At 64.2% G+C, this 90,886-nt stretch carries 90 protein-coding genes and 1 pseudogene (2 of these 91 cut by a window edge); 19 read left to right on the top strand and 72 right to left on the bottom strand.

The features are described from left to right. From trbF to H2052_RS04620, 27 genes are all read right to left on the bottom strand, one after another. Positions 1 to 271: the 5' end (the start) of a conjugal transfer protein TrbF gene (gene trbF / locus H2052_RS04490; protein ID WP_006963476.1), read on the bottom strand. It extends 413 nt beyond the left edge of the window; the window shows 271 of its 684 coding nt (coding positions 1–271); it begins with the start codon at positions 269 to 271; its stop codon lies off the left edge, out of view. A 6-nt stretch (positions 272 to 277) separates the two neighbouring features. Then, a complete protein-coding gene (trbL, locus tag H2052_RS04495) occupies positions 278 to 1,594 on the bottom strand; it encodes a P-type conjugative transfer protein TrbL (RefSeq protein ID WP_087574331.1) in 1,317 nt (438 codons plus the stop codon). Next, entirely contained in the window at positions 1,591 to 1,899 is a 309-nt protein-coding gene (gene trbK-alt / locus H2052_RS04500) for a putative entry exclusion protein TrbK-alt (protein WP_165418767.1), read from the bottom strand. The genes trbL and trbK-alt overlap by 4 nt, the downstream gene beginning before the upstream one ends. Further along, positions 1,868 to 2,584, bottom strand: a complete 717-nt coding sequence (gene trbJ / locus H2052_RS04505; protein WP_087574333.1) for a P-type conjugative transfer protein TrbJ — start codon at positions 2,582 to 2,584, stop codon at positions 1,868 to 1,870. The genes trbK-alt and trbJ overlap by 32 nt, the downstream gene beginning before the upstream one ends. Further along, positions 2,581 to 5,061, bottom strand: coding sequence for a conjugal transfer protein TrbE (gene trbE, locus H2052_RS04510; protein ID WP_087574334.1), 2,481 nt, complete (start codon positions 5,059 to 5,061; stop codon positions 2,581 to 2,583). Before trbE ends, trbJ begins: the two co-directional genes overlap by 4 nt. After that, positions 5,058 to 5,330 carry a VirB3 family type IV secretion system protein gene (locus H2052_RS04515; protein ID WP_087574335.1) on the bottom strand — a complete coding sequence of 91 codons (273 nt, stop codon included), beginning with the start codon at positions 5,328 to 5,330 and terminating at the stop codon, positions 5,058 to 5,060. Before H2052_RS04515 ends, trbE begins: the two co-directional genes overlap by 4 nt. Next, positions 5,330 to 5,665 carry a TrbC/VirB2 family protein gene (locus tag H2052_RS04520; RefSeq protein WP_087574336.1) on the bottom strand — a complete coding sequence of 112 codons (336 nt, stop codon included), beginning with the start codon at positions 5,663 to 5,665 and terminating at the stop codon, positions 5,330 to 5,332. The genes H2052_RS04515 and H2052_RS04520 overlap by 1 nt, the downstream gene beginning before the upstream one ends. Next, the gene (gene trbB / locus H2052_RS04525; protein WP_174827299.1) at positions 5,662 to 6,597 is read right to left on the bottom strand and encodes a P-type conjugative transfer ATPase TrbB; all 936 of its coding nucleotides are present in this window, start codon (positions 6,595 to 6,597) and stop codon (positions 5,662 to 5,664) included. Before trbB ends, H2052_RS04520 begins: the two co-directional genes overlap by 4 nt. Before the next feature lie 192 nt (positions 6,598 to 6,789). After that, on the bottom strand, positions 6,790 to 7,812 hold the full coding sequence (locus H2052_RS04530) for a hypothetical protein (RefSeq protein WP_130753346.1): 1,023 nt from the start codon (positions 7,810 to 7,812) through the stop codon (positions 6,790 to 6,792). Continuing rightward, positions 7,809 to 8,822, bottom strand: coding sequence for a LysR family transcriptional regulator (locus H2052_RS04535; protein ID WP_087574339.1), 1,014 nt, complete (start codon positions 8,820 to 8,822; stop codon positions 7,809 to 7,811). Before H2052_RS04535 ends, H2052_RS04530 begins: the two co-directional genes overlap by 4 nt. 82 nt (positions 8,823 to 8,904) lie before the next feature. After that, a complete protein-coding gene (locus tag H2052_RS04540) occupies positions 8,905 to 9,426 on the bottom strand; it encodes a hypothetical protein (protein WP_087574340.1) in 522 nt (173 codons plus the stop codon). 34 nt (positions 9,427 to 9,460) lie between these two features. Next, a complete protein-coding gene (locus H2052_RS04545; protein WP_087574341.1) occupies positions 9,461 to 10,021 on the bottom strand; it encodes a hypothetical protein in 561 nt (186 codons plus the stop codon). Then, positions 10,009 to 10,857, bottom strand: coding sequence for a tetratricopeptide repeat protein (locus H2052_RS04550; protein WP_087574342.1), 849 nt, complete (start codon positions 10,855 to 10,857; stop codon positions 10,009 to 10,011). The genes H2052_RS04545 and H2052_RS04550 overlap by 13 nt, the downstream gene beginning before the upstream one ends. Continuing rightward, positions 10,857 to 11,516, bottom strand: a complete 660-nt coding sequence (locus H2052_RS04555; RefSeq protein WP_130753340.1) for an OmpW family outer membrane protein — start codon at positions 11,514 to 11,516, stop codon at positions 10,857 to 10,859. The genes H2052_RS04550 and H2052_RS04555 overlap by 1 nt, the downstream gene beginning before the upstream one ends. Positions 11,517 to 11,529: 13 nt before the next feature. After that, positions 11,530 to 12,075 (bottom strand): OmpA family protein, encoded by a 546-nt coding sequence (locus tag H2052_RS04560; RefSeq protein WP_165418764.1) that lies wholly within the window; start codon positions 12,073 to 12,075, stop codon positions 11,530 to 11,532. Between the two features lie 29 nt (positions 12,076 to 12,104). Further along, entirely contained in the window at positions 12,105 to 13,421 is a 1,317-nt protein-coding gene (tolB, locus tag H2052_RS04565; RefSeq protein ID WP_087574345.1) for a Tol-Pal system beta propeller repeat protein TolB, read from the bottom strand. Beyond that, positions 13,418 to 14,362: a cell envelope integrity protein TolA gene (locus H2052_RS04570; RefSeq protein ID WP_087574346.1), complete on the bottom strand. Its 945-nt coding sequence runs from the start codon at positions 14,360 to 14,362 to the stop codon at positions 13,418 to 13,420. Before H2052_RS04570 ends, tolB begins: the two co-directional genes overlap by 4 nt. Continuing rightward, the gene (locus tag H2052_RS04575; RefSeq protein ID WP_087574347.1) at positions 14,359 to 14,820 is read right to left on the bottom strand and encodes a biopolymer transporter ExbD; all 462 of its coding nucleotides are present in this window, start codon (positions 14,818 to 14,820) and stop codon (positions 14,359 to 14,361) included. Before H2052_RS04575 ends, H2052_RS04570 begins: the two co-directional genes overlap by 4 nt. Positions 14,821 to 14,860: 40 nt before the next feature. After that, entirely contained in the window at positions 14,861 to 18,979 is a 4,119-nt protein-coding gene (locus H2052_RS04580; RefSeq protein WP_293778614.1) for an S-layer family protein, read from the bottom strand. A 172-nt stretch (positions 18,980 to 19,151) separates the two neighbouring features. Further along, positions 19,152 to 23,066, bottom strand: a complete 3,915-nt coding sequence (locus H2052_RS04585) for an S-layer family protein (RefSeq protein WP_293778617.1) — start codon at positions 23,064 to 23,066, stop codon at positions 19,152 to 19,154. A 76-nt stretch (positions 23,067 to 23,142) separates the two neighbouring features. Continuing rightward, a complete protein-coding gene (locus H2052_RS04590; protein ID WP_293778620.1) occupies positions 23,143 to 23,832 on the bottom strand; it encodes a MotA/TolQ/ExbB proton channel family protein in 690 nt (229 codons plus the stop codon). A gap of 30 nt (positions 23,833 to 23,862) precedes the next feature. Continuing rightward, the gene (locus H2052_RS04595; RefSeq protein WP_087574351.1) at positions 23,863 to 24,471 is read right to left on the bottom strand and encodes a peptidoglycan-binding domain-containing protein; all 609 of its coding nucleotides are present in this window, start codon (positions 24,469 to 24,471) and stop codon (positions 23,863 to 23,865) included. Positions 24,472 to 24,679: 208 nt separating this feature from the next. Then, the gene (locus H2052_RS04600; RefSeq protein WP_293778624.1) at positions 24,680 to 28,834 is read right to left on the bottom strand and encodes an S-layer family protein; all 4,155 of its coding nucleotides are present in this window, start codon (positions 28,832 to 28,834) and stop codon (positions 24,680 to 24,682) included. 78 nt (positions 28,835 to 28,912) lie between these two features. After that, the gene (locus H2052_RS04605) at positions 28,913 to 30,304 is read right to left on the bottom strand and encodes a CsgG/HfaB family protein (protein ID WP_293778626.1); all 1,392 of its coding nucleotides are present in this window, start codon (positions 30,302 to 30,304) and stop codon (positions 28,913 to 28,915) included. A 9-nt stretch (positions 30,305 to 30,313) separates the two neighbouring features. Next, positions 30,314 to 30,844 carry a hypothetical protein gene (locus tag H2052_RS04610; protein ID WP_087576149.1) on the bottom strand — a complete coding sequence of 177 codons (531 nt, stop codon included), beginning with the start codon at positions 30,842 to 30,844 and terminating at the stop codon, positions 30,314 to 30,316. Between the two features lie 641 nt (positions 30,845 to 31,485). Then, the gene (locus tag H2052_RS04615) at positions 31,486 to 31,671 is read right to left on the bottom strand and encodes a hypothetical protein (RefSeq protein ID WP_006951914.1); all 186 of its coding nucleotides are present in this window, start codon (positions 31,669 to 31,671) and stop codon (positions 31,486 to 31,488) included. Continuing rightward, complete coding sequence (locus tag H2052_RS04620) at positions 31,661 to 33,031, bottom strand: EAL domain-containing protein (protein ID WP_087576150.1); 1,371 nt, start codon at positions 33,029 to 33,031, stop codon at positions 31,661 to 31,663. Before H2052_RS04620 ends, H2052_RS04615 begins: the two co-directional genes overlap by 11 nt. A 129-nt stretch (positions 33,032 to 33,160) precedes the next feature. Here H2052_RS04620 and H2052_RS04625 point away from each other — a divergent pair, with 129 nt between their 5' ends. After that, positions 33,161 to 34,120: a site-specific integrase gene (locus H2052_RS04625; RefSeq protein ID WP_293778638.1), complete on the top strand. Its 960-nt coding sequence runs from the start codon at positions 33,161 to 33,163 to the stop codon at positions 34,118 to 34,120. A gap of 181 nt (positions 34,121 to 34,301) precedes the next feature. Here H2052_RS04625 and H2052_RS04630 read toward each other — a convergent pair whose 3' ends face one another. From H2052_RS04630 to H2052_RS04670, 9 genes and pseudogenes are all read right to left on the bottom strand, one after another. Beyond that, a complete protein-coding gene (locus H2052_RS04630; protein WP_087576313.1) occupies positions 34,302 to 34,733 on the bottom strand; it encodes a ribbon-helix-helix protein, CopG family in 432 nt (143 codons plus the stop codon). After that, on the bottom strand, positions 34,730 to 36,790 hold the full coding sequence (locus H2052_RS04635; protein WP_130754836.1) for a conjugal transfer protein TraG: 2,061 nt from the start codon (positions 36,788 to 36,790) through the stop codon (positions 34,730 to 34,732). Before H2052_RS04635 ends, H2052_RS04630 begins: the two co-directional genes overlap by 4 nt. 222 nt (positions 36,791 to 37,012) lie before the next feature. Next, positions 37,013 to 37,801, bottom strand: coding sequence for a TonB family protein (locus tag H2052_RS04640; RefSeq protein ID WP_087576087.1), 789 nt, complete (start codon positions 37,799 to 37,801; stop codon positions 37,013 to 37,015). Next, positions 37,788 to 38,987 (bottom strand): PepSY-associated TM helix domain-containing protein, encoded by a 1,200-nt coding sequence (locus H2052_RS04645; RefSeq protein ID WP_087576086.1) that lies wholly within the window; start codon positions 38,985 to 38,987, stop codon positions 37,788 to 37,790. The genes H2052_RS04640 and H2052_RS04645 overlap by 14 nt, the downstream gene beginning before the upstream one ends. Positions 38,988 to 38,996: 9 nt before the next feature. Further along, on the bottom strand, positions 38,997 to 41,345 hold the full coding sequence (locus tag H2052_RS04650; RefSeq protein WP_176392499.1) for a TonB-dependent receptor: 2,349 nt from the start codon (positions 41,343 to 41,345) through the stop codon (positions 38,997 to 38,999). Positions 41,346 to 41,561: 216 nt separating this feature from the next. After that, complete coding sequence (locus tag H2052_RS04655; protein ID WP_087576084.1) at positions 41,562 to 42,614, bottom strand: FecR domain-containing protein; 1,053 nt, start codon at positions 42,612 to 42,614, stop codon at positions 41,562 to 41,564. A 54-nt stretch (positions 42,615 to 42,668) separates the two neighbouring features. Continuing rightward, positions 42,669 to 43,202 carry a sigma-70 family RNA polymerase sigma factor gene (locus H2052_RS04660; RefSeq protein WP_176392498.1) on the bottom strand — a complete coding sequence of 178 codons (534 nt, stop codon included), beginning with the start codon at positions 43,200 to 43,202 and terminating at the stop codon, positions 42,669 to 42,671. A gap of 96 nt (positions 43,203 to 43,298) precedes the next feature. Beyond that, positions 43,299 to 43,517, bottom strand: a pseudogene (locus tag H2052_RS04665) (type IV secretory system conjugative DNA transfer family protein); the annotation flags it as partial. Between the two features lie 35 nt (positions 43,518 to 43,552). Beyond that, complete coding sequence (locus H2052_RS04670; RefSeq protein WP_293778655.1) at positions 43,553 to 44,395, bottom strand: DUF3800 domain-containing protein; 843 nt, start codon at positions 44,393 to 44,395, stop codon at positions 43,553 to 43,555. 279 nt (positions 44,396 to 44,674) lie between these two features. On the opposite strand from H2052_RS04670, the gene H2052_RS04675 reads away from it, so the two are divergent. Both H2052_RS04675 and H2052_RS04680 read left to right on the top strand, forming a co-directional pair. Then, a complete protein-coding gene (locus tag H2052_RS04675) occupies positions 44,675 to 44,980 on the top strand; it encodes a DUF1778 domain-containing protein (protein ID WP_087573813.1) in 306 nt (101 codons plus the stop codon). A 20-nt stretch (positions 44,981 to 45,000) separates the two neighbouring features. Next, positions 45,001 to 45,516 carry a GNAT family N-acetyltransferase gene (locus H2052_RS04680; RefSeq protein WP_087573812.1) on the top strand — a complete coding sequence of 172 codons (516 nt, stop codon included), beginning with the start codon at positions 45,001 to 45,003 and terminating at the stop codon, positions 45,514 to 45,516. Between the two features lie 7 nt (positions 45,517 to 45,523). Here H2052_RS04680 and H2052_RS04685 read toward each other — a convergent pair whose 3' ends face one another. From H2052_RS04685 to H2052_RS04730, 11 genes are all read right to left on the bottom strand, one after another. Further along, positions 45,524 to 47,269 carry a VirD2 family relaxase/mobilization nuclease gene (locus H2052_RS04685; protein ID WP_087573817.1) on the bottom strand — a complete coding sequence of 582 codons (1,746 nt, stop codon included), beginning with the start codon at positions 47,267 to 47,269 and terminating at the stop codon, positions 45,524 to 45,526. Positions 47,270 to 47,513: 244 nt separating this feature from the next. After that, complete coding sequence (locus H2052_RS04690) at positions 47,514 to 48,323, bottom strand: lytic transglycosylase domain-containing protein (protein ID WP_087573811.1); 810 nt, start codon at positions 48,321 to 48,323, stop codon at positions 47,514 to 47,516. Positions 48,324 to 48,327: 4 nt separating this feature from the next. After that, the gene (locus H2052_RS04695) at positions 48,328 to 48,672 is read right to left on the bottom strand and encodes a DUF736 domain-containing protein (protein WP_087573810.1); all 345 of its coding nucleotides are present in this window, start codon (positions 48,670 to 48,672) and stop codon (positions 48,328 to 48,330) included. Continuing rightward, positions 48,659 to 49,204 (bottom strand): S26 family signal peptidase, encoded by a 546-nt coding sequence (locus H2052_RS04700; RefSeq protein ID WP_254911427.1) that lies wholly within the window; start codon positions 49,202 to 49,204, stop codon positions 48,659 to 48,661. Before H2052_RS04700 ends, H2052_RS04695 begins: the two co-directional genes overlap by 14 nt. A gap of 53 nt (positions 49,205 to 49,257) precedes the next feature. Next, positions 49,258 to 49,776, bottom strand: a complete 519-nt coding sequence (locus H2052_RS04705; RefSeq protein ID WP_087573808.1) for a DUF2840 domain-containing protein — start codon at positions 49,774 to 49,776, stop codon at positions 49,258 to 49,260. Continuing rightward, a complete protein-coding gene (locus H2052_RS04710; protein WP_087573807.1) occupies positions 49,773 to 50,546 on the bottom strand; it encodes a site-specific DNA-methyltransferase in 774 nt (257 codons plus the stop codon). Before H2052_RS04710 ends, H2052_RS04705 begins: the two co-directional genes overlap by 4 nt. 324 nt (positions 50,547 to 50,870) lie before the next feature. Beyond that, positions 50,871 to 51,755 carry a replication initiator protein A gene (locus tag H2052_RS04715; RefSeq protein ID WP_087573806.1) on the bottom strand — a complete coding sequence of 295 codons (885 nt, stop codon included), beginning with the start codon at positions 51,753 to 51,755 and terminating at the stop codon, positions 50,871 to 50,873. Positions 51,756 to 51,761: 6 nt separating this feature from the next. Further along, the gene (locus tag H2052_RS04720) at positions 51,762 to 52,061 is read right to left on the bottom strand and encodes a helix-turn-helix domain-containing protein (RefSeq protein ID WP_087573805.1); all 300 of its coding nucleotides are present in this window, start codon (positions 52,059 to 52,061) and stop codon (positions 51,762 to 51,764) included. Positions 52,062 to 52,175: 114 nt separating this feature from the next. Beyond that, positions 52,176 to 52,832, bottom strand: a complete 657-nt coding sequence (locus H2052_RS04725; protein ID WP_366484253.1) for a DUF2285 domain-containing protein — start codon at positions 52,830 to 52,832, stop codon at positions 52,176 to 52,178. Continuing rightward, positions 52,729 to 52,950, bottom strand: a complete 222-nt coding sequence (locus H2052_RS17840; protein WP_366484225.1) for a DUF6499 domain-containing protein — start codon at positions 52,948 to 52,950, stop codon at positions 52,729 to 52,731. Before H2052_RS17840 ends, H2052_RS04725 begins: the two co-directional genes overlap by 104 nt. Before the next feature lie 99 nt (positions 52,951 to 53,049). Beyond that, entirely contained in the window at positions 53,050 to 53,340 is a 291-nt protein-coding gene (locus H2052_RS04730; RefSeq protein ID WP_087573803.1) for a DUF2285 domain-containing protein, read from the bottom strand. A 474-nt stretch (positions 53,341 to 53,814) separates the two neighbouring features. Between H2052_RS04730 and H2052_RS04735 the strand changes: the two genes are divergently transcribed. Beyond that, a complete protein-coding gene (locus H2052_RS04735; protein WP_254911426.1) occupies positions 53,815 to 54,237 on the top strand; it encodes a helix-turn-helix transcriptional regulator in 423 nt (140 codons plus the stop codon). Positions 54,238 to 54,385: 148 nt separating this feature from the next. Here H2052_RS04735 and H2052_RS04740 read toward each other — a convergent pair whose 3' ends face one another. From H2052_RS04740 to H2052_RS04750, 3 genes are all read right to left on the bottom strand, one after another. Continuing rightward, complete coding sequence (locus H2052_RS04740) at positions 54,386 to 54,703, bottom strand: DUF736 domain-containing protein (RefSeq protein ID WP_087573801.1); 318 nt, start codon at positions 54,701 to 54,703, stop codon at positions 54,386 to 54,388. 484 nt (positions 54,704 to 55,187) lie between these two features. Beyond that, positions 55,188 to 55,640: a hypothetical protein gene (locus H2052_RS04745; RefSeq protein WP_087573800.1), complete on the bottom strand. Its 453-nt coding sequence runs from the start codon at positions 55,638 to 55,640 to the stop codon at positions 55,188 to 55,190. Between the two features lie 148 nt (positions 55,641 to 55,788). After that, positions 55,789 to 55,950: a hypothetical protein gene (locus tag H2052_RS04750; RefSeq protein ID WP_176392285.1), complete on the bottom strand. Its 162-nt coding sequence runs from the start codon at positions 55,948 to 55,950 to the stop codon at positions 55,789 to 55,791. A 330-nt stretch (positions 55,951 to 56,280) separates the two neighbouring features. On the opposite strand from H2052_RS04750, the gene H2052_RS04755 reads away from it, so the two are divergent. After that, the gene (locus H2052_RS04755; protein ID WP_293778678.1) at positions 56,281 to 57,174 is read left to right on the top strand and encodes a Shedu immune nuclease family protein; all 894 of its coding nucleotides are present in this window, start codon (positions 56,281 to 56,283) and stop codon (positions 57,172 to 57,174) included. Between the two features lie 88 nt (positions 57,175 to 57,262). Here H2052_RS04755 and H2052_RS04760 read toward each other — a convergent pair whose 3' ends face one another. The 7 genes from H2052_RS04760 to H2052_RS04790 all read right to left on the bottom strand — a co-directional run bounded on the left by H2052_RS04760 (position 57,263) and on the right by H2052_RS04790 (position 65,897). After that, a complete protein-coding gene (locus H2052_RS04760) occupies positions 57,263 to 57,586 on the bottom strand; it encodes a DUF736 family protein (RefSeq protein ID WP_087573798.1) in 324 nt (107 codons plus the stop codon). Between the two features lie 449 nt (positions 57,587 to 58,035). Next, on the bottom strand, positions 58,036 to 58,638 hold the full coding sequence (locus H2052_RS04765) for a DNA-3-methyladenine glycosylase I (protein WP_087573797.1): 603 nt from the start codon (positions 58,636 to 58,638) through the stop codon (positions 58,036 to 58,038). Continuing rightward, positions 58,635 to 58,820 (bottom strand): hypothetical protein, encoded by a 186-nt coding sequence (locus tag H2052_RS04770; protein WP_140404525.1) that lies wholly within the window; start codon positions 58,818 to 58,820, stop codon positions 58,635 to 58,637. Before H2052_RS04770 ends, H2052_RS04765 begins: the two co-directional genes overlap by 4 nt. Positions 58,821 to 58,928: 108 nt before the next feature. Next, the gene (locus tag H2052_RS04775; RefSeq protein WP_087573795.1) at positions 58,929 to 59,855 is read right to left on the bottom strand and encodes a DUF2493 domain-containing protein; all 927 of its coding nucleotides are present in this window, start codon (positions 59,853 to 59,855) and stop codon (positions 58,929 to 58,931) included. Positions 59,856 to 60,167: 312 nt separating this feature from the next. Further along, positions 60,168 to 61,232, bottom strand: a complete 1,065-nt coding sequence (locus tag H2052_RS04780; RefSeq protein WP_176392283.1) for a toprim domain-containing protein — start codon at positions 61,230 to 61,232, stop codon at positions 60,168 to 60,170. A gap of 8 nt (positions 61,233 to 61,240) precedes the next feature. Continuing rightward, positions 61,241 to 65,605, bottom strand: a complete 4,365-nt coding sequence (locus tag H2052_RS04785; RefSeq protein ID WP_087573794.1) for a strawberry notch-like NTP hydrolase domain-containing protein — start codon at positions 65,603 to 65,605, stop codon at positions 61,241 to 61,243. A 97-nt stretch (positions 65,606 to 65,702) separates the two neighbouring features. Next, positions 65,703 to 65,897 carry a hypothetical protein gene (locus H2052_RS04790; RefSeq protein ID WP_087573793.1) on the bottom strand — a complete coding sequence of 65 codons (195 nt, stop codon included), beginning with the start codon at positions 65,895 to 65,897 and terminating at the stop codon, positions 65,703 to 65,705. Between the two features lie 369 nt (positions 65,898 to 66,266). Between H2052_RS04790 and H2052_RS04795 the strand changes: the two genes are divergently transcribed. The 7 genes from H2052_RS04795 to H2052_RS17845 all read left to right on the top strand — a co-directional run bounded on the left by H2052_RS04795 (position 66,267) and on the right by H2052_RS17845 (position 73,007). After that, positions 66,267 to 66,965 (top strand): energy transducer TonB, encoded by a 699-nt coding sequence (locus H2052_RS04795; RefSeq protein ID WP_293778688.1) that lies wholly within the window; start codon positions 66,267 to 66,269, stop codon positions 66,963 to 66,965. After that, the gene (locus tag H2052_RS04800) at positions 66,962 to 67,474 is read left to right on the top strand and encodes a sigma-70 family RNA polymerase sigma factor (protein ID WP_087573791.1); all 513 of its coding nucleotides are present in this window, start codon (positions 66,962 to 66,964) and stop codon (positions 67,472 to 67,474) included. Before H2052_RS04795 ends, H2052_RS04800 begins: the two co-directional genes overlap by 4 nt. After that, complete coding sequence (locus H2052_RS04805; protein WP_176392280.1) at positions 67,471 to 68,406, top strand: FecR domain-containing protein; 936 nt, start codon at positions 67,471 to 67,473, stop codon at positions 68,404 to 68,406. The genes H2052_RS04800 and H2052_RS04805 overlap by 4 nt, the downstream gene beginning before the upstream one ends. 98 nt (positions 68,407 to 68,504) lie before the next feature. Continuing rightward, positions 68,505 to 70,997: a TonB-dependent siderophore receptor gene (locus tag H2052_RS04810; protein WP_293778692.1), complete on the top strand. Its 2,493-nt coding sequence runs from the start codon at positions 68,505 to 68,507 to the stop codon at positions 70,995 to 70,997. After that, the gene (locus H2052_RS04815) at positions 70,985 to 71,272 is read left to right on the top strand and encodes a hypothetical protein (RefSeq protein ID WP_176392279.1); all 288 of its coding nucleotides are present in this window, start codon (positions 70,985 to 70,987) and stop codon (positions 71,270 to 71,272) included. The genes H2052_RS04810 and H2052_RS04815 overlap by 13 nt, the downstream gene beginning before the upstream one ends. Next, positions 71,269 to 72,738, top strand: a complete 1,470-nt coding sequence (locus tag H2052_RS04820; RefSeq protein ID WP_176392278.1) for a PepSY-associated TM helix domain-containing protein — start codon at positions 71,269 to 71,271, stop codon at positions 72,736 to 72,738. The genes H2052_RS04815 and H2052_RS04820 overlap by 4 nt, the downstream gene beginning before the upstream one ends. 8 nt (positions 72,739 to 72,746) lie before the next feature. Then, positions 72,747 to 73,007, top strand: coding sequence for a DUF3325 family protein (locus tag H2052_RS17845; protein ID WP_366484234.1), 261 nt, complete (start codon positions 72,747 to 72,749; stop codon positions 73,005 to 73,007). Positions 73,008 to 73,126: 119 nt separating this feature from the next. Here H2052_RS17845 and H2052_RS04825 read toward each other — a convergent pair whose 3' ends face one another. The 10 genes from H2052_RS04825 to H2052_RS04870 all read right to left on the bottom strand — a co-directional run bounded on the left by H2052_RS04825 (position 73,127) and on the right by H2052_RS04870 (position 79,625). After that, on the bottom strand, positions 73,127 to 73,930 hold the full coding sequence (locus H2052_RS04825) for a hypothetical protein (protein WP_087573786.1): 804 nt from the start codon (positions 73,928 to 73,930) through the stop codon (positions 73,127 to 73,129). Further along, positions 73,927 to 74,217 carry a hypothetical protein gene (locus tag H2052_RS04830; RefSeq protein WP_087573785.1) on the bottom strand — a complete coding sequence of 97 codons (291 nt, stop codon included), beginning with the start codon at positions 74,215 to 74,217 and terminating at the stop codon, positions 73,927 to 73,929. The genes H2052_RS04825 and H2052_RS04830 overlap by 4 nt, the downstream gene beginning before the upstream one ends. Continuing rightward, on the bottom strand, positions 74,214 to 74,687 hold the full coding sequence (locus H2052_RS04835) for a hypothetical protein (RefSeq protein WP_087573784.1): 474 nt from the start codon (positions 74,685 to 74,687) through the stop codon (positions 74,214 to 74,216). The genes H2052_RS04830 and H2052_RS04835 overlap by 4 nt, the downstream gene beginning before the upstream one ends. A 75-nt stretch (positions 74,688 to 74,762) precedes the next feature. Next, positions 74,763 to 75,509, bottom strand: coding sequence for a hypothetical protein (locus tag H2052_RS04840; RefSeq protein WP_087573783.1), 747 nt, complete (start codon positions 75,507 to 75,509; stop codon positions 74,763 to 74,765). A 77-nt stretch (positions 75,510 to 75,586) separates the two neighbouring features. Then, the gene (locus H2052_RS04845; RefSeq protein WP_087573782.1) at positions 75,587 to 75,856 is read right to left on the bottom strand and encodes a hypothetical protein; all 270 of its coding nucleotides are present in this window, start codon (positions 75,854 to 75,856) and stop codon (positions 75,587 to 75,589) included. Further along, positions 75,853 to 76,266, bottom strand: coding sequence for a hypothetical protein (locus tag H2052_RS04850; RefSeq protein WP_087573781.1), 414 nt, complete (start codon positions 76,264 to 76,266; stop codon positions 75,853 to 75,855). The genes H2052_RS04845 and H2052_RS04850 overlap by 4 nt, the downstream gene beginning before the upstream one ends. A 10-nt stretch (positions 76,267 to 76,276) precedes the next feature. Beyond that, on the bottom strand, positions 76,277 to 76,744 hold the full coding sequence (locus tag H2052_RS04855) for a DUF6878 family protein (protein WP_087573780.1): 468 nt from the start codon (positions 76,742 to 76,744) through the stop codon (positions 76,277 to 76,279). An 84-nt stretch (positions 76,745 to 76,828) separates the two neighbouring features. Beyond that, complete coding sequence (locus H2052_RS04860) at positions 76,829 to 77,023, bottom strand: hypothetical protein (protein ID WP_087573779.1); 195 nt, start codon at positions 77,021 to 77,023, stop codon at positions 76,829 to 76,831. Between the two features lie 65 nt (positions 77,024 to 77,088). Next, positions 77,089 to 79,272 (bottom strand): ParB/RepB/Spo0J family partition protein, encoded by a 2,184-nt coding sequence (locus tag H2052_RS04865; RefSeq protein ID WP_087573778.1) that lies wholly within the window; start codon positions 79,270 to 79,272, stop codon positions 77,089 to 77,091. 137 nt (positions 79,273 to 79,409) lie between these two features. Then, positions 79,410 to 79,625: a hypothetical protein gene (locus H2052_RS04870; RefSeq protein WP_087573777.1), complete on the bottom strand. Its 216-nt coding sequence runs from the start codon at positions 79,623 to 79,625 to the stop codon at positions 79,410 to 79,412. A gap of 201 nt (positions 79,626 to 79,826) precedes the next feature. Here H2052_RS04870 and H2052_RS04875 point away from each other — a divergent pair, with 201 nt between their 5' ends. Both H2052_RS04875 and H2052_RS04880 read left to right on the top strand, forming a co-directional pair. Further along, positions 79,827 to 80,324 carry an N-acetyltransferase gene (locus H2052_RS04875; RefSeq protein WP_087573775.1) on the top strand — a complete coding sequence of 166 codons (498 nt, stop codon included), beginning with the start codon at positions 79,827 to 79,829 and terminating at the stop codon, positions 80,322 to 80,324. Beyond that, entirely contained in the window at positions 80,302 to 80,619 is a 318-nt protein-coding gene (locus H2052_RS04880) for a DUF6771 family protein (protein ID WP_254911425.1), read from the top strand. Before H2052_RS04875 ends, H2052_RS04880 begins: the two co-directional genes overlap by 23 nt. Here H2052_RS04880 and H2052_RS04885 read toward each other — a convergent pair. Genes H2052_RS04885 through H2052_RS04905 form a run of 5 tightly spaced genes read right to left on the bottom strand, consistent with a single transcriptional unit; the run spans position 80,603 to position 83,862 of the window. Beyond that, complete coding sequence (locus tag H2052_RS04885) at positions 80,603 to 80,812, bottom strand: hypothetical protein (protein WP_087573774.1); 210 nt, start codon at positions 80,810 to 80,812, stop codon at positions 80,603 to 80,605. The two genes, H2052_RS04880 and H2052_RS04885, sit on opposite strands and share 17 nt — an antisense overlap. A 56-nt stretch (positions 80,813 to 80,868) precedes the next feature. Then, the gene (locus H2052_RS04890) at positions 80,869 to 81,252 is read right to left on the bottom strand and encodes a hypothetical protein (protein WP_087573773.1); all 384 of its coding nucleotides are present in this window, start codon (positions 81,250 to 81,252) and stop codon (positions 80,869 to 80,871) included. Further along, the gene (locus H2052_RS04895) at positions 81,249 to 82,481 is read right to left on the bottom strand and encodes a hypothetical protein (RefSeq protein WP_087573772.1); all 1,233 of its coding nucleotides are present in this window, start codon (positions 82,479 to 82,481) and stop codon (positions 81,249 to 81,251) included. The genes H2052_RS04890 and H2052_RS04895 overlap by 4 nt, the downstream gene beginning before the upstream one ends. Then, a complete protein-coding gene (locus tag H2052_RS04900) occupies positions 82,481 to 82,882 on the bottom strand; it encodes a DUF2958 domain-containing protein (RefSeq protein WP_087573771.1) in 402 nt (133 codons plus the stop codon). The genes H2052_RS04895 and H2052_RS04900 overlap by 1 nt, the downstream gene beginning before the upstream one ends. Next, complete coding sequence (locus H2052_RS04905) at positions 82,879 to 83,862, bottom strand: zincin-like metallopeptidase domain-containing protein (RefSeq protein ID WP_293778710.1); 984 nt, start codon at positions 83,860 to 83,862, stop codon at positions 82,879 to 82,881. Before H2052_RS04905 ends, H2052_RS04900 begins: the two co-directional genes overlap by 4 nt. Before the next feature lie 230 nt (positions 83,863 to 84,092). Between H2052_RS04905 and H2052_RS04910 the strand changes: the two genes are divergently transcribed. The 5 genes in view from H2052_RS04910 to H2052_RS04930 are tightly spaced (at most 18 nt apart) and all read left to right on the top strand, a layout consistent with a single transcriptional unit that may run on beyond the window. Then, on the top strand, positions 84,093 to 84,770 hold the full coding sequence (locus tag H2052_RS04910; RefSeq protein WP_006954983.1) for a hypothetical protein: 678 nt from the start codon (positions 84,093 to 84,095) through the stop codon (positions 84,768 to 84,770). Further along, the gene (locus H2052_RS04915) at positions 84,763 to 85,635 is read left to right on the top strand and encodes a nucleotidyl transferase AbiEii/AbiGii toxin family protein (RefSeq protein WP_006954982.1); all 873 of its coding nucleotides are present in this window, start codon (positions 84,763 to 84,765) and stop codon (positions 85,633 to 85,635) included. The genes H2052_RS04910 and H2052_RS04915 overlap by 8 nt, the downstream gene beginning before the upstream one ends. After that, the gene (locus H2052_RS04920; protein ID WP_006954980.1) at positions 85,628 to 86,581 is read left to right on the top strand and encodes a hypothetical protein; all 954 of its coding nucleotides are present in this window, start codon (positions 85,628 to 85,630) and stop codon (positions 86,579 to 86,581) included. Before H2052_RS04915 ends, H2052_RS04920 begins: the two co-directional genes overlap by 8 nt. Next, positions 86,581 to 90,222, top strand: a complete 3,642-nt coding sequence (locus H2052_RS04925; protein ID WP_006954977.1) for a DEAD/DEAH box helicase — start codon at positions 86,581 to 86,583, stop codon at positions 90,220 to 90,222. Before H2052_RS04920 ends, H2052_RS04925 begins: the two co-directional genes overlap by 1 nt. 18 nt (positions 90,223 to 90,240) lie before the next feature. Then, positions 90,241 to 90,886, top strand: partial view of a TIGR02391 family protein gene (locus H2052_RS04930; protein WP_087575911.1) — the 5' portion only. It continues 152 nt past the right edge of the window; the window shows 646 of its 798 coding nt (coding positions 1–646); its start codon is at positions 90,241 to 90,243; its stop codon lies off the right edge, out of view.

Genomic DNA, 90,886 nt, shown 5'->3' on the forward strand with positions numbered 1-90,886 from the left:
GATAGTCCGCCGTGGCGGGCGCGACCTCGCGCGCCTCGCCGAGCTTGTCGACCTCGACCACCCAGGGAATGATCGTGCCGCGCGCCGATTGCCAGACGAGGCCGCCGGCCAGACCGCCGGAGAGCGCCAGGCAGCCAAAGAAGGCGAGCCGCCAGTTCTTCGCCTGGACGCGCGCGGAGCCGATGCGGTCGTCCCAGACCTGCGCCGCGCGCTGATAGGGGGTGACGGGGTCGGGCGATTGCCCGTAACGGATCGATGGTCGCTTGAACATTGCGTGTCAGTCCTTCTGCGAGAGGTCGGGACCGGCGCCGCCGCCATGGCTGTCGCCGCCCTTCAGGGTATGAGCGGCCATGGTGGCGCCCTGGGTGATCGCCTGCCGGCGCTTCATCGCCGCAGCCCAGGCGGGCGGCGCGGCCGCGGCGGATCCGGTGCCGGATGCGGCGGCGGAAGCCTGCGCCCCCGCACCGGCGGCGGCGCCTGAAGCTGCGCTTCGGCCATCGGCATAGCTTTGCTTGAGGCTTTGCGCGGCGCGGCGCAGCGGCGAGACCACCGCGCCGCCGCTACTCTTGCCGACATTGGCGAGGCCTGCGCCGACCGCCGCCGCGCCCGATCGTCCGGCCGCGCCAGCGCTATAGGCACCCGAAGCAGCGCCAGCCGTGCGGGCCATGCCTGTGGCGGCGCTGCCTGCCATGCCCATCGCGGCGCCACCGGCGAGGCGGGCTCCCGCCACACCGCCGCCCAATGTCGCGCCTGCAGCCAATGCCGTTCCGGCCGCGGCGCCAGCGCCCAACTGAGGGCCACCGGTGACGATGCCATTGGCAATGCCGGGGCCGAAGATGCCCAGACCAAGCAGCGTCAGCGCGGCGAGCGCGATCGCCATCACCTGTTCGACGGTGGGATCGGCGCCGACGCCTGCGGAGGTAAACTGGCTGAACAGGGTGGTGCCGATGCCGGTGATAACGGCCAGGACGAGGAGCTTGATGCCCGACGAGATGATATGGCCGAGCACCTTCTCGGCCATGAAGGCGGTGCGCCCGAAAAAGGCGAAGGGGAGCAGGACGAAGCCGGCGAGCGTCACCAGCTTGAACTCGATGATGGTGATGAAGACCTGGATGGCGAGGACGAAGAAGGCCAGCACCACGATCAGCCAGGCAATGAGCAGCACGAGGATCTGCACGAAATTGGTGAAAAGGCCGACCGGTCCCAGAAGATCGGCGGTAGCGTCGAGCAGCGGCTTGGCGGCGGTGAGGCCGGTCGCGGCGACGGTGCCGGGCTTCATGAAGTCGGAGAGCGCCATGCCGCCGCCCGAGGCCTTGAGCCCCAACCCGGCGAAGCTCTGGAACAGGATGTTGGCGAGGTTCGAGAAATTGCCGATGATGTAAGCGAAGACGCCGATGTAGAGCGTCTTCCTGACCAGACGCTGGAGAACGTCCTCGTCCTGGCCCCAGGCCCAGAACAGGGCGGCAATCGTCACGTCGATGACGATGAGGGTCGAGGAGAGAAAGCCGACCTCGCCACCGAGCAGGCCGAAGCCACTGTCGATATAGCTGGTAAAGACCGACAGGAAGCTGTCGATCACGCCGGTATCGTTCATTGGGGCTTATCCTCTCCAAAGAAATGGCGCCGCCGCGCTTCCCAGGCTGCCTCACAGCCGCTGTCGGGCATGGTGAGGGTGCGGCAGCGGGCGAGAGTGCGGGTGGCGGGACCGGGCGCAGCGCCAGCGGCCGCGCCAACCGCTGCGTTCCCCGCCAGCGCCCCGTTTCCCGGCCCACCGCTTTCCGGCCGCACCATCGCGATGCCGACCGTCACGGCCAGCATCAGGCCGATCATCGCCACGCCAAGCGCGATCCGGCCCGGCCGCCGCATCTCAATTGCCCCGGAAGCGGCGGAAGCGCTCACGGCCTTCCGCTTCGGTGGCGGCATCACGCGCGGCTTGCAGCGTCTGGGCCCGACCCTGCGCGGCGATCGCAGCCGTCAGGTCGGCGAGCTGCTGCGACTGGAGCGCGAGCAGCTGATTGCCGGCCTGGGAGGCCTGCAGCGCCCCGCTCGCCGACTGGCTCGCGCCGACCAATGTGTCGATGCTCGCTTTGGCCCCATCGATATTACCGACGACACCGGCCTGGACCTGGAGCGCGTCCTGAAACGCGCCGACGCTGTCCTTCCAGCGCTCCTCGGCATTGGCGACCATCTGCGCCTGCGAGCCGGTGAGGTTGGCGCCGTTGTAGCGCTGGGTGAAGGCGCTCTGGATGTCCTGGACATTATAGGCGATGCGTTGGGCCTGCCCGAGAAGCTGGCGCGTCTGCTGCACCTGTTGCTGCAGGGTCGAGAGCGTCGAGACCGGCAGGCTGGTGAGGTTCTTCGCCTCGTTGATGAGGCTGGTCGCCTGGTTCTCGATCTGGCGGATCTGGTTGTTGATCTGCTCGAGCGAACGGGCGGCGGTCAGCACATTCTGCGCATAATTGCTGGGGTCATAGACGATCCCCCCGAACTGCGCCTGCGCCGGCGTGGTGAGCACAGGCCCGGCCAGCGCGGTCAGGCTGACGATGCCGGCCAGCAGGGCCCGGCGAAACGACGGCGTCTTCATGGATTGAACTCCTCGGGATCGAGCGGCAGGAAGGGATCGTCCGGGTCGGACGGTGATGCGGGTTCGGGCAGAAGGCCGGCGGCCCAGTCGAGACCGCGATGCTTGAGCCAGCCGGCAGCGAAGCCGGCACGGCCATGGGCAGCGACCAGTTCGCCGATCACGCGCTGATCGGTTTTCGAAGAGGCCGCCGCAAAGGCGAGCGCCACTTCGCCCAGCCCCAGTTCGAACAGCCGGTTGCCGCGCCGCGACTGGCAATAATAGTCGCGTTTGGGAGTCGCCCGGCTCAATATCTCGATCTGCCGGGCATTGAGCCCGAAGCGCTCATAGACCTGGCGGATCTGCGGTTCGGCCGCACGCTCATTGGGCAGGAAGATGCGGGTCGGGCAGCTTTCGATGATGGCGGGCGCAATGCTCGACGTCTCGATGTCGGCGAGGCTTTGCGTGGCGAAGATGACGCTGGCGTTCTTCTTGCGCAGGGTCTTGAGCCATTCACGCAGCTGCGCGGCGAAAGCCGGGCTATCGAGCACCAGCCAGCCCTCGTCGATGATGATGAGCGTGGGGCGCCCGTCGAGCCGGCCTTCGATGCGATGGAAGAGATAGGCGAGGACCGCGGCGGCCGAGGCCGCGCCGATCAGCCCCTCGGTCTCAAAGGCCTGGACACAGGCCTCGCCCAGCTGCTCGGTCTCGGCGTCGAGCAGCCGTCCCCAGGGACCGCCGACGCAATAGGGCGCCAGCGCCTGTTTGAGCTCCTGGGCTTGCAGCAGCACCGCAAGCCCAGTGAGCGTGCGTTCTCCAACGGGGGCGGACGCCAGCGACGTCAGAGCGGTCCAGAGATGCTCCTTGGCGGCGGGGTCGATCGAAACGCCTTCACCGGCCAGGATCGCGGCCAGCCATTCGGCGGCCCAGGCGCGTTCGCCCGGCTCGTCGATCCGGGCCAGTGGTTGCAGCGCGACGCCGTCGCCGATATCACCTTCATGCAGCGCGCCGCCGAGATCCTGCCAGTCCCCGCCCATGCCGATCGCGGCGGCGCGGATCGAGCCACCGAAGTCGAAGGCGAAGATCTGGGCTTGGGGGTAGCGGCGGAACTGCATCGCCATGAGCGCCAGCAGCACCGACTTGCCCGCACCGGTCGGGCCGACGATCAGCGTATGGCCGACATCGCCGACATGGAGGGAAAAGCGGAACGGGGTCGAGCCTTCGGTCTTGCCATAGAGCAAGGGGGGAGCGCCGAAATGCTCATCCCGTTCCGGCCCCGCCCAGACCGCGGACAGCGGGATCATATGGGCGAGATTGAGGGTGGAGATCGGCGGTTGCCGGACATTGGCGTAAACATGACCGGGCAGTGATCCGAGCCATGCCTCGATGCCGTTCATGCCCTCGATCGTGCAGGTGAAGTCGCGGCCCTGGATGACCTTCTCGACCAGCCGCAGCTTTTCCGAAGCGAGGGCTGGATCGCGATCCCAGACGGTGACGGTCGCGGTGACATAGGCGATGCCGGCCGCGTCCGCGCCCAGTTCCTGCAACGCCAGGTCGGCATCGGCCGCCTTGTTCGACGCATCGGAATCCATGAGGACCGACTGTTCGTTGGTCATCACCTCCTTGAGGATCGCGGCGAGCGACTTGCGCTTGGCGAACCATTGCCGCCGGATTTTGGTCAGCAGTTTGGTGGCATCGGTCTTGTCGAGCATGATCGCGCGGGTCGACCAGCGATAGGCAAAGGCCTGCCGGTTGAGTTCATCGAGCAGGCCGGGAAAGGTCGCGGTCGGAAAGCCGGTGATAGTGAGCGTGCGCAGATGATACTCGCCCAGCATGGGTTCGAGCCCGCCGGTCAGACCCTCGTCGGTGAGCAGCGCATCGAGATAGGCGGGCGTCTCCGGCACGCGCACGCGCTGGCGCTTGGTCGATACCGTGCTGTGCAGATAGGTGAGCGTGGTGCCGTCATCGAGCCAGGCAACCTCGGGCATGAAGCCCTCGACCAGATGCAGGACGCGATCGGTGCGGTCGATGAAGCTTTTGAGAAGTTCATGCGGATCGACGCCGGAACCCGACTTGCCCTCATAGAGCCAACTCTCCGCGCGCGCGCCATCCTCGGCGGGCGGCATCCACAGAAGCGTCAGATGGTAGAAGCTCTCGTAATGGGAGCCTTCCTCACAGAACTGTTCGTAGCGTTCCTGATCGACCAAGGCGGAGACCGGATCGGGAAAGGCGCTGTCGGGATAGTCCTGGGCGGGCACGCGGCTCGCCTCGACGAACACCGCCCAGCCCGAACCGAGGCGGCGCAGCGCATTGTTGAGGCGCCCGGTCACCGCGACCAGTTCGGCTGGTGTCGCGCTGTCGAGATCGGGTCCGCGGAAACGAAGGCTGCGCTGGAACGATCCGTCCTTGTTGAGCACCACGCCCTTTGCCACCAGCGCGGCCCAGGGCAGGAAATCGACAAGGCAGGCGGCCTTGGCGCGATATTCGGAAAGGTTGATCATGGCCGCATCCAGACGGGATATTTGAGGTGACGGCGGGCGACATCGACGAACTGGGGATCGCGCCGCGCGGCCCAGACGGCGAGCGCATGACCGATGGCCCAGAGCGCGAGGCCCGCGAGCCAGAGCCGCAGGCCGAGGCCCAGCGCGCCGGCGAGCGTGCCGTTGACGATGGCCAGGCTGCGCGGGGCGCCGCCCAGCAAGATGGGTTCGGACAATGCCCGATGGACCGGCGCCAGGAACCCCGGCACCTCTTCTTGCCCAGCCTCCATCATACCAGCGCTCCGCCGCCGAAGGAGAAGAAGGAGAGGAAGAAGCTCGACGCCGCAAAGGCGATCGACAGGCCGAAGACGATCTGGATCAGCCGCCGGAACCCGCCCGAGGTATCGCCGAAGGCGAGCCCCAGGCCGGTCGCGATGATGATGATCACCGCGACGATCTTGGCGACCGGGCCTTCGATCGATTCGAGGATCGACTGGAGCGGCGCTTCCCATGGCATGGACGAGCCCGAGGCATAAGCGGGACTCGCGAGCGCAATGAGGCCCATGCAAAGGGCGAGAGGTGCAGCGCCAAGCCGATGGGCGGGACGGCGGGACAGATCGATCATGGTTTTTCTCCGATGTCGGGGGTTGCGGGCGTGAGGCGGTAGTCGCCGAGGGCAGGATCGAGGCCTTCGACGCGCATGAGCTGGGCGAGGCGCCGCCCGGTGCCGTGCCGGACCAGCACGGCGACGAGATCGATGGTCTCGGCGAGCAGCGCCTTGGGCACGGTCACCACGGCTTCCTGGATGAGTTGCTCCATGCGACGCAGCGCACCCACGGCCGTGTTGGCGTGGATCGTGCCGACCCCGCCGGGATGACCGGTGCCCCAGGCCTTCAAAAGGTCGAGCGCTTCGCTTCCTCGCACCTCACCAATCGGGATGCGGTCGGGTCGCAGGCGCAGCGAGGAGCGCACGAGGTCGGAGAGCGACGCGACGCCATCCTTGGTGCGCATCGCGACGAGATTGGGCGCGGCGCATTGCAGTTCGCGCGTGTCCTCGATCAGCACCACACGATCGGAAGTCTTCGCGACTTCCGCCAAAAGCGCGTTGGTGAGCGTGGTCTTTCCGGTGCCGGTGCCACCCGCAACGAGGATGTTGAGCCGGTTGGCGACGCCAGCGCGCAGCACCTCGGCCTCGGCACGAGACATGATGCCCGCCGCGACATAATCGTCGAGCGTGAAGACCGCGACGGCGGGCTTGCGGATCGCAAAGGCCGGTGCGGTCACGACCGGCGGCAGCAGGCCTTCGAAGCGCTCGCCGCTTTCCGGCAGTTCGGCGGAGACGCGTGGCGATCGGACGTGAACCTCAGCCCCGACATGATGGGCGACGAGGCGGATGATGCGCTCGCCGTCGGCAGGCGACAGGCGCTCCCCGCTATCGCTGATCCCTTCGCCGAGCCGGTCGATCCAGAGGCGGCCATCGGGATTGAGCATGACTTCGATGACGGTAGGATCGGCGAGCCATGCCGCGATCGACGTGCCCATGGCGGTGCGCAGCATCCGCGCGCCGCGTGCATGGACTTCCGATCTCTGGCTGGCTGCGCCCATGACATATCCCCGTTCGAGCGCGCTGGCGATGATCCGCCCGGCGCGATGGGGATGAGTAAGAGACGCAGAAAGCTGCGCGGTTCAACAGCGCGTTGATCGCAGCGAAAGCCAGCGCAAAAAGACAGGCAGTGGCGTACAGGCCGGTCAGGACTTCCCTTGTCCGGCCGCCCCGCAAGGCACCAGCCAGCGCGGTCTGATTCGCGACAATTCGGAATAGAGCGCGTTGATCAGCAGCGGGTCAGATCCGACTGGCGAATAGAGACCAACGATACGCGGCTGCTTGTAGAGATCGTTCGTTCCCTGACCGGTTGCATAGAGCGTGGCGCGCATATTGCCGATGGCAAGGATCGCATTCTCGATCGTGGTCTGGTCGAGTTTGCTCGGCAACGGCAAGGCAGTCGCAATGCTCTTACCGCTGACGCCGAGCGACTGGACCGTGAGCGTCCCGGTGACCCGTTTCGCTTCAGCCTCTGCCCCGATCGCGGACAGCCCCGCCAATGTGAGGCCACCCTGCAGGGACAGGATGTCAGCGGAGAGACGCAGGCCTATCCCGACATAGACCGGCACTGTTACCTGTTGATAATGACCTTCCGCGAATTTCTCGGCTTCCGCCTCCAGGAAACGGGAGCGTGCGAGAGCAACCTCCGCAGGAGCCACAGACTGTAGGGCCGCCTGCATGCCGGTACTGTTGGAGATGACAGCATCATAACCGATGATCTTGCCGCCCATCGGCAAGGGATCGCTGAGCGCAACCGGAACGCTCTGAGTCTGGCCTGGCACCGTCACACGTTTGCGGATGTAGAATATTTCGGGAACCGCATCGGCCTGAATATAGTCAAGCACGGCCTTATACTGGCCGCCCTTACTGGTGAGCGTCGCTGGACCGAACGTCAGGCTCCCCTTCGTCTGGTCGAATGTCGCGACCGCAAACCGGATCGTCTGGTCTGGCAGTCTGCTGAGAACATCGGCGTTGGCCGTCACATTGCCTCCGCCAGATGTCTCCGTGCAGCTGTCCGCACCGCTGGCCTGATCGACCGGCAAGGGATCAAGCGGAACATAGCCATAAGCCGAAGCCTTCTCGCCCGGTGTTTCGATCCGGCCAATGGAAGCACAGCCTGTCAATGTCGACAGCAAAGGCATGACCAATAGAATCGCGGTCCTTTTCATGATTTTCCTCCCGGATATGTAATGGACGACTCGATCTTCATCGCTCCAGCATATTGTCGATGCAGACGAGCGAGCAGGCGTTTCAGCGCCGGATTGGGGTTATCATCCAACCAGCAGGCAAAGCTGGTCACATATTCGGGTCCGATCGCGCCCGTCAGTTCATGAAAGACGGTGCCCGCATACTGATCGCCGAGCATGGAATCGAGGCAAAGGCAGATACCGCGTCCTGCACCGACCATGTTAATGACGCCCCGCGTGCTGATGTCATGGATGACGATGGGCGGTGAGACCTGGAGCGGTGCGAAGCGATCCTCCAGCAGTTCGCGGATCGCATCGCTGGGATCATAGCCCGACACGAGAAACGTCTCGCCGATGAGATCCGGCCATTGCAGCAAGGGACGCGATGCAAGCGGGTGCTTGACCGGCAGGCACAGAATAATCCGTTCCGTCCAAAGCGGGGCGCTCAGTCCCTGAAAATTGGCGGGATTTCCGCGAACGATGGCCAGATCGATCCGCCCGCTCGCCAATGTCTCGAACAACCGATCGTGCGACAGTTCGACGGGGAGATGCTGAATATCCGGATAGGCCGGATCGGCGGCAAATAACAATCGATGCAAATCCCCGTTCGCGACGGAGCCATGATAGCCGATGGCGATCTGGCCAGCCTTGCCATCTGCGATGCGTCGCACCGCTCCCACGAGTTGATGGAAGTCCTGGAGAATCTCTGCGGTATGCCGAAGGAATACGCGGCCAGCGGGCGTAGGCACCAGCCGACGCCTTTGCCGTTCGAACACTGGGCATCCCAGTTGGAATTCGAGATCCCGCACGCGCTTGTTGACGGTCTTGGGCAGCATATTGAGCGCGCGGGCTGCTTTTCCGAACGACCCATGCAACTCGACGGCCAGTGCCGTTTCGATCTGTGCTCGCTCGACGCCTGTCCGGACCGAGACCGGATCAATCAGGGCCGGAGGTTTGCCATCGGCCTCGATTTCCTGGATGATCCGAAGCATAGGCGCTATGCTGTTCCAGTCCGACAGGACAGGCAGAAGCCGGCACTATGGCCCGCTGCTCTGACTGCCCGAAAAACCTCGCTCATGGCCTCGTCACCAGTTCCATGATTTTGGGGATGGCGTGGGCGCGCAGCCGGTAGCTGCGTGTCCCGGTCTCGATGAGGTCGGCCGGAAGCCCATGATCCTCCAGCCCGTTGCGCAGATGGCAGACATAGACCTTGATGACATTGGGGGATTTCGACGCAACGCCCGCCGACGAAGCGAGAACCTTCTGATCCACGAACACGTCGGGTTCCTCGATCATTCGCAGCAGGATGGCGGCACCCGGCCGTCCGGCGCGATGGATGCGGTGATGAATGCGCGTCTTGACCAGATCGCGCCAGCATTCCGAGAATTTCCGGTCGGGATGCGTGAGTTGCTCTTCGAAGGCGGTCGCGATGTTCCGGATATTGGCCAGGACATCCTCTGAAGGCTGCACCTCCAGAGGACGCTTTCTTCTCTGACGCGCCGCAGTTTTTTCCTGTTCTATCCGATCAGCCAAAAGGGTTTGCGCCAAGGTCAGAGCATCGGCCGCCACGCGCACGAGTTGCTTGATCTGGTGCAATTCCTGAGATTCGGTTGGTCCTCTGTCAGCCACCCTATGTTCCCGCCCCATCCAGATAGGCGGCCGCTTCCCTGCCCGCTGCGAGGCTGGCCGCCTTTGATGGAGCGAAGGCGCCATTCAACGCCAACGCAGCGATGATGCCGACAACGCCGAGAAGCTGGAGCAAGAGGAGCGCGATGATGACCCGGCTTCTCCCCGAACGCTCTTCTTTCGCGCGCCGCTTGGACACCTCGAGTTCGATGCTAAGCCGCAGGAGAAGACTTTGAGCATCGTCGAGACGACGACCATAGCGTTGATCGAGGCCAGCGACATAACCGTCGACCAGCGTGCATATATCGCGTGAAACGGCGAGCCGGGTCTCTCGCGCATCATCGATCAGGATATCCGCGATCAATTGCTCCGTGCGGTCGGTCGAGACGCCAGCGGCGGCCAGTAGCTGCCCCAACCCGACATAGGGGTTCGCCCCTGTCTCGGCGCGGCCCTGCGTGATCTTGCCTTCCGCTATCGGATCAAGGCATCCCTGCATAAAGGCGGCTTGATCACCGCCGCCCGTCGCGGTCGCGCGATCGAACGGGTCCGAACTCAGCCGGGACATTTCAGCGCCAGCCGGCGATCAAGCAATTGGGAGCGTTGTTCCAGCGTGAGCGCTGCACCATGGGTCGTCTCGATCTCGGCATAGACGTCGCAGGCCTGCGCGCTATTGGCTGGCCCCATGTCGGTCAGGGCTTGTCCGAGCGCAAACAGGTCGTCGATGATGAACGGCGCATTGGGAGCTTTCTCGTAGAGTTCGAGAAAGAGTTGGGCCGCCTGCGCGTGCTTGCCCTGTCCCTGAAAAGCCCGGGCAAGCTGAAAGCGTGCCTCGCTGGCGCGGGGGTCGGAAGGCCAGGCCGCGACGAAACTATCGAAAGCAAGCTCGGCCCTCGGCCAGTCCTGCCGCTCGGCATAGAGCATCGCCTGTTCAAAGCGGTCGTCAGCGCTGAGCGGCTGCGCGGCGGGTGCGACCGGCTGCGGAATAGATGCCGGCGGCGGCGCAGGTGCGGCCGCCTGGCGTTCCACCGCATCGAGCCTTGCCTCGGTATCGCCTTTTATGGTCTGCACCTGGGCCATGCCGATGACGAGCGCGCGGTGATCCTGTTCCTGCGCGGAAATGAGTCCGGAGAGGGCCCGCTCCAGAGCAGCGAGCCTGCGATCGAGCTGCATCAGGGCGTCGATCGATACAGGCTGGTCTGATGCAGCGCTCGCGGCTCCCCTGGCTGATCCTCCTGTTTCGAGTAGCCCCACCTTCTGTTCGACCTGCCGCAGGCGCTGCTCGATAGCGCCCAGGCTTTGCGCATGCGCCACGCCCGCAAACGACAGCGGCGCGAGCACCGCCGCCGCCCATTGAAGCGCAAGGCGTTTGCTCGGGAGCCAAGGCGAAAGCTGGTAGCGCATCAGAAGCGGAATCCCACGCCTGCGCCCATGATGATCGAGCGCATCCTGTGCGAAACGGTCTGGCTGGTCCCGCCCTGGTCGAGCGTGAGCTTCGAATTGGCGCCGAGATATTTGGCGTCGATGTTGATGTAGATTTGCTCGTTGATCGCGATATCGGCGCCGACCTGTGCGACCGGTGCGAGGCCGCCCTTGATATCCGCCGAATAGGAAATCGCCGGTGTCACCACGCGATTGGTGAGGACTTCTCCCGCCTTTTCGCTGTAGAAATTGGCATAGGACAGACCCACGCCCACATAAGGCCGCAGCAGCTTCGAAGCCGGCATCAGATGATATTGCAGCATGGCCGTCGGGGTGATCAGACCGGCAGAAACGAGCGTCCTGCCGTTGCTGTCCTTTATGTCATAGGGCGCGCCACCAAGGGTCAGCTCAGTCGCGAGGTGATCAGTCATGAAGAAGGTGAGGCTCGCTTCACCACCCGGCGCCGCCTTTGCCTTTGCGGAGACCGGCGTGCCGCCCACATCGACCGTGACGACACTGCTGCCCGTGCGCAGGACATAACCGCCCCGGATCTTGATCAGCACGTCGCCGGGCTCAGCCCATGCGGGTGTCGCTAAAGCCATAGCGGCCAAGGCCGTCAGTACGAAAGTAACAGGACGCATCTTCAATTTCCCCTCATGGTCTGGACAGGCCGCCGGGAAGACCGAGAAGGACGGTCTCGCCACGGCGGTTCTGGCTCTGGCTTGCCTCGCCGCTGCCGGTCGCGATCGGATGCTCCCTGCCGAAGGAGGTCACGAAAAGCCTTTGGGGTGCGACGCCCCGCGCGGTGAGGTAGAATTTCATGGTGGCCGCGCGCTTTTCGCCGAGTGCGAACTGCTGCTCGCGCGGCGCCAGTTCATCGGCATGCCCCTGGAGCGAAGCCCGCACCTCCGGGTGGGCGCGCAACCACTCCGCCTGCCGGTCGAGAATTGCGCGGGCGATCGGGGTCAGCTCGGCGCTGCCTCGCGCGAACAGGATGCGGATCGTGCCCGCATAGCGTTCGAAATCCTCTATTGTCGCGGGCGTCTCGACGTCCCGTATCTCCTGGGCAGGGAGGTTGTTCTCGCGCGTGGCGAGCGGCTCAGGCGGCGGTCCCTGAAGTTCGAACAACGGCGGCGGCAGTAATGGCTGCGTCGGCCGCTGACAGGCGGCGAGCGCGCCACACAGCGCGAGGCAGGCCAAGCCGTGAGCCGCGGGTATCCACCGAACCCTCATGGCCGCTGCCCCGACCAGGCCGGCTCCGAGGCCGCTGCGCCGGTTGCAACCGGCTGCTGTACTTTTCCGGTCAGATCGGTCAGCCAGATCGTCGGCAGCATGGCGCCAGCGGCGGTGCGCTGGAACATGATGGCACGCCCGCTCATGCTCCAGCTCGGGTCTTCGTCGCGGCTGCCCGATGTGAGTATCCGCTCTTTGGATCCATCGGGTTTCATGATCCCGATGCGGAGCGCTCCACCGTCGATCTGCGTAAAGGCGATGAGGTCGCCGCGCGGGCTCCAGACCGGCGAGGCATGTCCGCCTGCGCCAAAGCTGATGCGACGCTGATCGCTTCCGTCCTGCGCCATGACATAGAGCTGAGATTCGCCAGATCGGTTCGACTCGAAGACGATCCCACGCCCGTCCGGTGCAAAGCAGGGACTGGTATCGGTGCCTGCGCCACTGGTGAGCTGGCGCATGTTGCCACTGGCCAGGTCGACGGCATAGATATCGGCCTCACCGTCATGGGCGAGGGAGAAGACGATGGTTGCACCGTCCGGTGAGAAACGGGGAGCTGACGGGACGCCAGCAGGGACCTTGAGCGCGGCCGTGGAGCCACTGTCCAGATCGGCGACGACGAGCCTCGGTGCAGCGACGTCGACATAGGACAGGAAAACGATGCGGCGACTGCCTGGCCCAAAGCGGGGCGTCGCGACCAGTTCCTTGCCTTGGGTCAATTCCGTCGCGTTCGCGCCGTCATAGTCCATCGACACCAATCGGGTGCGCTGGCCCGGGATCGCTCCGTCCTGTGTAGAGACCAGCAGCCTTGTGTCAAAATGCCCCGGATCGCCGGTGGTAAATGCAAAGACCATGTCGGCGCATTTATGGGCGGCGCGCCGCCATTGCGCGGTCGCCACGATGATGCGCTGCGAGGCTTCGACATGGGCACCGAAAACATCGTAGAGCGCGCAGTCATAGGCCAGCTGATTGTTCCCGGCAGGGCGCGCGCGTCCAAGAACCAGCGCCTGTGCGCCTGCGCGTGCGAAGGGGGCAAAAGCAACGTCGTCCGCGATCGAATAGTGTCCATCGACAGGCACAAGCCGATAGAGGCCGGTCGACACCAGATCGGCCCGCACGATTTTCGCCAGGGCCGCGCCCGCATCCTCGCCGCCAGCAACGTCGGGAATGCTGCCGCTCAGAATATCGGGTACGGCAATCAGCAAGGGGGACGCCACGCCTTGCGTGATATCGACATGGAGCGGCCCTTCGGCCCGGAGCGGAGATGCCAGAGCGATGAGCGGGACGAGAGCCGCAGGAAGGAACGACCGTCTCATGATATGTCTCTCGGATCGAAATTTAGCTCGACGTCAGCCCAGGCGTCATAAAGTTCAGGCGGGAGCTTTAGGGGAGCGCAACGCAGGATGGCGCGCCGGACGCTCCCGGCAAGCGCATTGGCATATGCGCCATTGGCTGCGGTCTGACCGCCGATGCGGGATAGCGCCGGCGTGCCAAGCACGCCCCCATCCCGGCCAAGCCTGATCCGCATGACTATGGTGACGTGACCGCTATTGTCCTCCGCCTGCGGCGGGTTCCAGCAAGGGGTGATCTGCGAGCGGATCATGTCGGCGAGGTTGGTGCGCTGCCGGATCGAAAGGCCCGCCACGCCCTTGGGCACGGCCTGCCCGATCGCGGAGCCAATCGCTGCGGAATTGAGACGCGGCCGCGGCGCCGGCGCGGCGGGCTGCCCGAGCGAGCGGGCCAGCGCGGCCGCATCAAGACGACGCGGCGGCGATGGTGCTGGTGTTGTTGCTGTAACAGGCGCTGCGGCGGATGGTGAAGAGACGGGGGAAGCAATATGCGTGGGCGCCGGCGCCGGGGGTACGGGTGGCGCCGGCGCCGCCGGCTGCGGTCTGGCGACCGGGCCGGGTCCAAGCGCGGGCATCGGTGGCGCGCTTGTTGGCGAGGGAGGCGAAACGGCTTGCGCCGTCACGGGCTGCGGTGCCGGCGATGGCGCGGGTGCAGCCGGAAAGGAAGATGTTTCAACGGCAGAGGCGTCGACGGGTTCGACCTCAGCGCGGGCGGCTTGTTCGACATGCTGCTGCTTTGCAAGCACGGGATCAGGCAGCGGCATGGCGTGGTCGAGATCGACAATTTCGATCGCCATGCCGGCGGGCGGCGGCACGAGATCGCGCGCGCGAAAGGTCACCAGCGACAGCAAGGCCAGCAGTCCGAGATGCAGGACGAACGAGACAAGGGAAGGCAGACGCGCATTCACGGCGCTTCCTTCTGGTCGCTGGGCAGGCGCGAGTCCGAAAGGAAGGCGACCTTCGGGAAGCCTGCGGCGCCAACCTCGGCGACGATCTGCATGACCGTTCCATAGGCAAGGGTGCGATCGGCGCGAACGAAGACCCTCAGGCTGGCGGGATCGCCGGAAGCCTGCGCCAGTTGGCGCAAGGTGTCGCCGAACGCCTCACGGGCAACCACGGCATCTCCGATGAAAATGTCGCCGGTCGCATCGATCGTGATCATCAGCGGCTTGCTGTCGGAGGCGAGTTCGCGGGTTCGCGCTTCGGGTAGATCGACCTTCACGCCAGTCGCGACGAGCGGCGCGGTGATCATGAAGATCACCAGAAGTACGAGCATCACGTCCACCAGCGGAGTTATGTTGATCTCGCTCAGCAGCGGCCCATGGGGCGGACGGCCCCGGGCTATCGGGCCTGACGCGAGGGTCATATGAAACGGTCCTGTACAGGAGGAAGTGGACGCATGGTCATCAATGCACTACCGCGACATTTATTGTGTTGGCGCTGAGGCTGAGCGAACTGGTTGCGCTGTTGCCATAGGCAGCCGACGCTAGGGCATTGCCATTGATCGACAAGCTGGCATTGGTCACGCCGCCAGTGTTGTTAGCGCCGGTCGCCACCGCATTGATCGCGAGCGCCCCAGTGGTGACGCCGGTGCTGGCATTGATCGCTCCGGTATTGCTCTGGTTGCCGGCAATGGCAGAGGTGGTTGGGACCGCGCCGGTCGCCGGGCTGTTCAGAGCCGTCAGGGTCAGCGAGTTGGTCGCGGCGTTGCCATAGGCCACCGAGACCGCGCTGTTGCCATTCAGCGTCACCGCCGAATTGGTGACCGAAGGCGCCGTTCCGAGGGTGTTGAACGCGGCTCCGTAAGTGACGTTCGCCGCCGCCGCGATGGCGCCGGTGCTGGTCTGCTCGTTCATCACGGCAAAGCTTGCCGAGACGGTGTCCGCACGGGACGATTGCAGCGTTGCGGAGCCGCCAGAACTCGTGTTGGCGAAGCTGGTCGCCGAGGCCGAGAGCGCGTTGGTGGCGTTGTTGCCGCCGGCGCGCGCCGTGGTGCTGTTGCTGTTGAGCGCCACCGAGCTGCTGTCCAGCGGGCTCGGATCGACGGCCGGCGAAGTGGCGTTATATCCTGCGAGAGCGACATCCGCCGTGGTCGTGGCATTCGCCGTGACCACGGCGGCGCTGGACTGCTGGTTGAGAACACCGGCCGAAGCGTTGTCCGAATTGGCCGACAGGGTCAGCGAATTCGTCACGCGGTTAGCAAGCGCGGTCGCAGATGTGGCATTGCCACTGAGATCGACCGTGCTCTGGTTAATACCATCGGTTGCGAATGGCGAACCTCGGTCGTTGTTGCCGATGGTGGTCGTCTCCGTGGCAGTGGTCGGCTTGTCGGCCACGGACTGGACATTATTCACGACATAATCGGCACCTGCGACAAAGTCTCCAACGGTCGAACCAGCCAACGATGCGTTAGCGCCACCCGAGGTCGTCGAGGTCAGACTTGTGTCGGCAGCGATCGTCATGCTGTTGATTGCGGTGTTGACCATCGAAGACGCGCTGTTGGTGTTATTGTCCAGCGCCAGTGTCGACGTGCTGCTCGCCGCCGGCGCGGCCACAGCCATCGTCGAAGTCGCCGAGAAAGCGTATGTTCCCGCAGCGTTCTGATTCGACAGAAGCGCACCATTGGTGGAGACGCTACCGCCGCTCAGCACCACGCTGTTGGTTGCCGTATTACCGTTGGTCGTTGCCGACTGCGCGTTGTCCGAAACGGACAGCGCACTGGCGGTCACGTCGCTGGCGGTCGGCCCCACCGGAGCACCAACACCGAGGGTTGCGATATTGAACGTCCCTGCCACGGTCGTCGTTTCACCGCCGTCCACCACCTGGATGCTGGCAAGGGCATGGTCTGCCTGTGCAGTGGCAGTGCTCGGGTTCGCGGTTGCACCACTGGTGGTGTCCGAAGCCAGAAGCGTGCCGCTGCCGGCTACGGCGACATTGTTGGTCGCGGCGTTACCGGTGGTCACGCCGGAGAGGACGTTGCCATTCACCAGAACGCTGCTGCTGGCGATATCCCGACCAATGGTGACATTGGCGCCACTAAAATTGGAGATGGTCGCTGTGAGCGTACCCGAATTGGTCTGGTTATTGGCCAGAGCCGAGGTGGCCGCGACGTTAGTGGCATCGAGCGTTACGCTGTTGGTGCCGGCATTGCCGGAAACGCTCGTGCTTTGAGCGTTGTCTGACACCGACACCTTGCTGGCGCTGACATCGCTAAGGGTCGTGCCGGAGACACCCGTCGCAGACACAGCGAACAGCGCGCCGACTGTGCTGGTAAGCGCTCCCGTGTTGGTCTGTGTGCTGGAAACAGCCATGTCCGCCATCGCGCTTCCTGCGCCTGTGGCCGAAGCAGCCACCAGACCTCCGCTTTTACCTGCGGTCAGATTGGTCGCACTTGCGGCCAAGACATTCTTAGCGCCGTTTCCGCGGGCCAATCCGGCGGTGCTGTTGCCATCGACGGTCACGATGCTGCCGGTGATATCGTTACCGACCGTGACAATCGCGCCACCTGTCGCGAGCTTTCCCGCAGAGCCTCCACTCGTGTAGGAAGCCAGGAACGAAGTAGTTCCGGCGCTTTGTCCAGTAGCGACAAGGTAGATGGTACCGGTCAAAGCGTCGCGGCTGAAAGTAAAGCCCGCGCCATATTGAGCGTTGAGGAAATTCACCTCAGACTGGGTATAGCCATCATCCACTGTCTGGCCGGAAAAAGTGCCTGACGTGGTGGTTCCGGTGAATGGGAAGACGTATGTTCTCGGCGCCGTTGCGGCTGTCCCCGCCTTACCGATCAACGCCGTGGCAGTGCCGTTCATCGTCTGATCGCTGGCAATGGCGGCAGTGGTCGCGAGGTTGGTGCCCGACAGCGTAATTGCATTGCCAGTGCCGAGCGTTTCATTGCCCGCCGCATTGGCTGCGAGGCTGTTGCCGTTCGAAGCGATGCTAGAGCTGATCAGGCTGCCGCTGATCGCGGTGCTGACATCGGTGCTCCTCGTCTGGCTGGAGAAGCTGTTGGTCAAGCCTGCCTGCACGCTGGTGCCAGACGCGACCGATTGTGCATTTGCCACGGCAAAGGCCGAGTTAGCGGTCGACACTTCGTCGCCAGCAACGCTTGCCGAGGGGACTTCGGTCCCCAGCGTGTTGATAGTGGTGGCCGATGCGGTGATGGCGTTGCCACCCCGGTTGGCCGCCGCATCGGCAAGCACGCTGTTGTTCGAGGCGGTGATCGCCGAGCTGCCGGTCACATCGCCGGTGATCGCGTTCGACACGATCGGGCCGTCCGAGCCTGCGCCGCCGACCTGCGCCACGATCGTCTGCATACCGGTGGCGACGGTCACATCCTGCTGCGAGGCGATCGCGGCAACCGTGCCAGAGGACGGCGTCGCCAGGCTGCCCGTCGCAATGCTGTTGGCGTCGATCGTGGTGGCGTTCGAAACCTCGTTGCCCCGCGCCAGCGCCTTGGCCGAGTTGCTGTCATTGGCCAGCGTCGAGCCGGTCACATTGCCGGTGACCGAAGCGAGATAGCCTGCGGTGCCTGCTGCATCATCGACCGAAGCGGTAACGGTCTTGGCGCCGGCGGTTGTCACCGCCAGTTCCTGCCTCGAGGCGATGGCATAGCCGGCAACGGCGGAAGTGTTGGGCACTTCCGGATCCGGACCGGCAGCTGCCACATAGGTCTGCCCCGCTTTGGCCTGACCATCAGACTGACCTGCGAGGGTAACATCATTGCCAGAGATCGCCTGGCTGTTGGAGCCGGAGTTGGCGACCGCAGTGGCAGCCTGGCTGTTGTTCGACAAAGCGACCGTGCTGCCGGTGAGCGCCGTGGTGGACGGCCCCGAACCGGTCGAGAACTTGTCAAGCGAGGACACCGAGGCGGTCAGCGAACCGTCGAGGCTCGACTGGGCCACGCCGATGGCGGACGAACCACTCGTGCTGTTGACGCTGGTGTCGAGCGCGGTCACGCCCGAGTTCAGCACACCGGTAGCGCTCTGGCTGTTGCCGGCGATCTTGGCAGTGCTGCCCGACATGCCGTGATCGATGGTGATGCCCATGTCGGTGCCATCGGTCACCGTCGCGGCCGTGCTGGCGTTCTGCTGTGTCAGGGCGATGCCGATGTCGGTCGTGCCGTCGACCTTGGCGCCGGTCGTTGCACCAGCTGATGAGGCCGTTTGGGTGGCATAGCCCGAGCCGGTGACGTTGTTGAGGTCACCATTGACTGTCAGGGTGGCGGTGTTGGCATAGCCGGTCGCCGTCGAGGCATTGCCGGTCGTCGCCGACGAGCCCACCGTCACCGTGCTGTTGGTCAGCGCGTAGGCAGTCGCGTCGTTGTTGTTGACGGTGGCGTTGACCGACCCTTCGGTATTGCCGTTCAACGCCAGCCCTGCAGTCGGCGTGGAATAGTCGTTGAACTCCTGCTGGACGCTCACCGAATTGGTCGAGGAAGTCGTTTCCGACGGTCCTGCGGCCAGCGCCTGTGTTGCGCCCAACGTGGCGAGCAGCGCCGTACTTGCGCCGGTCATCAATACCGAGCGCATTCTCCTGGAACGTGTGGACATGGCAATTCTCGATTAAAAAATGAAGGCGCCAGCGTTTCTGAATCGCGGAGCATGTGCTGGAAAAGGGCCGGGGAAATCCCCGCGCCGGATCGGGCGCGGGGTTCCCGCAAGAAGTCCGGCGCGCGCCCGAAGACACGCGCCGGACTTCCTTTTACGGACGCGCCACTGTGACGTTCACGTTGGTCCCACTGATAGTGAGCGTGTTGGTCGCGCTGTTGCCATAGGCCGCCGATGCCAGGCTGTTGCCGTTGATCGACAGGCTGGCATTGGTCACGCCGCCGGTGTTGCCGGCACCGGTCGCCACCGCATTGATCGCGAGAGCGCCGGTCGTGATACCGGTGGTCGCATTGATCGCGCCGGTGTTGCTCTGGTTGCTGGCGATCGCCGTCGTGGTCGGCACTGCGCCCGTAGCCGGGCTGTTGAGCGCCATCAGGGTCAGCGAGTTGGTCGCGGCGTTGCCATAGGCCACCGAGACCGCGCTGTTGCCGTTAACAGTCACCGCCGAATTGGTGACCGAAGCCGCCGTTCCGAGGTTGTTGAACGAGGCTCCATAAGTGACGTTCGCCGCCGCCGTGATGGCGCCGGCATTGCTCTGCTCGTTCATCACGGCGAAGCTCGCCGAGACATTATCATCCCGCGTTGCGGTCAGCGAAGCGGAGCCACCAGCACTCGTATTGGCGAAGCTGGTCGCCGATGCCGAGAGCGCGTTGGTGGCGTTGTTGCCGCCGGCGCGCGCCGAGGTGCTGTTGCTGTTGAGCGCCACCGAGCTGCTGTCCAGCGGGCTCGGATCCGTTCCGGTGGCCGCATCATAGCCAGCCAGAACGACATCCGCCTTGGTCGTGGCATTCGCCGTGACCGCACCGCCGCTGCTCTGCAGGTTCATGACGCCCGCTGACGCCGTGTCGGAATTGCCCGACAGGGTCAGCGAATTCGTCGCCCGGTTGGCAAGGGCCGTCGCAGAGGTGGCGTTACCGCTGAGATCGACCGTGCTCTGGTTGATGCCGTTGGTTGCGAACTGGGGTTGTGCCGTCGCGCCGCCGTCATTGTTCCAGATATTGGTAGTCGCCGTCGCGGTGACCGGGTTGGTGGTCACCAACTGCGAGTTGCCGACGACATAGTCAGCAGCTGCACTGTAGGTGGTGATGGTCCCCCCGAGCGAGGCGTTGGCACCGCCAGCCGTTGTCGAGGACAGGCTGGTATCGGCCGCAACAATCATGCTGTTGGTCGCCGCGTTGACCGTCGTCGACGCCGTATTGCTGTTGTTGTCCAGCGCCAGCGTCGATGTGCTGTTTCCGGCAGGCGCCGCAGCGGTCATCGTAGAGGTCGCGGAGAATGCAGCACTGCCCGTTGCCCGCTGAACCGACTGCAAGGCACCATTGGTGGAGACGCTTCCGCCTTCTAGCGCCATGCTGTTGGCGGCGGTGTTGCCCATGGTCGTTGCCGACTGCGTGTTGCCAGAGACGGACAAGGTGCTGCCGGTGATGTCGCTGGTGGCGTCCACTGCCGCAGGAGCGCCGGCGCCCAGCGTCACGATATCGTAGGTGCCGGTAACCGCTGTCGTTTCAGCGCCGCTCACAGTCTGGATGCTGGCGAGCGCGTGATCCGCAACTGCGGTGACCTCGGCCCCCGCAATGTGGTACGGCGTTGCGGTCGCACCACTGGTGGTGTCCGAAGCCAGCAACGTGCTGCTCCCGGTCACGTTGACGCTGTTGGTCGCGGCGTTGCCGGTGGTCGCGCCGGAGATGGCATTGCCGTCCACCAGAACGCTGCTGTTGGCGATATCCCGACCGACGGTGGCGTTTGCGCCACTGAAGCTGGAGATGGTCGCGCCGAGGGCACCCGAGTTGGTCTGGTTGTTGGCCAGGGCCGAGGTGGTGGTGACGTTGGTTGCATCGAGCGCAATGCTGTTGGTGCCGCTATTGCCGGTGACCGTCGAGCTTTCTTTGTTATCGGACACCGAGACCGTGCTGGCGCTGACATCACTCAGTGTCGGGCTGGTGACGCCTGTCGCCGACACGCCGAACAGAGCGCCGACCGTGCTCGAAAGCGCACCGGTATTGGTCTGCTTGCTCGATACGGCCATGTCCGCCGCTGCAACGCCATCGCTGTTGGCCGAAGCCTGAGACGAATTGCTGGTGCCATTGCCACGGGTCAGGTTGGTCGCGCTTGCCGCCAGAGCATTGGTGGCGCTGTTGCCCCTGGCCGAGCCGCTCGTGCTGTTGCCGTCCACGGTCACACTGCTGTTGGCAATGTCGTTGCCAACGGTGACCAGCACACCGCCCGATTTCGCGGTGGCGTTGCCGATCAATGCCGTAGCAGTACCGTTCATGGTCTGGTCACTGGCAATAGCAGCGCTGGTGCCCAGGTTCGTCCCCGACAGCGTGATCGCATTGCCGGTGCCGAGCGTCGCATTGCCTGCCGCATTGGCCGCGAGGCTGTTGCCGTCCGACGTCACGCTCGAGCTGGTCAGGCTGCCGCTGATCGCCGTGCTGACCGAGGTGCTCTTGGTGGGTGTGCCGAAGCTGTCGACGAGGCCCGCCTGCACGCTGGTGCCGGAAGCCACCGACTGCTCGTTTGCCACCGCGAAGGCAGCATTGGCGGTCGACACAACGCCGTTAACGCCAGCAGAGGGCACTTCCGTGCCCAGCGTGTTGATGGTGGTGGCCGACGCGGTGATGGCGTTGCCACCCCGGTTGGCCGCCGCATCGGCAAGCACGCTGTTGTTCGATGCCGTGATGGCGGAGCTGCCGATCACATCGCCGTCGATCGCGTTGGAAACGATCGGGCCATCCGAACCTGCGCCGCCGACCTGCGCCACGATCGTCTGCGTGCCGGTGGCGACAGTCACATCCTGCTGCGAGGCGATCGCGGCAACCGTGCCGGAGGACGGCGTCGCCAGACTGCCCGTCGCGATGCTGTTGGCGTCGATCGTGGTCGCGTTCGAAACCTCGTTGCCGCGTGCAAGAGCGCGAGCCGAGTTGCTGTCATTGGCCAGCGTCGAGCCGGTCACATTGCCGGTGACCGTGGTCAAATAGCCTGCGGTGCCTGCTGCATCATCGACCGAAGCGGTAACGGTCTTGGCGCCAGTGGTTGTGACAGCCAGTTCCTGCTTCGAGGCGATGGCATAGCCAGCCACGGCGGAAGTATTGGGCACTTCCGGATCTGAACCGGCAGCAGCCACATAGGTCTGCCCCGCTTTGGCCTGACCATCGGACTGACCTGCGAGGGTAACATCATTGCCAGAGATCGCCTGGCTGTTGGAGCCGGAGTTGGCGACCGCAGTGGCAGCCTGGCTGTTGTTCGACAGTTCGACCGTGCTGCCGGTCAGCGCCGTGGTGGACGGCCCCGAACCGGTCGAGAACGTATCGAGCGAAGAGATCGAGGCGGTCAGCGAACCGTTGAGGCTTGACTGGGCCACGCCGATGGCGGACGAACCACTTGTGCTGTTGACGCTGGTGTCGAGCGCGGTCACGCCCGAGTTCAGCACACCCGTCGCGCTCTGGCTGTTCCCGGCAATCTTCGCGGTGCTGCCCGACATGCCGTGATCGATGGTGATGCCCATGTCGGTGCCATCGGTCACCGTCGCGGCCGTGCTCGTGTTCTGCTGTGTGAGGGCGATGCCAATGTCGGTGGTGCCGTCAACCTTGGCGCCGGTCGTTTCACCGGCCGACGAGGCCGTTTGGGTCGCATAACCCGAGCCGGTGACATTGTTGAGGTCACCATTGACCGTCAGAGTGGCGGTGTTGGCATAGCCGGTAGCCGTCGAGGCATTGCCGGTCGTCGCCGACGATCCCACGGTCACCGTGCTGTTGGTCAGCGCATAGGCGGTAGCGTCATTGTTGCTGACCGTCGTGTTGACCGACCCCTGCGTATTGCCGTTGAGGGCCAGCCCCGCCGTCGGCGTGGTATAATCGTTGAACTCCTGCTGGACGGTGACCGAATTGGTCGAGGACGTCGTTTCCGACGGTCCTGCCGCCAATGCCTGCGTCGCGCCCAATGTGGCGAGAAGCGCCGTACTTGCGCCGGTCATCAATACCGAGCGCATTCTCCTGGAACCAGTAGACATTAAATGTCTCCCTTCTGAATGCATGGTGAAAAGAGGGAATTTCCGGCCGAATGGGGCCGGTCTCGGGAAGGCGCGTTCACCATGTCCGCGTCCCGAAATGTCGTGAGATTGCGACCTCGAGCAGGCCTGCGATCGAACGCCATTCGGCATCGACAGCGGCAAGCGCCTGGACGAGGCGGTTGTAACCAATGGAGGCAGGGATCGCGCAAAACAGCCCGACGGCCGTTGCGAGCAGTGCTTCGGCGATCCCCGGCGCGACCACGGCCAGCGACGTGTCCTGGCGCTGGCCGATCGCGAGGAAACTGCCCATGATCCCCCAGACCGTTCCGAAAAGTCCGATGAAAGGCGCCGACGTTCCAAGCGTCGCGAGCCAGCCGGTCCGGCCTGCGAGGCTGCGCCCCTCGCGCTGGATCGCCATTTCGGCGATCGAGACCACGCGCTCGCGAACCTGCTCATAGTCCCGGACGAGGTTTTCCGAGGACCAGCGCCACTCAACCTCGATCGCGCCTAGGATGCGCATGATCCGGCCTTCGGCCCCGTCGCTGAGATTGCGCAGTTCGTCCTGTGTGCCGATACTGGTCAGCAAGCGCTTGACGCTGACCGCCCGGTGCCGCTCGAGAGAGAGCGCCCAGGCCCTGCCGATGATGATCGACCAGGACACGACCGACGCCAGCATCAGCATGACAATGATCGCCTGAACTAGCCGGTCCGCCTGAAGGAAGATGTGAAACGGCGAGGATGGCGATGCCAGCCAATTAAAGGTCACGAGACTGTCCTCTGCTGCAGGATCATCGGCTCAGCGCTTCACGATCGCGCGGATGAAGGTGTCGATGTCGGGGAGGCCGGTGATGGCGATGCGTTCGGTGCGCTGGAAAGCCTTGAGCGCGTCGGTGAATGCGGCGGATGGTGCGCCGTTGGCCGTGCCCTTGAAGAGTTGTTTGGCGATCAGCGCGGCCTGCAACCGCTTCAGGCTGTCCTGATGGATCGAAATGGTCTTGCCGTCGGCTGAAACCTGGACGAGCGGAGAGGCTGCGGTCTGACGGAGCGGTCTGATCGCGGTGACGGCACTGCTCGCAGCATTTTCCAGCAGCATCTGCGGATTGCTGCGGCAAACGACGGCGACGACGTTCGGGAAATCGACGCCGGACTCGGTCGGAATGATGTCATAGGCGTCCGGGACAAGCCGGTTATGCGCGCTAGCATAACCCAGTAGCCAGTTACCGTAGCGGGTGAACTCTTCGGGTTTGGCGAGCGCGGCGACATAGGTCGCGCAGGTCTGGGATCCGATACCGCGAATGGCGAAGCTGCCATTGGCGTCAGCGGCCTGCGCGGCACCCGCGCCAAGGCAGGCGCCGGCCGCAAGGGCGAAGGAGAGGAGCGCGCGACGCGCAAGACAAACGGACATCGAAATTCCGATCCATGAACTGGGCGGCATCGGTTCGTCGTGAGACGAAGAACGATGCACGGTTGAAATCCTGCCGGGGGAAGTCCCCCGCGCCCGATCGGACGCGGGGGCACACCCGGAAATTGGCAGCGGTGGCAAGTGCTGCCGGTCGTATGGGGGTTCCCGGGCATCCCGGCGCCCCAGGGGAGGCGCGCCGGAATTCCTTGGCTTACGGTCCAGCGTGGGCGACGGTGACGTTCACGTTGTTCCCACCGATGGTGAGCGTGTTGGTCGCGCTGTTGCCGTAGGCCGCCGACGCCAGCGCATTGCCGTTGATCGACAGGCTAGAATTGGTCACGCCGCCGCTGTTGCCGGTGCCGCTGGCCACCGCGTTGATCGCGAGCGCGCCAGAGGTGACACCCGTGCTGGCATTGATCGCGCCGGTGTTGCTCTGGTTGCTGGCAATCGCCGTGGTTGTCGGCGTCGTGCCACTGGCCGGGCTGTTGAGCGCGGTCAGGGTCAGCGAATTGGTCGCGGCATTGCCATAGGCCACCGAAACCGCGGTGTTGCCATTCACTGTCACCGCCGAATTGGTCACCGAAGGCGCCGTTCCGAGGTTGTTGAACGAAGCCCCGTAGGTGACGTTCGCCGTTGCCGTGACGCCGCCGTTGTTCACCTGCTCATTGAGCACGGCGAAGCTCGCCGAGACGCTGTCCGTGCGCGACGAGGTCAGCGAGGCCGAACCGCCAGCACTCGTGTTGGCGAAGCTGGTCGCAGAGGCCGAGAGCGCGTTGGTGGCATTGTTACCGCCGGCGCGCGCCGTGGTGGCATTGCTGTTGAGCGCTATCGAGCTCGTATCGAGCGGGCTCGGGTCGCTCGCCGTGGCCCCATCATAACCGGCGACCACGACATCCGCCTTGGTCGTGGCATTTGCCGTAACCGTAGCGCTGCTGACCTGCTGGTTGATGACGCCAGCCGAAGCGCTGTCGGAATTGGCTGTCAGGGTCAGCGAATTCGTCGAGCGGTTCGACAGTGCGGTCGAGCTGGTGGCGTTACCGCTAAGATCGACCGTACTCTGGTTGATGCCGTTGGAGACGAACTGGCTCTGACCTGTTGCACCGCCGTCATTGTTCCACAGATTGGTCGTCGCCGCCGAGGTAACGGTGACATTCGAGTTCACCGACTGGGCATTGTTCACGACATAATCAGCAGCCGACGTATAGTTGCCCGACGAACCGGAAAGCGAAGCGTTGGTACCATAGTTCGATCCACTCACGGTGGTCGACACCAGGCTCGTATCAGCCGCCACCGTCATGCTGTTGCTCGCAGCATTGACCGTCGAGGAGGCGACGTTGCTGTTGTCGTCCAGCGACAAGGTCGAGGAGCTGTTCGCGGCGGGCGCCGCAACAGTCATCGTCGATGCCGCACCAAATGTTACGGTTGTAGATGCCGATTGCTTCGAAAGCAGCGCACCATTGGTGGATACGCTACCGCCGCTCAGCGACACGCTGTTGGCGGCACTGTTACCAGCGGTCGTCGCCGATTGCGCATTGTTCGAAACGGATAGCGTGCTGCCGGTAATATCACTGGTGTCATCCACCGCCCCGGGAGCGCCAGCGCCCAGCGTCGCGATATTGTATGTGCCGGTAACAGTCGTCGTTTCCGAACCGCTGACCGCCTGGATGTTGGCAAGAGCATGATCCGCCGTTGCATAGGCCGCCGGTCCGGTGCCCGCGTTCGGTGCTGCTGTCGCGCCGACCGTCGTATCCGAAGCCGCCAGAGCGCTGCTGCCGGTCACCTTGATGCTATTGCTTGCAGCGTTGCCGGTGGTCGCGCCGGAGAGGACGTTGCCGTCTACGAGAACACTGCTGTTCGCGATATCCCGGCCGACGGTGACATTGGCGCCACTGAAGTCGGAGATGGTCGCGGTGAGCGCACCCGAACTCGTCTGGTTGTTGGCCAGAGCCGAGGTGGTCGAGACGTTCGTCGCATCGAGCGCGACGCTGTTGGTGCCGGCGTTGCCGGTAACCGTCGAGCTTTCCGCATTGTTCGACACCGACACCGTACTGGTGCTGACATCGCTCAAACTTGGGCTGGCAACTCCGGTCGCCGACACACCGAATAGGGCGCCAACCGTGCTGGACAATGCGCCGGTGTTGGTCTGGCCGCTGGATACGGCCATATCCGCTGCGGCCGTACCGGTGACATTCGCTGTCGCCTGCGACGAATTGCTCACCCCATTGCCACGGGTCAGATTGGTAGCCATCGCCGACAGCGTATTGGTTGCGCTGTTGCCGCGTGCCGATCCGCTCGTGCTGTTGCCATCCACCGTCACGCTGCTGCCGGTGATATCATTGCCGACCGTGACGATCACACCGCCGGTCGATGGCGTACCTGCTGAACCTCCGCTGTTATAGGACGCAGCGAAAGAGGGATTGTTCGCTGCCTGCCCGGTCGCTTGGACAACGATGTTGCCGCCCGACAGGGTGAAGGTGAAGCCCGCACCGTATTGTGCGGTGAGCGCGGTAACCTCACCAGCCGTATGGCCGCCATCCGTGGTAGCACCGTTGAACGTGTACGGACCCGACCCCGTGTTTCCGGTCGAAGTGAACGTGAAGTTGTGCGTCGTCGGCGCCGTGGCCGCGGTGCCCGCCTTACCGATCAGCACTGCAGCGGTGCCGTTCATCACCTGATCGTTGGCAACGGCAGCACTGGTTCCGAGATTGGTCCCCGACAACGTGATCGCGTTCCCAGTGCCGAGTGTCGCGTTGCCCGCTGCATTGGCTGCCAGGCTGTTGCCGTCCGAGGCCACGCTCGAGCTGGTCAGCCTGCCGCTGATCGCGGTGCTGACATCGGTGCTCTTGGTCTGACTGGTGAAGGCATCGGTCAAACCGGCCCGCACGCTGGTACCCGAAGCGACCGATTGCTCGTTGGCCACGGCGAAGGCGGCATTGGCGGTTGCGACGCTGCCGCTGACGCCTGCCGCAGGCGCTTCCGTGCCAAGCGTGCTGATGGTGGTGGCCGAGGCGGTGATGGCGTTGCCGCCCCGGTTGGCCGCCGCATCGGCGAGCACGCTGTTGTTCGACGCCGTGATCGCCGAGCTGCCCGTCACATCGCCGGTGATCGCGTTGGAAACGATCGGGCCGTCCGAGCCCGCGCCGCCGACCTGCGCCACGATCGTCTGCGTGCCGGTGGCGACGGTCACATCCTGCTGCGAGGCGATTGCCGCGACCGTGCCGGAGGACGGCGACGCCAGGCTACCCGTTGCAATGCTGTTGGCATCGATCGTGGTCGCGTTCGAAACCTCGTTGCCGCGCGCCAGAGCGCGAGCCGAGTTGCTGTCATTGGACAACGTCGAGCCGGTCACATTACCGGTGATTGAGGCGAGATAGCCAGCGGTGCCGGCCGCGTCGTCCACCAAAGCAGTGACAGTCTTGGCGCCGACGCTGGTAACCGCCAGTTCCTGCTTCGAAGAGGTAGCATAGCCACCAATTGTGGCGCTGCCGCTGCCCGCGCTCGCCTGGCCCGCGCTCTGGCCTGCCAGCGTCACGTTATTCCCGGAAACAGCCTGGCTGTTGGAACCCGAGTTGGCGACAGCTGTGGCAGCCTGGCTGTTGTTGGTCAGATCGACCGTGCTACCCGTGAGCGCCGTGGTAGACGGCCCCGAGCCGGTCGAAAATTTGTCGAGCGAGGAAACCGAGGCGGTCAGCGAACCGTTGAGGCTCGACTGCGCCACGCCAATGCCTGACGAACCGCTCGTGCTGTTCACGCTGGTGTCGACCGCGGTCACACCAGAGTTAAGTACACCCGTCGCGCTCTGGCTGTTGCCAGTGATCTTCGCGGTGCTGCCCGACATGCCATGATCGATGGCGATGCCCATGTCGGTGCCATCGGTGACCGAGGCCGTCGCGCTGCTGTTCTGTTGAGTCAGCGCGATACCGATATCGGAGACGTCGACCACGGTCGCGCCGTTCGTACCCGCGTTGGATGAGGCCGTCTCGCTCGCATAGCCCGAGCCGGTGACATTGTTGAGGTCGCCGTTGACTGCCAGGGTTGCGGTATTGGCGTAACCAGTCGCGGTCGAGGCGTTGCCGGTCGTCGCCGACGATCCCACGGTCACTGTGCTGTTGGTCAGCGCATAGGCGGTCGCGTCATTGTTGCTAATCGTCGTGTTGACCGACCCCTGCGTATTGCCATTCAGAGCAAGGCTCGGAGAAGATGAGCTATAGTCGTTGAAGCCCTGCTGGACGCTGATCGATTGGGTCGAGGTCGTCGTATCCGACGGTCCTGCCGCCAAGGCCTGGGTCGCGCCCAATGTGGCGAGAAGCGCCGTACTTGCGCCGGTCATCAATGCCGAGCGCATCCTTCTGGAACGTGTATTCATGGAATACTTCCTTCGAATTGTTAAAGAACATGGTTAATTTTGTTAAGCGTGCAGACCCCTGTCTCGCCTTTGCCCCCCCTATTTCCTGATCTGAATCCGCGCGATTTCCTGCATTCCAGGGGTTCCGCGATGGATGGATGTGTCGGCCTTGTCGGGCCGCCAGGTGACAGTGACGCCAGCAGGGGTGATGCCGCGATTGGCGAGCGCAGAGACCACCGCCGTGAGGCGCTGGTCGATCAGACTATCGCGCTTGGCGGGATCCCAGTTCTCGGTGTCGCGTGCCGTGATGGTTACATCGACAGCGCCTTTGGCAGCTTGCTGTACGATCTGGTCCAGCACCGCCTGAGCGTTGCCAGCCAGGGTGATGTCGCCGAATTCAAAGCTGATCTGGAGCGAGTATCCGCCGGATAATCCGCCCGAGGCGCTCAGGTCGTTGAGCGTCGCGCCGGACGTCTGTGCTGGTTGGGCGACCACGGGTTGAGCGGGAAGGACCGGCGTAGCGACCGGGGTAGACGCATTCTGTCCACTGGGGCGGACCAGCGAGCGTCCTCGCAGTTCTTCTGCTGAAAGGTCCGGGATTGTCGCCTGCCGCTGCGCCATGCAGATGGCCGGATCGACCTTCGCCACGGCAGCGATAAGTTTCATCGTCGCTTCTTCGAGCGCGGCGCGGACGCCGAGTTGCAGCGGTTCCTGCCCCTTGGCGCCAACATTGATGTCGAAAAGTGCGGTGCCGAAGAAGCGGAAGACGTTCGCCCCGATCTCATAGCCAGTGAACTGCTTGGTCAGGCTGACGGTCTTGATAACCTCGAGCGAGCGGGAATTGACGATGCGCAGATCGACTGCGACGCTCTCGGTGAAGACGCGCGCCTTGGGACCGATATTGTTGATCGCTATCTCGCCGCCGCCAGAACGAATGTCGTAGTTCAGCTCGGTGATACCGCCGACGATGTAGTAGTCGGACTTCGTGATGCTGCCGCCGAAATAGGGGAGCCACGGCACCCGGTTGCCGTTGACCTCATGGACATCGCCGTCGCCAAGCTGGCGCCGGTCGGTGTAGCCGAGTTCCCTTTCGGCGATGGTGGGATCAAACCGCTCGGCGATGGCCAGCGGCCCGCCGATCTTGCCGAGCGCGGAATAGACCATCAGGGCGCCGCCCTGGGTGATCGCATTGCCCTCGTTGATCGAATATTTGCCGGTATAGTCCTTGACGTCACCGACCGCGATCACACGACGCGGCCCGTTCTGCGCGGTTAGTTGGTCACCGAAACAGGCAAGCGCCGCCTCCATCGGCGAGCGATTGTCGCGAACCGGCGTCCCGATCGGCGTCGGCACTTCACCCGGCGCCAGGCGCTGGGCGTCGAGGCCCGGATGCAGCACCGCACAACCCGAAGTCATCGCCGCCAGCGCCAGAAGCGCAGCCGACCTACCAAGATATTTGAGGCGTTGAGAATGACGCAACATGCTGATCATCTCCCGCCGTCAATTCAGCGCGCTGTATTGGCAGGCGGTAGAGCCAGTGACCGAAGCGGTCTGGTTGCCCGAGTTGGTCTGCTCGGTGTTCAGCGTCTGGAAATTGTCACCCCGCACGCTGGTCGAAATGTCGCCTGAAGTGCTCGAGCCGACCGTGCCGCTGTTCGACTGATTGGCGGTATTGCTGCCAGCGCCCGAAGCACTTGCCAGCGTCGTCGTATTGTCATTACCGGTGGAACTGGACGAATGCCCGGTCGTGCTCGGCGAATTGGCGATCGCACTGCTCGACGCCTGGTTGCCGGTCGCGGTAGACGTTACCGAGCAATTATACTGACGATCGATGTAGGTGTTATAGACGGGCGCGGCATAATAGCCGTTCTGCTTCTTCTGGCGCAGATCCTCCAGATAGGCCTTGTTGACCTTGTCAGCAGTGGTTTGGAACTGCCAGCCGGGATTCTCACCGACATTGTTGGCGAAGACGGCCGTGGGTGCCAGCAAGGCGAGGACGAGCACACCCGAAATGAGGGGTGACGTTTTCATAAGGGGACACTCCGGAGAGACGAGAGGAAAGGACCGGAACGCCCGGCCCTGCGGGGCCGAACGTCAGATCGGTACGCCGCGAGACGGCGGGTCCGATGAAAGCTGGCGGGACGATCCTTGCTCCGGAACAGGATGCGGGCGCGCTTCTGGTGGCTCGCCTCACACCCCGCCCAGGCGTCCTCTCCCGTGGACACTTTGATACGCGAAGGATGTGCATTGCCGGTTGAGTGACGAGGCATGGCGCCGTCCGTGCCGTGGCGCGGTGCGACCCGACGCCATGCCTCGCCTTCCCGTGGTGCGACCCGAGGGAACCGGCTTGAAAGGGTAATGGCCGGGCAACGGATCTCACGAGAATCCGATGGGCTACCTTCCGCAGCCGGCTGAAAAGAATGGAAGGGACGAGAGCGATCACTGGAAAATCTTCCAGCCCACCCAGAGCACCGCGCCCCAGAAGAGAATTGCAGTCGGGATGCCGACAACTACCAGTAGCGGCGACAGCGGACTGGGCCTGCCATCGCCGTCCTGGCGTCCCCGAAAGAAATGGTAGGGATCGGGTGGCCCCCAGGGAGAGCCTTCATGCGCACTCAGCCGAGCCTGTTCATGCTCCGGTCCGACAGGAGCATGACCGTGCCGTTCGACGTTCATGCGAACGCCCTCCACAGTTCGACAAGGCCCCACCAGAGCAGGCCACTCAATGGCACCGCCACGAGTATCCCGCGGAATGTGCTCCTGCCATCCGGCCAGTCCTCCGGCGGCGCATCGGGATCAGAGGCTGCGACCAGCCACGCCCAGCGCCCGTCGTGGCAACGGCGATCATCACCGGTCATAAGCGGCTCCATGAGAGATGACGGGGTTTTCCGGCCAACTGCCGTCCGAGGTCGCGTCGGAACGCTCGCCGTTCGGCGCATGACGCCAGGTCCGCAGAAGCGATGGGCGTCCCCAATGATAACCCTGCTGCCACCGCCCCCCGGCGGCGAGAACGATATCAGCCTGCTCCTGCGTCTCGACACCTTCGACGACGACAGTGGCGCCCAAAGCCTGCCCGATACCGATCAGATGCGGCAGCATCGCGCCCTCGGCGGCGGAGACCGACGCTCGCCGCACGAAGAAGCGGTCGATTTTTACGAAGTCGGGCGAGAACGCCAGCAACTGACGGATCGAGGCATAGCCCGTCCCGAAATCGTCGAGCGCAATCCGGCATCCCAGTCGGCGCATGCTGGTGACGAAGCGAACCGCCCCAGAAACGCTGGGCATTGCCGCAGTCTCGGTAATCTCGAGAACCAGCCGACGCGCCACATCGGGCATCGCGACAAGGCGTGATTTTGTCTCATCCCACCAGGCATCGTGGCGGACGGATTGAGCCGAGATATTGACGGCGAGAATGACATCCGGAGCTTGCTCCAGTTCATCGATGACCCGCGACACGACATAATGATCAACGACCCGTGCGAAACCGAGCCGTTCGAGAGCCAGAAAGACGTCGCCTGGTGGGTGAGCCTTTCCGTCATCGTCGAGCAGGCGAACCAGCGCCTCGCGATAGAGGACAAGCTCCGGCCCGGCTGCGTCACATACAGGCTGCCAGGCAAGCATGAGTTCCTGCCGTCCCGTATCGTCGGCAGAGCCCGAGATGATGCCGGACAGCAGCCCGGAGACCAGACCTACATCGCTACGATAGCGATCTGACCAGTCGCTCCGATCGTCAGGCCAAGCCCCACTAAAGCCAATGTTGCAGGCACCAGATTGCCCGGCCTTGAGTCCATGCGCCTGCATGAGCGCGCCGGGAATCTCCCATCGCCCGCTGACCCAGACATGAATGAAGTGCCCGGAGACTTCGATGGAGAGCAGAGGTGCAAGCCAGCAAAACTTGTCCAGCCATACCCGGCAGGCATCGGGAAGTGACCCGGCCCCCAGCGCTTCGACATTCCAGATCAGGACATCGATCTCGCCATTTGCCTCGGGGACGACGATGCCATCGGCGCGAAACAGGTCGACCAGCATCCGCTGGACGCCTGAAAGAGCAGCGCGCGCCCCTTCTTCGCCATAGGCGCGACGGATATGGGTGTAATTTTCGATGCGGATCGAGAAATGAACGGCGTCGCTATCGGATAACCGCTTGGGACGGCGCAACATATGCACGTTGCCGGCAGTCCCGCCGTTCCCCTCCAGATTGTGCGCCACATGGACCATTCAGACCCCCCGAAACCCGTCGGGTCGAACCGGCGAGTCTGTGACGGTCTATCCAAAACTGTATCAGCCAAGCCGAATGGGAGTTTTGGTAAGGCTCCGGCAGTTAGAGCGCCCCGAGAAAAATCTAGCATGGGGAGCCGGGAACAGATGCCGTGGACAGTCTTCAATCGCTATGGTCAGAGAAAATATCTGACTTCATCAGAAGTCGATTCATTTGTAAAATCGGCAAAGGGCACTTCGATCGAGGTGCAGAGCTTTTGCTGGATGCTTGCATTCAGCGGATGCCGTATCTCTGAAGCCTTGTCCCTCACCCGCGACAGCATCGACTTTGAAGCCGAGCACGTCATCATTAGGTGCCTGAAAAAGCGGGGAAAACGTGTATTTCGGGCGATCCCGCTGCCACCGGAATATCTTAAGCTGCTTCGCCGCTGGCTGGGGCAGGTTAAGAACGGAACTTCACCCTTGTGGCCTTGGTCGCGCATGACCGGATACCGGCGCATTTGCGAGGTGATGCAGTCCGCTGGCATCAGGGGAACCTACGCTACTCCGAAAGGGCTGCGTCATGCCTTCGGCATTCGTGCGATCCAGGCAAGCGTTCCCCTCACTCTCGTCCAGCGCTGGTTGGGCCATGCCGATATCAAGACCACAGCGATCTACACAGGCGCAATGGGACCTGAAGAGCGCGAAATCGCGGCGCGCATGTGGAAAACTAAGTCTATGTGGGGGCGGTCATCGAGCGGACCCAGCTCCACCCCAAGGAGCCACGAGCCAGACCCTATTAACGCTCCGTTCGACTATCATGAATTCGGCGAATATACCCGCGATACTTCGGCTAAATCGGAAAACTTCCAAGTTTCGACCGAAACTACGAAGATCGCCCCTGTGCCGACATCTCTCGGAGAGCTGGTTAACAGCGCAAAAAAGATCGCCGAAACGCGAATGGCGCGAATGCTCTATTGCCCTTTGATACAGTTTTGGATACAGTGTAACTCTGATTATCCCTATTTTTCATCATCTTACTCCTCCATTGGTGACGTTCCTCCCGCTGACGCGCCCTGGTTGATCCCCAGACTGGAGCCAACCGGTTGAACCTTGGCACAATCAATCGGATTTTACGTCACACTTGCCGGTCGACGAACCTTTCGGTCGGTCACCGATGAGGCATGGAGGGACTGACGAAGGGGTGAACCACGCACCGAACCGGGACGGATCGGGCGAGAAACAGGATCACGTCATCTGAAATCGCGCTTCTACAGGATGTTGGGCCGTTTTATGAACCGGTAGGGTCGGCGTTCGTGCGATCCTCGGCAAGCTCTTCCCTGAACCGGGGACCGAGTTCCATGCGGCGGTTCAGCGTGTCGATGAAACGCGTCCAGCGCTCCCGGCCCTGGGCATGGGCGGCCTTGACCGCGCCATCAGGGAGGGGTGGCGTCGCACTGAGCCAGGAGCGGATGAACAGGGCCAGCGTCTCGTTGGACAGTTCGACATGCCATTCGAGCCGCTCGACATCGCGCGTCAGGCGATCAAGACGCCGACTGAGCGAGGCTTCGAGCCGATCGGCTGCGTCGGGGGAAAGGAACGAGACCAGCGCCGCTTCGATGATCGCGGTCTGCGAGGCCTTGCGCCTGCGTGCATGGTCGGCAAGCGCCCGGGCGAGATCGGCCGGCAGGCGCACGCTGCGCTTGACCTGACCGCCGCTCACAGGAGCAGCCCGTCATCGGGATCGAGCGAGGCGTTGCGGGCGTTGCGGCGCATCAGCCGGTCGGCCTGCCGCCGCGCCTGCGTCGCGTCCTCCTGCGCGTCGTTGCGATCGAAATCGAACTCATTGGCCTTCGGCGTGGAATCGGGGGCAATATTCTCATGCGCCCCCAGCTCCGGCTCCTGCCGTATGCCGGCATTGGCCGCATCGTCCGTGGCTTCAGCCTCACCAGCGTCGACAGGCGCATCGGTCGCAACACCATCCTCGCCCGCCTTTCCGGTCGCTTCTTCGGTCTGGGCCGCAGGCGGCGGCAGAGGCGGCGCCTCCACCGGATCGAGCATGGTCCAGTCATCCCGAGGCCGTAGATCGGGCGCAAGGGGTTTGGGCTCGGGCGGTGGCAGGAGCCGCGCTTTGAACCGCGGATCGAGATAGTAGCGCGCCTTGGCCGCCCGGACCGGCGCGGTGCTGGCGACGAAGACGATCTCCTCGTCCTCGGAAAATTGCTGGATCTCGCCGGGGGTAAGCAAGGGCCGCGCGGTTTCGGTGCGTGAGACCATGATATGCCCCAGCCAGGGCGCGAGCCGGTGCCCGGCATAATTCTTCATCGAGCGCTGTTCAGTCGCAGTGCCGAGCGCGTCGGACACGCGCTTGGCGGTACGTTCGTCATTGGCGGCGAAAGCGACACGAACATGGCAATTGTCGAGGATGGCGTTGTTCTGGCCATAGGCCTTCTCGATCTGGTTCAGCGATTGGGCGATGAGGAAGGCCTTGATTCCATAGCCTGCGACATAGGCAAGTGCGCTCTCGAAGAAATCGAGCCGGCCGAGCGCGGGAAATTCGTCGAGCATGAACAGGAGCCGCTGGCGCTGGCCCTGCACTGTCAGTTCCTCGGTCAGCCGCCGGCCGATCTGGTTGAGCATCAGGCGCACCAGCGGCTTGGTCCGGCTAATGTCGCTGGGCGGGATCACCAGATAGAGCGAGACCGGCACGGGGGAGGATACGAGATCGGCGATGCGCCAGTCGGAAGCCCCGGTCACCTTCGCCACGACGGGATCGCGATAAAGCCCCAGGAACGACATGGCGGTGGAAAGCACGCCCGAACGCTCATTGTCGGACTTGTTGAGCAGTTCCTGCGCGGCCGCCGCCACGACCGGATGGACGCCGGCCTCACCCAGATGCCGGGTCGCCTTCATCCGCCGCAAGGTTTCCTCCACCGGACGCCGCGGATCGGAGAGGAAGGCGGCGACACCGGCGAGCGTCTTGTCGGCCTCGGCATAGAGGACATGGAGGATGGCGCCGACCAGCAGCGCATGGCTGGTCTTTTCCCAATGGTTGCGCTTTTCCAGACTGCCTTCGGGGTCGATCAGCACATCGGCGACATTCTGGACGTCGCGCACTTCCCACTCGCCCTTGCGGACCTCGAGCAGCGGATTGTAGCCGTTGGACAAAGGATTGGTGGGGTCGAACAGCAGGACGCGGCCATGCGCCGCACGAAAGCCCGCGGTCAGCGTCCAGTTTTCGCCCTTGATGTCATGGACGACGCAGCTGCCCGGCCAGGTCAGCAGCGAGGGGATGACGAGACCAACGCCCTTGCCCGACCGGGTCGGCGCGAAGCAGAGCACATGCTCGGGACCGTCGTGGCGCAGATAGCGTTTCTCGTGCCAGCCGATCACCACGCCGTCGTCGGCATAGAGCCCGGCCTTGCGGATCTCCTTCTCCGTCGCCCAGCGCGCCGAGCCATAAGTCTCGGATTTCTTTTCCTCGCGCGCGCGCCAGACCGACATGGCGATCGCGACGACCACGGCAGCCATGGCGCCCGAGACCGCGATGAAGGCGCCGGTCTCGAAGATCTTCGGCGCATAGGCGTCATAGGCGAACCACCACCAGAAGAAGGCGGGTGGCGGATAGATCGGCCACGGACCCAGCCAGAACCAGGGCTGCCCCAGTTCAGGCTGATAGGCGAGCGCAGCCGCCGTCCACTGGGTTGCAGCCCAGATACCAAACAGGGTCAGGGTGATGACGGCCAGCACCTGGCCCCAGAGGATTTTGGTTGCAGACATGGTCGATCCTCGAAAGACAAATGAGGATCGGGACCGCGATTGACGGAAGATTCAAGCATGGAATGCTACCGCCGCACTCTGGCGTAGAAAGACAGGGATCGGCGTAATGCAGGGATCGCAAATGTCCCTGCAAACAGATTGTCGGGCCAGATTTCCATGGCCCCGCTATAATCGACAAAGATGCTGTTTCAGGTCGAGTGATGAAGAAAGCTGGCCGCACCGTTACCGCAGGAAGAACTGCACCGGCACGACCAGTTCCAGCGTGTCGCCGGGTTTGTCGTCAGGAGGCTTGGGTAGCGGTTGAGCTCGCCGGGGCAAGGCCAGCGCCTCCCGGTCCAGATCGGAAACTCCGGACGATCGCTCCAGCGCTACGGACAGCACCTTACCCTGCCTGTCCATGACGAAGCGGATATAGGGCACACCCTGCTGGCGTCTTGCTTCGGCCAGCCTCGGATAGCGGCGATACCTGTTGAGCTGCACCAACACCCGCCCTTCCCATGTGTCCGGGCCATTGCTCGACACGCGCGGCGCGGGCGGCGCCGGCGCGGTCCTGGGGGCGGCCGTTTCCGGTTCTTTCGGGGCCGGATCGGCGGGCTGCACGGTCGGTACGGGCATCGGCGCCGTCACCGGCGAGATCGGGATTTTGGTTGGCTCGATCCGCTCGATTTTAACCGGCTCCTGCTGCGTTTCCTTCTTCTCGACTGGCTTGGGCGCATTTTTCGGTTCCGGGGGCGTATCGTCCGGCGCGGCGGGCGGCTTGAGGTCCATGACCGTCAACGTCGCCTGCTGCGGCCGTTTGACGTACGTGGTCGATATGGAGATCAGGAACAGCGCAGCCACGATGCCGTAAACAGCCAGCGAGCCGCCAATCCCGAACAGCCTGTTGCTACGGGAAGAAGAATAGCCATGCCGTTGGATCCGGTGACAGGCTGGCTGTGTATCGGGCATCGGTTGCATAGCGACAGAGTGCGGTTGATCGCCACTGTCGCTATGGGCATCATTGAGCAGCATCGAGTGCTCCACTCCGGGCAATAGCAGCCGGCCGCCGGTTCGCCCGTCGCCTGCTGCTACGGGACGCACGCTTCCTCCACCAGATATAGACGCCGGTGATGGACAACATCGCCACGACCAGCCCGGTGACGCAGATGAGGATACGACCGGGCAGACCCGCGACCTGGCCAGAATGAACCGGAAGCATCAGCCCTGCGATCATATCCCCGGCTTTGCCCGCACCTGCTTCTTCGACCGACAGGATGTGGCCATCCGCAGCGGAGACGAAGATCGTCGAGGCGCCAAAACCTGCCTGATGGGGGCGGCCAAAGCGTATGCCATAGAATCCCTGCGCACGGGCGGCATAAATCATGGCAACGGGATGATCCCAGTGGCGGCGAGCCGCCTCGCCCTTCGCTTTTGCGAGCGCGTCATTCCAATCGAGCGTCATGGGCGGCGCGGTCGGTGGTGCGGGCTGATCCCATATGCGCGGGCTGGTCGGCAGCAGGGCCGACAGGACCGGGCGGAACAATTCGCTGTTGAGGTTCAGGGAAACGCCGGACAGCGCAAGCAGGAACAATATTGCCAATAGCCACAAACCGCAGGCGCGGTGCAGGTCGAGATTGAGGCGATAAGGCCCGGCACCGCGTTTGATCGTCCAGGCCAGTTTCCACTTCTTCCAGAAGGGACGGCCGCGCGGCAGCGTGAGAGCGAAACCTGCAAAGCAATCGAACATCCATGCCAGCGCGATGCCGCCCATCAGCCACGCGCCCCAGTTGCCGGGCATGGTCAGCGAAGAGTGCAGCCTGTAAAGGAAGGGGATGAGGCGGAGCCGATCGAGGCCGAAGACGCCATTCATGCGCCTGCCAAGGATGGCGCCGGTGCCCGGGTCCACGAACAGCTGATCATAGGCGAGAGCGGTATCGCCGCCCCTGGAGCCGACAAACGCCTGGGCACTCTCGCCCGGCGCCGAGGGAAAGACGAGCGTGAAAATCTCAACAGCAGGATCGGCGTGTTCGATCGCCTTGGCGAGCCGCGAGGGCGACAATGACTGACCCGTCCGTTCGATATGGAACAGGCTGGGATTGAGCCAGGCGTCCAACTCGGACTGGAATGCCACTATGCTGCCGGTCAGTCCGGCGATGACGAGAAATCCCGCGATCGCCAGACCGACATATCGGTGAAGGATGACCAGCAGCGCGCGCATGGCCGGCGCCTAGAATCCCATTCTGGCCGTCAGCATGACATTGCGCGGATCACCGAAATAGCTCTGGCGCGACCAGCCCTCGATGCGGGTATAATATTTCTTGTCGGTGAGGTTTTCGCCCGTCAGCCGCAGGCTGAAGCGCTCGCTGAACTGGTAGCCGATCTGGGCCGAGAGCAAGGCATAGGCTTTCTGCTTCCATTCGAGATCGCCGGACCCGGCATAGATCCCGCTGCTCACATTGACGCCGCCGCCCAGAATCAGGCCGCGGCCGGTTTCCTTGCTGAAATCCCGCACGGCCCATAGCTTGAGATCATGCTCGGGGGTTCCGGGCGCGAAAACCAGGCCGGGCAGTCCTTCATCGGCGGTCAGATACCGAGTCCGCGTATAGGCATAGCCCAGCGTCACATTCCATCCGGTCGCGGGTTCTCCCACGACCTCCGCCTCGAAGCCCCGACTGCGCACCTTGCCCAGCGCCACCGACGCATCCGGATAGTCCGGATCGGTCATCGCCCGGTTACGGTCGATGATCTGATAGAGCGCCGCATGGCCGGTCAGCGCGCCGTCCAGGAACTGCCCCTTCAGTCCCAGTTCGTAGAGAGTGCCAGTGCGGGGCTTCAGCAGATTGCCGTCCCGATCGACGCTGGTCTGCGGAACGAAGGTCGCTGAATAGCTGGCATAGGCTGACAGCTCCGGCGTGATGTCATAGCTGAGCGCGGCATAGGGCACGAGCCGCGCCGATGCCTTGCTGTCGGCGCTCTGCCAGTTGGCCGACCCTTTGTACCAGCTCAGGCGGCCGCCCGCCGTCAGCGTCAAACGATCAACCAGCTTGAAACGCGCATTGGCATAGAGGCCCGTCTGAATGGTTCTGGAGGTCGTCGGCCCGTCATCCTCGAACGCAGGCTCGGGCGTCGTCGGATCGGGATTGAAGATGTTGCGGGTGATGACCGGTCCATAGATCCAGCGCGTGTAACTGCTGTTACGGCTGTGGTTGACGCCGATCACAAGGTTGTCGGCGCTGGTGAACAGCGTCGGCAGCGTCAGGCTGAGATCGACGGCCTCGTCACGGGAATGCCCGTTGCCCGCGATCTGCTGGATATCGACGTTGCCTGTCGCACGGTCGATATAGCTGTCGGTAAAGGCGCCCGACTTGAAATTGTAGGCACGGTCCGTTCGGTCGCCGCGCAGCCGGATCATCCCGCCATTGTCCAGATGATGCTCGACATCGACGAAATAGCGCTCGGCATCGTCGCGTTTGCGATCCCAGAGCGAGCCCATATAGACGCTGCGCCGCCCCATATAGAGGCCCCCGTCATCATAAGTGGGCAGGCCGAAGATCGGCCGCGAGGGGCCGCCCTGATGGATCGCGCCGACAGAAACGGTCGTGTCCGGCGTAATGTCATATTCCAGCGTGCCGTAGAGCACGAGCTTGCGCGCGAAGACATGGTCCATGTAGCTCCCACGATCATCATAGGCCGCGACAAGGCGGCCACGCAGGCTGCCGCTGGCGTCCAGACGGCCGGTCACATCCAGTTCGCCGCGATAGCGATCCCATGAACCGGCCTGCGCCATGATGTTGACATGCGTATCGGCGAGCGCCCGCTTGCGCACCAGATTGACCGCGCCGCCCGGCTCGCTGCTGCCCTGGAACAGCGCGGCGGGGCCACGGACCAGTTCGATCCGGTCATAGAAGGAAATATCGAAGCTGTCGGTCGTCCACGCCCCCTGCGTGTCGGCCGTCTGCAAACCATCGACCTGCAAGGTCGTGATGTTCATGCCGCGGGAGGTGAAACCGAAATTGCCGAGACTGTATTGCACCACCTGAACGCCGGCGACCTGCTTCAATCCATCGGCTACGCTATTGATGTTGCGGTCTTCGATCTGCTGCCGCGTGACGACGCTGACAGAATTGGGGATTTCCTTGAGCGACTGTGCTTGCCGGCCGATGGTGACGGCTTGCGCGGCATAGGATCCCGTTCCCTCGCTCGCCAGCATGGCGTCACCGCTTCGGGACGTGCCGGCCGCGCCCTCGACCTGCACCGGGCCGAGCTGGATGGCGTTTCCCGACGATTGCGGCGCCGTCTCGATCTGGACGCCGTTGCCCACGAAGCGGAACGTCAGGCCGGTTCCCGTGAGCATCTGGCTGAGCGCCTCGGCCGGGGCCAGCTCGCCCTTGACCGCCGTGCTGGTCTTGTCCTCCGTGACCGCACCTTCCGCCGTCACCTGCAACCCGGCCTGACGCCCGAAAATCATCAACGCCTGGGCAAGCGACTGCGACGGAATGTCGAAGCCGCGCCGTGCGCTGGCGCTCTGCGCCGCTGCCGGCGTGGCGACCAGGCCGGCCATCGCTGACGTCGCCATCAGGACTGCGCCCATTACCCCAAAGCGACGCCCGCGCCGCTCAGCACTCGCAAAACCCCCGAACATTGCAATCTCCACCTCATGTTACCGGCGCAGTTGCGAAGCATTTGCAATGCGCTCTCGAGGGCAGGATGCTCGGGACGGGCGCTTTTCCAAAAAAAGTTGAAATTATTTCGGGCGGGCGGTCCTGTCCGCTGTGCTTCGCGGACAGGAGCCTCAGTTTCCGCTGACGATCAACAGCCACGGCGTGATGCGCGTGATATGCCCGCCATAAGGCCGCACGATCATCTCCAGAGCCTTTTCGGGGTCTTTGACGTTATAGATGCCTGTCACGCGCCGACCGGCAAGCCGGGCGTCGTTGAGGACTATCCGGCCGCCGAACCATGGGCGGATTTCGTCGACGACGCTGCCGATCGTGCGGTTCTCGGCCAGCGCCTCGCCTTGCCCCCATCCGCCGACCAGTTGCGGCGCGAGTTTGCCGGTCTCATCGTGATGGGCGCCGTCGATACGAACCCAGTCGCCGGGAAGGAGGTCATGGGTAGTGGCAGGCACGTGCCCGGGATCCTCCACCCGCACATGTCCCCGCGCTACGGCAACGCTGGTAGTATCGCCCAACATCCGCACGTCGAACTTTGTGCCCAGCACGGTCGTCGTCACCTGTCCCGCCTCGACCCGGAACGGGCGAGAGGGATCATGCGTCACATCGAACAACGCTTGCCCGGAGAGCAGGCGCACGACGCGCCCGCGATCGCTGTAATCGACGGCGATGGCGCTGTCCGGCCCAACCTGCACCATGCTACCGTCGGCCAGACGCACCTGTTCGACGTGCCCCGCGCCCGTGATGTGATCCGCCCGCAAATGCAGGCTGACGATTGGAAGCGCCAGAACGATCGCGCATGCGGCAGCTACGGCCCCAGCGGCGATCTGGATGCCCCGCCTGCGCTGCTCCGGCGAGCGGCGGCGTGCAGATCTCCGTCCCCGGCGCTGTCCATTGCCAGGCAACGAATAGGAGCGCCAACCGGCAGGCGCGCGCCCGGCCACCTCCATGGTTTCGCACATATCGGTCCACGCTTCACCGTGGAGCGCATCGGCGCATAGCCAGTCCGAAAATTCGGCTTTCAGCGCCTCATCGTGCTCCTCCTCGCGGAGACGGACATACCAGTGAGAGGCGTCCCGGCGCGCCTCGGCCCCATCAAGCGCCATGGCCTGCGCATCCCACACCAGCCTCGGGAAGAAGCGCATACAAGGCGGGCGCTGGTGGCGGCTCATAGTGCCTAGATGCTTTTGCGCTGCGGTTTTCCAAAAGAATTTTGTTCGCGCCTCTCATTCCATGCCCCGTTTGCGCCGTTCGTCGCAAAGCTGCATCGCTTCGGTCACCAACAGATGTGCCAGCGACGTAGAAATACCGAGCCGCGTTGCGACTTCGCGCAGCTTCATGCCCTCGAAATGATACATTTTGAACGCCGCGATCTGCCTTTCCGGCAGGGCGTCCACCAAGTCCATCACCAGCCGCAAGTCATCACGGGCGATAAGTTCCGCTTCTGCCGACGGCGCCTCGTCGGGCAGCTGCGCGACGGCAGCCGTCATATCACCGCCGATGATCTGACCCTCGTAGCGGCTGCGACGTGCTTGCGCGAACACCAGATTGCGGACGATCCGCTTGAGATAACCCAATGGCTCGCGGATGGGTTTGCTGGCCGGTTGCCGGTCGAGCAGCAGCCAGGCGTCCTGCACGATATCTTCGGCCACGACAGGATCGCCGGAGAGTCGGCCCGCATAGGATATGAGCGACTCCCTGTGCGACTTGTAGAGGCTGAGAGCAATCGGCTCCGACTTCAACGCCACATCCTCGAACACGCGAAGCCCGCGCGCAGGAAACAAAGGCCTAGTTGCGAGCGATTATCAATAACCATGTAGCGGCGGCGGGCGGATTACGCAATGCTGAACGTTGGCATTGGCGGCGGGATTGATGGATTCGAACAGCAGTACCCACCCATGTTTCGCGCGAGGACCCGTGGTCAGCGTCCAGTTATCGCCCATGATGTTATGGACGATGCGGCTTCCCGGCCAGGTCAGCAGCGAGGGGATGACGAGACCAACGCCCTTCCCCGCTCGCGTCGGCGCATAGCAATGCACATGCTTGGGGCCGTCATGGCGCAAATAGTGCTTCTCATGCCAGCAGCAGCGTAGGCTCCTGTACGAAAGCTTCAGGAAAACATCAGGCTGGCGTTGCGCTGAGCCAGTCCATCGGCAACAACAATCCCTCCGGTCCAGCGCCCCAATGGATCCTGATAGCGGAACTGCATCGCTTTGAGGATTGGCCCGAAGCGTTGCCTCAGAGCCGCAGCGCCAGGCTGGACATGCACATTGGCCACATAGCCCGTGCAATAGGCTTCAGCCGCGATGGGATAGAGGAGAGCCGAACAGATGATATCGCAGATCTGGATACCGGCGTGGTTCTCACTGTGTCCGAAGGTCGGCAACTCGAGAATGCGCGTATAAACAGTCGATGAAGCCCGAAACTTCTGGGTGAAGACCGAATGCGCGACATTCACGTTTTTGAGATGGTCGCGACTGTCTGCAATGCAAAACCCAAGAGTATCCTCAGTCGACAGGAACTGGTCAAAATAGGTGTAAAGCCCCTGGATCGAGGAGGTGTAGACGGACTTGCCATTGAAAGGCTGTCCGAGCGCCTTGATCCAGATCCGGGCAATCAGGCGCACACCATGACTCTGCAGCATGGCGAGTAACTGATCGAGAAAGCCCGTTGCGTGGCGGCGCTGGTTGCGTCCCGATCGTGTCAGGTTGCGCCGAAGATCCCCGCCCTTGATCTCAGGGATGATTCGGTCGAGATGGTTGGAGGAAGGGTAAGGCAGGCCTGGAAACCACCGGCGCTTGAGATCAAGGAAATCCTGGGTGACGGCCTCGAGCCGGCTGGCGTCGATGATCAGTGCGCCGAGCACGAGAACCGGCTGGTCATTTCCCGCAGGCAGGGGCGCCGCTGGCAGTCCTCCAAGATCCCCGGATTCGTCGACGTACAAAATGTGCAATGACGAACCCCCAAAACAGCTATGGCCACCGTGAGGTGGCCATAGGATTTGCTGCCCGACGAATCGGGACAGCGATTAGCGTTGCTTCCGTTTAAATGGTCCACAGTTATCCAAAAGTCAAGATTTGCCCGTATTTCCACGCCACCGCCGCCCTGAGAGGCGTTGGCAATGCCGTCCGTGGCGTTTGGAGGCAAGGGTCATGGCTGGACCTTTTTGGCGAGAAAATGTATGGATATTGTCATGACAATGCCGTGATCGGTGCGGCGATGAAGGACAAAGATGATGGCGCGGGCAGAGCGGCACGAGAGCGGGCGGACGGCGCGCAAGGATGATGTGATCCAGATCCGGGCGATGGCAGGCACCAAGGCACTGCTCAATCGCGCAGCGGCGATGCGTGGCCAGAAGCTCTCCGAGTTCATGCTGGAGAGCGCGCGCCGCGAGGCGGAGAATGCCTTGCTCGACCAGCGCAGCTTCTTCCTCGACGATGAAGCCCATGAGGCCTTTGTGGCGCTGCTCGATGCGCCGCCTGCGCCCTCGTCGAAGCTCGTCGACCTGATGGCGCGCAAACCCGCCTGGGATCACTGAAGCGCTAGCGCGGGGATTATATGCCGGAACTATCGGTCACTGCGCCGGCGCCGCTGCGTGCCGATCATCTGGTTGCCGACTTTTCGTGCCAGACCCATGAGGCGCTGGACCACTGGCTGCGTGAGCGGGCGCTGACCAGCGAGGGGCTCTCGGCGCGAACCTATGTGATCTGCGCGCGCGACGAGCCGCAGCGGGTGGCCGGCTATTACACGATCACCACAGCCCAAGAGCATCGGGCGGTTCTGCCCAGCGCGAAGCCGCGCAAGGGGCAGCCGGACAGGGTGCCCTTGCTGCTGATCGCGCGCCTCGCGGTCGACGCCCGGTGGCAAGGAATGGGTCTTGGCGCCGATCTCCTCGCCGACGCCTTGCGCCGCTGTCTTGCCGCGTCGGGCATCGCGGGCGCGCGCGCCGTCATAGTCCATGCAATGGACGATGCGGCTGCGTCCTTCTACGAACGCTATGGCTTCTGCCGCTCGCCGCTGGGTGAGTTGACGCTCGTCCTGCCAATCGAGACGGTCCAGGCGATCGCCGGTTGAAACAGGATCATAGTCCGATCCCCCGACCGCGCCCGAGCGACCAGTCCACGCCGCCGCCAGGCTGCATGGTTCCGGTGATATGCTGGCCCAGATGCTGGTCGAGCGCCGGCCGCCAGGGCACGAGCTGGAAGCCCACCGCGTCGTCGATCATGGCGAAGCGCCCCGAAGCCAGAGTGACGCGCTCGCGATAGACGCCGCTCACATAATCGCCTGGCCCCGAAGGGCGATGGGCAAGGCCGGTGCGCTGCGCGATGGCGTCGATCTGCTGCTCGATCTCCTTCTCGCGAAGCGTCGCGATCAGATCACGCGCGAACAGGAAACCGGTCCCGCGCCGCTGGGCGAGCCCCTGGGTTTCGAGATGGCGGGCGCGCGCGTCCATCGCGTCGCGGACCTCCTGCCCGAACCCGTTGCCGGTCGCGACGGACTCGCGCGCGATGAGCTGACGGTCGAGCCAGGTCGCACCCGGCGCTTGTACCTGCTCGGCCAGCGTAAGGTCGGAGCGCGTCGCCAGCGACAAACGACTAATGCCTTTCACGTCCTGCCAGACCCGTGTCTCAACAATCGCACCGGCTTTGGCGTCACCGGTCATGTCGATGTCGCCGAAGCGCAGATGATGGGTGCGGCCGTCCGCGCCATCGATCACGGCATAGGCCGAGCCGGCCAGTTCGTCATGAAGGCCGCGCTCGACCAGCCGACCGATGATCGGATCGGCCGGCGTCGCCTGATGCAAGGCGATGCTGGCGGGATCGAGCGCGCGGGCCTGCCCCTGCATCGCCCGATGCATGGTCTTGATGATGTCGGTGCGGATCGAAAGATCGCGCAAGGTCTGCTCCGCGTCGGCGCGGAGCGTCCAGACTGCCGGCCCCTGATTATTGGCGAGACCCAGCCGTTCGAGCTTCTGCGCCCGCCCGATCAGCAATCGGTGCATCTCCGGATCATCGCCCGTCTGGGGGCGCAGATCGACGACGCCCGCCATCTCCTGGGCCATGCGCTCCAGCCGGCGATCGAGGCTGGTCCAGCGATCGGCGTCGACTTCGCGTTCGAGTGCGCTCCGGATATCCTGCTCGCTGCGCGGCCCCAGTTCCAGCGTGACGCGGGCCTGCGCCCGATCGCGCATACCTTCGCGGATATAATCACGGTCGATGACGAGATCGGCGCCGGTGTCGTCCACCCCGCGCAGCAGCACATGGATATGGGGATTGTCGGTGTTCCAGTGATCGACCGCGACCCAGTCGAGCCGGGTACCGAGATCGCGCGCCATGTCGTCCATCAGCTCGCGGGTGAAGGCACGCAGGTCGGCCATGTCGGCCGCATCCTCCGGGCTGACGATGAAGCGGAAATGATGCCGGTCCTGTTCGCAGGTGTCCGCGAAGGCCTTGCCATCGGCGGCATCACCCCGCGCATCGAACAGACTGGCGTCGCGCCCGTCGCGGGTAACGCCGTCGCGCTTCAGATAGGCGATGTGCCGGGCGAGCGGCGCCGCGCGATAGCGGCTGCCACTGTGCCGCACGACGCGCGCCTTGATAACGACGCGCCGGGCGTTGGCGGGCGAACGTGCATTGAGGCGAGCGATACGGCCGCGGCCATGACGCCCGGTCCCACGCCCCCGCGACGGTCCTTTGCGGCTATAGCCCGCCTTCGCGGCCGCGCGCTTCACCTGGGCCGCGAGACTCTGGGCCTTGCGCCCTACCCCCCTGCCCGCGTCCCCGCTCCTTCCCGGCCGCACCTCGAAATCATCGTCGCCGATGATCACAGGAGCCTCGCAGATGGCGGTGCCACCCGCTGACGCTTTGCATTGACGCGATAATTCCGAAAACGCGCCACCCGGGGCAATGCCGAGCCACCCGGAAAAATCCCACAATCCCAACCACATAACGCCCCACAGGTGGCGTCCTTTTTATCTCGCCTTCCCTTTTTCCCTTCAATTCCTGTGACTTGCCTTCCTTTCCACCACACTACGCCCTGCGCCGAATGACGCCTGCGAACGCCAGCGCGGCTCATCGCTCGCTGCTCCCCGAGACGGGCGCGAACAGCCCATGCGAAGCGAGGGTGGAGGCGCGTGAAGAGCGCATGGCAGACTGAGAGGGTGGAGCGGAGACAAGCCGTTCGGCCTGCGCGGAAGGTGCTGCACCGGATGCCGCATCGTCGCTGTCCGGTTCGCCATCGCCGCGCAGCACGAACAGCGTCGCGCTGCGCCAGGAGGGCCCGGCCGGTGCGATCGGCGTGCGCGAAACTACCGTCAGATCGGCCGACGCGGCGACGCCGGATGTGCCGACCATCGGCGCGATCTTCGCCACATAGGCGATCGTTTCGGCGGGTAGCGAACGACCACGCTGGCGCCAGTCGTCGACGCGGCCCGGCCCCGCATTATAGGCGGCGAGCGCGCTGGACAGATCGCCATAGCGGTCGACCATTTCGCGCAAGTATGCCGCACCGGCGAGGATATTGGCGCGCACGTCCCAGACATTGCTCCCCAGCCCATAGCGCGCGGTCAGCGTGCTCCAGGTGCCGGGCATGAGTTGCATGAGACCCATCGCGCCGACCGGCGATGTCGCGTTCGCATCGCCGTTGCTTTCGACGCGCATCACCGCCCATATCCACGCTTCGGGAATGCCGAAGCGCTGCGCCGCCTCGGCAACATGCGGGGCGTAAGGATGCGCGGCGATGGAGGCGACCTGCGCCGCCGCCGTGCCGGGCACCAGCAGAGCGATGACCGGGAAGAGGAAGGAAGCCGTGCCGGCAAGGACCGATGCGGCAGTGAAGCGAATGGCGCGGCGATGGCAGCGCGAAGCGAAGCGAGGCTGCATCGTCCTATTCCGCTTTGGGACGCCGCAGCCGCGGCGACCAGAGCAGCACATGTGCGTCACCGTCGCGATGGGAGCGCAGCAGATTGGCGCGAACCGGGCGCGAGAAGGACGGGCAATCGAGCTGGAGCGCGATGAAGCCGCCGGCCTTGCCGTCATGGTTCCAGCCGGAGCCGACCTCCAGCCCGATGCCCTCGGGCGCAGCGTCGTCGGCGAGATGGATGCGCCAGTCGGGCGCGCGGCCGTGGCCGGTAAAGCCGGTCGGCACGAGCCGCAGCGGCACGTCGAGCGTGAGCGTCAGCAAACGCCCGACGAAGCCGTCGCCGGATTGTTCAAAGCTACCGATCTGCATGGGACTTCTCCTTTTGCGTGGGGAAATGGTCTGAGCGCGCGCTACCGAAGCGCCAGCGCAGCGGCGCGTTCGGCGTGTCGCGGGTGAGGATCGGCGTCGCGCGGCCGAGCAGGCCCGCAGCCGGAACGGCCCCAAAATAGCGCCCGTCAAAACTGTCCGGTGCGGCATTGAGCAGGAACAGCTCGCCATCGCGCAGCACATGGCAGCCGCGCCAGACCGGCAAGGGACGGCCGTGGCTGTCCGCGGATTTCGCTGTCGCGACGCGGCGCCCGTCGATCGTCACCGTCGCATCGCGGCGGCAGATCAGGGCACCGGGCCGCGCGGCGACATGCTTGAGGAGCGGCACGCCGACAGGCAGATAATGGCGCTGCGCCATGATCCGGCCAAGCGCGGGCGGCGGCATGACGGCGACCATGTCGCCGACCGCCGGTTCGCGCAGCGGATTGATCGCATAGAGCCCGATCGGCGCGCTGGCGCTGGCGTTCCAGAGCAGCAATTTTGGCATGGGCAGGATGAGCGTGCTCACCGCCATGCCGATCGCCACGCCGGTCAGATGCGGCACATAATAAGAGAGCGGAAGGCGGCTCATTGCCCCAGCGCCTTGCGCTTGAGCCATGCCTGATGGCGCTCCATCGTATAGGCGCGGAACGGCTCGCCGGCGGAAAGCCGGTTGTGGACGTGGCGCCAGTGATCGGGCGCGATATCGCAGGGATCGAGGCCTTCGGCCTCGACCTGATCGATCGCCTCGATCACGGTGCGTACCCTGGGCCAGCCCTGGATCGAGAGCAGCAGTTCCCCGCCCGGCCGCACGAAAGGCACGGTGGTATAGGGCTCACCGCTGCGCACCGCGCGCAATATGTCGATGCGCGAATGGACGGTGCCATAGTCGTTGGCCGACCAGCGCACGAACGCGACGACGGCATCGGGCCGGAAGGCAAAGATGCGTGTCTTGCGCGTGAGGATGCGTTCGCTGGCGATCCGGCCGAAGCGTATCCAGTGCTCAAGCCGCTTCTCGATCCAGATCAGTTCGATCTCGGTGCGGTCATGGCGAAGCGGGACGGCGATGCCCGAAGGCACGCGCGCGCCGGGCGGCGGCTGGGTCATGGAAGGTCTCCGGAAAGAGGCGGTGCAGGGAGAGGAGGTGCGCAACCGAACGGCAGCGCCGCCGCGATGCGGATGCTCGCGCGGCGCGCCATGTCGGCGTCGATTTCGCAGCCAATGGAGCGCCGGGCGGTGGCGCGGCAGGCCTCGCCGACCGCGCCGGAACCTGCAAACCAGTCGCCGACGTGACCGCCCGGAGGACAACTGTTGCGGATCAGAATTTCGAGCAGGCCGACCGGCTTTTGCGTCGGATGGATGGCACGGCCATGACAATTGCGTGCATAGATGACCGAGCGCATCAGCCGGGGACCGCCATCCTGGCTCACATAGCAGCCGGCATCGATCTGCCCGGTATGCGGCGGACGATGCTTGCGCCGGGCGGTGCGCGCCGTCGCGTCGGATGTCGTCTGGACGTCATTGTAGATGTCCGACCAGCGCGCATCGTCGCGATAGAATTGGACGATCAGTTCATGGACACGCTTGAAGCGATCGGCATGAAAGGCGCTGCCATTCTGCTTTTCCCAGACCAGTTCCTGCGCATATCGCAGCCCGGCAGCGCGTATCTCGGCGCCGAGCGTGAGGAAGCTGCGCAGCGAACCGAACAGCCAGAGCGATCCTGAAGGCGCGAGCGCATTGTGCGCGAGTGCGAGCCAGCCCTCGACACGCCGATCCCAGCCCAATGAGGTATCGTCATAGGGCGGGTCGGCCAGAATCATGTCGAACGGCGCATGAGCCGGCATGAGGACGCGACAGTCGCTGGTCAGCAACGTCATGGCTGCGCACCCGCATGGCCTTGAAGAGGAGACTGACCGTTGCGCCAGTCTACGATTAAAGGACAACCAGTCTCCGGTTTAAGGGGAAGATCAGTCACCGATCACCCCCAGTCTTCGCTTTGCCGAAAACCGACACATTCGAACGCCGATCGTCCACAAACCGGCAACCGGTTAGCAAGAGTCCGAAGGACTCTATTGTTAGCACCGTTAGAAGGGGCGGATTCGTCGCAGATTTCCTGCGAGTCGCGCGGGCTTGAGGTTTTTGATAGGCCAAGCGGACGGTTTTCAATCGGCCAGGTCGCGCGGTTTTTAATAGGCCATGTCTCATGGCCGGTTATCCACAGGCCTGAGCTTGAGCCGGCGCATGGCGCGGTCGAGCGGATCAACCGGGGCGGCGACGAAGTTCAGCCGCTCGCGGCCGAAGCCATATTCGATGGTGAGGATATAACCGGGAAGCGCCTGTCGGCGGACGATACCGCGCACCTCGAACGCGAATTGCTTCAATGGCGAGAGCGCACCTGACTTGAGATGCAGATGCGCGATGTCGAAGCTCCAGCCGCCAGGCTGATGACCGCCATGCTTGCGCACGATGCGGTAGAGCCAGCGTTCCAGGCCACCGGTGAGATCGAAATAGGCGCGGTCGATGGTCAGCACGAGCGCGCGATCGACGACGCCAGCATAGAACCAGTCGGGCAGGATCAGTTCGATGCCGAGCGGTCGCCCCTGGCCATCGGCCAGTTCGCGCCATTCGTTGATCCAGGAAAAGCGATGACGGCGGCGCTGGTGCTGCTGGCGGATCGACGTGGCGACCGTGGTGGACTGCAGCCGGTCCAGCGCGGCCTTCAGGCGGTCATAATGATCGCGCCCGATGCTGCGGCCTGTGAAGGCGAGGATTTCATGGGGGGTCGTGACCATCAGCCGTGAGGTCGGGCGGCCGGCATCGCGCGCTTCGACGATCTGGCTCGCCGCCCAGATCAGGACATCCGCGTCCCAGATGGTCGCCATCCCGTGTTCCGGCACCGCCTCGACCGAGATCCATGTCTCGCCCATCCGGAAATCGATGGGCGCGGTGCGTTTGCGCTTGGCGAGGCTGAAGAAGGGCCAGGACATGAGATCCTGCGCATCGCGCGGGGCGATGTCGCCCGGCACCGACCGGAACAGGTCGAGCTGGGCGCGTTCGCCGGAGAGGGGGGAAACGGCGCGCGACATCGCCGGTCAATCCTGCCGGAACCGGCGCTGCGCGGGCAGGACGGTGCCGACGCCGGGATCGGAGGTCGATTTGCGCGTTCCCCGCGCCGCCCAGGCGTCAAGATCGTCGATCGCATAGACGATGCGACCGCCCAGCCGGCGATAGACCGGGCCGGTGCCAAAGCAGCGATGCTTTTCGAGGGTGCGGGGAGAAAGACCGAGATGCGTCGCGGCATCGGGGGTCTTCAGATAGCGCGGCCGCACGATCGCGGCCGGATTGGGCTCGGCGAGATAGCGTGGGCGAGCGGCGGTGGGCTCGGGCTCCATGATCGTCCTCCTGACAAGAGCCGGCAGCAACGGCGCTGACCGGCGATGAGGAGGGCAGGATTGGCGAGCGCGATGGCGTCGAAGAAGGGACAGACAAAAAAAGAAATTATGTCCCTATGGGCCGCCCAGCAGGGTGCGATATCCTCCTTCGACGAGTCGCATGGCCTCGGCGAGCCAGCGGCGCAGGCGCTTGCGCTCGGCGCTGTCGACCCAGTCGCCTGACGTAATGCGGGCGCAGGACGGATCGACGAGCACTGCGGCCATGTCGCGCAAGGGAATGCCAAGACGCGCGCCATCGAGCAGGCGCAGGAGGATATGGAGATGCGATCGTCGTGCCAGCGTATCCCAAAGCCCTTCGGGAGAAGGCTCCCGCATCTCGCCGCCGATCCGCGCCATCAGCCATTGGGCGGTGCGGGCGCGTGTACGGTTCGACGGCTCGAAGGGCAGCAGGATCGAACCCCAGCGATCCGCATCGGGCTCGATGCGCAGATGAACGATCGTCTCGCGCTCGCCCATCATGGCATGGAGACCGTCCTCGCCCTCCTCGACGATGGTCAGGCCCTGCAACCTGCCCAGTTCGATCGGCGCCACGCCGGCGAAGAGCGCCGGCATGCGGCCGATCAGCACGGTGAAGCGATTGACGTCAGCGCGCCAGATGATGCGGCGGTCAGGTGCCGGCCGGGATGGATCGACCAGGAAATCGCAGCCCCCACCGCTGGGCGGTGACGGCTTCCTCCTTTCGATCGGGATTTTTCCGGCGGGCGATTTGATCGAAATCATGGTGGTATGCAGGATTGCGCCGCAGAAACTCGAAAGCGGCGATGCCGATATCGGCATTGTCGGGAAGACGCGCGGGTTCCTCCGCGCGCCAGGCGTCGGCTGGCGACATGGTCCCCTCCCTTATCTTTTTGGGAAGGCAGGCTATCGCGTCACGGGAAAGGCGAATAATGCGCCTCGAGGCGTCAGGGACGCTACGGGAAGGACTGTTTCAGTCCTTTTTCGGCGATTCGCTACGCCGCATTTCCAGTGCGGCCAGTTGCCGGTAGCCCACCTCGGTCATCCAGCGGGCGCGAGCAAGGTGGGCCTCATGAACCTGATGTGCGCGGACGGGCTCGCGCGCGGCGTCGATTCCGAACAGGGTTTCCACTGTGTGCTGCCAGGACGTGCCCGGCGCCTTCTCCGCATCGAGCAACTGGATATAGGTGTCGAGATGCGCGAGATCATAAGCGGTGAGCACATCACTGCCCGGCGGAGTGTCCTCGAAAGGCACGATCGACATGTGCAGACATCCTTCCCTCACCCCAAGGCTGACGCGTCATGCCGTGCGCCACGCGGCCAGACGCGTGCCATTTCCTCGCCTCTGTGAACCATCCATTTTGGATCGATTGATTTTAGCGCCTTGACAGCGCCCGGACGACTCTTTCGCCGGATGCTAGTTTTCACGGATTTAGAGAGGGTTAAGGCCTCGAACCCGGTGGCCAAATTATTTGTCGATGACGTGAGGGGAGCCTCGCCGGCGTCTCGCGCGAGTCGCCTGACTGCCATCGCGATCAGGTTCAGCAAGAAAATCTCCAGCCTGGCCTCATTCTTACTGGCAGAATCCACGAGAGCCCCTCCCGATAGCCATTGTCGGTGTTGGGAGTTTCTCTAATCTCCGTCGCCAAAAAGCTGAGCTTTTCGAGTTTCTTAGCGGACCGCATTTTGTCGGTAATTTGCGGACTGGGCCAAAAATGTTGGAAGAAGGCGAACCGACGTGAAGGTCGCGCTTCGCTTCGATCACGGCAACAAGCGGGAAAGAGCTCAAGAACCGTCGCCGAGTTCGGTATTTACCGACATAATCCGTTCATCTTCCAACAACGACAGCCATGCGGCACACTGGCTTTCAGCGCGTCATGTAGAGAATACTCCGTGGTTAAATACTCTTCAAGAGTGCGTGTTTCCGGTCATGGAAATCCGGGAAACCTTTGCCGCCAACCTGCTCAAATATCGGCGAGCTGCTCGCTTGTCGCAGGAAGAACTTGCCCATCGAGCGCAGATAGATCGCACCTACATCAGTGCGCTGGAGCGGTGCGTCTATGCCGCCAGCATCGAGGTGGTCGACCGGCTTGCACGGGAATTGGGCGTAGAAGCTTCTGATTTGCTGGTTCGCTTCTCCCCACCCGGTCATGAGGCATAGCGCCGGCCACGCTCTGTCATCATCCTGTATGAATTGTCCCGTGCATTGGGCGTCAGCCATATCGATCTGGTGCGGCCCGACGATTGACCTTGAACGCTGCACGCGTCGGGGCGCCACCCGGCCGGTGCCGGGTGGCGCCCTGTCCGGCTCAGTCCCGCGCGCGGCGGGTCTGCCGGTTCCAGACCAGATCATAGCCGCCGTCTTCTGCTGCGAAGAGCTGCGCGAAGATCGGGGCGACGAAGCTGGGATCGTCGAGCTTGACCGAGAGATAGGGGCGGTCGTCGCTGGTCCGCTTCTCCCAGGCGGCGCCCACTTCGGCGTCTCCCACATAGATGCGGTGGCTGGGCGCGTTGCCGCTGGCCTCGCTGTCCGGGACGAAACGAACCGCCTTGGCCTGAAGCCCGAGCGTGACGATGTCGCCCTTGAGTTCACCCGAGACCTTCTTGAAGCTGCCGATCTTTGCCATTGCCTTTGTTCCTTTTGCTTCGAGCCCGCGACCATCGCGGCCTCGATGCGCAAGGGGAGCCGGCAGGCGACGGGCGCCGCAGCCTTCGGCCCGCAGCGCAGCGAAGGACGGCCGGCTGCCGATTTTCTTGGATCCGCGAGGAACGGCGGCACGCCGGGGGAAGAAAATGGGCGGAAGGCCGTTGCGGCAAGCCCGTCGAGCGGTACGCGATCCTGTCGGCATGACGCGCATCGAACCGAGGCCGCTCTGGCGCGGGCGGGCAAAGGCGCCAACAGGCTGGCGATTCCGGCATCTGGAGGTCGGGTAACCAGGAGACAACGGATGCCCCGGTACATGGGTTAAGCCTTCCTTGGCACCGGACAGGGACGCCCGTCGCGTCCAGCCACCGCGTCACTGTGGAAGACATCGGGCCTGCCGCCCGGAATGCAGCCAATGACCGGCCTGTCGGCTTTGCCGCGATCCCTCCGTGCCCTCTCGCGCCGCCTTATTCGGCGGCGGGAAGCGATGGCATCATGGGCTGCTGAACCTGTCCGCCCGGCTCGAAGCCGGTCAGCCGGGTCCAGGCGGTGCCCGCGATCAGGGCGGCGCCCAGACCGCTCAGAATGGTGAGCGTCGCACCGGGATCGATCGCGAGGCCCAACACACCATGGACGGCCTGATAGCCGGCAATGCCCGCTGGCAGGACGAAGAGAAGCGCAAGCGCGAGCCGCAACAGCGGCGAGCCCGACAGCGCGAAGAGCAATTGCCCGGCGAACAGCGTCGCGAACCCGGCCGCAAAGCCGGCAAGGATCGCGGGCGCATAGCCGCAGCCGGCCCCGTGCATCCAGAAGGCAAGGCCGATGCCAGCGTAGAGGGGCAGTGCATAGACGGCGAGGCTGAAGAGCAGCCAGAGCATATAGAGGCCGGCAAACAGGCCGAGAACGAGAAAGATGGTCATGGATAGCGTCCTTTGCATGACGAATGATCGTCGGACGCGCCCGCCACCACCTCCACAGCGCTTGTCTTGCAAGAAGCAACATAGCGCCTGAAGGGCCGAAGCGAAACAGATATTGCGTCGCTTCGACAAGGCAGGGTCGCCTTTTCGATCAGGAAAAGGGATCATATTCGCGGACCAGTTCGGCCGGATTGCCGTCGAACTCGTCCCAGGGCATCACCGCATAGCCATTGCCGGTCCGCACGATGACCATGATCGTCATCAGCGTCTTGGCGAGGTTCCAGGCGAGCGACTGGGCGGTCTTGAGCGGCATGGACTATACTCCTGTCGGAAGGAGCGGAAGACCATCCTCCGCTCGACAGGTGCCCCGCCGGCCGGGGGCTGGCCGCAATCACCGCGCCGGGACATGTCCCAAGCGGCCGCACGCTTGCGTAGCGGACCCCTTGCGGGTTGATTGAAGGAGGCCGGACTTCGGCCACAGGGATCAGCGCCGACACACGAGCGAGGTTGGACTTTTGCGTTACGGGCAGGCCCCATGCCGCGCCGCCCGGTCGCTCGCTTATGGCGCAAAGAATCTGATGGTCAGCACATGCGCGAGCCGCGTACAGATTCAGGATGACCGCATGACCAGTTCAGGGAGACAATGGGCTTGCCGAAATCCTTATCTTGCGAGATTGAAACCAGGCTGGCCGAATTCGACGAGCTGATTGCGTCACCGAAAGCGAACGAGAACGCCATTCAGGCATTTCTCGAGGCGAACACGATGTTCATGCCGACGCCGGACATGCTCAACCATCGGGTCCACATGAACAGCGTGATCGCCAAGTTTCCCGTCGGCGAACGATCGACCGATTATGCTTATCTGACCAAATCCAGCATCGAGTGGCGCCTGGTGCTGGTGGAACTGGAAGACAGCAGCAAGCCGATCTTCAAGAATTCCAGCAAGAATGTTGCCTTCAGCACCGAATTCAACGACGAGGTCGCGCAAGTCGACGTCTGGCGCGACTATGTCCATCAACATCCCGATCGCCTGCGCGACAAGCTGCGTCCGTTGATGGTGCCTGCGCCGATGGCGCAGCACCGGCTGTCGGTCCGCTACGTGCTGGTGATCGGTCGCTCGGCGGAATTTGAGCATCATGATGCACGCAAATTGCGGCTAGCCGGTTATGGCGCCGAACGCGATCTCACCATCATGACCTACGACACCATCCGCCGGGAGGTCGCGGCGGGGCACAACAAGCCGAAAGCGGTCTTGCGCGCCAATAGCCGCGGCTATCGCCTGCAGTCGGCAGAAGCGATGCCGACGATCATGTTCGCGCATATGAGGCCGGCTGAACTCGAGCTATCGGACATCGCCGAAGCCGCCCTGCGCGCCGAAGGCTATGACATCGATGCCTGGAAGCGGAACGAGCCGCTGGTCTTTAACGATAAATGGACCCGCGATTCCGAGCCGGCCCTGTATGAATCCATGCATCCCGCTGTCCAGAAATTCATGGCGCGGCAGAAGAAATCTCGGCCCGGCGGCCATTCCGGTTGAACGGCCGCCGGGCTTTACAATGGCGATGCAGAACCAAGGGCAAGGTTCCGGCCCCACCCGAAGGCGGGGCCGCCGCAGGCCCTGGGGGTCAGGCCGGCGGATTCCAGATGATGACCTTCTTCGTCGGATCGTCGCCCGGCGCGTTGGCGATATTGCCGTAGATGGGAGCGTCGAACTCCGGCGCCATCATCGACACCGAAGTATATTCGGCGCCGGTGGTCTGCGAGAAGCGGTTCCAACCGCCGCCCAGCTCATATCCGGTCTTACGGCTGAAGATGCGGTAGTCGGGCTCGCTGTCCTTCACCTTGCGGCCGTTGGGGACGATGGCGATCGGGGCCTGGACGGTCAGGGTGGCGAGCATGCCCTCCATGCTGCCGTCATTCTTCACGGTGAGGTTGGCGATCGTGGCCATGACGAAAACTCCTTGTGGTTGCTCGGGGACCATCCCCGATGGCGCCCACAGGAGAGACCGGATGCCGACGTCACCGGAGCGTCAGCGCAGGGGAACCCCTTGCGGGTTGACGGAACAAGGCGGCCGAGGCTCGTATCAGGCGACAAAAGAGGGGTTGGTCTCCAGCAGCCCGGAGAAAGTCCGCTGTGGCCATAGCCGACCTGTCTGAAGATCGGTTGCAGTGGCGCATGCCTATCGCACGCCTCAGCCCCAGAATTGCAGGCCTTCCCACCGCCGCCCCAGGGGCATCGCATCAGCCCGCCGCGCATCAGGCGCGGCGCGTCGCCAGGTTGCGGCGCAACGCTTTCCCGCAGACCTTCGGCGATCGTACCGCTGTTCGTGCCGCATCGGGTTCGGCTGCATCGCGCCATCGCCATGGGCCGGGCCGGACGATATTCGGGAAGATCCGCTCAGCCCGGCCGCCGGAACGCCTCACGGGCGCGCTGCGCTTTCGCGCGGGTGACGCAGCCTTGCGCATGATCGTTGATGAGGCCCATCGCCTGCATGAAGGCATGGACCGTAGTCGGACCGACAAAAGCCCAGCCGCGCTTCTTCAGATCCTTCGACATCGCAATGGACGCAGGCGAGGTTGAGGCGAGATACGGGATATCCGCGCCCTGCGGCTCGAAGCTCCAGACATAGGCAGCAAGCGATCCGGCCTCGCGCACGAGGTCCTGCGCCCGGGCGGCATTGTTGATCACCGCCTCGATCTTGCCGCGATGCCGCACGATGCCCGCATCCTGCAGCAGGCGTTCGACGTCGGCCTTATCGAAGGCCGCTACGCTGTCGATATCGAACCCGTCAAAGGCCGCACGAAAATTCTCGCGCTTGGTGAGAATGGTCCGCCAGGACAGGCCGGACTGGAAGCCCTCCAGACTCAATTTCTCGAACAGGCGGCGATCGTCATCGACCGGAAAACCCCATTCGCTGTCGTGATAGGCGATATAGTCGTTCGACGCCGCGCACCAGAGGCAGCGTGGTTGCCTATCAGGTGGCGTGAACAGGACGCTCATGTCGTGTGACGCAAAGGGGCATCCAGACGCAGCGCCGTGGTTTTGCGCATGCGCCTCACCCTCGCGATCACCTGTGTCACGCGCGCAGGCGACAGGTTGAACTGGCGACCGAGCGCTGCATAACTGGCGCCTTCGCTATGAAGCCTTTCAAGCTCGGCGTTGCGAGCAGCCTTGCCCGTCATCGAAAATCCCCTGCTAGAGTCCGCCAGCCCGTGCGGCAGATATATGAGATAGGGCATCGACGTTCATGAGCGCAAGATTTTCGTTCTTGTTTCGTTTCAAATTCCGGATCACCCGGCCCGTTTCCGGAAATCCCAGACGCGGATGCCGAGCTTGCGGGCCTTGTCGGCGAGATTGTCCTGGATGCCGGTGCCGGGGAAGACGATCACGCCCTTGGGCATGTCCGCCAGCATCACATCGTTGCGCTTGAACGGCGCGGCCTTCTTGTGCCGGTTCCAGTCGGGACGGTACGGATCCTGCGGCACATTGCGATCACGTGCCCAGCAGGCGGCGATGCGTTCTCCGCCGGTCGAGGTCGCGCCGTGCCTGAGGATCATCGTCGGCAGTTGCTGATGGACCTTATCGAGCACTTTATAGATGCGCTGGTGATCGTTGTAGTCGGCGCCGCAAGTGAAGACGATGCGTACTCCCTCGGGATCGAGCAGCCGCTGCTTCTGATAGCCGCGCTTCTCGACATGCTTGCGGCTGTCGAGCACCGCCGAGGTCAGCGCCTTGTGGTTGACCATCGGCCCGGAACGGGGAAGCCAGGGTTTGCGCAGATGGATGCGGAACTGGTCGGCGGCGGCATCGCGGAAAAACTCCATCGTGTCGCGGCGTTCGATCATGGTGATGCCTTCGGCGATCGCGCGTTCCAGCTCGACCGACTTGACCTCGCTGCCATCCTGTTCGCGCTGCATGCGCTTCTGCGCCTGTTCATTGTCGTCAAGCTCGCGTTCAACACGTTCGCCGGCGCGGTGGAAGACATTGACGATGCCCCAGGCGAGATCCTCAAGGTCGGGTTCGATTCGCGTGTCGATCAGGCAGGAGACCAGGGCATCGAACATTTCGGCGACCGCGCCGCCGGCGATGCGGTCGTCGGGCAGCGGGCGATGATCGGGTTCATCATCATAGGGCCGGTAGCCGTAAAGCTGCATTTCCTGAAGGAGATAGGCGGTGGAGCCGGGCTGCGGATCCTGGGGCTGGTCATCATGCGTCATCGAAAGTCTTCCGTGCCTGTCAGCCGCGCCTCTCGCGGCCTTCGTGGCGACGGCCAGCGGCGGGCGGAACGGGACTGCACCGCAGCCCCTGGGGTGCGGCCGGAGCAAAGCGGAGGATGGCGCAGCGGGGGCTATTTTGCCTCGCGATGCAAAGGGGCTTCAGCCCCGGCGGAAAATAGCCCCCCGCGCAGCCATTGCCGTCCCGGGCCGACTGCCGCAGTCGCCCTCTCCCGAAGGCCGGTGGCGTGGCGTCTCCTAAAGGCCGGAGCCGATGGCGATGATCCACCAGCGCAGACGGTGATCCGCTGCTCCTCAACCGAGCGTCAGGAAGCGCGCGGCATCCTCGGCCCGCAGTTGACCTCGAAGCCCTGCCGCCAGACGCTCCCGCCCGAAGGCCATAAGGTCGTCGTTGAAATCGCCGAGCCTCGGTTCAAGCGGCACGATCTCGATCCCCGCCGGGATCGTTCGCTGGGTCAATGTCTTCAACGCCCCCGCGCCGGCAGGATCGTCGTCGCGCGCGACATAGAGGCGCTTCAGCCCTGCCGGGAACAGGATGGCGGCGAGATGGGCGGCGGAGAGCCCGGCGATCGCGGGCATCACCGGCATGACCTGGCGCAGCGACAGCATGGTCTCGATGCCTTCGCCGGCCATCATCACCGCGCCGGCACGCCCGAACCGCACCCCGTTTCCGAGCAGGTCGCCCATGGCGCGGCGGGGATAGGCGACCGGCGCCTTGGCGGAGCCGTCGAGCGCGAGCCAGGTGCGATGCGCTCCGGTGATGCTGCCATCGAGATCGGTGACCGCAGCGATCATCGCCGGCCATGCGGGACGAACATCGGGGAGGTCGTCGTCCGATGCCCGATACCAGCAATGCGGATGGAAGCGCAGCGCCTCGCACCCCGTGAGATTCGTGATGTGCCGGGACGCGAGATAGGTTCGGACCAGGCTGCTGCCGATCGGCTTCGATCCGCCATGAAGCCGCCGCGCGGCCTCGGGCGTTCCGGTCGGCGCCTTGCTCCGTCTGAACGGCTCGTTCTCGACCGGCGGCGGCATGGGCAGGCTCAGGAAATGCCGGGCCTCGTCGAGCGTCTCGCGCAGGCTGTGATGCGAGCAGGCCGCGGCGATCACGTCGAGCAGGTCGCCATGATCGCCGCTTTGCGCATCGGTCCACTTGCCCGCCGCCCCGCGCCCGTCTGGGGACGCGGAGAGACGGACATAGAGGCTGCGTCCCGGCGTGTTCCGCACATCGCCCACCAGCCAGTAGCAGCCTTCACGATGGCCCTTCGAGAGATAATGGCGACACACGGCCTCGGCGTTGTCGGCAAGAGCAACGGCAATCTGGCTGGCCGGACTTGTCAGCATTTTGGTGGGCATCATGGGGCTCCTCAGGCGGCCTTGCGCCCGGAGATCCGCTCGACCGGGAAACGATCGAACAGACGCTCCAGCACGCCGACGCCGACAGCCCCTGTCGGCACATAGAGCTTCAGCTTCCACGAGACGATCTCGGAGATCAAGCCCATGGATTTGAGGCGCTCGACGCCCAGATCGTTGAAGCCGGTCAGTTCGATCCGCCAGTCATTCATCGCGCGAACGCGCTGGAGCTTCTGGTTCTGCGCCAGAAGCAGCGCGGCTTCGCCCGACATCAGCAGCGCCATGGCTTCATCGCCCGTCAGCTTGACCGGGCCGTCATCATTGGCGACGCGCGCTGCCCAGGCCGGAGAGACGCGCCGACCGATGATCCGCTCGCCGTCATCGCTCTGCAACCGGTAAACGCGGGTCGATTCGTCCGGGAGCAACTTCCAGATCGGTAGCAACAGGCCCGAGACCATATGCAGCGTCGAGACCTCATGACTCGGCAAGCCGGCAAGCTCGGCTGCCCAGGCAGCGCTGAAGGCATCGCGCCCCACTTCCTCCCAGTGGCCGGCAAGCAGCATCTCGGCCGGGATCACGCTGTCGGTGAGTGGCCAGACCAGGCGCACGCGCGCATGGATCGCACCGTCATCATCGGTCACGCTGCGCGCCCGGCGCTGGATCGCGGCCTTGCCGGTCCTGGCATTCACCAGCAGCTTCGCGCCGCTTGTCTCGGCCTGTGCGAGGGCGTCGGCCAGCGACAGCGGGGTCAGCCGGTCCTTGCGCTCGATCGTCAGCAGCGCCGTCTGTGCGCCGGTGCCTGGATGAGTGTAGATCGGCGCGCGGCCGACGACGCGGAAGCTCTCGGCCTGCAAGGTCTCGAGGCCCACCTCATAGCTTCCCGACGCCTGCGCCTGTTCGATCCGGGCAGTGAGCAGACCTTCGAACGCCTCGAACAGCAGGTTCTGCATCGCGACGGTCAGCGCCAGCATGCGGTTCAGGAAGATGTTGATGCCGGGCAGCTCATCCTTGAGCCCGCCATCGCTGTCGAGCAGTGACAGGCCGGTCGCTGCCTCGAAGCGGGCGAGCGAGCAGCCCTCGACCTTGCCGCGCGCGAGCAGGACATAGAGCTGGCGCAGCGCATCGCGCGCATACCAGCTTTCCAGATTATCCTCGGGACGGAACATATTCTGCCCGCCGGTCTGGCGCTGGCCGCGCGTGATCGCGCCCAGCGAGTCCAGACGCCGGGCGATGGTCGAGATGAAGCGCTTCTGCGCCTTCACATCGGTCGAGACCGGCCGGAACAGCGGCGGCTGCTTCTGATTGGTGCGATTGGTCCGCCCGAAGCCCTGGATCGCGGCGTCCGCCTTCCAGCCCGCTTCGAGCAGATAATGCACGCGGCGGCGCTGGTTCACCGCGCCGAGATCGGCATGATAGGACCGGCCCGTGCCGCCCGCTTCGGAAAAGATCAGGATGCGCTTCTGATCGTTCTGGAAGGCGTCGGTCTCGAGCAGCGCCGCCGAGGCCGGACGGTTCTCGACCGCGAAGCGCACCGTGCCGTCGTCCCGCTGCTTCGGCACCACGCGCCGCGAGCGGCCCGTCACCTCCGCCACCATCTCCGTCCCGAAATGCTGCACGATCTGGTCAAGCGCACCGGGAACGGGCGGCAGCGCGGCAAGCCGCTCGATCATCGCATCACGCAAGCGCACCGACTCGCGGTTGACGATCGGATTGCCCTCCGCGTCATGGACCGGCCGGGACGAGAGATTACCCTCGCCATCGGTGAACGGCTCGTAGAGCTGCACCGGGAAGCTGTGCTGCAGGTAGGAGAGAACGCCGTCCCGCGGCGTGATGTCCACCGACACGTCATTCCACTCGTCGGCGGGGATTTCGGCGAGACGACGCTCCTGCATCGCTTCGCCGGTCGAGACGATCTGCACCACGGCGGCATGGCCCGCCTCCAGATCGCATGCGATGCTGGCGATGACAGCGGGCGTCTGCATGCTGGTGATGAGATGATTGAAGAAGCGCTGGAGCATGCCTTGGTAGGCCGACTTGGCCTGCGCCTTGGCCTGACGGTTCAGCGTGCCGTGACTGGCGCTGGTGACCCCGGCGGCTTCGAGCGCGGCGTCGAGATTGTTGTGGATCACCTCGAACGCCGAGGCATAGCTGTCGTAGATGCGCACCTGCTCAGGCGTCAGCCGGTGCTCGAGCATCTCATATTCGACACCGTCGAAGGATAGCGAACGGGCGGCATAAAGCCCGAGCGCCTTCAGATCCCTCGCGAGCACCTCCATCGCCGCGACCCCGCCATTCTCGATCGCGGTGACGAACTCCCCGCGCGTCGCGAACGGGAAGTCGTCGCCCCCCCAGAGGCCCAGACGCTGGGCATAGGCAAGGTTCTGCACCGTGGTCGCGCCGGTTGCGGAGACATAGACGATGCGGGCATTGGGCAGTGCATGCTGCAGACGCAGTCCGGCGCGGCCCTGCTGCGAAGGGGCGACATCGCCGCGTTCGCCCTTGCCGCCGGCGGCATTCGCCATCGCGTGCGCCTCGTCGAACACGATCACCCCGTCGAACTCGGTGCCGAGCCACTCGACGATCTGCTCGACCCGTGATTTCTTGCCGCCGCGCTCAGCCGAGCGCAGCGTCGCATAGGTCGTGAACAGCACGCCCTCGTCGAGCCGGATATCGCTGCCCTGCTTGAACCGCGAGAGCGGCGTCACCAGCAGGCGCTCCTGACCGAGCGCGGTCCAGTCGCGCTGCGCGTCCTCTAGCAACCGATCCGAGACCGATAGCCACAAGGCTTTGCGCCGGCCCTTGAGCCAATTGTCCAGGATGATCGCGGCAACCTGCCGGCCCTTGCCCGCGCCGGTGCCGTCGCCGAGGAACCAGCCGCGCCGGAAGCGGACACTACCCTCGCTATCCTCGGGCGCGGCGGTGACCACGTCGCAGGTGGCATCCACCTTCCAGGCGCCCGACATATGCCCGCTATGCGCTTCGCCCGCATAGATCACGGATTCGATCTGCGCGTCGGAGAGGATACCCAGCGTGGCGAGTTGCGGTGGCAGATGCGGCCGGTAAGAGGGCCTGGGCGGCGCGACGGAGGCCATCGCGGCGGACTGGACCAGCGGGGTCGGATGCGCGCCCGCGCCCGGAATCACGAGCGACTGGAGCGCATAAGGCTCATAGATACTCTCGCCGAGCCGGTCGGCGGGCGGCGTCCAGTCGATCGTCTTATAGACGAGTTCGACCGCTTCGGCCTCCGGGACGGCGGGAACCGAAGGTGTGGCCGTGATCGGTGCTTTCGCCGGAGCGCGCGAAGCCGATGCGGTGACCGGCAGGACCGCTGCCGGCGACGGCGTAACTGGTGCCCGCGGCGGCACGGTCTCCAGCACCCAGCCAAGCAGCGTGGCGGTATCGGCCGCTATGCCCGTGCTCGCCGGCAGCACCGTGGGATCGTCGGCCGGGAGCTTGTCGATCACGGTCAGCCGCGTGTCGATGGTCGTGCCATGCTTCGCATAGACCTTGCCGTCGATCGCGGCGGTGAACACCACGCGCGCGGACGCCTGCAACGTTTCGAACGCATCGCGCCAGGCCGGCGCATCGGGCGAACAGCTCGCGCCCGTGATCGCGACCAGCCGGCCACCCGGTTCGAGCCGGGCCAGCGCCGATGCGATATGGCGCAATGCCGCGTCCTTCATCGTGCGGTCGACATGCGCGACCGCCGAGAACGGCGGGTTCATCAGCACCACGCTCGGGCGCACGACGCCGGGCAGCCGGTCGTCGATCGACGCGGCATCATGGTTCGAGACGGCGATGCCCGGAAACAGAGCCCCAAGCAGTTCGGCGCGGGTCTCGGCCAACTCGTTGAGCGTGAGGCCCGCCCGCGCCAGCAGGGCATGGACGGCGAGCATGCCGGTGCCGGCCGAAGGTTCGAGCACATGATCGCCGGGCACGAGCACCGCGGCGACCGAAGCGACATAGGCAAGGCCGGGCGGTGTCGAATATTGCTGGAGCGCATGGGAGGTTTCAGAGCGGCGGGTGTGCGTCGGCAGCAGGGTGGCAATCCGTTCGATCAGCGCCAGCGCGCTGGCGGGCGCACGGCCGATGATCGTCTGGCCATAGCGGCGCAGGAACAGGATCTCGGCGGCCTCGCAGGCATCATAGGCGTTCTTCCAGTCCCACGCGCCTTCGGCGTCGGTCCCGCCAAAGGCTCGCGACATCGCCGCGCGCAAGGTTGCGGCGTCGATCGGTCGCCCGGCCTCCAGGCTGGGCAGGATGCCACGCGCGGCGGTGAGCAGGGCAACGCCCTGCGAAGCGAAGCCGGATGGAGCAAGGCCGGGTGCAGCCGCGAGGGGCGCGGCGCGAAGCGCCGCGTCGGACAGGGTGTGGGTCATGGGGGCAAGTCTCCGGGAGAGCGCGAAAGGGCGAAGCCCGCCGGACGCTCTCTCTAAGCCCGGCCGGGTTCCCCCTTCCCGGCCAAGCCTCTCCCTCTCACCCGGGCTCGATATCGAGGTCTTCCTCGACGCCCAGCGCCTTGAGCCGCGCATGATCGTCACTGCGCACGATCTCATAGTCGTCTGACCTGTGCGTGAAATGACCGGCCCAAACTTCGCCGAGTGTCGCCCAGACGCCATCAGGCCAGACGGCAATGTCGTCGCGGTGATAGGCTTGCGTGTCCTGGGTCATGGTCGTCTCCGTTCTCGTGCGGGACAATCCCCGCAGATGCCGGAAACAAGGGCCGGACGAGACCGTCACCGAGCGTCAGAGAGGGGAACCCCTCGCGGGTTGACGGACATGAGGCCGTACCTCTTGCCGGACGTCGGTCAGGCGGGATGGAGCCGTGCAGAGGCAGATGACCATGCCCGAAGATCGTGAACATGGCGGTCGCTTCTTCGCCTGAACCCGCCATGGGAAGCGGTGGAATGGCAGATCGCGCCCCCGGCGTCGCTTGAGCAGCTTTGGAGTAAAGGCTGCAAGGCGTTGAGCCAGGGATGAGTCGTGGAACCGCGACGCTATTGCGATTCGCTCGCAAAAATTGTAAAGTCCGCATCGTGCATGAAGGACGGAACCGTGGATCGACAGGGCGGGACTACCAAGCCCTTCGTCGAAGGGCGGAAATTTGACACATCCCGGTTTGGGGTGATTTTTCTGACGCTCGCACTCCACGGGGTGCTGCTCGCCGCCATTTCCGCAGCCTTCCACGTCGTTTTTCCGGGCGAAGTTCAACCGTCGCGGCAGCCGCTTGTGTTCGATCTTCAAAGCCATGGTTCGGCCCCTCGTCCTCAACCGGACGAAGGGATAAAGGGGACGATCGGCCGCACAGTCGCTCCGCGACCCTTGCCGCGATCCATGCCGGCCCCGTTGCCCGTTGCAAATACGGTCGGATTGCAGGCCCTGGCCGATCCACCGCTCGAGCCTACGGCCAATACGGATTCCGTCGATGTGGACGCTTATCGTCGCTCGCTGCACGACCGGATCGTCGCAGCCCGTGTCTATCCGGAAGCGTCCCGGCAGGCGCGTGAAGAAGGCAGTGCCCAGATCGCCTTCGTCCTGCACCGTGACGGGACCGTGTCCGACCTGGAAGTGGTGCAAAGCTCAGGCCATCGCTCACTCGATGCGGCAGCGCGCGATGCCGTGAGCCGGGCCGAACCCTTCCCCGTCATTCCTGCCGCACTTCCCGATCTCGTCGATATCCGCGTGCCGGTGGTCTTCGTTCTCGAACGCACGTCCGTCAGACAGGTCGCGAGCCGGTGAGCCAGAGCAGCCGACATTGGGGCCGACACGCCGGCCTTCATCATATTGGCTTGCGCCAATGGGTGCGTTCCAGGCTCGGCGGGCGGGCGGACGCGGACGATATCGCACAGGAATCCTGGCTGCGTGCGGGACCGGCCCTGGCGCGCGGAGGGATCGACAACGCGGAAGCCTATCTGAAGCGTGTAGCGTCGAACCTGATCGTCGATGATGCTCGCCTCACCAGCAAGCGCACGGAAATCATCTGCGATGCTCCCGAAAGGTTCGAGATCGCCAGCTCTGAGCCAAACGCTGAAGCGTTGCTCATCGAGCGGGAGCGGATGCGTTTGCTCTCGGAAGCGATCGACGACCTGCCGCCACGTTGCCGCGACGTGTTCCTGTTGCGCAAGCAGGAAGGTCTCTCCAGCATCGAGATCGGCAAACGGCTCGGCATCGGCCGCAACATGGTCGACAAGCATCTGCGATCCGCCATGATGCTCATCGCCGCCCGGATCGGGGAGGCGGAAGCGTGACCGGGACGCCCCTTCCAAAAGCGATCGCCCAAGCCGCGAGCGACTGGATCCTCCGCCGCGAGGAGGGCCTCAGCGCGGTCGACGAACATGCTCTGGATGCGTGGCGCGCCGCTGACCCTCGCCATGAGGACGCGCTCCGCCGCATGGAGGCGCTCTGGTATGATCTCGACCGTTGCGTCGAAACCCGACCGGTGGCCGCAGCCGTCACGCATCCGCGCCGCTTCGTGAGATGGTCCCAGGTGCCATGGGCCATCGCGGCCAGCCTGCTCCTGCTATGGCTCGGTCCGGGCGGTCACTGGTTCGCCCGCCTTGGCGCCGATTATGTTACCGAACCCGGCACCGTGCGAACCGTCGCGTTGGCGGACGGCTCTCAGGTCGTCCTCGACAGCGACACGGCTATCGCTGTGCATTTTACGTCAAGGAAGCGGGCGGTCAGGTTGATCGGCGGCCGCGCGCTTTTCGCTGTGGCGGCAGACAGGGACCACCCCTTCGTAGTGGAAGCTGCGAACGGCAGCGCGACAGCGTTGGGCACACGCTTCATTGTGGCGACCGATGGGACCACAGCCTCTGCGGTCGTCACCGAACATAGGATCGAGGTTCGGTCGGGAAATACCAGCAAACGCCTGGGGCTGGGCGACGCGGTCGACTGGCAGGATGGCGAGGTCGGCCGCGTCCGGGCAGTCGATATCGATGGTAGCCAGGCCTGGACGCGGGGAAAACTCGTCGCAGCTGGCATGCCACTCACCGATGTCCTGCGCGAAGTGGGACGTTATCGGCGCGGTTATGTCCTGGCCCTCGGCGAGGCCAAGACGATCCGGGTCAGCGGGGTCTTCGACCTTACCCGGCCTGACGATGCGATCGAGGCTGTCCGCAAAAGCCTGGGACTTCGCGAGACCCGGCTTACGGATCGGCTCATTCTGCTGCGGCGCTGATTTTTTGAGCGCGACACATACCCAAATCGGAGACCGTCCCGTCTTTGCTATTGAGTGTCGGTCGCATGTCGCGGCCGGCCGCAATATTCGGGGGAATGATGATCCGTCCAGCGTCCGCGCTCGCCTTGCTGCTGTCCACGTCGCTTGCTGCCACACCAGCCCTTGCCCAAACGACACAGACCACATCTGTCTCTGCCTATGCCATCCCGGCTGGCCCGCTCACCGCTGCGCTCAATCGCCTCGCGGAAGCGAGCGGACTGCAGATCTCCTATGAAGCGGGGTTGACCGAACGGCTAGCCACATCCGGTGTGGAGGGACGAATGAGCGCCGAGCAGGCGCTGTCCCAGCTGCTCAAGGGCACGGGGCTTTCCTGGCGCTGGCTGGACGGCCGGACAATTACCGTGGTCCGCGCATCCCGTGCCGCACTGGCGCTCGAGCCGGTTCTCGTCAGCGCGACGCCCGCTGCCGACGATAGCCGCAGCACCGCTTCCGAAAGCGCGGAGGGACGCTCCGCCCGCAGCAGGCAAGACATCATTGTGACGGCCGTTCTGCCCGACACCGCTGCGATCAGTGGGACCAAGCTTGCCATCCCGCTCATCGAGACGCCCCAGTCGATCTCGGTCATCGATCTCGACGAGATGCGGATGCGCAATGTCCTGTCGGTCGGCGACGCGGTCGCTTATAGCGCCGGCGTCTTCGCCAATGGCAAGGGCAACACCTATGGCGGCGATGCCGTCGCGGTGCGCGGCTTCGGCAATGACGGCACGACAGGCGCCGCCATCAACACCTATATCGACGGCCTCCGTCTTGGCGGCACCGGCTATGTGACGGCCGGGCTCGATCCATGGCTCTATGAGCGCGTGGAGGTGGTCAAAGGACCGGCATCGGTCCTGTTTGGCCAGTCGGTGCCGGGCGGACTCATCAACATGATCAGTCGCCGGCCACAGGCGGAGTTCGGCGGGGAACTGCTGCTCCGCTACGGCAGCTTCGATCGCAAGCAGGTCGGTCTCGACGTGACCGGCCCGGTCACGCAGGACGGCAGCCTGCTCGCCCGCTTTTCGGGGACGGCTTTCGAGACCCATGACATCTATTCCTATTCCGACAGGAAGCGCGTCATGGTGGCGCCTGCGCTCACCTGGCGGCCGGACGAGCGCACCAGTCTCACGCTGCTCAGCCATTACCAGCATGACGATTTCGCCGGATCGACGCTGAACTGGCTGCCGACGATCGGCACCATCATCGCCAACCCTTATGGGCAGGTGTCGCGGACGCTCTTCACGGGCGACCCCAATTACCAGCGCTGGGACCGCACGACGGCGTCGATCGGCTATCAGTTCGAACATCGTTTCAGCGACGCTGTCAGCTTCAACCAGGCGCTACGCTTCACGCACAACCGGCTCGACAATCAAAACACATACATCTCGCGCCTGACCGCCGATTTGCGCACCGCCAACCGGCAGGCCTTCGGACTTCTCGAGCATTCGAACGATCTCACCGTCGACACCCGCCTCTCGGCCCGGTTCATGACGGGCGGTCTCCAGCATCAGCTTCTCGGCGGTGTCGACTGGCAGCTGCTGAAGAGCGACACCTTGCGCGAGTTCGCGGTCGCACCGACGCTCGACATCTTCGCGCCAGTCTATGGCCAGACGATTCCTCCCCGCGTACAGTTCCGCGACCAGGCCTATCGCAACGAGCAGACCGGTCTCTATCTCCAGGACCAGATCGCCCTCGATCGCTGGCGCCTGCTGATCGGGCTTCGCCAGGACTGGGCATCGGGCCGCACGCGCGACAATCCCAGCGGTCTCAGCCAGACGCAAAAGGCTGACGCGCTCACCAAGCGCGCAGGCCTCCTGTATCTCTTCGACAATGGGCTGGCCCCTTATGTGAGCTATGCGGAATCCTTCACGCCGCAGGATGGGACGGACTGGCAAGGCAACGCTTTCGCGCCCGAACATGGTCGACAGGTCGAGGCCGGGATCAAATATCAGCCCAAGGGTGGTCGCAGCTTCGTAACCGCATCCATTTTCGACCTGCGCCGCCGCAATGTTCTCACCACCGATCCTGATCATCCGGACTTTTCCCGCCAGACCGGAGAGATTCGCATGCGCGGTTTCGAGGTTGAAGCCAATGTCGCTCTTGCCAAGACTTTCAGCCTGATCGGCAGCTACACGCTGCTCGATCCGCGCGTGACCAGCAGCAACGACAGCGTGAGCGGCATCAATCCGGTGACGCGGCAGATCGAGGACCGCGCCCAGCAGGGGCTGCGCCCGATCGCCGTGCCGCGCCATACGGCCGCTCTCTGGCTGAACTATGATGCGCCGGCCGGGGTCGGCGCCGGAGCGGGCCTGCGCTATGTCAGCGCGAGCTGGGGCGATGACGCGAACCTTTCCCGCGTACCGGCTTACGTCCTCGTCGACGCTTCGCTCCGGTTCGAACTCGGGCACTGGATCACCTCGCTCAAGGGCCTGCAATTCTCGGTCAAGGCCAACAATCTGCTCGACAAGACCTATGTCGCGTCCTGCAGCGGGATCGACCGCTGTTATTACGGCCAGGCGCGCAACGTCACCGCCGATCTCTCATGGCGATGGTAGATCGGCGCGGGCCATCGCGGGGTGCAGTGCTCGGCCGGACGATCGCAGCGCTCGGCGGCGGCTATCTGCTGGCAAGCCTGTGGGCGTCGCTCCTCGCCATCGCCCTGCCGGGCCCTGCCGTGGAAGCAAGCCTTGCTGCCTCGCTGTCGGCCTATATTCTGTTCGTCCTCGTCGCGCTCTGGGCCTTTGTCCCCAGGCGCGGCTGGACAGTCTGGGCAAGCGTCGCCGGCGCAGCCACGGCCCTGTTTGCGCTGGGCAGCATGGTCGGCCGATGAAGGACAGTTTCCGGCAAAGCATGGCCTTCCTCCATGGCTGGGCAGGCCTTATTCCAGGCTGGCTGCTCTATGCGGTCTTCCTCACCGGCTCGCTGACCTACTATCGGCAGGAGATCACACAGTGGATGCGGCCGGAGCTGACGGGCGTGACCGCCGATCCCAGCGCAGTACCCCATGCGCTCGCATGGCTTGGCGAACATGGGCAGGGGGCGACCCTGTGGCGCATCGACCTGCCGACACCGCGCACTCCCGTCACCGAAGTCCTGTGGAAAGGCGATGGCGGCTTCGCCTCGCAGCTGCTCGACCCGCGAACGGGCGGTCCACTCCGGGTGCGCGAGACCATGGGCGGCGACTTCCTGTTCTATTTCCATTTCGATCTCAATGCGCCGGGCAGCGGCGGCCGCTGGCTGGTCTGTTTCGCGGCGATCATCATGCTGGTGGCGCTCATCAGCGGGATCGTAACCCATCGCCGCATCTTCGCCGACTTCTTCACCTTCCGTCCCCGCAAAGGACAGCGCAGCTGGCTCGATGCTCATAATGTCGCGGGAGTCGCCGCGCTGCCCTATCATCTCCTGATCAGTTTCACGGGGCTAGTCGCGCTCATGACGATGTTCATGCCCTGGGGCATCGACAAGGCCTTTTCAGGCAATGTCAGCGCGTTCCGTAGCGCACTTGCGGAGCAGACGCCGATCACCTTCCCAGCGGGCCCCAGGGCGCCGCTTCGGATTGATGCGATGCTTACGGACGCGCGCAGCCATTGGCACGGCTCAGCGCCGGGGCGCATCCTTGTCGAGCATCCTGGGACAGCTGACGCCCTCACGACGATCGAACGGGCCGACCGCGATAGCATTTCCTATGATCTTGCCTGGCGGCGCTACCGGGCAGACGGCGCGCTCATCGACGCGCATGACAACAGCGGGCCGGCCGTCGCCGCCTATCAATGGCTCTACGGCTTTCACCTGGCGCGTTTCTCGAGCGAGGCGATGCGGTTTCTCTTTTTCGCATCGGGTCTGCTCGCGACCGCCATGATCGCCACCGGCCTCATACTCTGGGTCAAAAAGCGCGCGGCGCGCGAGGATAGTGCAGAGAATCTTGCCGCGCGGATCAATGTCGCGGTAATCGCAGGCCTGCCCATCGGCGTCGCATCGCTGCTGACCGCCAATCGGTTGATCCCTTCCGACTTTGCAGGGCGCGCCAGTCTTGAGGGGGCAGCGTTCTTCCTGGCCTGGTTGATCATGCTGGTCCATGCGCTCTGCGTTCGACCAGCCCGCGCATGGCGGCAACAAGGGGTCGTGCTCGGCATTCTGTGTCTTGCCACGCCTTTCATACCGATCGAACCGACCGGTATTGGTCTTCTTGCCTGGATAGCGCGAGGCAATGCAGCACCATTAATGGTCGATGGGGCGCTGCTGGCGGCTGGCCTGCTGAGCCTTTCGGTGTCCCTCTTTCGGCCCCAACGCGCGTGAACGGCGTGATGCAGATCGGCGTGGCGTTTGCGTTGCTACTTCTGTGCCTGTCGATGAAGCGGCACCAGCGCGACGTCATCGGACGGACGCTGCAACCATCACTGTCGCGCTCGTGCAGGCGGACGGGAATATTATTGCTTCTTCTGTCAGCAGTGCATGCCTGCATCGGCGGCGCCATGGCGATCTTCGCACTCTTGGGGAGCGCCAGCCTGACGATCGTCGCAATCGCTCTGCTCCTGCCTGTCTGCGGAGTTCTAAGAAAGCGATAGTTCCGACCAACAGCTGTTCGCTTAGTGCTGACGAAACAAAGTCGAAAGCCGCGACATAAGGCTGGCTCTGACCGGCAGGCATAGAAAAAGCCCGTCCCGATAACCGGGACGGGCTCCGCTCAGGCGGGAAGCATGGCGTGTCGGGCGGGATCGATCACGAAACCGTGTCGTCCGGCGCTATATTCGGCGCAGGGCACGAGCCAGGCGCGGGTTTGCAACGCATCGCGCCGACCACCATTCGCGGCGATGGTCTCGACGAAACCCGGATGCTGTTTGGACGTGACGGCGGAGATCACCACCCAGTCCGCCGCGTGTTCGCGCTCGAACCGCTGCCGGCCACGGGTGAACGAATCCTCGGCGCTCAGCACTCGGCCATGGACGGCCTCCCAGGCATCGGGTTCCCAGTCGCGAAGCGTCCGGTCGGCAGATCGTTTCTCCCGGTCGGTGAAGAGGTCGGGGAAGCCGACCGCCACCCGCGCCCAGTCTCCGTCTTCCTCATACCACCCGCCCTTGATCCGCAAGGCCGGATGCAGCGCGGCGTTGCGGGCGCGATCGAGCTTGAACCCGCCATGCGAAGCGGTGGAATGGCAGACCACGCCTTCGGCATAGATGGTCGCGCCCTGCGACAGGCCCCAGGGCGTCGAGACACGCAGCCGCACCTCCTTGCGTCCCAGGGCTTCGCGCTGGGTGAGATGGCGCGCGACATCCTCAACATGCGCGCGAAAGCCCGCGGCATCAGGCACGATGCCCTCGCTGCCATAGACATCGGCTTCGCGCCATTCCCCGATCGGACGCCGCAGCCGCCATCCCGACGCGAGACGCAGACCCGATGCGCCCGGCAGCGCGATATAGGCAAGGTCGCCGACCCGGGCCGCGAGGTGCCCGTCGGCGCTGGTGCCATAGTCCGGAAGGACCGCGCTCATGCTACCCTCCTGTCGCCATAAGCCAGCCTTGGCGCATGGTCGGGACCGTAACTGCGCGTTCGCGCGAAGCTCGGATCATCGGCCTCGTCGACCAGATACTCGGTGACCTCCTCGGCATAGTCGGCGTCGATCACGGCCGGATGGACCGGAATCAGTCCCACGGCGTTCCGGTCACCGAACACCACAGCGTCAGCGGCGCGCATGGCCGCGCGATGATCGCACGCATCGACCGCCACTTTGATCCGGATGGTCGCATAGACATGCACGAAATGACGCAGCCTGCTCATGCCGCCCTCCCGAGCCGAACGGGCGGCACGACGCTGTCGGGGGTCATGACCTCCTCCATGACCGCGCCATGATAGCGATGCTCCGCGGCCCAGGCCTCGGCCGCAGCAAAGTCGGGCGCGAGATGGTGCAGTTCCTCGCGGCCATCGCGGCGCGACAGGATACGGACCATGCCGGCCTTGGGCTGGTCGGCGATCTCGAACCGAAGCTGGCTGGTGACGGTGTAGATCCGGCGGACCACCATGGTGATGATGCCTTGGCTGCCATAATTGCCGAGATGGAGCGCGAAGGTCGCGGGCGACACAAAGCGGCCGGAATGACCGGCAGACCGCTCGACCAGACGCCCCATGCCATTCTCATCGTTCCAGGCGCGCAATTTGCGTGTGAACCTCTGGGGCGGACGCGGCTCGCCATTGGAGAAAGTGATCAGGCTGCCGAGCGGCGCGCTGTCATAGATATGCTGTGCGGACATTTTTATGCTCCTTGAAACGCGAAAGCCCGGCGCATGGCCGGGCTTTCGAGGGGGTGGTTGGGGAAGGGAAAAGGATCAGGCGGACGCGGCGCGCGCGAGCCGGATGGCGGCCATGGCGGCGCTGAATTCCAGACCGCGAAGCTGCTCGTCGAGGTCGAGCGTCGGGATCAGCGCGGCGCAGGCCTGGCGGATCTGCTCGTCGCTGACCGTGACACCGGCGGCATCGGTGCCCTCATAGGCCTGCTGGATATCCGCCACCATGGAGCGGATCTCGGCTTCGTCGAGCGTCAGCACGGGATGCTTGCCGTGCCCGGGCGCACAGCCAGGATCGCCATAGTCGGCGCGGTCAAGCAATTGCGCCTCCATCTCGTGGGTGGAACTCCAGAAGACATGGCCCGCCGTCACGACGGTGACACTGCCACCAAAACCATCGGGCTGCATCCTGGTGCAGGTCCAGGCGGAAGTGATGACGACATGATCGAGGGCATCGCAACGCCGCACGATCGGTTGGAAGATATGCGTCTCGTCCAGATCGGACAGGTCGAGTTCCAGTTCGACGTCATCGGGACCGGCCTGGGCCAGTCGATCCCGCACAAAGGCGGTGATTTCTCCCTCAACGATGGTTTCGGCGGCAAGCAGTGTCTTTGCCTCCGCAATGTCGAGCGAGACACTGCTCGACGCACCTTCGCTGGCGAAGAAATACAGCGCGTCGCCATCAGCCTCATGCTCGAACATGGCGGTGAGCAGGGCCAGTTCGAGCGGCGTAATCGCTCCGGCGGGAATGCTCGGGCGCACGACGGTCGGCGAATGGTAATCAGTCATGATCGGTCTCCAGATATGCAAAAGCCCGGCGCGACGGCCGGGCTCGGTGGTTAAACAAGGTGAAGGGGGGCGCCCGGCTACCCCCAGTCGAAGACGGGAAGTTCGTCGATCTCGTCTGCATCGCGGTCGAAGTTGATATATTCCGCGCCGAGCGAGCGGGCGTGCGCCATGATCGCGGCAAGATCGTCCGGTACATCCTCGCCGGGTTCTTCGCTGGCCCAGACGGACCAGCCATAGGGCGTCGACGACGCGATCACGTCCGTCCTGTCGACATAGCTGCGCGCATCAGGCGAGAGGTGCGCCGTCGAGCAATCGAGGAAGAGCCGCAAAGGATAGATGGCGGTCATGGTCCTTCTCCCGCTATGGGCGTCACCGCAGCGGGTTGCCGCTCCGGATCTCCGGTGGCGAACGGATCGACATCGCGATGGATCGGCTGCGCCCGGCCCATCCAGGGTTCGGGACGGATGCAGCGCACCCAGTCCGCAAAGCTGGGAATGAACCCGAGATCTTCTCGAACGTGCTGTTCGCCTATCTGCCGGACCGGAACAACCCGGCCTGTCGACACGGTGACGGTCGCTCCGAAGGCCCTCTCCAGTTCGAATATACCCTGAGCGTGGTGCCGGAGCGCACGATGACGGAAATCCGCTATGATCTCCTTGGAGGGTTGATCGAACCACTGGTGCAGGGCCAGATAGTCTTCCGGCACGCCGCCCCATTTGCGAACCGAAGAGAGCGCGTGATGATAGCAAGGTCCCATCGCTTCCTCCTCACCAGCTATAGGCATGATGTTCGGACGACATGAACCGCTCATTGTAGTCGAGCGTGATCGTGCCGGCGGCGACGTCGAAGGTGAATTCGCCATAAGCCCCGTCCGAATTTTCCCAGCCATCATGCTTCTCCTTGAGAAGGTCAAAGGCCATGGTCTCGAGCGCCAGTTCGGCACTGTGCTGCCGTTCGACAGGCTGGGTTTGTCCATAGGGAAGATCGAGGCTCAACACCTTGCCGTCGGGCAGCGCGACCTGCGCGTCACCCTGATAGGCGGTGATATCCTCGATCTGGCTGCTATCGCCTTCACCGTCGAAGAGCACGGTGACGCGCGTGATGCGGGCTGAGGCGAGGAAGGCGAAGAGCCGGGCCTTGTTGTCTGGGACGAGCGCGGCGGCGGCGGCTTCCCAGAGGGCGTATTTCGACATGAGCGCATCCATGTCGATGGTGGGCTGAGTGGTGTCCGTCATGACGGATCTCCTGAACGGCGAAAGCCCGGCGCTGTGACCGGGCTTTCTGGAAAAAACGGGACGGTGAAAATCGGGGACGGTGCGTCATTCGCGCAAAGCCCCGTTGGCGATGTCAGCGATCCATTCGGCCGCTTCGTCGAAATCGGTGTCATCATCCTCGACGAGCCGGGCGAGCGCCACGGCCCCCTCACGGCCCAACTGACCGAGACGGTGCAAGGCGGCGTGCAGGATGGGCGCCAGACGGTCGGCGCTGGCGGTCTCAAGATTGGCAGCAGACATGGGTCGATCCTTCAGGAACGAATGAAAGAAAAGACGGGGCAGCGAATGCCACCCCGCCCGGACGCTCAGGCCGCTTCCGGCAGCGCCTCGCCATCGTCATTGTCGGCAGCGGTGCCAGCCCCGTCCAGCTCCTCGTCGAGGAAGGCCGGAAGCGCTTCGGCTTCCTCAACCGCAGTCGGTTCATCGACCGCGAGCCCATCGACCAACGCCGGCGTGCGCATCGGCTCGGGCAGCCAGTCGCCATCCTCGAGCAGCCGTTCGGCCTCGCGGGCCATGTCGGCCTTCTTGAGATGGTCGATCATCTCCGCGAACTTCGCGCCCTTGGCCTCGGCCACATCGGCGATGATCCGCTGCTTGGTGACGCTACCGAGATAGCCCGCCACCGTCGGCCGCCAGCCCGCGCCGACCAGGTCCAGTCCGACCGCACGGGCAAGGACATGACTATGCTCGACCCGGCGCTCGATGCTGCTCTTCGAGATGCGGCCATTGTCGTACTTGGGGACCACCTCCTGCTGGGCATTGAGCACCCGCGAGGCGCAATGCGCGAACAGCGCCGCCTGCTCATTGCCGTCGAAGGCGAGCAGCACGTCCCACAGATCCTTGTCGGAATCCGGAAGCCGGTCGGCCCAGCGCTTGTGCCGCTCGGCGATCGCCCGCGCCGGCGCGCTGTCGCGCAGCCCCGTCGTCGAGAAACCGAACGACGCTTCATTGAGCGAGATCTGCAGGCAGGACTCGCGGGTCGAAGAGTAGAAGCAGTCGAGCACGAAGGCGTGCAGCACCGCCGCGAAGGCCGTCGAGGGCGACTGTGCGAACGCATCCTGCAGCGCCAGCGTCCGCCAGGCGGTGAGTTCGGCGACGAGCCGGTCGGGCAGCGGCTTGACCACCTCACCATCCTCATCGCCGTCGTCATTCGACGCCGCGCCGCCCACACCACCAATAGCGACCACGTTGGAGACGGCGGGGCCAGCCACGCCTTCCTCCTCATCGTCACCATCAGCACCGGCACGATAGTCGGCATCGCCATCGATACCGGCATCCGTCTCGCCATCGGCCTCGACCACCGGCTCATCCTCGGGACGGACATAGCCGCGCTCGACCGAAAGCGTGCCGTCGACCTCGATCGACAGGAACGCGCCGGCGATCGCCATGTCCTGCGCCTCGAAGGTCATCGGCCGTTCGATCAGAGCGCCGATCGCGGCATCGATGGCCTCGATACGCGCCTGGACCTCGTCGGGAACCTCGGGCGCATCGGCCCATTCGGCTTCCAGCTCCTCGATCTCGGTCTGGAGCGTGGCGAGCCGTTCTTCCTCCTCACCGGTCATGGCAAGTTCGACCCCGTCGATCTCGCGCAGGCCGTTAGTCACGCCCCAGGGCATGTCGACGGCGGTCGCGACCCATTTCCAGCCCTCGGCGGCAATGGTCTCGCCTTCGGCCTGAAGCTTCTCGCCGACCAGACGATCGAGCAGCGCGGGATCGGTCAGCCAGCCGCCATCATCGGGTTCGAACAGGTCGCGCATCACACAGCCGCCCGCCGCGACATAGGCCTCGACACCGATGAAGCGCACCCGCTTGTCGCCCGCGCGCACCGAATTCTCGGTGAGCTTCTGGCGGATATAAGCGCCCGACTTGTTATAGCTGTGCGCCAGCATCTCCCAGACCTGTTCCTGGCGCGCATGATCATCGGAGACCGCGAAGGCCATGAGCTGCTCGAGCGTCATGCCGTCCTCGGCATAGATGTCATGCAGCGTTGGCGAGACCCTGGCGAGGCGCAGGCGCTGATTGACGACCGCCGGGGTCACCAGGAAATGCGCGGCGATCGCTTCCACGCCCTCGCCCTTGTCGACCATCGCCTGCATGGCACGGAACTGGTCGAGGGGATGGAGCTGCTCGCGGAAGGTATTTTCCGCAAAGCTGTCTTCCTCGGCCGATACGGCATCATTGGCCGCCTTGACGACGCACGGGATGGGCGCGTCCTTGGCGAGCCGCTTCTGCTTGACGAGGAGTTCGAGCGCACGGAACCGCCGGCCACCGGCCGGCACCTCGAACTGGCCGGTCTCCTGGCCCGCCGCGTCCAGGATGGGCCGCACATTAAGGCTCTGAAGCAGGGTGCGCCGCACGATGTCGGCGGCCAGTTCGCCGATCGACACGCCGGCCTTCACGCGCCGGACATTGGATTGGGACAGGACCAGACGGTCGAACGGGATGTCGCGCGAGCCGCTGAGGATGATCTTTTGAGGCGCTTTGGCCATGGGTTTTCTCCATGACGGGCCGCCGGAAGACTCTCTCCCGGCTCCCAGCCCGTCACGAAGCCCCGGCTTCCCTCTTCCTCTTCCGGGCCTGCCACCGGCAGGCCCGTGTCGCTCACCCCCGACACCACCCGGCGCCCTCACAGCATACCGGCCAGAACCAGAACTGCCGCCCAGCACAGGAGCGCTCCCAGAAGGATGACCAGCAGCGACAAGCCTGGCGACAGGCGGGTTTCATGGACCCGCGCCTCATAATCTGCGGCGTCCATGTCGGGTGTTGCTTCCATCACAAGCCAGGCCGCGACAAAGGCGCGCAGGCGGGCAATGACAGGATGCGAAGAGGTGGTTTGGGTCATGGGGTTCTCCATGACGAGCGACCGCGAGACTCTCTCCCGGCTTCCTGCCCGTCACGAGACCCGCAGGGATCCTCTCGCTCTTGGGCGCCGCCGCAGGCAGGCCGCCCACGCCCCTATGCTCGGGCGCATGTCGAGCGCTGTTCACGGTCTGACGGGCATGTTGCTGTTGCCCGAGCGGGACGGACCCGCCAGACGAGCCTGATGATCATTCGCGCCGAAACACCCGCCGACATCTCGTCCATTCGCGCCCTGACCGAAGCCGCCTTCAAACATGCCGAACACAGCAGCCAGACCGAAGGCGCGATCGTCGACGCGCTCAGAGCTGCCGGCGCGCTCACCCTCTCGCTTGTCGCGGAGCAGGATGGCGAGATCGTGGGGCATATCGCCTTCTCGCCGGTGCTGATCGGCGGCAAGGATCTGGGCTGGTTCGGCCTGGGGCCGGTATCGGTCTGGCCCAACCGCCAGTGCGGTGGCATCGGCAGCGCCTTGATCCGGGAGGGATTGCAGCAACTTCGGCAACGGGGCGCGGCGGGATGCGTCCTGCTCGGCGACCCCGCATATTATCGTCGCTTCGGGTTCAGCAGCGATCATGCACTGCATTATGGCGATGTTCCGCCGGAATATTTCCAGTCGCTGATCCTGTCAGGCGAGCCTTGCGCGGGCGAGGTTTCCTACCATGAAGGCTTCGCCGCGCACTGACAGCGCCGTTGAAGTCAGCCTTGGCGAGCGCGCGTCAAGGCACGGCGGCGGGGGTATTCATCGCAAGTCGATTGCCAGAATGTTCGTTATTTGTTCTCATGTCCACATGGAACGAATCGAACGACAGGAACTGTCCGCCATCTTGCTGGCGGCGCCGGGCTGGGCACCCGTTGGGCTGACGATGCCCGATAAACATATGCGTGAACGGGCCGCCGATACGCTCGCGGCAACGATCATCGAGAAACTGGAAGGCGTGCCCGCGCCCGATATCAATCAGCTCAGGCTTCCGCTCTGAGCCTTTCGGTGCCCACAGGCGCGGCATCGAACACGCCCCGCCGGACCGCAAGACGATCGGAGAAGGTCACGACGTTGGTCCGTCCATCCGCGTCGACCTGGGTGAAGCGCAATATGTCACCCTTGAGGATTTCGATCGTCACCGGCGGCAGTTCGTCCAGCGGATCGTGAAAGGTCTGACGGTTTTTGGGCATCGGCGCGACTCCAGCGGAACGACGGTCCCTCCATAGCATGCGCCGGATCGGGATGCTCAGCGATGTTCCTCGGGCACATCCTCCTCATGGCCCTGCCAGACGATCCGATCGCCTTCATAGATGGTGACGAACCCGCGCCCGCGCACAATCGGCGCCGGCGGCTTCGCCGAGAAGTTCAGGCATCCGAAGGTGTCGACCGTCGCCGAAAAAGCCAGCGGCTTGCCCGCCTGCATCAGTACCCGGTCGCAGGTGCCAGACGGACGCTTAACCCGCCTTTTCGAGAGACCAAGCTGGAAGGCATCATAGGCGCGCACGTCCCAATCGGACGGCGGCGACCAGTGCCGGCAGTATTTGCAATAGCGCGGGGTCGGCGAGCCGTTGTCCTCCTCGTCGAGCGCCGGCCCGCCATTATGCCCGACACGGGCGCGCGGATCGCTCATGGCCCGCGCCCCTGTTCGAGCCAGGCGCGCAGGCGCTGGCGCATCACGCCGATCCCGGCGTTGATTTCGGTGATCTCGGCATCGGGGGTGATGCAGCGCATCTCGCGAAAGCCTTCGAGGAAGGCGCGCATGACCTTGAGGTAGAGGCCGCCACCGACCAGCGCGACGTCAGTGAAGGGCCGCGTGCCATGATAGCAGAGGCTGGCGATCTCGCAGCCGGGATGCGAGCCATAATTGTCGGGCTTGTTCGGGCTCGGCGGCCGTGGCCAGCGCATCGTCATGCCACCCGCGATCATACGGTCAGCGAGATCGGGCGACAGCCGCGCATCATAATCCTCGATCGGCCGGTCGCCCGCGCCGAAGCCGTAGCGCGCCGACAGGAAGCTGACGCGCGCGAGCTTGCGATCGGGATCGACACTACGCCAAGTCTGCCAGAGCGGCCCGTCATAGCGCTCCCAGGCCGGCATCCATCCCGGATCGTGCCGCTTGGTCGCCGAACAGGCGAGGATGAGGAGGCGATGCGAGAAACCGGTGGCGCGGGTATGCGGCAGATCGACCCGCACCACCCGAACCGGCTGCTGCCGCTCTGCTTCGGCAAGTCGGCCGATCAGCGCGATATCGGCATCGGTGCAGACGCCCCGGACCTGGAAGGTTGTAAGACCATCGGCGTCGACCGGCGGCACTGCGTCGATGAACAGGATGCCATGCCCGAGATGACCGCAATATTGGGGCGCCTCGACTGGAGGGAAGCCGGGTGCGGGCTCGATCCTGCGCTGGCCGACCCGCTTGAAGGCGTCGCCGAAACGGACAGGAGTCGCTATCATGCGCGCCTGCGGACGCGCATGATATTTCCACGGCGGCCGTCCCGGATCGACCTTGCCGATGCGGATCTGGTGCAACAGGTCCGAGAAGCTTGAGGGATCGCCCGGATAGGGACAATCCCGCCAGGCCCGTCGGATCGTCCGGCGCTGTGCTTCGGGAAAGGCGAACAGGCTCGCCCGTGCCGAGCGCCAGACGGCGGCGCGCGCGTCCCGCCGGTCCTGCTGCTGGCGGGGCCACCATTCGGCCCGGCGCGCCATCTCCTCCTCGACGCTATGTTGCCCTCTGGCGATCAGATCGGCGAAGAGTGGCAGCGCCTCGCGCTCGCGCCGCTGCTTATGGGCGAAGGCGGCGCGTTTGCGCGACGTCTCCTCATAGGCGGTGGGCCGGGGCCATTTGGCGAAGCGCATCACGCACCACCTTTCGCGGCCCGGGAAGCCCGATAGAGGATGCGTTCGCCTTCAATCAGCGAGCCGGCGCGGCGGGCGGCTTCGGCATAGACCGAAAGCGGAAACGCGCCTTCGAACAGGGTGTCGCGCTCGATGCCGAGACCAAAAGGCAGCTGGATCGCCTCCATCTCCTCCAGCGCAAAGCTACCCAGCTCCGGACAGCCGAAACCGAGGTCCGCGAGGCCGAAGAAAATGTCGTCCTCATCCAGCTCGGTCGCGAGCCAGGTGGCCGCTCCGACCGGATTGAAGAAACGGACCACCGGCACCGGATCGGGTGCCCGATCGCCGCGACGAAGCGCTTCGCACCGGGCAAGGTCGTTGGCGCGAAGCTGGTCGCGTAATTCTGGGGTGAGGAGGATCATGCCGCAGCCCTCCCTTCGAGCGCCATGGCGCAGTCGGGATCGGGGTCCGGATCGTCGTCATTGGCGGCGAGCGCGGATTCAGGCCGGAAGGCGAGCAGATAGTCGGCCGTCTTCGAGGCAGCACTGGCGGCGCGCAGGATGGCGCGATGATCGTCCTTGAGGATTTCAAGCCAGGAGCCTATATAATCGGCGTGTCGGACGGTGGGTGCGATTCCCAGCGCAGCGCAGCAGTAAGCTGCTGAAATCTCTGCAATAAGTTCTTCCCGCGCATAGCCGGGCGATCCGAAGATACCACTCTGATCGCGATTGAGACGCGAGGGGTGGCCGACCCAGTGCGACAGCTCATGCAGCGCCGTCCGGTGCCAGTTCACCGGCTCGAAATAATCGTCCGGCCGTGGCACCTGCACATAGTCATGGCGCGGGGAATAATAAGCCATTGCTCCGCCAATGCGGAAATCGGCACCGGTTGCTGCGATCAGCGCCTCGGCCTGCGGGAGGATCAGCCCTTCGGGGATCGGCGGCGGCGGTTCGCAGATATGGGCGGGAAGCCCGTCGCATTGCTCGACCGAAAAGACGGTGAAGCTCTTGAGGAAGGGGATGCCGCCCGAAGGTTCGCGTCCTTCATTCTCGGCGCGACGCCGCTCTTCGCCGGGGATGAAGCGGCGAGTATAAATGATGCCGACGCCATGCTCACCCTTACGCACCGAGCCGCCGAGCGCGATTGCCTGCCGGAAGGTCAGGAAAGCGTGTCCGGCAAAGCCGCGTTCGACGACGGCGTTCCACAGCGTCAGGATATTGAGGCCGCTGTAACGCCGGTTGCTGACGGCATTGTAGGGCATGCCGATCGCGGCGCGGGACGAACCCCAGGGCTGAACCCAGGGCACGCGCCCGGATTCGAGTTCGGCGATGATGCGGTTGGTGATCTGTTCGTAGAGGTTCACCCGTTCGGTCGTCGAGCGGGTGCGGCGTGAAGATGCCATGGCCTGTCTCCGCGGCGGGCCGGCGGCGAGCCTCTCTCGCCACCCTCAACCCGTCACGGCCAACCGGCTTTCCTCTCCCTCTATTGGGGCGTTACGGGGCGCGAGCCCCGTTCGAAGGGGTCCGGGGAGACTCGCAAAGCGTGGCTGCCCGGCAGGGGAAGGCTTTCCCCTTTAAGCCCACGACAAAGAAATTCTGGAAACTTTCATATTTTGGAAGTATCAAGAACTTCATGTCCTCCCTGGCACAGCAGATTAAGGCGGCAGGTCTCGCCGATCATATCCTGAGCGAACGCCAGTTGGGACGCTTGCTCGGCGGCGGCGATGCGCGGCGTTATGGTTTGGTCAATCGCGCGCTCAAGGATGGCTCGCTGCTCCGGGTCAAGCGCGGCACCTATCTGCTAGGATCACGCTATCGCAGCGAGATGGTCCATCCCTTCGCGATCGCGCAAAGTCTGCTGCCCGGGAGCTATGTCTCCTTCGAAAGCGCGCTCGCTTATCATGGCTGGATTCCCGAAGGTGTCTTCGTCACCGCCAGCGTCTCGCCGGGGCGCAAGACGCTGCATTATGAGACGCCGGACTTCGGCCCCTTCGATTTTCACCCGCTCGCCATCGCCGACTATCGCTTCCTGACCGGCGTTGATCGGACCCCCATCGGCAACCTCACGGCGTTCGTCGCGCAGCCCCTGCGCGCGCTGATGGATCTCGTCGCGCTGCGCAAGCAGCCATGGACCGGGATCGACTGGGTCATCGAGGGAATGCGGATCGAGGAAGACAGGCTTGCCGCGCTCCGTCGCAAGGACTTTGCCAAGCTCCAACCCGTGTACAAGCACAAGGCAGTCAACGCCTTCCTCGCCGCGCTGGAAAGCACCGTACTCCCGGCCAGAAAGCAATCACCAGCCCATGATTGACATCATCAAGGAAAAGCTGCGCCGATATGAAGCGGTCAATGCGCTCGAGGAGGAGAATGCCGTCAAGGAAATCCTCCAGGAGATCGCGCTCTATGCCCTGTGGCGCGGCGATTTCTTCGACGTCGCCTTGTTCCAGGGTGGCACCTCGCTGCGCATCCTGCATGGCCTGCCCCGCTTTTCGGAGGATCTGGATTTTCTGTTGCGCGTGCCTGACCCGGATTTCGACTGGTCGCCCTATCTCAAGATACTGGTCGAGGTCTTCGAGCAGTTCGGGCTCAAACTCGACGCGCTGCCCAAAGCGAAGATGGACAGCGCGATCCGGCAGGCCCTGCTCAAGAATGATTCGATCGCGAGCCAACTCGACCTGTCCTTCGCGGGAACCGGCAAACCCCGGACGATCCGGATCAAGCTGGAGATCGATGTTAACCCACCCACCGGCTCGTACGAGGATGCGACCTATCTCGACTTCCCGGCCGATCATGAAGTGCGCCACCAGGATCTGCCATCCAATTTCGCACTCAAGATCCATGCCCTGCTCTGCCGCGGCTTCCTCAAGGGCAGGGATTGGTATGATTTCTCCTGGTATGTCGCCAGGGGAACCGCGCCCAACCTCACCCTGCTCCGCACCGCGCTGATTCAGGCTGGCCCATGGGCAGGAGACGAGAGCATCGTCGTCGACATGCCCTGGCTCAAACAGGCGCTCGGCGACACAATCGCGAAGATCGACTGGAACGCGGCGGCCGAGGATGTACGCCGCTTCCTGCGCCCCGCCGAAACCAAATCGCTCGACCTATGGAGCGAGCGCTTCTTCCTCGCCAAGCTTGACCGGTTAACCCCTCTTTCGAGGGAGACGGACAATGCATGACTGCCCACCTCCCAAACAAGCGCTCGAAGCCTGGCTCAAAGCCTATGGTACGGTGCGCGGCGGCAATTACGGCCATCTCCTGCTCGAGCAGCAGCAGGAAATCGATGACGAGTTGATCACCGCGCTGCGCCCCTATTTCGAGTCGGCGCATCTCGATGCCCGGGAATATTTCCACCGCAAGATCGGCATCAGCCTGCATCCCGACGGTGCGGCGGCGCCTGTCATCGCCTATCCCAACTGCCTGCCGTCCAAGGCGCTCAGGGGCCTGTTCGGGGAAGTGATGGCCGGCCTCGTAACCGAGGCCTATCAGGAAGACTTTGTCGGTCAGCATGCCTGGCGCGTGCCGATCTTTCTGTTTCGCGAACATGATGATGTCGAGAAATATCTCTGGGCGCTGCGCTTCGATCCGGAACGTGTGCGGGAAATCTATGGCCGCCACGGCACAGATTTTGTCGGCATCGCCTTGAATGGCGGCGGTGAAGTCATCCGCGTCATTGCCGGCGAAGCCAAGTGGCGAAAGACGCTGACCGAATCGGCGGTGGCGGCGCTGCTGCACGGCAAGAAGGTGCGCAATCCGGACACGAACGAACTCGAGCATAATGGCAAGGGGATCTGGTTCGAGATGAACCGGGACACAGCCATCCCACATGGCCTGCGGCAATTGCAGTTCCTGCTCGAACAGCGTGACCGGGAAGGCCATGCGGCGACGATCGTATCGATTGACCGTGCTGTCATGCAACTCGGACCACAGCCCGAGCGAACCGACCTTGTCGTGATCTGCGGCAATGGCGCCGCCAAACGTGAGGCGAGTGAGACCGTCGTGGGCTGGGAGGAAAGGCCCGCCGATTACAAGGCCGGACGGGATCTGCAGGTTGTCGAGGTCATTCTGGAAGATGGCGACAGCCTGATCGATGACCTCTACGCCCTTCTCTGGAGTGAGGGCTGATGGCTGCGCTTGACGAAGAACGCCTGGTCCTGGCCGAACAGATCCGGCAGGCCCTCGCAATCGAGAACGCGCTCACCCGGCCCCAGGCGCGCGCCTATGTCCGCTGTCTGCAGACGACCTGGCAGGTTCCAACGATTGGCTGGGGCGACCGCGAATCGGCAAGTCAGTTGAACGACGCGCGCCGGCTTCTTCACGCCGCCCATATATTCAGCACAATCGAAGGCCGAGAATCCCCCCGAGCGGTCGATTGCTACCGGCGAACGGGAGAAATTCTCGAATGGCTCTCGCGGGCCGAGGATGGCGTGCGCGGCATCGTACCCATCGAACTTCTCGCCGCTGCGGCGTACCAACTAGGCGGTTTGCCCGCGATGGCGTCGGGGCTGCTGGATCAGATCGAGAGCGAGCATGAAGGTGTCCGCCTCTATTCCGCCTTCCTCCGCGCGGATTTCGACAGGGTCGTGCAGCGGAGCGCCGCCTTTTGGCGAGCCAATCCCGGACTGACGAGCGCAGACGCCGAGAACGCCATATTCGCCGCCATGCACGGTGAAGACGATACGCCCGGTTTCCTGTGGACCGTGACCGTCGAACTGGTGCGCTCGCTCGGCCTGATCGCCGACAGCCTTCGACGCGGGGACGATGAGCGTTTGGCGCCCGCGATGGCCAAGCTGCGAGCGTTGGACGACCTTGCCAACCAGCTGTTCAGCCATGATGCCGCGCTGGTGATCGGGCTGATGCGACAGGTTGCAGACCGCTATGTCGCCGCATCGATTTTCACCCCGCTGCGGCGCCTTGCTGCCTTGCGTCCGGAACGCACCGACCGGCTGCTACGCTATGCCCGTGACCAGTTCAGCCGCAATCGGGGCATCCTATGGACGTCCCAGCTTCATGGGATTGAACGGCTTCTTCGGGAATCGAGTTTCGCGCTTTGCACCCCCACGGGGTCAGGCAAGACGCTTGTCGCCAATCTGGCCCTCATCAAGGAATTGCTGCTCAGAGCGCCGGACGGGCTCGGGCCATTGGCGCTCTACATTGTCCCTTCAAGAGCGCTCGCTGGCGAGGTGGAAGCCAAGCTCAGTTCGGAGTTGCGTGGCGATGTCATCGTCACCGGTCTCTATGGCGGTGCGGACTGGGGGATTACCGATGCCTGGCTGACCAGTGAAGAGCCGGTGGTCCTGATCGCCACCGTCGAAAAGGCCGATGCCCTGCTGCGCTATCTGGGCAAGCTGCTGATCGCGCGGCTCTCCCTGCTGATCATTGATGAAGCGCATCAGGTCGTGCCCGAAGCCAGCGAGGCGACGGCCGTCAGCTTTTCCGACCACAGCAATCGATCGCTCCGCCTCGAGAACCTTGTGTCGCGAATCCTTGCCCAGCGCCCGGAAGTCACCCGGATTGCGCTGACGGCAGTAGCGGGCGGCGCATCCGGCCCGGTGGCGCGATGGATCGAGGGACATGCAGAAGCCAAGGCGGTCGGCGTCCGATACCGCAGCACGCGGCAGGTGATCGGTGTGCTGGAAACCGCGCCGGGATCATCCGGGCAGATCCTGCTCGACCTCATGAATGGTAAGCCGCTCTATCTGCGGGGCCAGGAGAACCCCGTCTATCTCCCGCTTCGTTTCGCGCCCATGCCCCTGCTGGCGGCGCAATGGCGTAACAGCCTCAATCGTTTCAACAGCCTGAGCGTCCTGTGGACGGCTCTACATCTGGCCCGTGAAGAGCAGCGCATCCTGATTTCGGTCGCGCAGGAGCCCGAGCAGACGATGCGCTGGTTCAGCGAGGCACTGGCCCTCGGCGCCTGGGAAGCGGTCGTCGAATTCGAGCGGCCGGAAGGATTTCTGGGCGACCGCTTCGATGAAGCCCGTGCCGCATGCCTCGATTATTGCGGGGCCGATTCTTTCGAACTGTTCCTGCTCGATCGTGGCATCGCCACTAGCCATGGCCAGATGCCGCAGCGGCTACGCCGCCTGATGGTCGAGATGATCGATCGGAAAATCTGTCCAATTACAGTGGCGACGGCCACGCTGACCGAAGGTGTCAATCTCCCGTTCGACCTTATCTTTCTGACTTCACTCAAGCGACGCTCCTGGGATCCGGTCGAGGAAGCCCCGATCGTCGCGCCATTCTCTACATCAGAGTTCCGCAACCTGGCTGGTCGAGCCGGGCGACCCGGCGCCGCACGCGGTATCGAGGGTATGACGCTGGTGGCGTTGCCGACACGGATTTCGACGACGTCGAATTCGACGAAGCCGAAGGCGCCCAGACCCGTTCAGGAACGCCAACTTCGCGAGTGGACGGCCGAGTATCAGGAACTGACCCGCAGATTGCTCGCCGAGGAACAGGAAGCCGATGCGGCCGAAAGCCCGCTGGCGCTGCTATTGACTCGAATCTGGCGCAAGGCGAACGAATTGCTGCGAATAGCGCCGGACGCTTTCATGGACTGGCTGGAGCGAACAGCTCCGGGAACCGTCAGCGGCGATGCGGGGACGGGAGCAAGCGATCCGACATCGCGCCTCGCCGATGCGATGGATGAACTCGACAGCGTGCTGCTGACCGCGCTTGCCGAGACGGAGCGCGATGAAGAGGGGGCGATGACGCCCGCCCGCGCCGAAGAACAGTTACGCGCGCTTTGGGCAAGGACATTCACGGCCGTCGCGGCCGAGCAGGAGGCGTGGCTGGAGGTCGCATTCATCCGTCGCGGCAGTGGGATCATCCAGCATATCTATCCCGACGCTGGCGAACGGCAGCGCCTCTACCAATATGGATTCACGCCTTGGGTGGGTCGGCGTTTTGAGGCGGTTGCGGCGCAGATCCTGGCCTCGATTGCCGGCGCGGTCGACTATGGTGCGCTCGACGCCGAAGGGCGGATCGACCTGTTCGAGCAAATTGGCAGCCTTCTCGAGGGCGATAAGGGATTCGGATTCCGCGTGCGCCCTACCCTCGGTGATCAGGCGCTGCTCGATCAATGGAATGACGTGCTGGGCTGGTGGATGAACGAGCCGGGCGCCAGAGCTCCGGACGCGGAAAGCCTGCGCGCGTGGCAACGCTTCGTGGCCGACAATCTCGAATTCCGGCTGGGCGTCGCGATTGGCGCTGTTGTCGCCAAAGCCTGGTCCGATGGCGCGCCTGACGCCGTGACCACGCCGACGCTGGCGGACTGGAAGCAAACGACCGGCTTGCCATGGTTCGGCTTCTGGGCGCGAGAACTGCTGCGTTGGGGCACCCATGATCCCTTCGTTGCCTTCTGCCTTTCGCAAGGACTGGCGCGGACCAGAGAAGCAGCCACGGCCCGGCGCCTGGAATTCGATGCATGGATCGAGGAAGATATCGATGAGCCGGACAGCGAAGATCGCATCGACCCTCAACTCTTCCAGCGCTGGCAGGCGAGCTTGCCGCGACGGGAAATGCCCGAAACAGCCCCGGAGTTATTCAACGCTGACCTCACCGGTACGAATGGCCATCGGCAACGATACGCGGTCATACCCGTGGAGGAAGGTGAAAGAATGCGCTGGCTTGATCCCGCCGGCTTTGAGCTTGCTGTTTCGAATGGAAGAAAGCCGGACGGCCGGGGACCTTTCCGGAGCGATTTCGAACTTCGCACAACAGGAAAACAGGCGGCCGTGATCCGCATCTTCCGACCGGTTTGAGAGAGGTCAGACACGCAGATGAAGCTGTTTTTGCAGGATCAACTCGAGGCAATTGCGGGGGCGCTCGGTGACACCGACAACGGCCTGCAGAACAGTGAAATCGGCTTTCTGCTTCAGTCTGCCAAAATGGTCGATCCTGGCCAGAGCACGAAACGGTTACGCATTTATAATGCGTTCGCGGAAAGTCAGAACAGCAAGCGCAATAGGACCCATGTGCTGGAGTTCATCCGGCTCGCGATGAGTCCGGCACGCTACAGCCGCGAACCCCATCGCTTTGAACCGATGCGCGCTGCGCTCAATCAGGCGCTGGCCTTCGCCGGTCTTGTCGTTGACGAAACAGGCGCACTGAAAAGCGTGGCGCAGGCGACAACTCTCCCTGAAGCACAACGCCGGGCGCGGGATTTGCGGACGGACCTGGAAGGTCGCGGTGTTCACCCGGACGTTCTTGCATTTTGCAGGGCCGAGTTATTGGCCGACAATTATTTTCATGCTGTGCAGGAAGCCGTGAAGAGCGTAGCCGATAAGATACGGCGCCTGACCGGCGTCACTGACGATGGCGGCAGTCTCGTCGATCAGGCGCTCGGCGGGGTATCCCCGATGCTGGCGATCAACTCCCGATCGACGATCAGCGAGAGAAGCGAACAGAGCGGCTTTGCCAATCTCG

The sequence above is a fragment of the Sphingosinicella sp. genome (assembly GCF_013911755.1).
In the GTDB taxonomy this organism is placed as follows: Bacteria; Pseudomonadota; Alphaproteobacteria; order Sphingomonadales; family Sphingomonadaceae; genus Sphingosinicella.

Bases quoted from the DNA above. Each gene is read 5' to 3' on its own strand.
- H2052_RS04585 (WP_293778617.1), bottom strand. From the start codon at position 23,066: ATGTCTACTGGTTCCAGGAGAATGCGCTCGGTATTGATGACCGGCGCA.
- H2052_RS04655 (WP_087576084.1), bottom strand. From the start codon at position 42,614: ATGAGCCGCCACCAGCGCCCGCCTTGTATGCGCTTCTTCCCGAGGCTG.
- H2052_RS04625 (WP_293778638.1), top strand. From the start codon at position 33,161: ATGGGGAGCCGGGAACAGATGCCGTGGACAGTCTTCAATCGCTATGGT.
- H2052_RS04515 (WP_087574335.1), bottom strand. From the start codon at position 5,330: ATGGAGGCTGGGCAAGAAGAGGTGCCGGGGTTCCTGGCGCCGGTCCAT.
- H2052_RS04910 (WP_006954983.1), top strand. From the start codon at position 84,093: ATGTCCTCCCTGGCACAGCAGATTAAGGCGGCAGGTCTCGCCGATCAT.
- H2052_RS04770 (WP_140404525.1), bottom strand. From the start codon at position 58,820: ATGACGGGCAAGGCTGCTCGCAACGCCGAGCTTGAAAGGCTTCATAGC.
- H2052_RS04880 (WP_254911425.1), top strand. From the start codon at position 80,302: ATGAAGGCTTCGCCGCGCACTGACAGCGCCGTTGAAGTCAGCCTTGGC.
- trbL (WP_087574331.1), bottom strand. From the start codon at position 1,594: ATGAACGATACCGGCGTGATCGACAGCTTCCTGTCGGTCTTTACCAGC.
- H2052_RS04575 (WP_087574347.1), bottom strand. From the start codon at position 14,820: ATGACCCTCGCGTCAGGCCCGATAGCCCGGGGCCGTCCGCCCCATGGG.
- H2052_RS04715 (WP_087573806.1), bottom strand. From the start codon at position 51,755: ATGTCGCGCGCCGTTTCCCCCCTCTCCGGCGAACGCGCCCAGCTCGAC.
- H2052_RS04700 (WP_254911427.1), bottom strand. From the start codon at position 49,204: ATGGCGGTGAGCACGCTCATCCTGCCCATGCCAAAATTGCTGCTCTGG.
- H2052_RS04810 (WP_293778692.1), top strand. From the start codon at position 68,505: ATGATCCGTCCAGCGTCCGCGCTCGCCTTGCTGCTGTCCACGTCGCTT.
- H2052_RS04595 (WP_087574351.1), bottom strand. From the start codon at position 24,471: ATGTCCGTTTGTCTTGCGCGTCGCGCGCTCCTCTCCTTCGCCCTTGCG.
- H2052_RS17840 (WP_366484225.1), bottom strand. From the start codon at position 52,950: ATGTCGCCAGCCGACGCCTGGCGCGCGGAGGAACCCGCGCGTCTTCCC.
- H2052_RS04835 (WP_087573784.1), bottom strand. From the start codon at position 74,687: ATGTCCGCACAGCATATCTATGACAGCGCGCCGCTCGGCAGCCTGATC.
- H2052_RS04550 (WP_087574342.1), bottom strand. From the start codon at position 10,857: ATGCGCTACCAGCTTTCGCCTTGGCTCCCGAGCAAACGCCTTGCGCTT.
- H2052_RS04555 (WP_130753340.1), bottom strand. From the start codon at position 11,516: ATGCGTCCTGTTACTTTCGTACTGACGGCCTTGGCCGCTATGGCTTTA.
- H2052_RS04750 (WP_176392285.1), bottom strand. From the start codon at position 55,950: ATGCCGCTCAAGACCGCCCAGTCGCTCGCCTGGAACCTCGCCAAGACG.
- H2052_RS04680 (WP_087573812.1), top strand. From the start codon at position 45,001: ATGCCGGAACTATCGGTCACTGCGCCGGCGCCGCTGCGTGCCGATCAT.
- H2052_RS04865 (WP_087573778.1), bottom strand. From the start codon at position 79,272: ATGGCCAAAGCGCCTCAAAAGATCATCCTCAGCGGCTCGCGCGACATC.
- H2052_RS04845 (WP_087573782.1), bottom strand. From the start codon at position 75,856: ATGACCGCCATCTATCCTTTGCGGCTCTTCCTCGATTGCTCGACGGCG.
- H2052_RS04760 (WP_087573798.1), bottom strand. From the start codon at position 57,586: ATGGCCACGATCGCCAACCTCACCGTGAAGAATGACGGCAGCATGGAG.
- H2052_RS04885 (WP_087573774.1), bottom strand. From the start codon at position 80,812: ATGCCCAAAAACCGTCAGACCTTTCACGATCCGCTGGACGAACTGCCG.
- H2052_RS04720 (WP_087573805.1), bottom strand. From the start codon at position 52,061: ATGGAGCCCGAGCCCACCGCCGCTCGCCCACGCTATCTCGCCGAGCCC.
- H2052_RS04890 (WP_087573773.1), bottom strand. From the start codon at position 81,252: ATGAGCGATCCGCGCGCCCGTGTCGGGCATAATGGCGGGCCGGCGCTC.
- H2052_RS04850 (WP_087573781.1), bottom strand. From the start codon at position 76,266: ATGGGACCTTGCTATCATCACGCGCTCTCTTCGGTTCGCAAATGGGGC.
- H2052_RS04825 (WP_087573786.1), bottom strand. From the start codon at position 73,930: ATGAGCGCGGTCCTTCCGGACTATGGCACCAGCGCCGACGGGCACCTC.
- H2052_RS04920 (WP_006954980.1), top strand. From the start codon at position 85,628: ATGCATGACTGCCCACCTCCCAAACAAGCGCTCGAAGCCTGGCTCAAA.
- H2052_RS04620 (WP_087576150.1), bottom strand. From the start codon at position 33,031: ATGGTCCATGTGGCGCACAATCTGGAGGGGAACGGCGGGACTGCCGGC.
- H2052_RS04795 (WP_293778688.1), top strand. From the start codon at position 66,267: ATGAAGGACGGAACCGTGGATCGACAGGGCGGGACTACCAAGCCCTTC.
- H2052_RS04830 (WP_087573785.1), bottom strand. From the start codon at position 74,217: ATGAGCAGGCTGCGTCATTTCGTGCATGTCTATGCGACCATCCGGATC.
- H2052_RS04580 (WP_293778614.1), bottom strand. From the start codon at position 18,979: ATGCGCTCGGTATTGATGACCGGCGCAAGTACGGCGCTGCTCGCCACG.
- H2052_RS04600 (WP_293778624.1), bottom strand. From the start codon at position 28,834: ATGAATACACGTTCCAGAAGGATGCGCTCGGCATTGATGACCGGCGCA.
- H2052_RS04815 (WP_176392279.1), top strand. From the start codon at position 70,985: ATGGCGATGGTAGATCGGCGCGGGCCATCGCGGGGTGCAGTGCTCGGC.
- H2052_RS04690 (WP_087573811.1), bottom strand. From the start codon at position 48,323: ATGCAGCCTCGCTTCGCTTCGCGCTGCCATCGCCGCGCCATTCGCTTC.
- H2052_RS04545 (WP_087574341.1), bottom strand. From the start codon at position 10,021: ATGTCCCGGCTGAGTTCGGACCCGTTCGATCGCGCGACCGCGACGGGC.
- H2052_RS04530 (WP_130753346.1), bottom strand. From the start codon at position 7,812: ATGAAAAGGACCGCGATTCTATTGGTCATGCCTTTGCTGTCGACATTG.
- H2052_RS04860 (WP_087573779.1), bottom strand. From the start codon at position 77,023: ATGTCTGCTGCCAATCTTGAGACCGCCAGCGCCGACCGTCTGGCGCCC.
- H2052_RS04535 (WP_087574339.1), bottom strand. From the start codon at position 8,822: ATGCTTCGGATCATCCAGGAAATCGAGGCCGATGGCAAACCTCCGGCC.
- H2052_RS04740 (WP_087573801.1), bottom strand. From the start codon at position 54,703: ATGGCAAAGATCGGCAGCTTCAAGAAGGTCTCGGGTGAACTCAAGGGC.
- trbE (WP_087574334.1), bottom strand. From the start codon at position 5,061: ATGATCAACCTTTCCGAATATCGCGCCAAGGCCGCCTGCCTTGTCGAT.
- H2052_RS04875 (WP_087573775.1), top strand. From the start codon at position 79,827: ATGATCATTCGCGCCGAAACACCCGCCGACATCTCGTCCATTCGCGCC.
- H2052_RS04765 (WP_087573797.1), bottom strand. From the start codon at position 58,638: ATGAGCGTCCTGTTCACGCCACCTGATAGGCAACCACGCTGCCTCTGG.
- H2052_RS04745 (WP_087573800.1), bottom strand. From the start codon at position 55,640: ATGACCATCTTTCTCGTTCTCGGCCTGTTTGCCGGCCTCTATATGCTC.
- H2052_RS04520 (WP_087574336.1), bottom strand. From the start codon at position 5,665: ATGATCGATCTGTCCCGCCGTCCCGCCCATCGGCTTGGCGCTGCACCT.
- H2052_RS04790 (WP_087573793.1), bottom strand. From the start codon at position 65,897: ATGACCCAGGACACGCAAGCCTATCACCGCGACGACATTGCCGTCTGG.
- H2052_RS04780 (WP_176392283.1), bottom strand. From the start codon at position 61,232: ATGATGCCCACCAAAATGCTGACAAGTCCGGCCAGCCAGATTGCCGTT.
- H2052_RS04755 (WP_293778678.1), top strand. From the start codon at position 56,281: ATGGGCTTGCCGAAATCCTTATCTTGCGAGATTGAAACCAGGCTGGCC.
- H2052_RS04900 (WP_087573771.1), bottom strand. From the start codon at position 82,882: ATGATCCTCCTCACCCCAGAATTACGCGACCAGCTTCGCGCCAACGAC.
- H2052_RS04775 (WP_087573795.1), bottom strand. From the start codon at position 59,855: ATGACGCATGATGACCAGCCCCAGGATCCGCAGCCCGGCTCCACCGCC.
- tolB (WP_087574345.1), bottom strand. From the start codon at position 13,421: ATGAGACGGTCGTTCCTTCCTGCGGCTCTCGTCCCGCTCATCGCTCTG.
- H2052_RS04840 (WP_087573783.1), bottom strand. From the start codon at position 75,509: ATGACTGATTACCATTCGCCGACCGTCGTGCGCCCGAGCATTCCCGCC.
- H2052_RS04820 (WP_176392278.1), top strand. From the start codon at position 71,269: ATGAAGGACAGTTTCCGGCAAAGCATGGCCTTCCTCCATGGCTGGGCA.
- H2052_RS04650 (WP_176392499.1), bottom strand. From the start codon at position 41,345: ATGGCGACGTCAGCGATGGCCGGCCTGGTCGCCACGCCGGCAGCGGCG.
- H2052_RS04695 (WP_087573810.1), bottom strand. From the start codon at position 48,672: ATGCAGATCGGTAGCTTTGAACAATCCGGCGACGGCTTCGTCGGGCGT.
- H2052_RS04925 (WP_006954977.1), top strand. From the start codon at position 86,581: ATGGCTGCGCTTGACGAAGAACGCCTGGTCCTGGCCGAACAGATCCGG.
- H2052_RS04710 (WP_087573807.1), bottom strand. From the start codon at position 50,546: ATGACGTTGCTGACCAGCGACTGTCGCGTCCTCATGCCGGCTCATGCG.
- H2052_RS04705 (WP_087573808.1), bottom strand. From the start codon at position 49,776: ATGACCCAGCCGCCGCCCGGCGCGCGCGTGCCTTCGGGCATCGCCGTC.
- trbB (WP_174827299.1), bottom strand. From the start codon at position 6,597: ATGCTGCGCACCGCCATGGGCACGTCGATCGCGGCATGGCTCGCCGAT.
- H2052_RS04915 (WP_006954982.1), top strand. From the start codon at position 84,763: ATGATTGACATCATCAAGGAAAAGCTGCGCCGATATGAAGCGGTCAAT.
- H2052_RS04870 (WP_087573777.1), bottom strand. From the start codon at position 79,625: ATGACCCAAACCACCTCTTCGCATCCTGTCATTGCCCGCCTGCGCGCC.
- trbJ (WP_087574333.1), bottom strand. From the start codon at position 2,584: ATGAAGACGCCGTCGTTTCGCCGGGCCCTGCTGGCCGGCATCGTCAGC.
- H2052_RS04605 (WP_293778626.1), bottom strand. From the start codon at position 30,304: ATGATCAGCATGTTGCGTCATTCTCAACGCCTCAAATATCTTGGTAGG.
- H2052_RS04675 (WP_087573813.1), top strand. From the start codon at position 44,675: ATGATGGCGCGGGCAGAGCGGCACGAGAGCGGGCGGACGGCGCGCAAG.
- H2052_RS04855 (WP_087573780.1), bottom strand. From the start codon at position 76,744: ATGACGGACACCACTCAGCCCACCATCGACATGGATGCGCTCATGTCG.
- H2052_RS04610 (WP_087576149.1), bottom strand. From the start codon at position 30,844: ATGAAAACGTCACCCCTCATTTCGGGTGTGCTCGTCCTCGCCTTGCTG.
- H2052_RS04615 (WP_006951914.1), bottom strand. From the start codon at position 31,671: ATGACCGGTGATGATCGCCGTTGCCACGACGGGCGCTGGGCGTGGCTG.
- H2052_RS04645 (WP_087576086.1), bottom strand. From the start codon at position 38,987: ATGCGCGCGCTGCTGGTCATCCTTCACCGATATGTCGGTCTGGCGATC.
- H2052_RS04785 (WP_087573794.1), bottom strand. From the start codon at position 65,605: ATGACCCACACCCTGTCCGACGCGGCGCTTCGCGCCGCGCCCCTCGCG.
- H2052_RS17845 (WP_366484234.1), top strand. From the start codon at position 72,747: ATGCAGATCGGCGTGGCGTTTGCGTTGCTACTTCTGTGCCTGTCGATG.
- H2052_RS04895 (WP_087573772.1), bottom strand. From the start codon at position 82,481: ATGCGCTTCGCCAAATGGCCCCGGCCCACCGCCTATGAGGAGACGTCG.
- H2052_RS04635 (WP_130754836.1), bottom strand. From the start codon at position 36,790: ATGTCTGCAACCAAAATCCTCTGGGGCCAGGTGCTGGCCGTCATCACC.
- H2052_RS04730 (WP_087573803.1), bottom strand. From the start codon at position 53,340: ATGTCGATCGTGCCTTTCGAGGACACTCCGCCGGGCAGTGATGTGCTC.
- H2052_RS04640 (WP_087576087.1), bottom strand. From the start codon at position 37,801: ATGCTGCTCAATGATGCCCATAGCGACAGTGGCGATCAACCGCACTCT.
- H2052_RS04905 (WP_293778710.1), bottom strand. From the start codon at position 83,862: ATGGCATCTTCACGCCGCACCCGCTCGACGACCGAACGGGTGAACCTC.